Below are 102,648 nucleotides of genomic sequence, written 5' to 3'. Positions count from 1 at the left end.
AGCCTACAGCCAGCTGACCTCTCTCGCTATTGCCAAGTGTGTCGGTTGTTATGGGAATCTAGGCATTATTCACAAGCTCGCCAAGTTAACATAAACATGCACCTTCGGGCAGCCGGCCTCTATACTCGCCCCCTTTAAACTCACCCCTTAAAGAATAATAAAAAATATTTTTATTAAGGGTGAATATCTAGAATTGATGACGTTTTCAACACTCAACAACTCAGAAAGGTACTTTCTTTGTGACCTTATTAAACATAAGCGATCTCATAGATTTCCATGCCAGAAAAATAGGCGACATAAATTTTATCAAGCTTTTCTAAAGGCTTACTTACACCGTAAATAGAACCGATAGCCAAACTCAATATTTGACGGAATATTCAACAGCCCAGTTTTACAAAGAATAATTAGACCGTTATTCTAGAAGCACCCATCAAAAAAAAAGGATTTTCCCAACCCTAACACCCAATTAGGCCAGGAACCATCAGCAAAGGCATACCCAAAAAAAATCTACTGGCTGCCATACTGATCCAACATTTTATTTTACCGAAAAACCTTGTAAGGTTTATATAGCGGGCTACCTCCTAGATTTTCTGCTCATAGACATGGAACAACAAATATAACCACACCAACAAGCTTGCTCGATTGACGACCCGCTCTACGCTTTACATTCGGGCGACTTAACCCAAGAAACCATTAGAAAATTCAATTAAAAATGTGTTAACCAAAAAATAGGATTATAAATGCCACCCGATAACATAAAATGCATATCTGAAAAATTAGAGCACACTAAAAGAAAAAATGAGGCAATTGCAGCTGAACTACTCACAAAAGCAAAAGAAGGTAATGCAAAAATAAACTGGAATGCGATAACAATGCTATTGTTATTTGGCGACCTCCTTGACAATACCACTCCATTTACTAACGTGAAGTCGAGCAGCGAAAAAAACATCCTCCCAAACAACAAAAAGCATAAAATAGCAGAGCCATATAACAACACTTATGAAGTATATGAATATTATAATGAGTTGATTAACAAATCGGTTAATACAATCCCCAAAGAAACCCCGTGTGTTATGGGATTATCTGGAGGAAGAGATTCAAGACATATTCTTCTATCCTTCAAGTCTCAACAAAGAAATCTCCCAAGATTAGTGACTTCAAGACATTTTTTAGGAAATCACAGCGAAGCGGATATAAAAATCGCACAAAATTTAGCCTCTAAAATAAATGCTAACATTCAGGTCGTACAACAACCAAATGATCGCTTTCACCAAGAGTGGGATAAAAACCTTCATACCGGGCTGCAAACTACTGCGCACTCATGGGGCTTAGCATTAAGTGATGCATTGAGTGGGCCCGAAGTTCTATTTGACGGGATGAATGGAGGCGTATTGTTTGGAAGATCAGGACTTCTTAGATCTGCTGTAGTTAAATTTGGCGAAAAACGACTTAGCTTTAACAATCTACGAAACCATGTGACACATCACTTAATCGAAAGACCATACAAATTACAGCAGTCATGGTTGCCAACTAATATAATCTCATCAAATACTATAAAGGACATACAAGATCAGGTTGATTCCTGCTTTCAACAATATGAAGATTACAACAACCCCCTACAAGCATTTCAATATCACGAGCACGTTCGAAGAAATACAAGGCTTTTTACTTATGGGTTAATGAAAAATGAGTTCGTTATCTGCCCTTTTGACACTATTGAAATGGTAAATTTCGCATTAAATCTTCCATGGGAATTATCAAGCGACCCACACTTTCAGAGCAATGCAATATCATATTTATTCCCTGAGTTTGGAAGCGTTATGTATTCGGAGCAAACTAATAACCTACCCCCCTCATGGGCACCAAATCAAGAGAGTGAAACTAATAGCTGGAATCGAATTTTGACAATTATTAAGCCGCACATTGAAAAAGCAGGGCTAGACATTCTAGAAAAATCGCGCCAAAAGCTAAAAACAATCCAAAACACAACACTTTTAGCTCAGGCAATTTACTGGGAAGAATATGGAGACTTACCAAGTGCACATGATTTTTTTTCGGATATCGGCTAATGCCGGCACCTAGCCGAGGAAAATGCGATTTTCGATGTAACCCATATAAGTTACTCAACATAGTAAGGAGAAAAAGCTGCGTAAATCTGACTGAAGCTCGACTACTTAAGACTTTATTTCTCACGCTAAAGGTCAATAGAGAAGTTAGAGTAGAGCTTCCTGTTATCCTCGTGCAGTTTAAACTGACAAACAGTCCAAACAAATAAGAAAGAGCTTCTGAAAAAATGACAGGAAACTCCCTCTACGGAGCGGAATTTAATTTTCAGTCAATCTCAGTTAGCAAGCAGTCAAAATCAAACCATTTGGGAGCAGCGAAACAAAAAAGGGGGGGGGAGAGAAGCACGAAGGTAGGACAAGGATTGTCAGAAATAAATCTACTAGCCCACCTCTAATATTGCTAGAAGCAGGCCTGAACCTTGAATAATGCCCTTACGTGCCTCCAGGTATTCAGCGACGGGCGGCGAAAATACCACCAGCCATGACCACTAGTGAGGAGAGCATTCCCACGCCAACCAAACTATATAGGCTGATGGACTGACGCGCAGCTTCACTCAACACTTCGCCAAATGGAAATTGCCAGGCAACGATGCCGGAGGCTGCCAGCACGGCCACGTATTGGAAGCGGCTTGCTCGGCGCTCACTCTGTTGCGAGGGCGCAGGCAGCTTTGCCATCACATTCTCGCAGAAGCCGTCATCATCGAGGTAAGGTTCATCGAACTGCAGCTGCTCTGCTAGCCAGGCATCAAACTGTGGGTCCTTGCCCTCTATCGCTAAATCAGCCAAGGTATTTCCCCTTGTGTTGCGCTGTTCAAAGTTAGCCATTAACCACCTCCTCGCGCCACGGCTGCAATAAGCTCTGTAGCTTTGCCCGCGCGCGGTTAACATGGGATTTTACCGTACCTAGCGGCAGCTTCATAATACTTGCCGCCTCTTCATGGGAGAAACCCCGCTGCATACATAAGTGTATGGCTTGGCGCTGAGCATCGCTCAGGGCGCCCATTGCCGAGTTTAAGTCCCTAGCCATCCCCAAACGCTGAGACTCTTCCACAGTCTCTTCAGCCTGGGCCCGGTCCACCGCCTCTTGATCCACCTCCGGTGCATTCTTGCGTTTATGGCTCATTACGAGATTGTAGGCAATACGGTAGAGCCAAGTGCTAAACTGAGCATCCCCCCGAAATGCAGGCAGTGCCTTGTAGGCTTTAATAAAAGCCTCCTGCGCCATATCGTCCGCCAAGCCTTGGTCGCCATCGCACAGTTGACGGAGCGAGAATCGCAACTGTGACTGATAGCGACGAACCAGCTGGGCGTAAGCCCGCTGGTCCCCGCTTTTGACGGTGCGCCTGATCAATTCCTCGTCATTGAGGTCCATATTCCCGGTCCTACACCTGCTTGTTATCGAGCTTCCAGTTGATAAAGCGGGCCAGGCCGATGAACAGTGGGATCAGTCCCAGGCTACCCACCCCGATTCCCGTCAGAGCTGTGAGCCAGATAAATACTGCTGCGCCAATCGCTATCAGTGTGATCCCTCGATCATTGGGGTTCCTGGGGCTGTTGCCCTCCAGCATATCGAGCATTTCAGGGGGGACATCGCGGCCATCGGCCACCATACGGTTGATGTTTTCCATTACCAGTTGCTTTTTGCGGTAACTATTTTGTGTCACTAGCCAGACAATCAACACTGGCATACCAAAAACACAGATGAGGGCAACAACGGGTACCAGCCAGTCAAACATATTTTCTGAATAGTGCTCTCTCCCGCTCCAAGCCCTGGAACCCTCTTCATGGCGCTTCGAAAGCCCGATTTCCACGTTCTCTGGCACGCTATCCAGGGCCTCTTCAACGACTTGACCACGCTCATCGAGAATGCCCTTACTCTCAAGCCTCTCGATTATTCGCTGACTCAAGGGGCCGCCAAATTCAGCACCCAGGTCCACCTGAACCTCGCTGCGCCCGCCGTCCTCTCCCTGAGATTTGATAATTAATACACCGTCGTCATCGCGCATAATCCGTACACGTGTATCGGACTTGGGTACCTCATTTTCTAGTACCGGTGGCAGTGGTGGTTCGGGCATTGTGCCGCTGCCTTCCTGGGCCCAGCTGCCCAGGGCGGCAAACGTTACCGTCAGTGCTACCACCCAGCGGGCAGCTACCTGCAGGGATTGTGAATTGCTCGCTCTCATTACTTACTCTCTATCGTTGTCTTTTTTCTACTGGTAACCGTCGGGTTGGGGGGCCCTGTCACACTACATGACCGTAATACGACCTCTGCTGTAAGGGCTTGGTGTAGCGCCGTGGCGGACCTTTTCTTTGGCAATACGTACCGGATAACGGAGGTCGCTGCCCTGGCCATTATCTATTGCCTTGCATTCACTGAGCTTTTGCAAAAAATGCTGATCCGTTTTCTCAGTAAGCTGCCGATGGATATCCTCCACGGAAAATCCCAGCTCAGTCGCCCCTGCATGACCGACCTGCATGCCGCCAAGCGCCAGCATCAGTGCGGCGCAAAATTGTACCTTCTTAAGTGATTTCGCAGTAAACATTGTGACCTCCTGATCGATTTTCCTTGTACGCTTCTATGACGGGTCCAGAAACGAGTTTGGATGCAGGCGCAGAATTTTTTTCTTAGGGCCACCCTTGTAAGGACATACTTTCTAGCCACACTGGACCAGCAAGTATAAATGTCGCAATAATCGCGCTTTTAGCTCGGGAGGCAAATAAATGCCTGGCATTAAGGAGATTTTGACTTTCTGGTTTGGTGGCCACACTCTGGATTACCATTCCTCGCAGGAATGCCAAAGGCGCTGGTTTTTAGCAGACCCAAAGCTGGACTTGCAAATAGCGAGAGACTTTGCAGAAGTTACCAACGAGGCTTTGGAGGGTAAGCTGGAGCACTGGCGCCAAAGCCTGGCCGGTGAACTCGCCCTCTTGTTACTGTGTGACCAATTTGCTCGCAATATTCATCGTGGTACGCATCTCGCCTTCCGGGGTGACCCGCTAGCCCTCGATATCTGCGAGGCGATATTGCAACGGGGAGAAGAGCAGGAACTCGGGGTATTCCAACAGACTTTTATTGGTATGCCCCTGGAGCACAGTGAAAAACCCTCTATTCAGCGGCGCTCCGTGGCATACTTCGCCCAATTGCAGAAGCGCCATGGGGATAATGAGACGATTGCCCCCTATCTTGCCACTCACTATCGATATGCCCTGGCCCACCAAGCGGTTATCGAGCAGTTTGGCCGCTATCCGCACCGCAATGCGGCCCTCGGCCGTGTTTCCACAGAAGAAGAGAAACGCTGGCTGGCTCAAGGGGGCGGCTTTAAATAATGGATTTACTCGGTTGGTTATCACTTGCAGGCATCTGCGCCCTCGGGGCCATGTCACCTGGTCCCAGTCTTTTAATTGTGATGCGTTGTTCAACTTCCGGCCTTCAGCAGGGCTTAGCCAGTGCTATAGCACACGGTGCGGGCGTTGCCATTTACGCGGCACTGACGGCCTTCGGCCTCGCGGTACTGATCACCAGTTCGCCGCTTCTGTTTAGCATCTTGCAGTGGGGTGGTGCGGCGATGCTGCTGTACCTGGGCTGGAAGGCTTTAAGCGCACCGGCACCGGGCTCGGCGGCTACGCAGCTGGAAGCTCCTCACTTGAGTGTTCGCCGATCTATCGTGCAGGGTTTTGGGGTGGCTTTCTTTAATCCGAAAATCGCTGTGTTCTTTACCGCCCTGTTCAGCCAGTTCGTCTCAGAGCAACAAGCCCTCGCTACCAAACTGGGTATGGCCGCCATGGTCTCCGGAGTGGATACTCTCTGGTACTGCATCGTGGCCTTGACTGTCCATGCCAGCCGCAAGCGCCAACTGGTGAGCAAACATCTTGGCCACCGTATTCAACAACTGTTTGGCTTGCTGCTGATAGGCTTGGCCGCTCGCTTGGTGCTGACTATTTAGCTGGCCTAATGTGAGCGAGCCGCTCGGGCGCCCCGTGCGCCCACTCTCTCGCCCTTGTATCACTTCTCACTAAGAGCCTGATTCCTCTCCGATACAAAACGCACCTATTCACCGAGCAAAAAAACAGGCCCGAAATAGGCCTGTTTACTGCGGAGATTGCAGCTCGGGTGCCTGGGGGGAGTACACCCGGCTGCAGGACGGCATTATGACAGTTACCACAATTTCCGGTAGCCCGGCCATCGCAATGGCGGCTCATCTAACCGCAATTCCCCATCCTGTATTTCTACAGGAGCCACCATTGACACTGAATATATATACAGTTACCGTATAGCCATACAAACAAACTGGAATGTCTGAAGGGCAATTGGGAGGCATATTATGGCCGTAGTAGCTGTTTGGAAATGTGATCGAGACGGAGCTATGTTCGACAACAAAAAAGATGCTGAAGAACACGATAAGATGCTGGAGCTTGCCGCCAACATTACCACGCTGATTGAGCGGAGTGTTGAAGGTATTGATGAGCAAGTGAGTGAAGAAATCGGCTTGCTACTGGCCAAGCGCCGTGATGCACTAGCCAAAGCCTGCAAGGGCAAACCGGAAGTCCTGCTGGAAGATGAGGATCACGGCGAAGATCCCTCTGCTGAGACAGTAACGCCTTTCGCCGCCAACCAGTAAAAACCTATCGTTTTATCCCTGTACTCTGCCCGGTTCAACCGGGCTTTTTTAGCTTTTAAGCGCTCTACACCCCACATTACCGTTGATTGCCCTACAGAGACTTCACCGATATTACGATATTAACTGCGGCCAGTATCAATATCACCAGCCAGCTAATCACAGTGCCCCAGAAACGCCCTGTATGTGTACCGCCCTTGCCTGCGGTCAAACCATAAGCGTGGAAAACGCGGGAGAGAAGAAATGCAATCCCAAACCCATGCAACCAAATATCTGGAAGGCCACCCAGCTCGGCAACCAACAGAAGTAACAACGCAATGGGGGTATATTCAACCGCATTTGCATGCACCCGTACACGAACCTCATTGCAGCGATCATCGCCTGTTCCAATGCCCACACGTTTAGTACGGCGAAATTGCACCACCCGACCCGCTAAGTAGAGAATCAAAATTGCACAAAGGCTGGTATACAGCGCTGTTATATTGGCCATGGGCCCTCGCCTCCTCTTATTAATCCGGTGAACAACAAATATATCGCCACCACCCTTTCCCCGACCACATCAATGGGTCACAAGCGAGTGGGCCTTTTTGTTCATTCTTAGTGGGCAAAAAAAGAGCGGGCAGAGCCCACTCTTTTTGATCAGCCGCTATTGTCTGTCAGTGGCGGTACCCAAAACCCGACCCCTTTCCTGGCTTCAGGTGGCGATCGCGTAAGCGGGTTGAACGGGTGACCAGAGATTGCGGCTCACCACCAATCAGCACCTGCTCTGGATAGCTCGTCACTTCCAGCGGATCTCCGCTCCAGACAACTACATCGGCCGTTGCGCCTTTCTCCAGAGTCCCGCCATCGAGATTGAAAATATCCGCCACATTACTACTGATACTCTTGAGCGCCTCTTCATAGGGTAAGCCGTGGGCAACTGCATTACCCGCAGACTGACGGGAGAGATACACATTGTGGGTGGAAGCATAGCCCGGGCCACTAATGGCCACCTTAACGCCAGCTTTTGTCAGCAGCGCGGCATTATCGAAGCGCGCTCCCAGACTGGAGAAGGAGATCGGCAAGTTGTCAATCGCATCGATCACAACGGGTACCTGGGCCCGGGCCAGCTGATCGGCCACCATCCAACCCTCGGCAGCACCGAGTACCACCAGCTTCACATTAAAAGCCTGGGCCAACTCAATAGCGACCAAGATATCACTGGCGCGATTGACAGTGATCAACAAAGGTTCCGTGCCATTGATCACTGGTTGCAGTGCTTCCAGATCCGCCAAACTGTAGTCCAGTTCGCGCCAATCCCCTTTGCGAATTGCCGCACGATTATCCCGGTACTCCCTGGCTTGGCTTAGAGCGCTTTCAACCTTGGCAAAGGCATTAGCGCGGCTGCCGCCTGCCAACTGGGCACCGGTCTCCCCGAGATAGGCTTTCTGGGCAACATCTTTCGCTTCAACACTATCAAACTCACCATTAAGTTTGATCGCAAAGCCACGCCCGGCAAATACTCTCTGAGCTTCAACGGCAGCCTTATCCCAAGTGCTAATTGCCGGGAACACCACGGCACTGGTCACCCCGCCAGCACGATTGAACGAGATCAAGGTAGATTTCGGGTTATAGGCCGGCAATGGATTAAAGGCACTACCGATACTTTCCCCTGTCACGGCGTGGTCGTTGGTCCCACTGGCTGCACTGATCTCCACTAGACCAAGCTCAGAAATAGGAGCGATAACACCAGGGGTAACCACCTTACCACTTGCATCAATCACCCTGTCGGCGGAGATATTCAGGGTGGGTGCCACCTGCTCCACCTTGCCGTCGATAATCAATACATCGGCCGATTCCAACGTGCCCTTGTCAGCCAAAGTATGGACCTTGCCGCCCTTAATCAGAACACTCTCAGCCTGGGCGCCTGCCGTCAGCACCCCCAGGGCCAGCGCACAAAATACTGCTATTTTTTTCACAGTCGCTCTCCCTCTGCATCGAGAATACCCAATTCGAAATCACTGCGCGGTTGGCGCTTCTTATCAAAACGATCGTACATCAACGCACCGTCAATAAAAACCTGGTCTACATGGGTATAAACACTAAATGGGTTGCCGGACCAAACCACTACATCGGCCATCTTGCCTTTTTCTAGGCTACCCGTTTGCGCTTCAATTCCCAACGCCTTAGCAGGGTTGAGGGTCATCCAAGTCACTGCATCTTTTGGTTGAATATCGAAGCCCGCGCGCTGACCGGCAGTCATTGCTTTGGCCACCTCTTCATTCAAGTGCTGAACGCTAACACCGGAGTCGGAATGAATCATGGCACAGGCCTTCGCTTGGTCGACAATGGCGATATTCGCTTCTGTCATGTCAAAAGCCTCGTGCTTAAAGCCCCACCAGTCCGCCCACATGGCCGCACAAACATTGTTCTCGGCCAGCAGGTCGGCCACTTTATAGGCCTCTACGGCATGGTGGAAAGTGGAAATCTGGAAACCGAACTCATCGGCAACATCCATCATCACGGCCATTTCCTCACCGCGATAACAGTGATTGTGCACCAGAATATCGCCGTTCAAAACACCAGCCAGGGTCTCGAGGCCCAGATCGCGCTCAGGCTCGTCGCCCCCTTTCTCTACGTAGTCTTCCCACTTTTTCTTGTAATTGCTGGCATCAATCCAGGCGCTACGATAGCCGGCTACATTGCCCATTCGAGTTGAAGGAGAAGTACCCTTGCCACCATAAACGCGCTTGGGGTTCTCACCACAAGCCATTTTCAAGCCATAGGGCGCACCGGGAAACTTCATATCCTGTACACTGCGACCCGGTACATTCTTCAGGGTGACACTGCGCCCGCCGAATAAATTGGCAGAACCCGGCAGAATCTGCAGAGTGGTTACGCCACCAGCCAAGGCCAGGGGAAACTGCGGGTCCTGAGTCCACACAGAGTGTTCCGCCCATACCTGTGCAGTATTTGGCGATGTCATCTCATTGCCATCCTGAGAGGATTCAATGGATGGGGCCGGGTAATCCCCCAAGTGGGAGTGCACATCAATAATACCGGGAGTAACCCACTTGCCCGTACCATCGACCACCAAGGCACCCTCAGGAGCTTTGAGGTCTTGACCGATTCGGACAATCTTTCCGCCCTCCAGTAGAAGGTCGGTGTTCTCCAGTTGCTCACCGGTACCAGTGAGCAGAGTAGCGTCCTGAATAAGAACCGGCTGAGACTGGGTAACAGAATACGTTGAGGGAAAGGCATCCAGGCGAGAGAAATCCAGGGACCTCTGTTCGCCCCCGGCCTTCTTCTCACCACAGGCAGACATTAACAGCGAGGCACAAAGCAAAGCCGCGATGCCGCGCCCGAAAACTCGAGAATGCAGCTGCATAGTAATTCATCCAATGGTCTTGAAGATGGCGGTGAATGCTATCAGGTTGGCTCGTCTTAGCCACCACTTCTGAGGAAAAGTTTGCCACCCCGATGCGTTCGCAGCCTACGTATCCAGCGAGACAATACAAATTGATGTGGATCACACCCTCATAAACACACAATTACAAAAGGGTTTATAAATAATGGCCTGTCAGCTATGACTACAAACCAGGTCAAAAAACCCATTACTTCCCTATATACTTTTTTATTTCCGCATGATGCAATTTCTGGTGAAAAAATACTCAACAATAATTCCGGAGGAGAACAGGTGATCAAAGAAAGCAGCTTTCCGGCATTCCCCTCATCTCCCATTATCACTACTAGTAGCACCCAAGGCCGGGATTCCCATCAGGTTTACGAGGCCCTACGTAAAAGTGAGGAGCGCTATCGCGAGCTGGTTGAGCATGCAAACTCAATTATTTTACGATGCGACAAGAATGGTCGCATTACCTCTTTTAATGAGTACGCGCAGCAGTTGTTTGGCTATTCCGAAGCCGAAATTATTGGCCGACACCTGGTAGGCACCATCGTGCCCGCCGGTGAATCCAGTGGCCGCGACCTACGCCAACTGATTCAGCATGTCTGCGACCATCCCCAGGAACATCGCTACAACATCAACGAAAATATCACCAAATCAGGTAAGCGAGTTTGGATCGCCTGGACCAACAAAATCCTATCCGGTGAGAATGGTCGCCCTACTGGTATTCTCAGTATTGGAACAGATATCACCAAACAGCGCTTGCTGGAAGAAGAGTTGCGTCAGGCTCAGAAAATGCAGGCCATCGGTGAATTAGCCGGCGGCATCGCTCATGACTTTAACAATATGATCCATGGAATCAGCGGCTATGCCGAAGTTATCCAACAAATCGCGGAAGATCCGCGCATTCGCGAGTACACAAACCATATCCTCACCACCGCGCGCCATGCTGCCGAATTGACCAAGCAATTGCTCACCTTTGCGCGCAAAGGCAACTATCAACTCAAAGATTGCAATACCCATGAAATCACCCGCGATGTTTGCGCCATGCTTGAGCGTACTATTGATCGGCGTATTCGCATCGAACAGCGGCTAGAGGCCGGCCGTCCCCATGTGGTCGGTGATCCCGCCCAATTGAAAAGCGCATTGCTGAATATCGGTATCAACGCCAAAGATGCCATGCCTGATGGCGGCAGACTGAGCTTTACCAGCAGTAATATTACCCTCGAAAAAGTGACCACTATTGCCGACTTTGAAATGCAACCTGGTCATTATCTGCTGATTCGCATTGACGATAACGGAACAGGTATGTCCCCCGAAGTGCGACGCAGAATATTTGAACCTTTTTTCACGACCAAGGAGAGCGGGCGCGGGGCTGGGTTGGGGCTCGCTGCTGTGCACGGCACCATTCATTTACACAAGGGTGCCATCCAGTGTCGCAGCCGGGAGGGAGAGGGCAGCACATTTCAACTCTACCTGCCTATCGCCGAGGCAAAGCCAAACACCCAACAAAAACAGGCAGAATCCTTACCGGCCGAGCGCAAACTGCGCATCATGGTGGTTGACGATGAGGCCATTGTCCGCAGCTACTCGAAAACACTTTTTGAGATGAATGGCCACAGAGTGGTCACTTTTGCTTCTGCAGAGCAGGCTATTACCTATTACCGGCAGTATTGTGATCAAGTGGATCTGGTTATCCTCGATATGATCATGCCCGGTATGGATGGACAGGAGTTGTTCGCCTTCTTGCGACGCATCAACCCTATGGTGAAAGCAATCCTCTCTACCGGCTACAGTGTCGACAGCAAAGTCCAGAAAGTTATCGCCGATGGCGTGCTCGACTGCATCCAGAAACCCTTTACTTACGACAGGCTCAGCAAGAAAATTGAGGAACTGATTTTAAGCGGTCAACTGGCAACACCTAAAGGGTGAAGGTCCGCACTCCACAATAGAGCGACTTAGCCAGCCAGAAAGCCAATCGCTAAGAACCTGAGAATATAAGTCGGTATCTAGTGCTTAATCGCCACTAATTCTGAAAATTTTTTTGTGTAGGCTCTTTAGAGAATAATGTGTGGGAGGTAGCGGCTCATATCCTGAGTCACCAAATTTCCATCCTCACGAATTGAAATACCTGCTGCCATATCGTCCACCAGCCAGCTGCCCAACAGAGTGTAACTTTTACCAAACTTCGGCAGGGGATGCATTGCCTGGTAAATAAAGCCTTCTTCTCCATAGGGCCCACCCGATAGCGATTGCACATCGCTGCCACGCACCACTGAAATATTGGCTCCTTCTCGAGAAAAAATTGGCTTTTTTACCAGCTCCGAATAATTGCTGGCTTTATCCAGCTCATCTTCAAAGAAAGAGGGCAATAAGTTTGGGTGCCCCGGAAACAACTTCCACAACATGGGCAGTAACGCCTTGTTGGACAGTATCGCTTTCCAGGGTGGTTCCAACCAGCGCACATTGTTACCGCCCAGCAAAGAGCCAAACTCTTCACGGAACATAAATTCCCAGGGGTAAAGCTTAAACATCCAGGTAATTACCTGGTCGCGCAAATCGGTAAAAGCCCCTTGCGCATCACAGCCGATATCTTCGATAAACACAAAATGATTGGTGATACCGGCTTCGCTAGCACAGTCTTGAAGGTATTGAACCGTGCCGCGGTCCTCCAGGGTATCCTTGCAGCAGGCAAAGTGCAGTTCTCGGCCGGGCGTCAAAAACTGTAAATCATGGAAGCGGTTAACCAGCTTTTCCTGCAAGCTGTTGAACTGGTCTGATTGCAACGGCAGAGCACGCCTATCCACATTATCTTGTAACCAGAGCCACTGCCAAAAACCCGTTTCATACAAACTGGTGGGAGTATCCGCATTATTTTCATAAAGCTTGGCCGGTCCCTGCCCAGAGTAGGCAAAATCCAAGCGAGAATAGAGACTGGGGTCACCATTTTTCCAGGAGTTGCGCACAAAATCCCAATGTTGTTCCGGGATGCAGAAACGGCGCAATAGCGCCTCATTCTCAAGCACCTTGGCCACAACATCCAGGCACATTCCGTGAAGCTCTTCGGTGGGGTCTTCAATATCCCGCTCTATCTGTTCCAGGGTGAACTGATAGTAGGCGCTTTCATCCCAGTAGGGTTCTCCATACAGAGTGTGAAAATGAAAACCAAACTCCTGCGCCCGCTCTTTCCAGCGCGGGCGCTCACCGATCGGTAACCTCAGCACTAATCAGCCTCCCCAGCTGCGGGAGCGACCGCTACTGGAGCGACCACCGCCCCAATTGGATTTAGCCGAAGCCACCGCGCCAAAGCCCCCTCTGGAAACGGTCTTGGTGACCTTGGGCTTCGGATCCATTGCACTCTTATCCACGGTATAGGACGTTTTACCGTGGCGACCGATAACCTGACCATCGGCAGTCATCAGGCGATCGTAGTAGCGGGAACCGGAGGCTGAATAGCGGTAAACCGGGTTGTAATAACCAGAGGAGCGATAACGCCGATCGTTATCATTCAGCATGGAGGCAACCATAAAGCCCGTCATCAGGGGCATCCAAAAGCCACTGCCGCTATCCCGACAACTGCCAAACTCTGCCTCACACTGAGATAAATTGGCATACTTGGGCCCGGTGCGTTCAGCTTCCGCGAGCGCCCGCTGATAGGCTGACTCACACTGCGCCTCATCAAGCTGTGTATTACTTACACAGTCCTCAACGGAAGACACTACCCTGACCTCCTCCTCTGAGGAGCAACCCATAAGGGCCGCAGTAATCCCCAAAGCCAGAGGGCGCAGAACAAAGCTGACCCCCTTACCTTTACGCATCCGTGTAAGGTTAATATTTTTGCTTCGCTTCATCCTCACTCTCCGCTCAGTAGCTCATGCAAGCTGCGTTGAGGACACCAACAGAAATAGTGGTGGAGGCTAGCATGATGCCGGCGCTAACCTCTCCATCCTCAATACGCTCAACAATACGCGGCATAAAGCCAAAACGAATAATGGCAAATGCTATTATTTGAGCCACCAGGGCGACCAATGCCCAGGTGCCGAAGTCAATGATGGAAACAGAGTTACTGGCGGCACCGCCTACAGCAATAGCAAAACCCAGCACCGCACCGCCAAAACCGATGGCAGCGGCTGCGTTTTTATCTTCACGGATTAATTTCCATTCGTCATGGGGTGTCACCAGTGCGTAGAGAAATTTAAACGCAATTAAAAATACCAATGACAGACCAAAATAGGCCGCAAAGTGAAGGATACCAGTCATTAAGTCATAGGGCTGGTCCATTGATACTTCTCCTTATTATCCGTGAATAGTCAGCTGTGATGGTGTCAGGGTTATACCAGTACTAATCACCAGGCTGCGACTCAAGTAGCCAGCGCTTTCCTCTTTTTCCTCAGCGGAGAGAAACAGAGATTCTGTACGCTGATCAGACAAATCGCGTTCAAAGAGCATGGTGAATTGATCTGTGAGGGAATAATCCCCACCCTCGTCATAGGTCTTCTCGGCCATATGCACCGGGTTGTGATAATCACCCGCAGCGGTCCAGACTCTTTCGTAGCTCCGATCTTGAAGCTGATACTTGGCTGCGCCAATTTCCTGTTTCAGGAGTCTGTCCCAAGACTGCTGGTTGGCGATATCGAGGGTATCGTAGAAGTGAAATAGCTTTACGTCTACTACATGCTCATCACTCTGACCACCTTCCGCTATAACCTGTAACCAAGCATCATCATCGGTGTAAAAACGATATACCCAAGTTCCATCAAGCTCTACAACACCTGCTGCTTTGATAATTTGCGTGGGCGAACAGGATTCAATGGTAAGCTCATCCAATATCAGGCGGATGGCCAACGGGTCCAATTCAAAACTGGCGCCAAGCCGCAATCCCATAATCTCCGGAGTTTTTACTACCGCAGTTTCTTTGCCTTTCAGTTTGTTGATTAGCTTGGTAAACATGTACTGGCCCCATCCCCTTCATTGATTCTTATATCGAAGCAGTGCCTTTCTTCAAGCCGCTTGGCCGAAATATAGTAAAGCATATCCCCTTTACTAACCTGATCTGTCAACGCTGGGTTTACATCAATTTTTACCACGCCCTGGCGACGGACGGCGATCAAGGTTGCAGACAGGTTCTTTTTAAAATGCTCGAACAGGGCGGAGAATGGTAACGGCTGCTCCCCGCGGTACTCTACACTGTACTGCGTCATTCCATAAGTGCTGTCCAGGAGTTGCCGGTGCAGCCTTGCGGAGCCGGGGTCCAGAGAGGATTTAGCCAACAGTTCCACTGCTACTGAGGGGATGCATTCAATTTTGGGACAGTGAGCACGCAACAACTCACCAACATTTTCATCCTGAAAGTAGGCTGTCGTGTGGCTGTTAGGGCTGTGTTTATCACAGAATAGCGCAGTGGTGAGTGTTACATCGTCCAGGGGATTATCGATAATAATCCGCGCAGCGTCGGCAAGGGCAGCGCGCTGCATGCTCTCAATATGAGAAAAAGATTCAACCCGGACAAAATCTATTTTTCCGGGCATGGGGTTCTCAATATCGGCCTCGACACAAAGCACGACTTCGGTTGTTGTGCCATTGGTCTTTGACAATAGCAGCTCTATCAGGCGAAGGGTTCGCGTTCCATTCCAGCCGATAATCACAGTGTGATTTACAAGATTTGTCATGCGCAGCCCTCTCTTTCCACGGTGCACAAACTCCGAAATTGCAAAGCCCGCCTTGGCAATCACCATGGCAAACAAACTCAAGCCGAAGGGAATCACCCAGGCCGCCACGACCACCTTGCCCGTCGGCGTTACCGGGGAAAAATCACCGTAGCCTACAGTAGAAGCGGTCACCACAAGCCAATAAATGAAATTTGCAGGGGCGACAATTTCGCTTTCTCCTGCGGCGCTGAGCAGCACATAGCTACCCACCACATACCCGAGAACACCGATAAGAATAGTTGTTATATTGGCCCTAACAAAAAGCGACGCCAAAAGGCGTCGCACTCGATAGACAAGCACCGGATCAGGCCTTTTCGCGTTTCGCCAGTAACTGAGCCAGTTTATCGCTACCGCTGACCTGGCCACCGGGCTTGATGCCCGCCGCCTTCAGTTTGGCGTCGAGGCTGGAGCCCGTTTCTTCGGTAGCCAGCTCTTCTGCTGCTTCCAGCTCCGCCGCACGTTCCTGCTGCTTGTTCTTGATACGATCAAGGCTATCTAGGGCCGTTTTGACTTTGCTGTTAGCTCCCATATGACGGGAGGAAACTGCCACCTGAGCTTTCTGCACAGACTCAGTAGCTTTGACTTGGTCAATCTGCTGCTCCATGCGGCGCACATTCGTTTTCGCCTTGGCAATATTCCCTTTCAGGGAGCGCTCAGAATTAAGGAAACCTTCCAGCAGGCTCTGTTCAGTTTCGAGTTGGGCCTCAAGCTCCGAAACTCGCTCGGCACACTCGAGTGCCAGACTCTCATCGCCCTTCTCATTAGCGTTGATCGCATGCGTACTATAGGTTTCGACATCCGCTTTCAGCGAATCCACTTTACTTTCGGCCAGTTTGCGTTTGGCCATGATTTTGGTCAGGTTCTCATCACAGGCTTTCAATTCGGCTTTTGCCTCTCGTAACTCCTGGTCGAGGATACGGATAGACTGACTGTCCGCAACCGCTTCAGTACCTTCGTTGACCGCGCCTTTCAAGGCAGTCCAAATTTTTCTCAGGCTCATGCTACACCCTCCATTTCAAAATGATCCGCATATAAGTCCAGGAAGTCACCCACATTGGAAAACAGGGTTTCAACTTCTTCAATAACCACTTCGTCTTTGCTGGATACCGAGAGCGCACCAAAGGCGACATAGTAGTGCTCACCACCAATCATCTTGATGGCAATCGCCGTCAGGGGAACCAACTGATGGGTCTGGAGAATCATCTCGTTGAGCGCGGCCACATCAACTACTTGGCTCACCGGAAACAAAATGCTCTCGACAACGATCTGCTTCTCACCGACATAAACAAATGCATCGACACCCTCATCATTGGAGATGCTGAGGCACTCTCCCTCAGGCTCCACCACCCACCCAGTGTGGTTTTCCGCCAACTGGCGTAGATTCTCATGGTTCCAGGTCATCTCAACTCCCTCGCTGTGGAATATCAGTCACGAATATAGCATCAAAAAAAAAGTGGTCAATAACTTATTGCAAACTTATGTTGCAAATAATACACATAGGGATAATATTTACCACATACGTGATATCAAATGTAACAGAGTAGAGCCCATGGATCACAAGCAAAGCCTCGGCAATCAGCAAGCACTGGCTCCTTACAAGCAGGCCATTGCCCGCTATGTACGTGCATCTATGGCTATGAGGGGTATGCGCTACGGAGATCTCGCCCAGGCCCTGGCTGAAAGGGGGATATCAATGACCACGGAAAACCTGCGCAGCAAGGTGAGCAAATGCATGTTTTCGGCAGACCTGCTAGCTGCCATCATTGATGCCCTATCGGTTGAAAATAGCGCCATGCCTGAGATCCTCAAGCAGGCACGGGAGCTGCAAGATCAAGGACTCTATACCGAGCAAGAGAAAAGCTAACACGCCCTTCCCCTCGGCACCAGTAACGGGGCAAATTGGGGGATACACTGAGCAAGGTCTCGAAAGCTCAACAAGAGCCTCCCGATGGATCAAGTCGACCAAACAGATCAAATCGACTAGTAGTGGTGAAGCTTATAGACAGGCTCACCATTGCCGCACTTACCTACCACCTCAGGCTCGGAAAGTTTCGCACCAGCTGGAATGACTTTGTTGGTGGGCCACCAGACAAAACAGGCGTAGCGGAAGTTGACTGCCCAGTTACAGTACAGGCGACCGTCATCCTCCTCGTAAAAACGCGCCTGACAAAAGCTCAGGGTCGGGCTTCTCACCCCCTGCTGCTGTTGAGCATCCACAAAAATCACATCTACAGCCGCTACGGCAGATACCCAAAAACAGGGTATCAATAGCCACAATTTCATAGGCACTCTCGGCGTAACTGCAAACCGGACTCCCTTAAGCCTAGCAGGCCCGGCGCAAACTTCATTGTATGCGCGCACGCTCACTAGCCCCAACGGTTACTCCTGTTTCAGCACTTCAAGAATGCGCCTTAGGCAATCCCGCCGGTCCTGTGACCAACTGACATAGGGCAGCGGTAACACCTTAACCCCTGCCCGATACAATACCTTGTAGGTCTGGATAGTAAAATGTTGTCGGTATTCTCCCGGATAACCAATCAAGTCCACCCCTAGGATATGCCCGCGGTATTCACAAACCACATCTATGCGCTGACCGGCAATTGGAAAAGCGATCCAGTGCCTGATATGCGCCTGCTTCAGCCCAGCGCTAACCTCCCTGGCAAACTCACAGGGAAACGCTTTCTGGGAAGCCTTGGAGCCGGCACCGAGGGAAAAAGTAAGATAGCGGCGCAGTAGATGCTCATTCGGCAAGGAATCCGGGTTAACCGAATAGGCCACCAACTGCCTCTCTTTGGCCCGGGTTACCGCCACATTGAACATATCAGCGCGATTGAGATAGGTTGCCGCGCGCAGGGACTGACTATCTACTGCCAACGAGAGGAGCATCACGTCCCGCTCGTCCCCCTGAAAACCATAAGGTGTTGCTACACGCACCGAAAAGGAAGACAACTTTTTAGCCGAAAAGGCCTTGCCCAACTCCACAGCGAGGTAATCTGCCTGCTCCCGGTAAGGGGACAGCACCCCCACCGTTGGCTTCACTGGAGAATCGACATAGCGGTCCATATGCTCGCGCAAGCGCTCAATAACCCAGTCTTTTTCCACCCGATTCCTACCGTTTTTTGCACGCCGCCCCTCAAGGTTATGCAAGGTAAGAGCACCCTCATCCGAAGCGCCTGGGCGCGCTTGCATCACTTTAAGCCGATCGGCATAAAAAGCATGATTACTGAACGCGATCAGCTCCGGCTGGCTGCGGTAGTGTTCGTCCAACAAGGTAACCGCCTCCTGACTTCTCAGGGAGTCGGAGACAATATCCAACAGGGATTGATCGCGATAGCTTAGAGACGCCGGCAATTCCCCTGAAGCATTAATCTCACTCCACAGGCGCTGCTGCGCCTGTGCTGATAAGAAAGACACATGACGCAGCTGTTTTCCATCCCCCACCACAACCGCGCGCTTGGCTCGATAGAGTGCCGGTAGAGCACTGGCAATATCACACTGAGTGGACTCGTCAAAGATCACCAAATCAAACAGCTCCCGTGACAACGGCAGTATTTCATTAAGCTCATCCAGGCTCGCAAGCCAGATTGGATAAGCCTGTAATACAGCCTTCATATTCGTCCGGGCAAAACGCTCCGCTTGAGTTTTAGAGGTTCTCGCCCTGAGGGCTTGGTGAAAATGGGTTAGATGCTGCCTTTCTTTGCCAAGAAGTCTCAATAAAGTCTCTTTTCGGTAGGTATTGATATATCCAGCAGACTGACGCTCAAAACAGTTACGTAAATGGCCAATAGTATCCTGGAACGCCCAGAGAGCCTCCGTATCCAGTCGTCGACGCAATACGCGCGCGCTCAGGGCAGAAAGCCAACCTCCACCGACGCCAATCGCCTGGGCAATTCGTAGCGCCCACTCAAACCGCCGCTCAGCTCTGCGCAGTGACTTGAGAGTGGTTTTTAGATTGCTTTTTAATTTGACTGTACCTATCTCCGGCGGAGCTATACCTTCCTTGAGTAGTGAGTCCAAGTGCGCCTTCAAACTACGAACAAAGCCCCGCTCTCCAGCATGCACATAGCCTTCGCTCAACCCATAGGTATCACGCAATTTTTGTCGAACCACATCAATTGCTTGAGGAGTTTTGGAGACAACCAGTACAGTACCTCCATGTAACATTTGATCGATCGCCATTGCCGCGATAGTAAAACTCTTACCGGTTCCAGGCGGTCCGGAAATAAGGCTTAGCGGCAGATTTGCGGCATTATGAAGTGCCCGCTCCTGGGCAGCACTCAACAACCCAGGTAACATTTCCGGCTCGCTATCACTCTTAAGATAATCACCACTTCTTTCGCCGAGGACAGCCGTTAAAGGTACCGAATACGCTTGAGCCTGAGACAGCTGACGCAGCTCATGGATTACCCCTCGCGATCCCCTCGATCTATCAGCCAATAGCACTGCACAGGCACTGATTACCCTAAGTACCGAGCGACTTGCCCACTCTTCGTGGGGGCTCGAGTGCAAATTTGGCCAACGGCCAATTTCTCCAATACCCTCCAGCTGGGTATTCTCCTCAAGCCAGCGCCCCATGGCCGCCACTTGAGCACTATCCAAGGGAAAACTCGGCACGGGAAAAGTATCCGTGACACTGGGATCAACATCCACTTTGAGAATTAGGCGAAGTACAGGCAAATTAATACGAAGATCCGCTGAGTGGATCTCGGCAAAATATTCTTCTTCACAATAAACCTGTGCAGGAAAGTACAGGAGTGGAGCGCACAATTTACGCTTTGAGATAAAACCAACCTGAGCAGGGAGTAGACCGGAAATAAAAAAGACGGCATAAATCAAGCTGCGTTCTTTTCGGTAGGCCTCCGCCTGTTCGGAAAGCTGTGCCACCGAGGTGCTCACCAATGGAATACGCGGCAGCTCTTCACTGGATAAAAAGTCCCGATCAGAAAGAAACATGCGGCGATTATTCGCAAGCTTAGCAACATTACCCAACGATAAGTCATGATTATCAGCTTGGTAACAGCGTCTAAAATATTCAACCAATAACTTCGAGGAATCCTGCATAACTGACTGCTTTTCCCTATTGAAGGGAAAATGCTACCCGAAATTGCCTCAGTGGGACAGGCGCTCCCTCGACAAGGAGCCTGCCGAACCCCCTAATGGAAAAAAGCGGCGCAAAGATGCGCCGCGGATAAGCCTAGACAGTTGCGAGTCAGTAAACCTCTAATAACCCGAGGCTTGCAAACGCATTACCCCTTTTCGCTCTTCCCCACCATAGAGCGTAACTGCTGCGATTCAGCGGAACTCAAGCTTAAATTATACTTTTCGACGATAGAAATAAATCTCTGCACATAGATCTTTCCGACAGGTGCATAGGGCGGCATCCATTGGTCCGGGCCCTTGTGCCCCTTACTTTGATTACGTCCATCGTCTACCAGCCACAAGTTATCGATATCCTCGGCAAACTGTCTCTTCAACTTACGACTCCACTTTGCCCCACCGTGATCATGAGCCCATTTTAAAGGCACTATATGCTCTACATCTAAATCCGAAGCTCTGCTGTAAAAACTACCTGTGTAGGGATCCAACCATAATCCAGTATCGACTTTACAGCCATTGGAGCGGGTAAAGGTAACTGGCGAGAGAGAATAGCGTATCAATAGCTCGTGACGGGTATCCTGGCAGTCCCGATCTACATCCGACCACTTAGGTAACCACTCATCCCTCTCATAGGTTACTGCCAGGGCCGTAAAACTCAGTGAAAACAAAAAAACAGATAAAAAAATCTTTGAAAATGACCGAACACTCATACATCAACTACCAATCAAATCAGAGTGTCAGATTACAAGAAAATTACAGTTAAGAGTATGTACCAGTTCAAATTGGGAGGCGGACACCATGAAGTCTTTCAGCGGGTTGTTATGTATCGAATACTTATTCTTTAGTTCCACCCATCAAAAACTAGCAGGTTCTGCCAGCCATTTGAAAAACCATTGGTGTAAAAAATTGGCCAGAAATTGGAAAAAGAGTGCGCAAGGAAAAGCGGTCGTAAAAAGAAAAATCCCGCACAATGTATAACCAACATCGCGCGGGATTTTAAAATTACCCTCCAATAAGGTGGGCGTTAAGATCGGCTGTTTCTATCAGGCTGAGACCGGCTCTTCGGCAGAGGTTTTTTGCACCGCTGCTCCGGCACCGGCACCGCCCTCCACTTCATCGGGTTTAACCTTATGGAAGATCGCATAGAAAACTGGTATTGCGATTAAGGTCAAGATGGTAGCAAAGCCAAGCCCCCCCATAATTGTCACGGCCATATCCGCAAAGAAAGCGTCGAACAAGAGCGGTGACATGCCCAAAATAGTAGTGACAGCTGCGAGGAACACCGGACGCAAACGACTCACGCTCGCACGCTGAATCGCGGTCAGCCTGGGAAGGCCTGCATGGGTTTGCACCTCAATCTCGTCAACTAAAACCACAGCATTTTTAATCAACATCCCCGACAAGCTCAACACCCCGAGAAGTGACATAAAGCCAAACGGTAAGCCGGTTGCCAGCAAACCAACAACCACGCCCACCAAGCACATTGGCACCACCAGCCAAATAATGACGGGTTCACGTACAGTACCGAATAAGAGAATCGATACCAGAATCATAATCAGGAAACCTAGAGGTAACCCTTTGCCCAGAGACTTTTGCGCATCCGTCGAGCTTTCATATTCACCACCAAATTCGAAGGTAAAACCCGGCGGCAATTGCATACTTTCCACCCAGGGGCGGATTTTACCGAAGGCTGCCATAGCAGTGACCCCCTCAGGCGCATCTGCACTGATCGTAATAGTCGGAACACGATCGCGTCTTTGGATCAGCCCCTCATCTGCCGTTACTTCAAAGTCGGTAATCAATTGCCCCGCCGGAATATATCCTTGGTCATTGGGGCTCCACACCAGGCGGTCTTCTAAAGAGCCAACCTGGTTGCGATCCCCTTCAGGCATACGGGCAATAATTGGGATAATCCGGTCACCACTTTCAAAGTCGCCCACGGTATAACCCGCAGTAGCAAACTGGATCATACGGCTAATATCCGTATTCGTGACGCCAGCCACTCGCGCACGTTCATCATCCAGATGCGCATGAATAGCCGGCTCTCGGCTGCGCCAGTCATGACGAATATCCTCAAGCCCCTTGTCGCGAAATTGCTGCTCAACTGCCTGAGCGAGCCCGCGCAGGGTCTGGTAATCCTGGCCAGAAATACGCACTTCCACATCGGCACCACCACCGGGGCCAAACACTAAACGTTTAAAAGTGATCAGCGCTTCTGGTTGCTCTTCACGTAGACGCACCCTGGCCCGCTCGATTAATTGGGGGATTTGCTCCCGCGTTTGAGCTCTGACAATCAATTGGCCGTAAGAGGCGTTAGGCGGCTCAGGAGCATAAGTCAGCATAAAGCGGTCAGCCCCACGACCCGCAACAGCCGTCACCGAGGCCACTTCCTCTTGCTCTTTGAAAAACTCCGTTGCCCGCTGCAGTGCCTTATCCGTGCGATTGATGTCACTACCCTGAGGCATGTAGTAATTGACATAAAACAGCGGAGCGTTGGAATTAGGGAAGAATCCCTGCTTCACAAAACCAAAGCCAAAGTAGCTGACCAAGGTCACTGCCACAAGAAGGCCAATGGTCAGGCCGCGATGCTTCAGCGCTCCGGCCAAAGCACCGGAGTACATATTGTAGTAACGACCGTTATAGGGATCCTCTGAGTCCGAGTCCTTCCCAGGCTTAAACAGGTGGTAACCCAAATAGGGCGTCACCGTAACGGCGAGGATCCAGCTGAGTAAAAGGGATATTCCGATCACAGCAAACAGGGAGAAGAGGAATTCTCCAGTTGCATCATCAGACAGACCAATGCCGGAAAAAGCCATGATACCGATAATGGTGGCACCCAGTAGCGGCCAGAATGTTTGGCGTACCACTCGGCTAGCGGCGCTCTTGGGCTCTTCATTTCTCTGAACCCCCATCAACATGCCTTCCGCTACCACGATGGCGTTATCAACCAACATGCCCATGGCAATAATCAGGGCACCGAGGGAAATCCTCTGCAGATTCAAACCAAAGAGGTTCATGATCAACACGGTTCCCAACACAGTGAGGCCGAGCACAGTGCCCACCACTACGCCAGATCGCCAGCCCATAAAAAGACAAAGCACAAGGGTGACGATAACTACAGAGGAAACGAGGTTAAACAAGAAGCCATCGACACTTTCCTCCACCACCCGGTGCTGCTCATAAATCGGATGGATTTCAACGCCCAACGGCAAAGCCAGCTTTACTTTTTCCAGCTTTGCTTCTACTGCCTTACCAACATTCACAATATTGGTATTTTCAGCACCAGCCACGCCGAGCAATATCGCCTGTTTTCCGTCGAAGCGGGCTATAAAACTCGGGCTTTCATCATATCCCACCGAGATATCAGCAATATCACGGATAGCCAGCATTGCGGTCGAGCCCGGAACACCCACGAGAATATTGCGAATCGCTTCCAAATCACTAGCAGGGTTGTCTACCAAAATCCGGGTGCGCAAATCCTGTCCACCGATTTCACCAACTTTTTGTGTGGAGCTTTCTGATTGCAGAACTTGCGCCAAGTCATCCAAAGAGAAGCCAAATTGGGCGAGGCGGGATTCATCAATATCCAGGTAAGCAACCTCATCGATGATCCCGGAGCGAGATACTTTTGCCACCCCTTCTACACCGAGCAGCTCGCGACGAATGGCTTTGGTAATTTCGCGCATTTCAGTCAGCGAAAAGCCTTCACCAGTAATCGCGTAATAAATACCATAAACTTCTCCAAAGTCATCATTGACAACCGAGGGATAAGCCCCGCTGGGGAGGTCACGCTGGGCATCGTTGACTTTTCGTCGCAACTCATCCCATACCTGAGCCAGCTCTGCAGAGGCGTATTGATCTTTTATCTTTACGCGGATTTCCGACATACCCGGGCTTGATGTCGAGGTTACAAGATCCAGCTGGCCCATTTGTTGAATGGCCACCTCAAGCTTTTCTGTTACCTCCTCTTCCACCCGTTGAGCGCTTGCTCCAGGGTAGAGGGTGAACACCCGAGCCTCTTTAATCGTGAAAGCTGGGTCCTCGAGGCGGCCAATATCCGAAAGCCCCCAAAGTCCACCAATCAGGCAGATCAGCATCAACAACCAGGTGTAAACCGGCTTTTCAATAAATAAGTCAGAAATCTTCAAAACATTCCCCCCCTGTTAACAGGGCCAGAGCTCAGATACCAATTAGCGCTGTACATAATTGCGAACTTTTGCGCCGTCGTAGAGATGTTGCCCCCCCGCCGCCACCAGCTTCATCGCCGACGAGAGCCCCTCAGTAATTTGTATGGCTTCACCATTGGTGCGGCCGAGGGCTACTTGAACCCTGGAAACAGATTGGTCTTCATTAATCTTCCAGACATAGGGCTTGCCCTCACTACTACTCTGTACCGCTGCCAGGGGAATCCAGAAGTCCTCACTGCCTTCTTTCATTTTGACAGTAACTCGAGCCGTCATGCCGGGAAGGATCTGCACATTCTGAGGGCGCGGCATACCCAGCTCCACAGCGTAAGTCTGAGTCACATTGTCAGCCTCCGCCTGATGTTCGCGATATTTGAGCGCAAACTGTTTACCAGGTAGGAATTCAAACTCAGCAACCACGGAGCTGATCTGCTCTTCATTCACCGTGGCCAACATTTTTTCGGGTACAGAGATTTGGATTCGAACCTCAGAAATATTCTGTAGCCGTACAATTGCCTGACCCGGCTGGACATTGGTGTAATTCTCCACAAGCTGTCGCGTCGCCAGAGCATCGAAGGGAACTCTGAGCTGGGTATAAGCCAAATCCTGTTCCGCTCTTTCCAGTGTTACTTTGGCCAGGTCAAAGTTACTTTCTGTTTCATCCAGTTGCTGCTGAGAAATCACTTTCGAGCCGGCCAGGGAACGTTGACGCCTCAAAGTCTTTTCCAGAAGCTCTACATTCACTCGGGTCTCTTTAACCCGTCGGCGGTAGTCCCGATCATCCAGCTCAGCGATCAATGTATCTTTGGGAATAATCTCCCCCTCGCGAATATTCAACTTGGCGAGTTTCCCCCCCACCTGGAAAGAGAGATCCACGCTCTGCACAGCTTTCACCCGACCAGCAAATTGTCGATCCGCCACTTTGGTCGTGCTCTCGACTGTGGCGACCTTTACCGGCCAAAGACGCTCCGCCTGCTGTTCGTCTTTTTCTGAGCCGGAGCAACCCGCAAGAATTACCGCTGCAGCCATCAGCAAGGCCATGGGGATACGAGAATTTACCGACAATTTCATATTCGTCATCCAAAAGCGTATTTGAAAAAAAATCAGGTGAGATCTGCAGAAAGCGTAAACAAACGTTCACGCAAACGGTCGAGCATGGGATCACCCTGCTCCATAACACCCAGCACACGTCCAAAGAACATACCCTGGGCAGCAAGAATCAATAGTTGAGCGAGCTCTGGGTCGTTGTAGCTACTGGAAATTTCATTGCGAAGTTGAGCCTCCTTGACCTTAACAGGCTCCAACAGAGCCGGGTCCTCAGCTACGGCAGCGATTAACGAGCGCGGCAACCCCTCGTCATCTTCCATTAATTCAAAAATAGAGCTGAGCCGAGAGACCACCAAGTTGCCACCAGCGGTTGCACAGGCAGCTGCGCCGGCATCCTCCCTGGCAATGGCCGATTCCAGCATCGCCTTTAAAAGGGACTGCTTAGTCCGGAAGTGATGAATCAGACCGCCCTTACTCAGTCCACACTGGGCTGCCACAGCATCCAACGTGAGCTTGCGTGCCCCTTTCTCTCGAACCACCTCTTCCGCCGCGCGGACTATGGCAGATTTATCGACTCTAGACACATGACCTCCCAGGCATCTTTCACAAACCAACCGGCTGGTCGGTATCTTAACCTGACTCGGGAAAACGTCAAGTTATGCTACCCTCTGTCACCATCATGCCGGGGGACTTCTGAGCACTCTGCGGGCTTTGAGGTTGCCGGGTATCAGACGCTGTTCGCCACCATGGCTTTAACCGTTTTCAGCGTATAAGACAAGGCTGTAACTTCGATGACTGAGGGAGCTCCCACGCCCACCAAACAATCGTTCTTGGTAACCTTGGTTTTCGAAGCATTTACACAACTGCATGACCCATAAAAATTTTTTTTAGCCCTGCTTCGGAGCCACCTATGACGGATCACGCCTGCCCATGCGGCTCGGGCAAGAAATTCAAACGCTGTTGCGACCTCTATCTCTCAGGACAGGCCTACCCCAATACCGCCGAAACTCTGATGCGCAGCCGCTTCAGTGCCTACTCAATGGGAAATCTGACATATCTAAGAAAGACCTGGCACCCGGATACCTGTCCAAACCTCAACCAAGAAGACCTGGAAACACAGTGGACCCGACTGGAAGTCGTTAAGTGTAAGTCCGGACTGAAAAGGTCAATTGTGGAATTTAAGGCATGGTATACGGAGAATGACCAGGAACATGTGATCCATGAAATATCCCTGTTCAAGCTGTATAAGAAAAGATGGGTTTACCTGGAGGCACTCCCAGGCTGGTCAGATTGAGGGCGTGACTTAATGACAGGTAAAAAACGGTAGCGCCAGAGAAACATGCTCGATCGCTAGCGGGGGAATATCGCGGGAGCGTCTGCACTCCCGCACCTCCTTCAACATTTTTTGCTTACCGGCAAAACGAACACCCGACTTTGCCTTCACGTGGGCACCGCCTTTTCCCAATAGTGGATTGCGCGCGACATAACTGCGCAACTTACCACCGGTCTCTGGTGGAATCTTTTTCACATCAAACCCCCTTTAAATAAACTGCCAAGAAAATGGCAAAAATAAAACGCTCTTTCACAAATTTCAAACCTGTGCCTCCCCTAATCTTCAAATAATTACAGAGAAAATTCCAACCCTACCCCTTGATACAAATTACCTGGCGCAGAGTGTGCACCACTTCGACAAGGTCTGACTGATTTTCCATAACTCGGCTTATATCTTTATAGGCCGCCGGTATCTCATCAATCACCCCCTTGTCTTTGCGACAACAAACACCAAGAGTCTGCTCTTCGAGGTCTTGGCGCGCAAACCTCTGGCGCGCCGCAGTGCGACTCATCTTGCGGCCGGCGCCATGAGCACAAGAATGAAATGACTCAGCATTTCCGCGCCCACACACGATAAAGGACCGGGCCCCCATGGAACCTGGAATAATTCCCAGCTGGCCTTTTTTCGCGCTAATCGCCCCTTTTCGCGTAACATAAACATCCCGCTCAAAGTGCCGCTCACGCACAACATAATTGTGATGGCAGTTAATCGCTTCAGACGTTAGCGTGAATTTTGGCAATTGCGTTTTCAGACAATTCATAACAAGCTTCATCATCTCCTGCCGGTTGACCCGGGCATACTCCTGAGCCAAGTTCACCGCCTCAATATAATCAAAAAAATGCGGATTCCCCTCAGAAAAATACGCCAGGTCTTTATCCGGCATATTATGCATATGACCCGCCATATCCCGACGGGCTAACTGAATAAAGTGCTGTCCGATGGCATTACCAATACCCCGACTACCGGAGTGCAGCATCACCCAAACTGCATTCGCTTCATCCAGACAGATCTCAATAAAATGGTTACCACCACCTAAACTACCCATTTGAGTAACCCAGGTTTTTTGTGGCTGGTGCAGTTTCTTCAGTAGCCCAGGATGTTTTTCAAATAACCTATCCACACCGGGAGCTAAAATTTTGCAGGCAGATTCCCTGGCAGAGATCATCTTATGACGACCCTGTCCAATGGGTACTTTCACCTCAATGGCCTCCCGCAATGCTTTCAGGTTGTCTGGCAACTGATGGGCATGTAGCGAAGTCCGCACCGCATTCATTCCGCAGCCTATATCCACTCCCACCGCAGATGGGATGACAGCACTCAGAGTTGGAATCACCGACCCAACTGTCGCTCCCTTACCAACGTGGACATCTGGCATTACCGCAAGGTGAGAATGAATAATGGGCAACTGAGCAATATTTTTAAGCTGCTGCAATGCCATCGGTTCAACTTCATCAGTATATATTTTCACCGGCACACTACCCGGTGGTGCATTTTTATTCAGCACGAATTTTACAGGCATATAGAGTCCTTGGATTTATCCAATAAATCAGCAAAAGCTCTTCAAAACCTAAAACGAAAAAGCCCCGGCAGACGCCAGGGCTTTAGAAAATTCTGGCTTGAAAAGCTCAATCACTTTTCAAGCACAAGCACATGCACATGAAAAGCAATTAAATAAACAGGTTGTTGATATCTACGTTTCGCATTTCATGACTCCTTCGTGGCTGCGGTGCACACTTAACAGATGAGTAGCTAATTAAATCTACTGTGGATTTTATTGTCTAGCCACGGTATGTCAACCTAATTCTCGCCACTTAGGTAGTATTTCTTCCTAAAGCCTGATTTCTACTCTCAAATTCAGAGCGACTCCAGCATTTGAAATGCAATTGTTATCTCACAACAATACAATGCGCATCCAACAACCGACTCTCTATCAGATCGAAAAATGAGTATTGACCCAGAAATAATCTTTGAAGACGAATACCTTCTTGCCGCCTACAAACCTGAAGGCTGGCTCGTACACCGCTCAGAGATAGATCGTCACGAAATACGTATTCTTCTGCAATACTTACGGGACCTGAGCGGCCAGCATTTATTCCCAGTGCACAGATTGGACAAACCGACTTCCGGGGTAATTGTCTTTGCCAAAAGCAGCGAAGCTGCAGCCCAATTACAACAACAGCTAAAAGGGGAGCACTCTCAAAAAAAATATATTGCAGTCTGTCGTGGTTACTGCCCCGAGCGGGAAGTAATCGATTACCCCTTACCACCGGTAGCGGACTTTAAGCATCAACGCAAGCGCTCGAAATCGGATCTTCCCCGCCAAGAAGCCGTTACACTTTTACGTAGACTCGCCACTGTGGAATTACCCTACGAAGTTGACCGCTACCCCAACAGCCGCTATTCACTGGTAGAAATTCACTTGAAGACTGGCCGCCGCCACCAGATTCGCAGGCACCTCAAACATATCCACCATCCGCTGATTGGCTGCCCCAAATACGGAAAGTCCTCACACAATCGCTTTTTTTTGCACCAATTTGGTTGTGGGAGACTGCTATTACATTCAGTAAGGCTAGAGCTGAAACACCCTGTTAGTAGCGCGCCATTAGTATTTCAAGCCGAACCCCGGGGTGAGTTTAAGAAGCTGCTGGAAACATTTGACTGGGTTGAGGCTTCCAGAGCCTAAGCAGGCAAGCATTAAAAACAAAGAAGCGAAAAGAAGCTTAGATAATTAAATTTTACTTGCTGACGACGATAGGCCACCTGTCAGCCGCGGCAGGTTACTCTACAGTATTAACTCGCCGGATTATTTGCCTGATAAGTGAAGCAGGCGACGAACGGTACTCTCTTCTAAACAGCCAGCCACTCAAGTTGAGTCTCCCTGGCCAGCCTGCTCCTCAGTGCCTTTTTTACGCGCACCGAAAAGCCCTTTTTTCTCCACTTCCAACTTGGGATGCGGTCTCAAAAAATAACGCAGCTTATCCTTTTCCCACATCGCATCCTGGTAGCCAAGTTCTATCAGCTCCTCAATATAAGGCCGCTCAAAAAGCAGATAACTGGCTGCGGAGACACCACCTCCAGCTCGGGTCGCCCCGGTAGAACGAAATAACCAACGTAACGCGGGTGGTAAAAACTGTAATTTTCTCCCCCCAAGCCGAGCGAGACTCTGTGAAGGCTCAATGACCACAGACTCTACAGGCCGCAAAGGAGCCAAATCCGCAAACTTTTGCTCATCCACAGAATCAAGCAAGGTATTGACACGATCCATATGTTCCAGGTCCCCCTCCAAGCTATCAATAAATGCGGCGTTGAACCATTGTGTGGCAATTTGAGCCATTGATGGGGAGTGAATTTGGCTATCGTTGCGTCGACTTCCCCAATGTATGGGTGAGCGATTATCAGACACACCAACGACAAAAACACGTTTGGCGCCGAGGTGAAGAGCCGGACTAATTGGCGCCATCTGGCGAATAGCGCCATCGCAATAATAAATATCGTTGATTTTTACCGCGGGAAATATTGCAGGGATTGCAGCAGAGGCCAACAAATGATCGACGGTCAGCTGTGTGGCAATGCCAAAACGACGGAAACGTTGCCAGCTGCGCACCCCATCCGCTGCCTGATAGAAACTGACGGATTCACCTTCACTGTAAGAAAGCGCATTAATACAAGTCGCGTGAAGGTAACCCGAATCGATATTTTTTTGAATATTATCAAAATTAATCACCTCCCCTAAAAGCTTGCGCAAAGGCGCATTATCGAGAAGCGCGAGGGGCTTTTGCCGGCCTACCCCCTGGTTGAATAGGGATCGACTAATCGACAGCAGGTTACCTAAGAGGCTGAACCAGCTGGTCCGGTAAACACGCTCCACGCTCAGGCTCATCCACACCGAGCACATGCTCTCGATAGCCTCTTTAAAGGTCCCTGGGTGGGCCGCCAGCATCATTGCATTCATGGCGCCGGCAGATGTTCCACAAATAATTTTAAACGGTCGAGGGTTATCTTCCGGCACTACCTCTGCCAGAGCCTTGAGAACACCGGCCTGATAAGCCGCACGAGCACCACCACCGGATAGTACCAAAGCGCTGTTCTGCACAGGAACCAAGGACTTTTCGCTACCTTTAGACACTGTAATCTTCCAACAGAAACAGGCCGCAAATGACTCTTCTGGCTGTAAGGCTATTGAAAAGTGCAAGTACCAACAAACACCATTACTTATATAGCGGAATATGACAACCCATAACCCGACTCACTACTATTTTTCAGCTCCAAATAATCTAGTGGTCAAAGGGCCATATTCACTACGTAACGGCCAATACCATGGCCACGATGGAGGCGAGCAAGGAACTCCGGCGCCTGTTCCAGCGATATATCCTCAGCTATAAGCTTCAGCTTGTCGCCGATATACCACTGATCAGCCAGTTTTTGCCAAACAGCGGACTTATTTGCTATTGGCAACTCTACGCTATCGACACCCAGAAGGCTGATGCCACGCAAAATGAAAGGGAAAACATTTGCATGGAATTGAGCGCCCGAGGCCATACCGCAGGCCGCCACGCCACCGCCGTAAGCCAGGGATTTAACCACATTAAAAAGAGTTTCCCCGCCAACGGTATCTACCGCCCAAGCCCAAAGCGGCTTAGCCATGGCCTTATTGGCAAAGGGAGCAAGAGTATCCCTATCCAGAACCTTCCAGGCACCCAGTTCAGTCAAAAAATCAGCCGCCTCTAACTTTCCTGTGACCGCAGCCACACGAAAGCCCAAATTCGCAAGGAGAGCCACGGCTATCGAGCCTACGCCCCCAGTGGCGCCCGTAACGAGAACCTCTCCATCTTGCGGCACGGCACCTGCTTCCAACAATCTATCTACGCAAAGAGCTGCAGTCAGCCCGGCAGTACCCAGCGCCATGGATTCCCATGCACTGAGCCCCCTCGGTAGGGGCAAGACCCACCCTTGGGGCACAGAAACGACTTCAGCCAGGCCCCCAGATGTGTTCATTCCTAAATCATAACCAGTGACCAGAAGTTCTACCCCCGGACTAAAAGCGCCAGTTTTATCCTCTAGCACGGAAGCTACCGCATCAATCCCCGGCGTGTGCGGATATTCCCTGGTAATGCTGCGGTTGCCAAATGCAGACATTGAGTCTTTATAGTTTAGGGAGGAGTAGGAAACACTTAACAGTAGAGAGTTGGCTGGTAGGTCTCGAACATGGCGCGTCACCACCTGCTGATCAAACTTGCCTGTAGCAACTTCTTCAACCCGAATAGCCCGAAACTCCTTGTCCAGAATGCTTTTCATGCCGCATTATCCCTTTGGCAGTGTTAATCTCTAATTACCCCCTAAACAATGGTCCCTTTACTGAGCGTGGTGGCGCCAAGCAGTCAATCTTGAGAATAGGCGCGTCAGTGCCGATTCTACGCCCGCCTCAGCGGCCAGTCCCATTTTCTTGGCGATATTCTTCTTCTCTTTATATTCCACCTGGAACAATTCCACCTCGCGAGCGCATTCAGTCAGGTACTCGTCCGAGGTTTTCAACTCATCAACCAACCCCATTGAAAGGGCTTTTTGCCCGAACCAAACCTCTCCAGTTGCCACCTTGGCAACATCAAGATTGGGGCGATATTCACTGATAAAATGCTGGAAAAGCACGTGTATCTCCTCTAGGTCACTTTGGAACTTCTCGCGACCCTCTTCGGTATTTTCCCCAAACATCGTTACCGTGCGCTTGTATTCACCCGCGGTAAAAAGCTCATAATCGACATCGTGGCGCTTAAGAAGGCGGTTAAAATTGGGCAGCTGAGCCAGTACGCCGATAGAACCCACCATAGCAAACGGCGCAGCCAGGATTTTGTCGGCCACGCAGGCCATCATATAGCCCCCACTAGCGGCCACTTTATCAACTGCAATAGTGAGCTGAATTCCGGCACTGCGCACCCGCGCTAGCTGACTCGCTGCGAGACCATAATTGGCGACCATACCCCCGGGACTTTCCAGACAAAGGAGTACTTCATCCCCAGCTTCAGCCACTTGTAGGATCGCCGTAATCTCCTCGCGAAGATGAGAGAGGCCACTCGCTTTGATATCACCGTTGAACTGGGTTACAAAAATACGCTTTCGCTCACCGTTCGAACCGGCTTGTTTTTCGGGTTCTGCTTCAGGGGCGCCCTTTTGCAACACTTTGGCCCCGACCTCTGAGCTGGCCGCTTTAGACCCTTTCCTCTTCGCGGCTGCCTTATGTTTCTTGAGAAGCGCCTTTTCTTCCGCTTTTTTCTCTTTAGCCAGCTGTTTCTTTAGATGGGCAAACTCATGCTTTTCCATCACCGCTTCCAACAAAGTTTCCTTGAATTGCTCATAGCGGTCATTCAAGCGCGTTACGCTGATATGCCCCTGTACCCTCTCCTTCAATTGTTCACGATTAGCAAAAATAAACCCAATCAATACCATCAGAGCCACAATGACAGTAACGATTTTTGCCAGAAACAGGCCATATTCAATTAAAAATTCCACTTATACTCCAGATTGCTGCCTTGCAATTTTGATAATTATTAAGCTGCCCTACTGCCAGCCGTCCAGCGCGGAGGTCGCCTGCTGATTCAGTGGGCGCGCCAGTAAGCCGCTGTGGCTGATACGCACCTCGTAGACTGCACCATCCTCCATGGGCAAAAATGTTGCGCTTCCGTACACAGCATCAACGAAAGGAAAGGTTTGATCGAAGCCCTGCACAAATTGCCAAATATCGACGCCATAGTTTGTACCATCAATTTGGTGTACCGAGCGTTCGCGTATCCGCTCATCTTGCAGTGTTAAGTATCGACCACTGAGGCGATCCAGGCGATACGCGGGTTTGATACCCCAGCGCGCCAGAGGCCCCTGCCATTTCAGCATACGCGCATCCAGTTGCCACTGGTCGCCGTACAATTCAAACCTTTGCGAAATACCATCCGCATCGGAAAATTTTACCTCAAACTGCTGCTCGGCAATTTTCTTGAATGACACAATGCCGACACTGTGTTCATTCGCCAGGTTTCGATAGCTGTATACATCCGCTGCAACCAATACGATCCACAGGGCCAACCCAAAGAAAACCAACCCAATAGAACCACGTAAAAAGCCCATCACCCAGGTACCGCCAAGCAATACCCTCGTCCCCCAAAAAATGAGTAATAGGGCCAATATGGCTATCAAAAAGGTAATCAAGAGATACATATTTATATTGAACTCCACACTGCTTAATCCGGATCGCCAGAAAATTTACGACGCCTGCAACTCCATAAAAGTTTGTATCAACTGCCCTGACAACGTTTGCACCGGCGGAATAGCAGGCAGAGAACGGTAATGAAACCACTGCGCCTCCTCAATCTCATTCGGGTCGGGACAGAGTTCGCCCCCCTGCCACTCAGCCAAATAACCCAACATCAACTGCCCGGGAAAGGGCCAGGGCTGACTGCCGACATAGCTTAGATTTCCCACCTCAAGCCCAACTTCTTCACGGACTTCCCGCTTCAGGGCCTGTTCGGCACTTTCTCCCGGCTCGATAAAGCCAGCCAGCGCTGTATAAGTGGTATTTCTACGGTTGGCGTGGCGCGCCAGCAGACACTCCTCCCCGCGGGTAACGAGCATAATGACGCAAGGTGAGATCCTCGGGTAGACCGTGAGCTGGCAACTTGGGCAAGACCTGGCCCTGTCGATAGAGTGGTAGTGTGTTGCCGTGCCGCAACGACCACAAAAGCGGTGATCCCGATCCCAATAGGCCACCTGTAGAGCGCGCCCAGCCAGGGCAAACAGGTGCTCCTCGGTAGAAGTCAGCAGGCTGCGTAGATTGCGCCAATCGTGGCCCTGTACATCCAGTTGGGCAGACAACACGCGAACGCCACAACTTCGCCCGCCCAGCTCACCAAGGTAATGACTGGAAATAACGACTGCGCTCGGAAGCATATTTGCTTCGTGAATGAACTGCTCCCCTACACAGAGAACCAAGCCTTCCGCCACGATAATCTGCTGGGAAAACTCTGGGGCTCCCCACACGTTTGCGGCGGGCTCAAAGCGATCTACCAAAAAAGTGACTCCTTTCTCAAACTAAGCCACCTCAACGGGACAGCCCAGGGCCGCCAGGCTCTCCACTGCCAGATTCAGGGACTGAACATCCGCTTGGCGATGCAGCTTCACCTCACCGAGATAGTATTCGAGGCTGATAATGGCATCGGCAAAAATATCCAATAACTGCTCTACCTCAGGCGCGGCATCGTGTCTATCTACTACAGTTTCGACAAAACTCAACAGGCCTTCGACAACCGCTGCGGCACGACGGAGATTGAGTACAATCAGACCGCCCCTAACTGAGTTTAGGGTGGTGGATACATTGCGGATATGGCCGTGATCAAAACCAGAATCCGCATAAGCGGCCAGGGCCCGCTTGATCAGAGCCAGCCCAGCTTCGGCTTCCTTGAGTACGGCAACTTCCGCTTCGGCCAGCTGGCTATGCTCGAACGCGATATCCGCATGACCGTATTCGTCGAGATCAATGCTGGTACTTTGCTTCAAAGCCCGTACGGTGCTATCCACCATTAATACTTGGCCGGTTAATTTCTGCAGCGCTGCGTCTGCAACAGAACCACCGGCTCCCGCTGCACTCTGATATTCGGCCACAGCATTGCGCAGGCTTTCGCCAATCCGCTTGAAGTTCAACATCTGCAATGTACCGGCAACCCTCTGCAGGGTACTGGCCAGGCCATCGTTTTCATCGATATCGGATACACCAATCATCTCGATATTATCGAGCATTCGCCGCACACCGGATAGCTCCTCATCCAGGGCGTTGGCAACAGCTGAAATTGCCGTAGCGCCAGGACCTCCGAGGCTCGTGCGCTCTCTCTCCAGTTCATCTTCAGTGTATTCAAGCGCTTCGGCAGAAAAGGCACTAAGTAGCTTTGCTCCACCCGCATTGGGCCGGGAAAGAGCCAACCAATAGATACACTCTTTCAAAAGAATTGGTGGAGCCGGCTGGTCCAAGGCGGTATCGCACTCTTTCTGCAATGCCCGCAGCCAGCGATCAAACATACTGAAAACCATAACTCGCGAGCGACTGATGCGCATTTCACCAGCGGCCATGCCACCAAGGGCAGCACCAGCCACCACCCAGAGGCGCCCGTTGGGACGTCCAGTAGTGATACTCGCTATGCGCTCTAATGCCCGAGCCATCATTGTGAAGGCCGGGCCGCGGGGCTTGCCGCGTAACAGCGCTAACAGGCCAACCTGGTACATATGGCGAAACCTGCGGACAAAACTGCGCAAGTCCTCAGACATCACTGCCGAAGCCCCCATGCCGGGTATCGAGGCACTCAGATTACAGCGAAAAAAATGGCTCTCAGGTACAGGGGGCTGGGAACGCGCCGCGCGTAAATTATTAATAAAGGGTATTAGTAGCTCCGGGCGAGCAATCGCTCGGTTTTGCACAAAATCAAGATAGCGGCCGAGCACATAAAAGGCCGTGCCCAGAGCTTCCATCAGCTCTTCGGTCGGCTGCTGGCGCTGCTCCAGTACTTCAGTCAAAGCAGCGATCTTCTCTTGTGTCAGCAACTCACCCGCGTGGAGCTGCACCATTTGCAGGACTCCGCTCACCTGCCTGAGGGCAGCCAGACATTCCTCCAGTGACTGTTTTCGGGTGGTATCTGCTGCAAATTTGTCCAAGTGAGCGGCAGCACTATCTATTGCTACAACCAGCTCATCCTTGACCACATTGACAGAAGTGATGTTGATCTTGCGCAATTCACTTTTTGCCTGCACCACTGCATTCTTCCTGTAACCGAACAAAAAACAACCGACCCGAAGACGGGTGGGCCTAACAAACGGCAATTTATACCAATAATGGAAAGAGTCCACCTTTCCACGGACAAATTCCACCGAATATTCGACAAAAGTCCTGGCAATAATGCAACACAGCCTAAATCACTTGAATTTTCCAAAAAACTCAGTAGCGTTTGCTATTTTGATATTTGCGTCTTTTACGCAAAAAAAGAAAAATTGGTAGTTGGGCGCTCTAATTGCCGTACTACCCCCCCAAGACTCCAAAATGGCCCAACGGGTAAACCATGGAAGTAAATAATGAACACCTATAACAATGCAATTACGGCTTCCGGATACGGTTTCGGCCGGGCCTTTGCAGATAATTTTCTCGGTGAGGCTCCTGATTGGTACAAATTAACCATCGCCGCCTTCCTACTACTCAATCCACTGTTGCTCTATGTGAGCGGACCGTTCATTACCGGCTGGGTGCTTATCGGTGAATTTATTTTCACTCTGGCCATGGCCTTAAAATGTTACCCACTGCAACCGGGTGGATTGATCGCTATTGAAGCAGTGCTGATGGGAATGACCAGCACCGATGCGGTCTACCACGAGGTGGTTGAGAATATCGAAGTAATATTGCTATTGATGTTCATGGTGGCCGGCATCTACTTTATGAAGAGCCTACTTCTCTTTGTATTCACCAAAATCCTGATCCATGTAAAATCCAAAAGTTTATTGTCATTGCTGTTCTGTGCCGTTTCAGCCGTACTTTCTGCGTTCTTGGATGCACTCACAGTCACGGCAGTACTCATTGCTGTCGCCGTGGGCTTTTACTCGGTCTATCACCGTGTTGCCTCACAGCAACCGCACCACCATCATGGCCACGACCACTCGAATGATGAACATGTGGTGGAATATCATCGTGAGGACCTGGACCAGTTCCGGGCCTACCTGCGCAGCCTGATTATGCACGGTGCTGTGGGTACCGCGCTCGGAGGTGTATGCACTCTGGTCGGCGAGCCACAAAACCTACTGATCGCCGAAAAAGCGGGGTGGGAATTTGTACAATTCTTCCTGCAGATGGCCCCAGTAACGATTCCCACTCTGTTTGCGGGTCTTATCACCTGTGTGTTCCTTGAAAAAACTAAAATTTTCGGTTATGGCGCCCAACTTCCCCAGGCGGTACGCGAAGTTTTATTAAACTCCTCCCGGGAGGAGGAGAGTAAGCGCACATCCGCTCACGTTGCAGAACTGTGGGTGCAGGGTATTGTGGCTCTGATGCTGGTGTTCGCTTTGGCTTTTCATGTTGCCGAAGTCGGTATTATCGGCCTGATGGTTATTGTATTGCTAACCGCTTTCAATGGCGTTGTTCAGGAAGCTCGCATTGGCCACGCCTTTGAAGAGGCACTACCCTTTACCGCTCTTTTAGTGGTGTTTTTCGCAATTGTTGCAGTCATTCACCAACAGCACCTGTTTGAACCAGTTACGCACTTCGTACTATCGCAAAAGCCCGAACAACAACCTGGGCTGCTCTTTATTGCCAATGGCATTCTGTCAATGATCAGCGACAACGTATTTGTGGCCACTGTTTATATCAACGAAATTAAGACTGCCCTTATAGCTGGCGACATTACCCGCGAGCACTTTGATAAGCTGGCCATTGCCATTAACACAGGCACCAACCTGCCTAGTGTCGCCACTCCCAATGGCCAGGCTGCCTTCTTATTTCTGCTTACTTCGGCTCTTGCCCCGCTCATCCGCCTTTCCTATGGCCGCATGGTATTAATGGCTTTGCCCTATACGCTGGTACTGAGTACAGTAGCCCTAATCTGCGTAGTCTACGCCATTTAGTGGTAAGTATTCAGGCGGGATATTATATGAATGCGCGTGTAACACGGACCCAGCAACCAGATAGGTAACTGGGATAAAGACTGAAAATTAAAAATAGCAAATCCACTAAAAAGCCCGCATCGCGGGCTTTTTAGTTTCTTTACCAGAAGTGTTTGCCGGCAGATTTCTGCAATAGCTCCAGCATGGATTGGTGCGCCTCCAGCTCCTGGGCATTAGCTTGTATTACAGCGAGGGGGGAGCGACTCTGGGAGAGCCTGCGGATTACGGTTGATGCGCCCTCCCCTTGCACCTGCTCGCCCTCATCCGAGCTTTGCCCATCACCGCCCTGGGCCAAACCCAGGTCGGTCTGGCCACCGGTCATCATCAGGTAGACGTCGGCGAGAATCTCCGCGTCTAATAGGGCGCCGTGCAAATCCCGCTGGGAGTTATCGACAAAATAGCGCTTACACAGAGCATCCAGATTATTCTTTTGCCCCGGGTGCTTCTCCCGAGCAAGAGCCAGGGTATCCAGCACGCTGCAGTGAGCGCTCACACTTTGCCAGCGAGGATTACCTAACCGCTTTAATTCAGCATTGATAAAGCCGACATCAAACGGCGCATTGTGGATGACGAGTTCAGCCCCTTCACAAAAGGCCATAAATTCATCGGCGATCTGGGCAAAAAGAGGCTTATCTGTGAGGAATTCATTCGTGATTCCATGAACTTCAATAGCACCATCATCCACTTGCCGCTGCGGATTGATATATTGATGATAGTGGCGCCCGGTAAGCTTACGGTTTTCAAGCTCTACACAACCAATCTCAATGATCCGATGACCACTCTTGGGGTCAAGGCCGGTAGTTTCAGTATCCAGTACAACCTGGCGCATAGTTCACCCCTCAGAATTACAACTCATCCAGACCGCGATTAGCCAGCTGATCGGCCCTTTCATTGCCGGGGTGCCCAGCATGGCCCTTCACCCAGTGCCACTCCACTTGGTGTCGTGCAACACCTTCATCTAACTGACGCCAGAGATCGGCATTCTTAACCGGCTTTTTACTTGCCGTCTTCCAGCCATTCTTTTTCCAGTTGTTGATCCAGCCGGTAATACCCTGCCTCAGATATTGAGAATCGGTATGCAGATCAATTTGGCAGGGCTGCTTGAGAGCTTCCAATGCTTTGATAGCAGCCATCAGTTCCATACGATTATTCGTCGTGTGGGGCTCCCCACCGCACAACTCTTTCTCGATATCACCGTAAACCAACAAAGCTCCCCAGCCTCCTGGTCCCGGATTTCCACGACAGGCACCGTCGGTATAGATAGTAATTTGTTTCAAAATCAACGCCAAAATTGCAGCAAAGCGACCTTTGAGGATTTTCTCCAAGGCTAGCGCTTCTGGTGTTTCCCCCGCGCGGCAACACGCGGACTTGTCGGCGTGGCCACCAGGGCGGGCTTCCGCTCAGTGCGCCAATCGATTTTGATTGCACGTACTCGAGACACTTCTTTGCGCGCGACTATGATGTAAAACCCCCCCCAAGGCAAGCCCAGGCGGGTAGCCAGGCGCTCCATCCAGACTGTTTTGGCAAGAACCTCACGCTGCTGTATGGGCAGACGGAAAAAACCCCGGTGCACCTGCTCAGCCTGAAGATCCAATAAGTTCATCCAGTCCGCCACTCTGGCTGCACGCAGTTGATTACCCTTTTGATAAGCGCCGCGAGAGAACAGTAAGCGGGAAAGACCAAGTAATGAGAAAGGGTTGAACCCCACCAGCAACATGTGACCACCAGGTATTAAAACCCGAGCAGCCTCCCGTAATACCTGGTGAGGTTGAGAAGAAAAATCCAACAAATGATGCAAAAAAACTACATCAATCGACTCTGAGGGGAGAGGCAACTGCTCCAACTCCACAAGAGCCCCCCCACGTTGCTCGGCACAAACTGCCAAGCGAAAACAGTGATTGATACGACTAGAGGCGGTAAAATCCACAGCATCGGTAACACCTGCCTGTAACAGGTGATAACCAAAGAAGCCCTCGAGGAGAGGCTGTACCAGAGTCAGCTGTTGCGAAAGAATCTCTTGCCCCAAGCGGCTTGAAAACCAGTGAGACATCGCCGGGCAGGCTTTGGCCAGTAACGATTTTTCTATCGGCTCTCGAGATCTAGACTTATCAGTCATCAACTCTCCTTATAAAATCCACACTTATCCGCTCGGTAAGCTCCACGCCCAAATTACACCAAACTCTCACCGCGCCAAACAGTCTAACACCGAGCCCGCCTACCTCCCCATTACTAAGTAGGGAGATATTGGACCCTGGTTAGCGCCTTGCCGCACACCACCTTCTAACTTCCATGATATGGTTTCAAAATTGTGTTGGCAGGTAGGACTAATATGCTATCCATAACCCCCATTCCCGCATTGAATGACAACTATATCTGGCACCTTGCGAAGGATAATCAACACTGGGTTGTCGATCCAGGAGAAGCCGAACCCGTAATCAAAGCGCTCAATGGAGCGCCGCTTAGCGGTATATTGATCACTCACCACCACTATGACCATACCGGTGGTATCAAAGCACTACATAAGCAATACCAATGCCCTGTGTTCGGCCCAAAATCGATCAAGGGTGTCACAAACCCTATTGCCGGAGGGGATCATTTTTCGCTACTGGGGCTAGCGCTTGAAGTCTGGGACATACCCGGCCATACCCTGGATCATTTGGCTATTATTCTCACTGAGGAATCCTCCGGGGGACGCTCACAACCACACCTCTTTTGTGGCGACACACTTTTTGCCGCAGGCTGTGGTCGTTTATTTGAGGGCTCACCCAAGCAAATGTATGACTCTCTTCAAAAACTGACCTCTCTCCCCCAAGGTACACGCGTTTATTGTGCGCATGAATATACCCTGGGCAACCTCCATTTTGCCCACACCATAGAGCCCGGCAACAGCGTAACCAGCAAACGGCTGGCCGACAGTCAAGTACTGCGGGAAGCCGGCAAGCCCACTTTGCCATCAACAATCGCTGAAGAAATCGCAACAAACCCTTTCCTGCGCTGCCATATACCTGAGGTTGCCCAAAGCGGCGCCAAGCACTTGGGGCAAGACAGCTCCAAACAACTCGATGAAGTAGAAATATTTGCCAGCCTCCGCGACTGGAAGGATCACTTTTAAGCGAGAGCATGAAGGACGTCATTATTCCGGTAATTTTTCATTCAACTTAAAAAACTGTCTGTTTTTTATCCATTCGCGTTGACCGAAACTATTTCCGCTAATTAGAATCAGAAGGCTATGATCCAATGCTCAGTGTTAGCAGATAATAAGCGCCTCCGCGCGACCTGAGCGGGAATTACAAGAATTACTCGCGGATACCAAACATGGTTCACAAGAATTTTGCCGCCGCATTGTTGGCTGCTACGGTTGGGGCTTGCTCGCAATTGCCAGAAACGGGCTCATCGCCCGATAGCGAAAACCCCCAGATACAAGAAACCACTGCTGCGAACAACCTTGCGACTCCCGCTCCCAAGTCGGCGGACGAAGTCCTGCCCCCCACAGATATCTGGGAGCGCCTGCGCCGAGGGTTTCACCTCAATCACCGCGTTGAGAATCCCAAGGTAAAGGATTACATCGCCTATTTTTCCCGCAATGAAGGCTATATGTCGCGGGTTACTGAACGATCGCGCCGCTATATCTTCCATGTTGCCGAAGAGCTAGAGCAAGCCAATATGCCTCTCGAGCTGGCTCTGCTGCCAATTGTGGAAAGCGCATACGACCCCTTTGCCTACTCCCATGCCCAGGCCTCCGGAATGTGGCAATTCATCCCAGCGACCGGGCGGTCTTTCGGCCTGCAACAAAACTGGTGGTACGATGGCCGCCGCGATGTACACGAATCAACCCGCGCTGCTGTTAAGTACTTTAATTACCTCTTCAAGCGTTTTGATAGCGACTGGGAGCTTGCCCTTGCGGCCTACAATGCTGGTGAAGGAACGGTGCGACGCGCAATGGAACGCAACCGTCGTCGAGGGCTGGGAACGACTTTTTGGGACATCAAATTACCGCGAGAAACCAAGCGCTATGTGCCGCAGCTTCTGGCTCTTGCGGAAGTAGTGTCCCGCCCAGACCATTACAAAGTGCCCTTGCACGATGTCGCCAACGAGCCCTACTACACGCGTGTAAATGTCGGTAGTCAGATTGACTTGGCTCAAGCCGCAGAACTTGCCCAAATCGAATTGGATGAACTCTACTTACTCAACCCCGGCTTCAATCGTTGGGCAACAGACCCCAATGGCAATCACCACTTACTCATCCCTGTAGATAGTCAGGAGCGCTTTGAGGGCGCCCTCAAAGACCTACCGGTAGACCAGAGGGTGACCTGGGAGCGCTACACCATTGCGCGAGGCGATTCCCTTTCGACGATCGCACGGCGATACCAAACCACGATCACCGCCATCCGCGAAGCCAACCGATTGCGCAGTAATAATATCCGTGCCGGCAAGATGCTATTAATCCCCAGCGCCTCCGGCCCCACAGGACAGTATGCATACACCGTCGATCAGAGAGTCAAGCAGCGTCAAGCCTCAGGGAAAGGGCAAAAATCAAGTTATACTATCCAGCCAGGAGATAGTCTCTGGGCGATATCTCGCAAGCTAAAAGTCAGTGTCAAAGAGCTCGCACGCTGGAACAGTATGGCTCCTGGCGATACCTTGCGACCCGGCCGAACTCTGGTTGCCTACAGCGACACCACAAATGGCAGTAACCGCACCACACGAAAACTCTCCTATAGAGTGAGAAATGGAGACTCCCTCTACCGAATCGCTACTAAGTTCAGCGTAAAAATTGATGATATTTTACGCTGGAACAAAATCACTAAATCAAAGTACCTACAGCCGGGCCAACGCTTAACTCTGTTCGTCAATAGCGCCCATAACAGCTGATTCCCTCAGAGCTTGCCCCACTCTGGGGCGACCAAAATAAAAAAACCCGGCTTATGCCGGGTTTTTTTCACTCTGAACAAGCTCAAGCTACTCGTCCGGGGAACTCAGTTCCACGCTAGCCTGATCGGACAGGTAGCGGCGGATTGCGGCAAGCTCAGCGCCGCCATTAACAGAGGCTAACTGCTGCATCAGTGCCAGGCGTTGTTCTTTACTCTGCTGGGAAAGATCACCAGGACGTACATCGCGCAAAGCGAGAACCACCTGATTTCCACTGCTGAGAGCAAACACCGCAAGCTCTTCGGAACCAGAAGCAGGCGCCGGTAAAGAGAATGCTTTGCCATTGATCTCTGCGCGTTCGCCAAAACCTCCCCGGCGCGTCTTCTCGCTAGACTCCAGGGTGAGGTCCTGCCCTTTGGCCAACTCAGCAAAATCGCCACCCGACGCCAGCTTCTGCCTCAGAGTTTCGGCCTGTTTAGCCAGCTGTTCACTAGCCTTGTCGCGCTTCAGGCCCGCAACAATCTGTTCGCGCACCTCTTCCAGCGGGTAGATCCCGGCAGGCTTGGATTCAGTGACACGCAATACAACGGAGTGCTCATTATTGAGATTCAGAACATCGGAAGTGTTGCCATCTTCCATAACCTCAGGAGAGAAAGCCGCCTCAACTACCTGACCATTTGCCAAAACACCACTACCTTCTTGACGAGAAAAAAGGCCGCTGGTTTGTAGAGGTACGCCAAGCTCTTCGGCCGGGCCCGCAAGACTGTCAGCATTGTATGCCAGGTCAGCCAGACGGCTCAGGGAGTCTACAAATTCCCTCTCCGCAGCTGCTGTGCGCAACTGCTTTTCGATTGCACTCTTACGCTCTTCGAAAGTGGGAGGCTCACTCTCCTCCACCTCCAGCAACTTGATCAAGTGGGTACCGCTATCGGTCGTAACCGGCCCTGAAACCTGACCAACTTCCAGAGTGGCAAGAGCCTCTTCGAAGGCCTGAGGGAAAACATCGCCGGTAGTAAAACCTAGATCGCCTCCCTCCTCGCGGGAACCGATATCTTCAGAGTAACTCTTGGCCAGCTCAGCGAAGTCCTCACCAGCACTCAGTTTTGCCTGGATTTCTTCTAACTTTGCCTGATCTGCGTCCTCCAGCAGGATATGCGCAGCACGGCGACGAAGGTCAGAACCGAAACTGGCCCGCTCTTGGTCATACTGGGCGCGGACATCATCTTCAGAGACATCGATATTGGAGGCAAAAATTTCTGGGGTTAGCTCGATATACTCAACGGCCACCTGTTCAGGTCGCTGGTACTGGCTTTGGTTTTCTTGATAGTACTGCTCAACTTCAGCGTCGCTGACTTCAGTGGAGGCCAGTAATTCCTGCACGGGTAACACCACGTAAGTGAAATCGCGCTCCTCCATTGATGCAGCCACCACCTGCTCGGCATCCACCTTGGTGGTGAAGGCACTCGCGGTGACACCGTCAGCATATTGTTGCAGGGTAAGGTCACCCGCAACAATTTGCGGGAAACTGGCTGTGCTATAGCCCATGCGGCGTAAAGCATCACGGTATAACTGAGTATCAAAGGTCCCATTTACCTGGAAAGCCGGAATATCGGTTATGGCCTTATTGACCGCCGCCGTGCTCATGACCATTCCGCTTTCCTGGGCGGCCTGACGCATGACGGATGTGGAAATCAACTGGCGTAAGACCGGTTCACGCAGCTGTTCGTCACTGATCAGATCCGCCGGAACATTTTCACCGTATTGGTTCATGATCATACTGCGGCGGTTTTGAATGGCCCGCTGCAAATCCATATTGGTGATTTTCTCACCATTAACCTCGGCAACCGCATCAGCGGCACCACCACTGGCCCCGGAGAAAAAGTCGATTCCTCCAATCACCATAATGAACCCAAAGAACGCCGCAACAATAATTGCAGCTGTTCCCTTCAGATTATCGCGCATGGACTGAAGCATGCTCAGCTCCGAAATTTGACTCTAGTTATTCAACTGTGCAGATACAAAAAAGGCGCATCCAAATTGATACGCCTCTTTGTAACTTCGATTTTTTACAAGGTCTCGAAGTTCACCGAAACTTAGTTTACGGCGTCTTTCAGGGCTTTACCGGCCTTGAAGTTGGGAATTTTTGCCGCGGCAATCTCAATCGGATCACCAGTGCGCGGGTTGCGGCCAGTGCGGGCTGCACGCTCTTTCACAGCAAAAGTACCAAAGCCCACCAAGGCAACCTGATCGCCTTTTTTAAGCGCATCAGTAATGCTGTCAACCATTGCGTCCAAAGCACGGCCAGCTGCAGCTTTAGGAATATCTGCAGACTCGGCAATTGCTTCAATCAGTTCGGACTTATTCACGCTTAATCCCTCTGTTCTTTTAAATATGTTCAGGGCATACCCTCAGGCAAGGTATCCCTATTAGTAACTTTCTAACCACCGACAATTTTAGCGCCGGCCAATAAGGCCCGTTTTATACCAACTGCCCGGTAACGGGTCAAGGAACCATGCGGGTTTCCGGCCAGTGGAACAAAGCCCAGGCAACAAAAATCAATTTAGTGGTTAGGTTTTGGTCTTGTAAATTGTTACGGGGCGACAATAGCCGCCCCAAATGGATTAGTGAGTCTGGATAGATCTTTGCGAGCGCTCTTCCGCTTTCTTTTGCAAGGCGGAATATTCCTCATCAGAAAGAGACTCAGGCTTGTGTTCAAGCGCCAACTCGAGCACCTGATCAATCCATTTCACTGGTTTTACTACCAGGTCCTGAAGAATATTGTCAGGAATATCCTTCAGGTCCCGCTCGTTATCCGCAGGGATCAGCACAGTTTTAATACCGCCCCGATGCGCTGCCAATAACTTCTCTTTGAGACCGCCAATCCGTAAAACCTCTCCGCGCAAAGTGATTTCTCCGGTCATTGCCACATCGGAACGCACCGGGATATCGGTAAGAACGGAAACCAGTGCCGTACACATAGCTATACCCGCTGATGGACCATCTTTTGGCGTGGCACCCTCGGGAACATGGATATGTATATCTCGCGTCTCGTGGAAATCCGGCCCGATACCGAGGGCCTGGGAGCGAGAGCGCACCACCGTCAAAGCGGCCTGGATCGACTCCTGCATCACATCACCAAGAGACCCGGTTTTGATCATACGACCCTTGCCTGGTACCGCAGAAGCCTCAATATTGAGAAGCTCTCCGCCAACCTCAGTCCAGGCAAGACCGGTAACAATCCCTATTTTGTTTTCTTCCTCTGCGCGGCCGAAGTCGAATTTTCGCACGCCCAACAGCTCTTCTAACTGATCAGGCTTAACGATTGCTTTTTCGTCCGATGGATTTCGCACATGTTCGGTGACGATCTTACGACAAACCTTCGCAATTTCCCTATCCAAACCACGAACACCAGCCTCGCGGGTATAGTAGCGAACGATGTCTCGAATAGTCTGATCAGACAGTTCCAGCTCATTCTCTTTCAAGCCGTTAGCCTTGCGCTGCTTGGGCACCAAGTAACGTTGGGCAATATTGAGCTTCTCGTCCTCGGTATAACCGGGGATACGGATAACCTCCATGCGATCCAGGAGAGGACCGGGGATATTCATGGAGTTCGAGGTACATACGAACATCACGTCAGAAAGATCGTAATCCACCTCCAGGTAATGGTCGTTAAATGTCTTGTTCTGTTCCGGATCCAAGACTTCCAGCAGGGCGGACGCGGGATCCCCGCGCTGATCCATACCCATTTTGTCGACCTCATCAAGTAAAAAAAGGGGATTTTTGACCCCAACCTTAGAGATCTTTTGAACCAGCTTACCGGGCAGAGAACCTATATAGGTGCGGCGATGCCCGCGGATTTCTGCTTCATCGCGAACCCCGCCGAGTGCCATGCGCACATACTGGCGATTGGTCGCACGAGCAATGGACTGCCCGAGTGAGGTTTTACCCACCCCAGGCGGCCCAACCAAACACAAGATCGGCCCTTTAACTTTTTTCACGCGCTTTTGTACAGCCAGATACTCGAGGATCCGCTCCTTCACTTCATCAAGGCCATAGTGTTCCTTCTCGAGGATCTCCTCGGCCTTTTTCAGGTCGTGTCGTACACGGCTGGCCTTTTTCCAAGGGAGGCTCAGCATCCAGTCGATATAGCTGCGCAGTACCGATGCTTCAGCAGACATCGGGGACATCATCTTCAACTTACCCAGCTCAGCGCGGGTTTTCTTCTCAGCCTCAGCCGACATCCCAGATTCGGCGATTTTGTTCTCAAGCTCTTCAATTTCATTGGGTTCTTCGGTGATTTCGCCCAACTCTTTCTGAATCGCCTTCATCTGTTCATTGAGGTAATACTCGCGCTGGCTTTTCTCCATCTGCTTCTTCACGCGGCCGCGAATGCGCTTCTCGACCTGAATCAGATCGATCTCGGAGTCCATCAGGCCCAGCAGGTGCTCCAGGCGCTCTTTGACATTGGAGGTCTCTAAAAGCTCTTGCTTTTGCGCCAACTCAAGTGACATATGGGCAGAGATAGTATCTGCCAATCGTCCCGGCTCATCGATACCCGACAATGAGGTAATAACCTCATTCGGCACCTTTTTACTGACGGAGACATATTGCTCAAACTGGGTCATCACCGAGCGGACCAGGGCCTCTGTCTCACCTTCTGGGAGCTCTATAGTCTCCATAGGCTCAACACTGGCTTCAAAGTGATTATCACGCTCAGCAACATCGAGGATATTGACCCTCTCCCCCCCTTCTACCAGAACTTTAACGGTACCGTCCGGAAGTTTGAGAAGCTGCAGAACACTGGCAATCGTGCCAACGCGATAGATGTCTTCGGCACCAGGATCATCTTCTGATGCTTTTCTCTGGGCCACGAGTAACACTTGCTTATCCCTGCGCATGGCCTCTTCCAGAGCCTCAATGGATTTTTCCCTGCCGACAAACAGCGGAATCACCATATGGGGGTAAACAACAACATCGCGCAATGGCAATAACGGATATTCAAGCTTGGTGTCGGGTGACTGATCCATAGAACTCCTCTCGGCCCTATCACTGGGTATTTGGCGCGGCATCATGCTGCTGTTGAAATTGACAGCTTAATTTGGGCCACCGCCCTTCAGTTGCTAGAGATGGGGGGGGAGAGCCCGAAATACAAGTCTAATCTCGCGACCAATTTGTGCCGACTTCAACTGAGCACTCGGTAGATGTTAATGCCTCTACGGGCCAATTTGGCAGGATATCCGCTCTTTTAATTAAAAAACGGCATAAAAAAAGCCCCGGTTATGGGGCTTTCTTGAGTGAAGAGCAGCTACTCTTCAGGCGCAGCCTTTTGTGGCTGACTTTCACTTTCGTAAACAAGTAACGGGGCGGACTCTCCCTTGATCACAGCCTCATCAATAACAACTTTGGCAACATCATCAGAAGATGGAATGTCATACATCGTCTCCAGCAGCACCGACTCCATAATGGAGCGGAGCCCTCGGGCACCCGTCTTACGTTCCATCGCTTTCGTCGCCACGGCATCCAGGGCATCTGGACGGAAATCCAGCTCTACATCTTCCATCTCGAAGAGCTTCGCATACTGCTTTGTCAAGGCGTTGCGCGGCTCGGTGAGAATTTGCACCAGAGCTTCGCGATCGAGCTCTTCCAATGTCGCCGTAACCGGCAGGCGTCCAACGAACTCAGGTATCAGGCCGTAGCGGACCAAATCTTCGGGTTCCAGCTCGCGGAGAACCTCTCCGAAATTACTAGTAGCGTCCTTAGACTTCACCTCAGCACTAAAGCCGATGCCACCCTTCTCTGAGCGATCTCGGATGACCTTATCCAAACCGGCAAAGGCACCACCACAGATAAACAGAATGTTCGATGTATCCACCTGCAGGAATTCCTGCTGCGGATGCTTACGTCCGCCTTGAGGGGGAACAGAAGCGACGGTGCCTTCGATCAATTTCAGCAACGCCTGCTGTACACCCTCACCGGAAACATCCCGAGTGATAGAGGGGTTGTCAGATTTGCGTGAGATCTTGTCAATCTCATCGATGTAGACAATACCCTGCTGGGCTTTCTCGACATCATAGTCACACTTCTGCAGCAGCTTCTGAATGATATTCTCGACATCCTCACCAACATAACCAGCCTCGGTAAGGGTGGTAGCATCGGCGATGGTAAAAGGTACATTGAGCAGCCGTGCCAGGGTTTCAGCCAGCAGGGTTTTACCGCTACCGGTTGGCCCCACCAAAAGGATATTGGACTTGCTTAGCTCGACCTCATCCTTACCTTTTACGCCAGCCTTACTGCGCAGACGCTTATAGTGGTTGTATACCGCAACGGCCAGCACACGCTTGGCCCCCTCCTGACCAATCACATACTGATCGAGGATCTCAGTTATTTCGCGTGGTGTGGGCAGACGCCCTTCCGGGCCCTCCGCAGTCTCCTGGACCTCTTCGCGAATGATATCGGTACAGAGCTCGACACACTCATCGCAGATAAAGACTGACGGCCCAGCGATTAACTTCCGCACTTCCTGCTGGCTTTTGCCGCAGAAAGAGCAGTACAGCAACTTGCCGCTGTCTTCTCCGCTGCTTTTGTCGGTCATCAAAATACTCCGTGGTCACTGGCCTACCAGGGCCTTCAATTCAGCTATTACAGCAAGATGCTGCCTTTTGGCGTATTTTTCAAGCCCCCTTTGCCTGAGAAATCACATACAGGGAGCCTGGAATTCGATCAGGACGCCATCAGCAAATTATTTTCGTTGATTTGCTTACTTTTCCATCGCTTGGCGTCTGGAGAGCACATCATCTACCAAACCATACTCCTTGGCTTCATCGGCACTCAGGAAATGATCTCGCTCGGTATCTCTCTCAATATCACTGACCGGTCGACCAGAGTGATGGGCCATGAGCTCATTCAAACGATGGCGAATCTTAAGAATTTCCTGCGCCTGGATATGAATATCACTAGCCTGTCCTTGGGCGCCACCACTGGGTTGATGGATCATTACCCGAGAATTAGGTGTAGCAAAACGCTTTCCAGGTGCACCAGAGGTCAGCAAAAAAGCCCCCATGCTGCAGGCCTGACCGATACACATAGTGCTCACGTCCGGCTTGATAAACTGCATGGTGTCATAAATAGACATACCCGCCGTAACCGAGCCCCCAGGGGAGTTGATGTACAGGTGGATATCCTTATCGGGGTTCTCCGCTTCGAGGAACAACAACTGGGCAACCACCAGGTTGGCCATGTGGTCTTCGACTGGTCCAACCAGAAAAATAACCCGCTCTTTTAATAGACGGGAGTAAATGTCAAAAGAGCGCTCACCCCTGGCAGTTTGCTCTACCACCATGGGCACCAAACCAGTGGCTGAAGGGTCGATCGAGGCTAGAGGATTATCAATTCGTGCCATAGGTACCATTGCTTCCTTTTGTGGCGTATTCGACAGGCCAGCGTACAAGCGTCTCGCGCCTGTGCTGAAAATTTGGTTTTCAGAGCTTAACCGGTCAAGCAGGATAAAGCCAGCCGGTAAAAAGGAAGGAGATGCAAGGGCGCCCGACTAATGCGGGCGCCAATGCATTCTTATAAGGCCGGGTAATTAACCCTGCTTCTGCGGCTTGATTACGTCGTCGTAAGTGCTTTCCACTTCTTCAACTTTTGCAGACTTAAGAACAAAATCGACAACCTGGTCTTCCAGCACCACCGATTCAACTCCAGACAGCAGCTCACGATTGTTGTAATAGTATTCAACCACCTCTTCTGGTTGCTGGTACGTGGAGGCGAGCTCCTCAACCTTAGCCTTGACGAGGTCAGCATCAACCGACAGTTCGTTCTTCTTAACAATCTCACCTACAACAAGACCCAGAACGACACGGCGCTTGGCCTGTTCTTCAAACATGGTATCCGGGAGCATGCGCTCTGCATCTTCAGCCTTAATCTGGCCACCAAACTGCTGAATCATTTGACCACGCAGGGTGCGAACTTCGCCGGCAACCAGAGCTGAAGGCAAGTCAACCGGATGCTTTTCGAACAACTGATCCATTACCTGGGTCTTCACTTTGTTCAGCGCTGCATTTTTCAGCTCGCGACCCATGTTATTGCGTACTTCTTCGCGGAACTTCTCTTCTCCACCCTCTTGCACACCATAAGCAGCGAAGAACTCTTCGTTCAGCTCTGGCAACTCTGGCTTTTCAGAAGAGGTTACTTTGACATTGAAAGTTACCGCGGCACCGCGCAATTCTTCAGCCTGGTAGTCTTCCGGGAAGGTCAGGTCCAAATCTTTCTCTTCGCCGGGCTTCATACCCAGAATACCCTCTTCAAAGCCCGGGATCATCTGTCCAGAACCAAGGGTCAACTGATGATCTTCAGCCTTGCCACCTTCAAACTCTTCGCCACCTTTGCGACCGACAAAATTAATAGTCACTCGATCGCCTTTTTGCGCCTTGCGCTTAGTGTCTTTCCAGGAAGACTGCTGCTTGCGCAATACGTCGATCATATTCTCGACATCAGCATCGGTAACATTCGCAACTGGACGCTCTACACTGAGCCCTGCCAAGTCGGCCAGCTCTACCTCAGGGTAAACTTCAAAAGTGGCAACGTATTCCAGGTTTTCGCCAGTAGCTGTCTGCTTGGCTTCGATACTGGGCTGGCCAGCGGGCTTTACCTGCTCTTGTTGAACTGCGTCATAAAAAGAGCGGCTCATAACCTCACCAAGCACTTCCTGGCGAACGCCGGCACCAAAGCGCTGACGTACAACCTTCATTGGCACCTTGCCTTTACGGAAGCCGTTTACGCGAACAGTTTTGGCGGCCTGCTGGAGACGCTTGTCCACTTCTTTATCGACGATTTCCGCCGGCAAATTAACCGTTAAACGACGCTCCAGACCGGAAGTAGTTTCGATGGAAACCTGCATGTTTATCCTCGTGAGACTATCTCTGTAATCGCGCCGCAGCGCCAACGAATGCCGGGCCGCCGGGACTTAGCCGGCCACCTCGTAGGCACAACCATAAAAACTGCAGAGCAATTCCAGGCTTATGCCAAATGCACAAGAAGTCCGCACCCACCCTTCTGCAGGGCAAGTCACACGGACTTCAAAGCTCTTAATTTGGTGGGGACGGGGAGACTCGAACTCCCACACCTTTCGGCACCAGAACCTAAATCTGGCGTGTCTACCAATTTCACCACGTCCCCAAAAATTCTCTTATCGCTAACTCTTTGAAATACATAGAGTTTCAGGTCAAAAAAGACCCCATCGCGACAAGGGGTGCAGATTGTGCCACAGCATTTTGAAGGCATCAACACTTTAGTAGGCACATTCTTCACAAAATAAAAAAAGGCGCCACAAGGGCGCCTTTTTTATAGATGTGCAGCTACCTGGAGGAAAGCTTATACACGCTCTACGACGGTGGTAATACCTTGCCCCAAACCAATGCACATAGTGGAAACACCTAGATTTCCACCTTCATTCTGCATAACACTCAAGAGAGTGCCCGTGATCCGGACCCCGGAGCAACCGAAGGGGTGACCCAGAGCAATGGCACCACCGTACAGGTTGACCTTTTCATCCATTTTATCCAACAGGTCAAGGTCTTTCATTACCGGTAGCGCCTGCGCAGCAAACGCCTCGTTCAGCTCAAACTTATCGATATCGCCGAGAGTAAGGCCTGACTTCTTAAGCGCCTTCTTGGTGGAAGGCACTGGACCGTAACCCATGATCGAAGGATCAACGCCCGCCAAAGCCATTTCCTTAACGCGCGCAATCGGTGTCATACCCAGCGCCTGAGCGCGCTCAGCCGACATCACTAGCATAACTGAGGCGCCATCGGTAATCTGAGAAGAAGTCCCTGCGGTTACCTGACCGTGCTTCGGATCAAATGCCGGCTTCAGCTGGGCGAGACCTTCTACGGTAGTATCCGGGCGAATGGTTTGATCCGCCTCCACAAGGAAGGGGACGCCATCGTCATCATGCCCTTCAATCGCAATAATCTCGCGATTGAACTTACCTTCTTTAGTCGCTTCAGCCGCACGCTGATGTGAGCGCGCACCGAACTCATCCATCTGCTGGCGCTGAATACCGTGCATCATAGCCAAGTATTCAGCGGTCATGCCCATGGAACCAGCAGCTTTGGCCATGTAGCGGCCCAGCATAGGATTGGGGCTCACATGCTCCATCATATTCAGGTGGCCCATGTGCTCAACACCACCCACAACATACACATCACCCACGCCAGCCTGAATGTTGGCAGCAGCGGTATGCAGAGAGGACATAGAGGAGCCGCACAGACGGTTAACGGTCTGTGCAGGAATTGTGTGTGGCAGGCCGGCGCGCAGCAAAATAAAGCGGGCTACGTTAAAACCCTGCTCATCGCGCTGCATCACGCAACCCCAGATCAGGTCATCGATCTCAGCGGGGTCGAGTTTGTCGTTGCGCTGCAAAAACTTTTTCAACAGCTCAGCAGACATATCGTCGGCGCGCACATGGCGATACACACCATTCTTTGAGCGGCCCATGGCGGTACGCGCGTAGTCAACGATTACGGCATCTCTAGGATTTAAACTCATCGCTATTCTCCTCACTTATCGCCGTAGTAGGTTTTGCCACTTGCGGCCATTTCACGCATACGATCAGTCGGCTTGTACAACTCGCCCAGATCGGCGTACTTATCGGCAATCTTCACGAATTCATCCAGACCAATGCTATCCAGCCAGGCAAAAATGCCACCGCGGAACGGAGGGAATCCGATACCGTAAATCAGCGCCATATCGGCTTCAGCCGGGGAGTCAACGATCCCTTCTTCCAGGCAGCGAGCCAGCTCGGTGGCCATCGGCACCATCATGCGCTCGATCACCTCGTCCCTTTCGAACTCATGGCGCTCAGCAACCTGCGGCTTGAGTAACTGGTAGGCCTCTTCGGTAGCCACTTTCTTCGGGCGACCTTTCTTGTCTTGCTCGTAGTTATAGAAGCCCTTACCGTTCTTCTGACCGTAACGACCAGCTTCGTACATAACATCTGAGGCTGCAGTGAAGGTTTTTCCCATACGCTCAGGGAAGCCCTCAGCCATTACACCTTCCGCATGAACTCCGGTATCAATACCAACAACGTCCATCAGGTAGGCCGGACCCATAGGCCAACCCCAGCGCTCCATAACCTTATCAACGGCCTGGAAATCCGCACCATCGCGCACGAGCATAGAAAAACCGGCAAAGTAAGGGAACAGTACGCGGTTTACCAGAAATCCAGGGCAGTCGCGAACCACGATGGCCTTTTTGCCCATTTTGTTTGCGTAGGCTACAACGCGAGCAACTGCGGTATCGGAAGTCTTCTCCCCGCGGATCACCTCAACCAACGGCATTTTGTGCACCGGGTTAAAGAAGTGCATGCCCAGGAAGTTTTCAGGACGGGACAGAGGCTCAGCCAGCTGGTTAATAGAGATAGTGGAGGTGTTGGAGGCGATGACAGCGTCTTCGCTCACCTTGGTTTCCACTTCTTTAAGTACCGCGTGCTTGACTTTTGGGTTTTCAACAACCGCTTCCACAACAACATCGATATCCTCGAAGCCGTCATAGCTCAGGGTCGGCTCAATACGATTGAGCACTTCACCCATTTTTACCGGGGTGAGGCGTTTGCGGTCGACCAGCTTGGACAGCAGTTTATTCGCCTCATTCAAACCGAGATCGATACCCTTTTGATCAATATCTTTCATCTTGATCGGAGTATCTTTATAGGCAGACTGGTAAGCAATACCACCACCCATAATACCGGCACCGAGAACGGCAGCGCGCTCAATGGGCTTATCGGCTTTCTTTTCCCAACCCTTGGCAACCTTACTGATCGCCTGGTCCGCAAGGAACAGCCCTACCAGAGATTTAGCGGTGCCGGTCTGGGCGCAGAAAATAAATTTTTCCTGTTCAATCTTCAGAGCTTCATCGCGGGTCAACTTATAACCCTGCTCAATAGACTCAACGGCCGCAACCGGGGATGGGTAATTTTTGCCCGCCTGCTGACCAACAAACGCCTTGGTAGTAAAGAAGGCCATCAGGGCTTCGGTATCATTCAGCGGGATTGGAGACTTCTTGATCTCACGACCGGCCTTATAATCCAACTCACCTTTGATTGCGCGCTCAAGCAGCTTAATTGCTGCATCTTTGAGCTTATCGGTAGGCACTACAGTATCTACAGCATGAGCTTCCAGAGCCGCCGCTGGCTTCTGCTCTTTACCTGCGGCAATCCACTCGGCCGCCACATCCACACCCACTACCCGCGGTAAGCGTACCGTACCGCCCCAACCTGGGATAAGACCCAACTTAACTTCGGGCAGACCCACTTTGGCCTCTTCGCCCATCAAGCGGTAGTCACAGCCGAGGCAAACTTCGAAACCACCGCCCAGCGCATAGCCATTGATCGCCACAGCGGTCGGAACCGGCAGGTCTTCCAGGCGGTTAATATTTTCATTGTTCTGATTCATCAAATCAGCAACGCCCTCTGCGCCTGCAGAGAAAGCGTTACCAAATTCGGTGATATCGGCACCGACAATAAAGACACCCTTGCCACTGGTAAGCAGCACACCTTTAACGCCGTCTGTTGCTTCAATTGCATCCAGAGCCTGGGAGAATTCGGTAACCGTCTGACGGTTAAACTTGTTGACGGATTCGCCTTGCAGGTCGAATTTAAGCTCGGCAATGCCGTTATCCAGCATTTGTACCGTGAGCGCTTTGCCACTAAATAACATTGATTGACCTCTTTTATTCTGGGCCGCAATCCTGGACCCGGGGTCGGAATTTTTTTTGCAACCATGGACCGTCAGCTCTTGCGGTGACACTTTGGCCCAATACGGTCAGCCGTAGTATAGCCAGATTCAAACGATTGTTTGAATACCATTTCTTACAAAAACACTGGCACCAACAGCACCAAAGAACACAATATAGCCAGCCATAACTTGCTGGCCGGACGCTTTAAGCGGAGTCAGTCTATCGTGAATCAGTCCGCTTTTTCAGCTTGATGGCGCAAATCACCCTTTATCACGCCTCCTATTTGACTTACAGGTCCCCAAGACGCCTCAATGGCATGGGCCGGATTAACCGTACTAATCACCACGCAGTCCGTTTTACCTGGGTTGCGGAAACGGTGGGGTCGCCGGGTGCCGAAGTAATAACCATCCCCCGCCTCTAACAGGGCAAGATCGGATCCCGCAGATACTTCCAGCTCACCGGCAATAACTATCCCCCCAACCTCCCCATCGAAGATCAACGGGTTGGGGCCGGAATCCTGCCCTTCTGAAAACACGGTGCGCAAGATAGACATCGCACGCTGACTGCGGGAACCGCCGAGCAACTGACAAAAAAATCGGCCGTCACCGACATTTGGCATATCACTGGAGCGAAAGAAAATCGGATCCGACTCAACGAGCTCCAACGAAAAGAACTCAGACAGGGTCATAGGCACGCTACTCAATATTTTCTCAAGCGAACCTACAGAAGGGCTCACCCGCCCCTGCTCGATAAAGGAAATAGTGGCATTGGTGACACCCGCCTGCCGCGCCAACTGCCGCTGGGAAATGCCGTATATTTTTCGCACCAGTTTTAGACGGACCCCAAGATCTGCAGCATCTTTTTTTCCATCGCATACATCCATGTCTGCCATTGAAATCCTTACTCAGTTAACAGCGAATACGTGCTTTTGTGATAAGTTCAATCCAAAAGAAAAACTGGCCCCAGTGACGATAGGCAATGAAATACAACCTAAACCATATCATCAAATGGGTTGCCAACATCCAATTCTACTGGTGGGAATCCAGGGAGGGTGACGCTAGCAGCGGAGAGATTTATCTCCGCCTCATCTATGTGACCTTCACCAAAACGATAGATGGTTTGCAGGTCTCCCCTACTCGCTCTCACATCGTAAGCCACAGCTTGCTCGACAACTGCCTCGTTATCCCTATGGTGGGCGAGTATTGCTTTTGCTCCATGACGTTTTTCCAGCATGGAGCGGGTCAGGCGGGGGGAAAGCACCGCTGCCGTCGCATTGTTTCCTCCAAAACCTTTAGAATTCAGTAACGCCAGATCCAGTGAGCTTGGATCTCGCTCCACATGTTCAAGGGAAATCTGTAGATTTTTTTGATGAACATCGTCAGCCACTCGGTCAACCGTGGCAATACCCGGTATTATTCCCCTATCAAAAATACCCAGCGCAGAGATCAATTGATCCCCACTAGCCGCCGAAATGGAGTGCCCCACATAAGCTTTCACTGCACACACTGGCCACTCCTCCACTCCGAAAACAGAAGCCAATCTATCCAGTATCGCTGACTCAGTAACCCGATTTTGTGGTGTACTGGATCCGTGGGCCTGAACAAAACTGCGTCTCGTCAAACTCTCATCTCCAACTATCGCTCTCGACTCCGCCATAGCTCTGGCCATTGTCAAATAGTTACCAGGCCCCGGTGCGGAGATCGATTTTTTATAACCATCAGCGTTGATATAAACACCCGAAACTGAGCCATGGATGTTCGCACCCAGCTCAAGGGCCAGGGTATCATCCATTAGAATCGCCCACTGAGTACCCTCTCCCAAAGTAAATCCACAGTTTTCCCCAAATGGACGACTAGTACGGCGGAAATCGACCTCACCTGAAAAAATTTTGCGCAGGTTCTCAGTAGTTGCGAGCGCCCCCATGGTGGAATAACCATCGACAATTTCAGGAACAAGCGGTGCCTCAGCAGCTCCTATAACGGCCACTCTGGCTCGACCACTGCGAATGTCCTCAACACCTGAGCGCAGATTGTATAAATAACTGGCACAGGCTCCGGTCACGGCCCCGGTAGAACCGACATTACCCAGCACATAGGCGTTCACAAAGTCCGCAGGCATACTGTTTAAGCCCAATGCCAACTGCTTGGAGCTGACCCGGGAACCACGCAACCGGGATTGCATCAGCCCCCCGTTCCCAAAGGGGTCGAGCTGACTCATAGCTGATGAGGCGTAGACAGAGATATTGCCAGGACCAGCCGCGGCCACAACGGTTTCCCAGTCGATCCCCATAGAATGCACCGCATCAGAAGCTCCCAGCACTGCCAGCTGCAGCCCGCGGGGGTGAAAGCGCGAATTATATCGCTCACCGGGCTCGAAACCCGTAGGCAGCTGCCCCGCGGCACCAACCGGAATCTCACGAAAGCTATCCAACATGACAGAAAGGCTTGCCGTGGTCACACGAACCCTGCCACTGCCCACACTTTCTACTTGCCATTCATCGGGCAAAGGGTGGGGAAGCTGGCGGGTGGATATTTCAAAAGACATGCCACTGTGGTTAGCCAGGTCCGCAGCCTGGTGAAAATGGCACTTACGGTAGTCGTAAAAACGCGCCTCCAATTCTCGCACCAAGGTACCATCGAGCACACGCTGTTCCAGACCTAGACCCAAAGGACCAGTGGCATCGGACCCCGTGCGCAATCCCATGAGCGCAGCTAGGTCGGATAGCGTGTCAATCCGCTCCCTCCGAGAGAGCTTTTCCAGCACCGTGCGGGCATACCCCCGATGAAAGGAGCTGCGTCCTGCGGGATTAAAACCACCAAACGCGGTAATTACGGGAAGGCGCTGCATCCTGACCTCCAGCCAAGCTAAACACTATAAATTTGATGTCTGCGAGTGTAGGGGCTGGCGATTGCGCCCAGTTATGGGCATACTGGCCAGCAAAATTGAGTGTTTTAGCCAATGGCGCCAACGCGCCCGAGTATGTAATGCGTACGGTTACCTTTCTTCTGATTGATCAAATGTTAGCTACCGGGACAGTACTCCCCCTAGAGATGCTTCGCGGAGCCGAGAGCCGGGCGCGAGTGGAAGGACGAACAGAGCCCCTGCGCCTAGTGACAGCCAGCATGGATGGGCAGCCCGTGAAATCTCGTTGCGGCTTCACCTTTCAACCCGATATGGCATTAAGCGAGACGCCAAACAGCGATCTAGTCTACATTCCAGCACTTTGGCGTAATCCTCGCCCCGCTTTAAAACGCAGCGGACCGTTGCTGAAATGGCTGAGAGATCAGGCTGAATTAGGAGCATCTATTAGCGCAGTGGGAACCGGTGTTTGTTTCCTAGCAGAAGCGGGCCTACTCAATGGTAAACCCGCCACCACGCACTGGCATTATTTCGACCGCTTTAGCGCTGACTACCCCGAAGTCAAGTTAAAACGCCAGTACTTTATTACTCAGGCGGACAAGCTCTTTTGCGCCGCCAGTGTCAATGCCCTCGCAGACGTCACCGTACATATGATCCGCCAGCTCTACGGACCCGCAGTTGCCAGCCATGTAGAACGAAACTTCTCCCATGAGATCCGCAGACCCTTCGAGGAAATCGCCTATTCTGAAGGGGCAGTACGCCTGCACCCCGACGAAGATATTGTGCAAGCCCAGGCATGGCTGAAAGAACACTGCAATACGGAAGTACGCCTCAGCGAAGTGGCGCAAATGTTCGATATGAGTGTCCGCTCCTTTAATCGACGCTTCAAACTGGCGACAGGACAGACCCCCCTGCAATACTTGCAAAATGTGCGAGTGGACATGGCTAGAGAACTCTTGCAGTCAAGCAACTTATCCGTTAATGAAATTGCGGAAAAAGTGGGCTACCAAGACATGGGGCACTTCACGGCACTCTTTAAAAAATTCCTGTCCACAACCCCAAGTGAGTACCGAGCCACAGTGAGAGCAAAGTTATTCCGGGTAAACACCTGATTTCTTTAGAAAGATAACATCACTGTCGACAAACTGCAGTTCAGCGCCCAACTCCTGAGCGAGCCAACGTAAAGTCTCTGCACTGAAAAAGGAGATATGTGTTGGATCACGAATATAGTGCCAACTGGCAAAACGCTCGGGTGAAATAACTAGTTTTGTCATCAGTGCCATAAAACCGCCAGGGCGTAATTGCCGCCAAAGCCTTGTCAACTCATCTCCAGGGGCAGCCAAATGCTCTACAACTTCCGTCGCCACGATAAAGTCGTAGTCTTTTTTAATGGCGCCATATTCTGGGAAATAATAACGGTCAAACAATTCCACTCTGTGGCCGTTTTCCATCAAAATACGAGCTAATAGTGGGGCTGGCCCACAACCAAAGTCCAAACCTTCACTCGCTGGCGAGAGCTCTTTCAATAGGGGCGAAGCACATCGACTGAGGAAGCGGTGATAACCTTCATCTTCCATCCCGTTCTCGTGAAGGTCGTAATATGCATGCTCTTCTTTTGCAGAGAGGTGATGCTCAGAGGGAACAAACACCAGAGCGCAGCGGTTACATTGGTAGTAACTGCGAACCTTATCTCGATAGTAAAACTGTGCCGCGGAATAGCGGCACAGCGGGCAAGTTTGGGACAATTTATGCGGCTACCGAATCCGACTTTTTATCGGCTTCGTCCTTCACAGCTTCATTGTGATGCAGCAACTTACCTTCGCTAATTTCTATTTTACGCGACTTCATTGCCTCTGGTATTTCTCGTACCAGCTCAATGTGAAGCAAGCCATTGGCAAGTTTCGCATCGGTCACTTTTACATGATCCGCCAACTGAAAGCGCCGCTCAAAATTTCTCGCAGCGATCCCTCTATGCAAAAAGTTTCTTTGCGCAGGATCTTCAGGCTTCTTTCCATTTACGGTGAGGCGGTTTTGCTCTACCTGAATGTCGAGCTCAGACTGCTCGAAACCCGCCACTGCCATTGTAATCCTATAGCTATCCTCACCAGTCAATTCTATATCGTAAGGGGGGTAGGAAGGCTGTTTCTGCTCACTGGTGCTCATTGCATCCAGTAAGCTGGCCATACGGTCAAAGCCAATTGCGGAACGGTATAAAGGGGAAAAGTCAAAATTACGCATTGTTATATCCTCAATTCAGAGCAATATTAAATTCTGCTCGCCATTAAGCCCGAGCATTACCAGCGGCGGCACTTTTCGCTTTAAGCTACCACCCGCACTCCAGAGATAAGGACGACCACAAAAATTTCAAGGCGTGAAAGAAGAAAAATGCAAAAAGAAGAGAAACTGTCAGGACAAACTACTCCCCGCTTATTTATTGGCGTGAGGCCTGACAAAAAAACACAGGAATTCCTCGACAACTTAATAAAGCATTACCAAAAACAACTAGAGAACATAAAAAGCGACCATCTTCGCTGGACCACTCCAGCTAATCGGCACCTAACACTCGCGTTTCTGGGTAACACCCCAAGAAAAATAATTCCACCTCTTAGGCAAGGCCTTATTGCGCTCGCGCAAAAAAAACCCAGGTTTCAGGGATTGATTTACTCATTGAATCCATTCCCTAGGCTCAACCCGAAAGCCCTTGTCGTGGAACTGGCGACCAATCCCAGCCTGCTGGAGCTCCACCAAAACTGTAACCGAATTATTGGCGAGTTAGGTATAACACCTGAAAAGCGGACTTACCGGCCACATATCACCCTAGCACGCAGCAAAGAAGGGTTTGAACAATCCTCACCGTTCAGGCTGGACTTTTCGATATCAGTTGAAAACATCACTCTTTACGAGAGCACTCCAGAACCTCAGAGCAGTCATTACCACCCCCTACTCGAAGCTGCCCTTTGTGAAAGATAACGCCACAAAACATAAAAAAGCCCGCATTAAGCGGGCTCAAAGCGTTCTATTTTAAGGCATCTAAAGCGTACTCGGGGTACATCACTAAACGGGGGCGCGAAAGTCGGCGTGCATCAAAGACGAAAACATAACGGGTACCGTCATCCTCGGCGGGAATCGTACGACGAAACTTCCAGGTGTTGATCTTGTATGTCTGACGGCCAGCTTCAACAGTCGCCACCAACCGATATTGATTTTTTCCCAGGAACTCAAAAGACAAGCGCTCTCCGCCAGAGGGCTTAAGCATCAAATTACGGAAAGTCTGCTTGTTTTCCCCGTTTTTATCTGAAAGCAAGTTATCCAGGCGTTTTTGCTCACGCTTCACGTAAGCGAGTAGCTCTGGATCAATTTGCGTCTCAACAGTCGGGGCTGGCTCGGGTGGAACCTCACGCTTCTTCGGCTTTTCTATTGCCGCAGTCTTTAATTTCGGAGGCTTAGGCTTCTCAGCCCTTGCTTTTCTAGCCAGTGCGGCACGCCTTTCAGAAGCCTCCGCCTTGGCGACCATAGAATCCACCACTTCGCCAATCTTATCCTGCTGAGCAGAGATCTTAGTCTTGGTTTCGGCGATTGCCTGCCTCTCCGCCCCAAGCTTTGACAGAAGCTCCTCATGGTTTGCCTGAATAAACTCCAAGCGGCGACTGCGGCTATCCACACCTCGCTCTGCCATAGCAAAACTGTGCTTAGCCTTGGTCAGGCGGCGTTCAGAGTCCGAGGTTCCATTAGATTCATGTAACCGACGGGCCTCTTCGAGCTCAACGCGACTCTCCTCATACTCCTTGCGCAACTCATTAAGAGATTCCTGCGCTCGCTCAAGCTTGTACTCATACGAGAGCAGCTCGTTCTCGATATCCTCCAGCTCAACCTGCCTGTTTTCCAGAGACTGCTCCAGACGTGCCAGTCGGTTTTTTTCCACATTGAGAGCGGATTGCGCCTGCGCAACCGCCCCGCCAAAAACTACCAGGCCCGCCAAGAAGAGCGAGCAGTACCGCTTTACCGCCATTGTCCAGAACCCATTTCTCGATTTTTCGACACTCATAAGATAAAAGCCCAGAGGTTGTTTTTTGTTCAAGCTTCCCAAACCCCCAGTACAGCAACGTTAATTTTACGCAGTGCTGAGCTCGCGAGCAATGACCTCTCGTCCACCCTTTGTACCCATTCGATCAATCCGACACCAAAACTTGGCAATGAAAGTCGTCGCAATGACTCTTCAGAGAATTTTCTGTGACATTTTCCAGTGATAGCGCTTGATTTTTTTTTTAGCGGAAGCATTATGGGTAATAGGGAGACGATCGCTAGACACAGCGGAAACCCGACCCGGACGTAAAACACCCAGAGCTGTTCCGACAGCAATATTCGTTACGCTCCTGGTGAATCGGCGATTCTACTGCGGTCTCGACCCCTCCCTCTAGGGCGCCCTACCTTCTTTATTAGCAAACCGCAAAAGCGGCCTGCATGGTTTCCTATAACCGGAGGTATTTACCTATGAAATCAGCGTCCAACGATAACATTGTGTTCCGCGATATCGACAAATCCGCCGCCCTATCAGACACGGTATCTAGAAAGTTACACAAACTGGAACGTTATTGTGGCGAAATCATACACAGCCGTGTAGTTCTAGAAGCTCCCCACCAGCACAAAAGCAAAGGCAAACAATTTAAAGCCTCCCTCGAACTGGCCATCAGCGGCAATCCAGTGACCATCAGTAATGAAAACGAATCTATACACCGGGCTGTTAATGACACATTTGCTTCAGCAGAACGCTGCCTGAAAGAGCGTAGCGAACGCAAAAAAGCGCAGCGACACCAAGCACTTTGTGAAGCCGAGGAGACCGTGGAGGAGTAAGAACTAAATTAGCGAGCAAATCACAAAAACGGCGCAAATGCGCCGTTTTTACTTGAGCCCCGATAATGTAGGCAGTTCGTGAAAAACCCCTATTACATTCCAGGTCTCTCCAAACGAAAAAACCCATCAACCCCAAAGGCGACTGAAGCAATCTGCAAGGCAGGGGTTATAAGCCGCAAACTATCCACCTACGGGCGTACGCATTGTGACAAATTCCTCAGCGGCTGTTGGGTGAATGCCAATTGTCTCATCAAACGTTTGCTTGGTGGCGCCTGCCTTCAAGGCCACAGCCAAACCCTGGATAATCTCACCGGCATCATCACCAACCATGTGAACGCCAATCACCTTATCGGTCTCGGCATCTACCACCAGTTTCATCAGTGTCCGCTCGGTATTACCGCTCACTGTGTGGCGCATCGGGCGAAACTCTGACTTATAAATAGTGACAGAGATTCCAGAATCTCTAGCCTCCTCTTCAGAGAGCCCTACCGTGCCAATATTTGGCTGGCAAAATACCGCCGTCGGGATATTATTGTAATCAATTTCGGCTGTATTTCCCGTACGCCAGTGTTTCACCAAAGCCATCGCCTCCGCAAGGGCCACGGGTGTCAACTGCGGCTCACCAGTAACATCCCCAAGCGCGTAAATGGAGTGAATGTTGGTGCGGAAATTATCATCAACAGAGATGGTGCCATCCCTGTGCAGCACCACTCCCCGCTCTTTCAGGCCAAGCCCTTCAGTATTCGCAACTCGCCCAGTTGCATAGAGGACCATATCCACATTCAAGCTGGAACCATCCCCCGCATGCACAAGAAAACTACCATCCTGCAATTTCTCAATGGCACTCACCTGATGATTAAATTTTAAATCGATATTTTTCTTAACCATTTCATCGCGGACAAAATGGCGAATATCACGATCAAAACCTCGCAGGAATAGTTCCCGGCGATAAGAGAGGTGGGTTTCAGCCCCCAAGCCGGCAAATATCCCCGCAAACTCAACCGCGATATACCCACCTCCAACAACCAGTACGCGTTTCGGGAAAGCCTCCATGGAAAATACATCGTTAGAGGTCAAAATAAATTCTTTACCCGGAATATCAGGAACAAAAGGCCAACCACCTGTGGCGACCAAAATTCTCTGGGCAGTATATTCACGCTCATTTACCACCACGGTGTTAGCACCTGTGACCTTGGCCCGCCCATCAAAAACTGTCACACCGGAATTTACCAACAGATTGCGGTAAATATTATTAAGCCGGGTTATTTCCTTAGCATTGTTATCACGTAATGTTGGCCAGTTAAACTCCGCAACAGGAGCTTCCCAGCCATACGCTTTGGCATCGCTAAAGTCTTCACTAAAGCCACTGGCATAGACAAATAATTTTTTGGGGACACAGCCCACATTAACGCAAGTGCCGCCCATATAACGGTCTTCGGCCACAGCCACCTTCATCCCCTGAGCCGCAGCCATTCGCGCGGCTCGCACACCACCAGAGCCCGCCCCAATCACAAAAAGGTCAAATGCAAATTCTGCCAAAGCAAACCTCAATCTCTAATTTAGTTTCCGGACAAATATCGAAAATCATAATCTCCACAACACGCATTTTGCGTCAAAGCTGCCATTCCGCACTTAATAACCATTGACACTTTTTCACCTCTTCGATATTCATGTGATAACTGTCACAAAAAATGCTTCGCCAAACAAAGAGTTAAAACAACTGAGCAAGTTTGGCGGATAGAATAACGGCCACTGAAAAGAGTAACGCATGGGCAAGACAATGAACTCTCCTACTTCAGCCATTTTACGAGCCCTGGGGCTTCTGTCTCTGCTGATTGCAAGCACCTCAATCAGCGCCAAAACCCACCCTTCTTATCTCACAGAAGAGTATTGCAGCAGTGTGGTGGAACAATTTGTCGGCTCGGGCATGCGCAGCCTGGGCAAGTATGTTAATGAACACTTCAACCCCGAGTATAAGGGGGGCATTCGCAATACAATCCGCTTTCTTGAGCAGCGATCCGAGTGGCTGAATGAATGCAATGAGTACTTGGTAGACACCAATAACACTTACATTTTTCACAGCCAGGATGACACCCAAGACATCTTTATGGCGATCGATGAGTTAACCCGAGAGCTACAACATGTCCGCTCCGGGGTTGAATATCGGGATGATACGGGAAATAACAACCCCGCACCTTTCATCAAACGCCGCTTCACCACCCTGGCACAGTTGGTGGACCGCCACCATACGCGCCTATTAATGAAAAAGCAGTTTCAATAAGCCGTGATCTCACAAAGGTCCCTAGGGCCCGCATACTCAGCGGGCCCCTCCTCCTGGTGAAATTAACCCTTACGTGAATATTTCACTTCTGGTTTAGACGGAGAGTTAACTGTTCGGCGATTGAACCCCACCATCGAAAAGACTTCCGGCATACGCTCCTTCAACCCTGCCCCAATCCGTGATATCAACGCAGACAGCCTTGGGCGGCGCTTTTCAGCAAAGGGGACAGGCCTACAACTCTGCATAGCGGCAAGCCCGATACGCGCCACAAACAAGCTCGCCCCAACGCCCTGGCCTAGGCGTGCTGACACCGTACCAATTAAACTGTCGCCCACCAGATCCGGCCACATTTCACTAATCGCATATTCACTGGCTCCACTGTAAGCCACCAGCGCAAGCACCTTTTTGAACAAGCGCCAACGCACGACCAGGGACGGCTGCACTCCGTAAATTTGCGCCACATCATCAATCATTCGCAACGATTGGCGCAGAGCCACCAGGATGTCGAGACTAGCAAAGGGACTGAGGCCCACCAAAGCCCCTGTTGTTGTAGAGTGACGCACCACACGCCGCTTGGCCTCCTGATCGAGGGCATCGAGGAAAGTCACCTCTAGATGCTGTAGCAGCTCACTGCTATCGTAGTAATCCGGCGCCTCATCCAGCACTCGATTGAGCAGTACTCCCTGAGGTTTCCCTGCAAAGTGGTCCTGAAGTTGTTGGCGAAAAGGTTCAGCTTCCTCATGGCTGCGACTCTCCCGCATTTCTGCAGCCATCGTCTGGGTTCTTTGCAATTTCCGCAGGGGCCGCCCCGCACGAAAAAATTCCCATAGAGAGCTGGCAATTGCAAATACGAAGGTCGCGATCACCACTCCAGCGAGAACACCAAGGCCCCAATGTTTATCCGCCGCCCAGGTATACAGCTGGCGCAACTCCCACCCAAGCACGGCAACGATCAACGCAATTGTCGAAAATAGTGCCGGCTTCAACCATTTCAAGCGAAAAACAGGTAAGCGTAACTCCGAGAAAGCAATTCGGTCTGGCAGGGACTCTCCTGTGGTAATAGACCTGGGAATATCCCCATCCTCTTCTCGAAGAGCTTCTACCCGTGTGGTCTCTCTATGCGAAGCTTCCCGCTCTGGCTCCTGTAAGGACTCTATTCGCGTCGTACGACGCAGAGTTTCTTTGTCATCATCCCCCATCAGACCTTATCTCCAAGCAACAAATTCAGAAGCGCATCGACACGAATATGCGGAATGGAGCCCGAATCCATTCCCTGCGGGGGGCGTAACTGGGGCGGCGCCGCACCGGTATAGTGGCTCCAGTCCCGCTCCTCTCTCGGCAAATGAGAGGAAATCTCAGCATTCTCAAAGCCCAAATAACGCCCTTCTAGATCGTGCCCCACCAACATCCGCCGGCCATTACGCTGATCTTCACGAGAACATCGCACCGCAGCAATAGCCTCACTAAAAATCGGTAATCCACGATGCCGGGCTCCCGTGAAAGTTTGCTGTAATTGCTGCCCGAGTAACTGGCGCAAAGCATCGTGGTCGGCGGCCAGCACTTGATCGACCTTAGTAGCGGCAAATAACAGACGATTAACCTTTGGGCGCCACAACTTACTCAGTAAACCGGATTCCCCATAGCGAAAGGTATCGGCTATATGAGTGAATGCCAGGCGCATATCATCGAGGGCTTGCTCCCCAGCAAAAAGAGTACCGATCATATCCACCAACACTAATTGTCGATCGAGGTGCTTGAAGTGACTCTCCAAAAAGGGAGCCACCTGACCCTGCACATATGCTTCGTAATGACGGCGTAAAACCTGGTAGTTGCTCGTTTCTGGCAGCTGCTCCAACTCCCCGGCATTAAACCCGCGCAGATCAAGCAGGGGCAATAAGCTGTAATCCTCTTCATCGAGAAGCGCTCGTCCAGGCTGTAAATAACTGAGCTTGCGCTCACGGCGGCAGTCCAACAGGAAACCGCGGTAATCGTTCCACAACCTCGCCAGCTCAGACCCATTTGCTTCAGCTTGGGGCGATAGAGCCGCCAGGCGAGTTACCAGTTCCGGGGCCAATCCTGCACGGGTATCCGATTCGATAATATGGGCTTGATGTCTACACCACTCACGATAATCCATGCGTAGCATTGGCAGGTCCATCAACCATTCACCCGGATAGTCTCGCAACTCCAAAATCAGAGTCTTAGGGCTGCTGCCACGAAAACGGCCATGGCGCCGCAAGTGAATATGCAACTCCATAGCCGAAACATCGCGCGTGCCTTGTGGCCATTTGGGGGGGTGAGACATCAAGGCGGAGAGACAACTTTCATAGTCAAACACTGGCAGGCCGGAGTCTAGGGCTGGCTTTAACTCCGCGCCGAGCAGATCTCCGTTCAGCGCCGGCGCAAAACCGGGTAACTGTGCCTTTTGCGGGTGGCTCAGCTGGTAGATCAAACTGGTAAGTAGGGTTGATTTTCCCGCTCCACTCAGCCCCGTCACCCCCACACAAATACGACGGTCCATGAGTCGCTCGGCGACCCAATGAGATTTTTCCTGCGCGCCACGCCCCCAGTGGCGCAATTTTTCCTTGAGTCGTCGGCTCCGTTCGCCTCGACTACCTGAAGGGCGCTCCGAGCTCTCCTGCCCCGGCCCTGTCACCTGCGATTCCATCGGGAGTTTACTTCCAAAATAGAGAACAGGCCCGAAAAATGGGCCCCAAAAAAGGTCAGGCACTGCCGTTACTGGCAATGCCTGGCTATGTGCAGTTCGACAGGGAGGAGTTAGTCCACCAAGGCAACGTCGCCCGATCCCATTACGGTGAAAGAATCCCGCTGCGGACGCTTCAGAACAATATCCCCGGACCCCATCACAGAACCTGTCGCGTTATCTGCGCGCAAGCTGCGACCGACAAAGTCGCCAGAACCCATAATGCGGATATTGACATCGGCTACACGGCCGCCTACCCGCATATCACCAGAGCCTTTGATTTCGGCAGAAAGTTTCTCACCGGTGATGCCCCCCAAGAAAACGTCACCCGAGCCACTAATCGCAATTTCACTGGTGACTGATAAGGCCTTGTCTAAGATCAAGTCCCCAGAACCAGTGACATATGCGTTGAGGTTCTCAGCCGCTGCCTTGGCAATTCGCACGGTACCAGAGCCCGTGACTCCTAGGTCAAGACTCTCACTCTCGAGCGATTCCGCCACAGCTTGGCCGGATCCCAGAACCACAATAGCCTCAACCTTTGGCATGGTTACCGTAAACTGTACCTTTTGATCCAGATCGCGGGTGATGGTTATCACACCAAACCAGCGCTGAGTATTATCATCCACAGACAGCTCGAGCGTGTCGCCTTTCAGCTGGGCTTTGGCGTGGGCCATTACTTCAGCCGGGCCCGTAGCATTCACGGCAAAATGGGCCCCCTGTATCACCTCGACATGGGAACTGCCTTTGAGGGATACCCGGGTAAATCCATTGACATCGAAGCTTTTACTTTCCATTTCTTCTGCCTCAGCATGAGCACTGCCAACCGCAAAAAGGGTCAGTAGAGCAATCAGTGGGGCTAAAAAAGCTTTTTTAGTGGTTGCCATTGCAAAATTCTCATAATTATCACTGTCTCGTATTACTAGACTACCCGAGCAGGTGAACTGGATGCAGTGCCATCAGAAAAATTTCTGAGGCACTAAAAGCAAAGACTGGTCAGTCTTTACTCAATTTTAACAAGCCTAGCCTAAGCACACTCCGCCTCCGCGCAGCCCAACTTCTGCAGCGCACCGCGGATTTTCTCAGCTTCCATGGCCAGCTGCTCAGATGTTGCATTTTTCTGCAAGGAAAAGTCAAAGTCTGTCAATGCATCAACTGGAATCAGATGCATATGGGTGTGCGGCACTTCCAGCCCGGCAATCATCACTCCCACCCGCTTAGGTGAATAAACTGATTTCAAGCCTTTGGCGACTTTTTGGGCAACCAACATCAAGTGTGCGGCAAGCTCCGGGGGAACCTCATCCCAATGATTAATTTCTTCCACCGGAATTACCAGGCAATGGCCGGGCTTAATCGGGGAAATGGTCATAATCGCAATAGCTTTATCGTCTCGCCAGATAAAGTGCCCAGGTAAGTCCCCATTCAAAATCTGAGTAAAAATGCTTGCCATAATTTGTTCCAACCTGTTGCAATTTTATATTTGGTTCAATCGTGCAGTCTAACATCTACACTATTAAACACAGAGCAAAGTGATAAAAAACACTAATATAAATAGCAATTTTTTATTTGGCGTAGATAAAAGCAAAACCAATAACAACCTGTCGAACGGAATGACAATATTCTTAAAGCAAGTTGGCAGTCCAAGAAGATATGACTTACGCTGCACTGCAATTAATGCTGTACCGTAATTGAGCCAATGCATCCTGTGCATTTTTCGTTATCACAATATTTTTTCGGCTCTGCGGAATTTTATATTTCAGTACCAACTGCTCACCGGGGGGAGAGATATGGACAGCCTGTTAGATCAGGTCGGTGGTGCTAAATTTGTCTGTCATACAGTCAATGAATTTTACGAAACCATAGGCCGACACCTTTCCAATTACGAAACCTGCGATCATCGCAAACAACAAAGCCGCCAAGCACAATTCCTAAACCACGCCTTCTCCGAACAACCCGAGCCAGATCGCAGTAGCCGTGCCAGCTTCCTTGCCCGCGGCCTGAATCCAGCCCTGTTCGACGCACTCCTCGAATACCTTGAGGCCCGCCTGGAAGAGCTAGGCTTTCCCTGGCAGCTCAGTACAGACCTCGTACAAACGGCCAGTAGCCTTTATGGTGGTTGTGAACAGGACCTCTCCATCGCCTGCTGAACCACAGCGCGCCGCATCAGTTGCGGCGCGTGCAACCTCTCAATACAATTGCTCCCTCACAGCCTTTACCTCCCGTTTTCCAGCGCAACGGTAAGCGCTACTTCTATATCAGAATCAGAGACTATTCATGAAGATTGCCAACCACACAGTTGTGGAGATTAACTACACCCTGAAAGATGCAGACGGAACAGTCATTGACTCCTCCGCCAATGGGGAACCGCTCAAGTATCTGCAGGGCGTGGGCAATATCATTCCCGGCCTCGAGCGGGAAATGCTGGAAAAGGCACCCGGGGACAAATTCACTGCGGTAATCGCTCCTGAAGATGGCTACGGCCAGCAGAACCCCGAGCTGATCCAAACCATGCCGCGCAGCGCCTTCGGTGGCGTTGAAGACCTTGAGGTTGGCATGGCTTTTCACGCTCAAAGCACCGATGGCCATCCCATTGAAGTCGAAGTTGTCGATATCGATGGCGATGAAGTCACCATCAATGGCAACCATCCGCTGGCGGGAGTAGAGCTGCACTTTGATATTGAAGTTGTCTCTGTACGTGATGCGACTGAGGAAGAGATCGACCACGGTCACGTGCACTAAACTGCATAGCGGCCCATTTCGGGCCGCCTTCTCTCCCTCATGTCCTCTTCTTCCACAGAAAAAATTGTACTCTTCGACAGCCAGTGCAACCTGTGTAACGGCTGGAGTCGCCTACTTCTAAAGTATGATAAGCACTATCGCTTTACCCTTTGCCGGGTGCAGTCACCGGCTGGACAGTACTATTTAAAGAAACTGGGCTTACCCCGGCATACCTTTGAAAGCGTTATTTTGTTGGAGCGCAACGGGGGGGCTTTGTGCCAATATCACAAGAGCGATGCCGTCTTGCGCATCACAAACGACCTGGGTAGCTACTGGCGCTATATTGCCTTTTTGCGTTACATTCCACGCCCAGTGCGAAACTGGCTATACGATCTGGTCGCGCGCAACCGCTACCGCTGGTTTGGTCGGCGCAGTAGCTGCCTGCTGCCCTCTGCCGCAGACAAACATCGTTTTCTGGAAGAAGTATCGGAAAAGAATCCCAATGAGCCTGTCTGAACAATACCTGCAACGCTTTGGTGGTATCGGCCGCCTCTATGGTAATCACGCCCTGGAAATATTGAACCGAGCCCATATGGTGGTCATCGGTATCGGGGGGGTGGGCACCTGGACCGCAGAAGCCCTTGCCCGCAGCGGGGTGGGTGCTTTAACGCTAATCGATCTCGACGATATCTGTATCACCAATACCAACCGTCAGTGCCATGCGCTGGCGTCTACCATCGGCCGTATGAAGATCGAGGTTATGGCTGAGCGCCTGAAACAAATCAATCCCGAGATAAAGATCACTCCTGCTGAAGACTTTATCGCCACCGATAACTTAGCAGAGCTTATCGACCCGGATTCGGCGCCAATAGATGTAGTGATCGACGCTATAGATAATGCGCGAGTCAAAGCCGCCCTAGTGGCCTATTGTAAAGCACGCAAATTGCGCTTGATCACGGTGGGTTCCGCCGGAGGAAAGCGCTCCCCACAAGCGATTGAATGTGTGGACCTAGGTCGCACGATCAACGATCCCATGCTGGCGAAAGTGCGTCAGCATCTCTATCGTCACCACAACTTCCAAAAAAGTAGCAACCGACAATTCGGCGTAGATGCGATCTACTCCAGTGAGGCCATGGTTTACCCAAAACCCGACGGTGGGGTTTGTCAGCAGAAAAGCGCTATGCAGGATGGGGTTAAACTGGACTGCAGTGGCGGCTTTGGCGCCGCCACCATGGTCACGGGTACCTTCGGTTTTACAACAGCCACCCGCGCTATTGAACGACTCCTGCAGTCAAAAAATTAGGCAGGCGCCAGTTGAGCCCTAAGCTGATCCCTGTATCGACGACTCACAGGGATCTGCCGGCCACCCTTCAAATAAACACGTGCATCACCACTGTCCAGGGGTTCAATCTCAGCAATTGAATCCAACCGCACAATAAATGACCGGTGAACACGCACAAAGGCCTCCGGATCCAGGCGCTCCAATAACTTTGTCATGGTATCCCGCAAAGGATAGATCCTGTCACCCAGATGCAGGTTCACATAATTGCCGGCAGCTTCCACCCACTCAATATCCCTCACATTCACCAAAAACTCTTTTCCCAGTTTTTTCACCAACAGGCGCTCAGGGCGTTCAACCGGTTCTACCGGCTGCCCCTCATCGGGAAGCTGTAACATACGTGCCTCTCCCTGCATACGAATGAGCAGGAAGCGGTATAGATAGACTGCGCTTAAGAGAGATCCATACGTGCGGAAGTCTTTGAGGTACTCGTAAAAAAACTCAACTGGCCAATTGCCAAAATCGTAGGTACCGCCCCTCAGCTGATAGATCCCAGTTCGCATGGCCACCATGCTAATAACATGTAGCAGTGACCACGGCAGGGTGAGCTGTAGATGTATTGCCAGATGGCGCCATACCCTGCCTTGGCTCAAGGGGAAGCGACGGTCCCAAACCAATAATAGAGGGAGCAACATAGCCACCGACAAAATACTGGTGCCCTCCCAAACCAGAAATTCCCAAGCTTCAAAGCCCGACTCCCCATTGCGGTGCTCGAGGTACACCACGGTAAACTGCGCCCACCACTGCACCAGAAAAAACAGTGCCCAAAAGCCCATTTCGAACCATCGTCTGTGCGCCAGGTACATCTGCACCGTCATCAATTCCCGTCCTGTATAAAATTTCAGCAGCAACTGCTTGCCATTCACCCCCCAAAACCACCACTGATACCTAAAGCAGTGCCGATTGGCCCTTTATAGTGGCGGGCGGTATCTCCGAGGGGGAGCATAACGGCAACTCAATTCATAAGATAAGAGGGAAAAATGGAAAAAGTGACCGAACGCCGCCACGATATCGACGCCTTGCGTGTACTGGCCTTTGCCCTTCTGATCCTGTACCACCAGGGCATGGCCTATGTGGCCGAGTGGGGCTGGCATGTAAAAAGTGTCCACCAGAGTGAGGCGCTTCAATTAGCCATGCTGGCCGTAAACCAGTGGCGTATGCCTCTGCTATTTCTGATTTCAGGCGCCGCGACTTACTTCCTATTCCGCAAGTTAGGAAGTGGTCGATTCCTAATGCGCAGATTGCGACAGTTACTTATTCCCCTGGTGTTTGGCATGCTTGTCATAGTGCCGCCGCAAGCCTACTACGAAGCACTCAGCAACGGAGTAATTGAACCAGGCTATCTAAATTTCCTGTGGGATTATTTCTCCTTTCGACCCTGGCCAGCCGACAGCTTTGCCGGCAGTCATATCGGCATCACTTGGAATCATCTCTGGTACCTGCCCTACCTACTCTGCTACACCCTGGCCGTGATACCAGTCGCCTGGTTACTACAAACTGTATGGGGTAGCCTGGAAAGCTGGGTAAGCGGTATTCAGGCTTGGCAACTCCTGCTTCTCCCGCTACTGCCCCTCACTCTCTATGGCCTGTACCTATTCCCACTTTTTGGCGGTATTAATCACTCCGTGGTTGGCGACTGGTATACCCATGCACAGTTTTTTACCTTCTTTTTAATCGGCTACTTACTTGTCAGTGTTGAAGCCCCCTGGGGACTACTGAAGCGTCTGCGCATCTACCTGTTGGTTGCCGCACCACTGAGCTTTGGCCTATACCTACTGTTCAACCGAGTATTGGAGGATGGCTCCTTCGCCGGACAAACTCGGATTAACCTAATTATTATTTATGCCAACCGTTGGCTATGGCTACTGGCCGTTTTGGCTTGGGGGTATCACTACCTCAACCGCCCTTTCACCTGGTTACCCTACGCCACGGAAGCCGTTTACCCTTGGTATATTCTGCACCAGACCATCACCGTCACTGCAATATTTGAGCTGGGAAGTCTACCGCTGGGACCAGTTATCGAGCCTTTGCTAGTATTCACCATCACTGTCGTAGGATGCTTAATCATTCACGAGCTGTTAGTTCGGCGGCAGCCTCTGCTGCGCGTGTTATTTGGCCTCAAGCCCATGAAACCCAGCAGTGCAAGGAACACGAGCCCCCAGGCCCAGAGTGCCTCACCTCATCTGGATTCAGGTTCACCCCCATCAACCTGATGAAAGGCACGGCGCATTAAAGCGTAGAACCCGTTGCTGCGGGATTGGCTAAGGTGTTTGCTCAATCCCAGCTCCTGGAAAAGCAGAGGCAAATCTAGGGCTTGAATCTCCCCGACAGTACAGCCGTCAATTTGCGAAAGCAGGAGTGCTCCAAGCCCTTTGACTACCCGGCTATCGCTGTCGAGCCCAAAGAAATGGCGCCCGCCCATTTCTCTGTGCACCAACCAAGCCTCGGACTCACAACCTCGAACTAGGTTTTCCGGATTGCGAATACCTGGCTTGCGGGTAACCACCTTACTCCACAGCAATAACTCGCGGTAGCGCCCCTGCCAGTTGCGGTGAGAAGCCAAGCGCTCCAGCTGCAGTTGGGAAAAATCATCACTCGCCCAACGATTCGATGCACTTTCCTGCCCGGACCCCACCAGCTGCTGAACTTCACAATATTCATCCAGAGCCTGTAAAAATGCTTGTATATCGCTGTCGGTATTGTAGGCCGCCACAGATGCACGAACTGTCACCTGATGACCACTGGTCTGCCCGAGCAATTGCGCACAGTGATGTCCCACCCTCACCGCGATATCCCGCTCATCCAGCCAGTGCATTAAATCGGCAGCACTGCCATGGATCGGTACAAAGGCAACTATGCCCAGGTTGTGGCGCTCCTGGCTAATCAGGCGAAAGTTCGGTGAGGCACTTAATTCCCGGTGCAACCAACGCGTCAACCGTTGCTCGTGCTCAACCATAGCGGTACGGTCCTGCCTGGCGAGGAAATCCAATGCAGCCCCCAAACCGGCAAGGGCAGCCAGCGGAGATGTGCCGGCCTCAAACTTATGTGGTAAATCGGCATAGCGACTCTGCTGAAATTCCACTTCAGCAATCATTTCACCACCACCGTGCCAGGGGGGCATCGACTGCAAAAGTGCTTCCCGCCCATAGAGAAAACCGACTCCACTTGGCCCATAAAATTTATGCGCAGAGCACACAAAAAAATCACAGCCAATTTTCTGCACATCAATTTTTTCATGAGCTGCCAACTGGGCACCGTCCACAATCCACAGAACCTGCATTCGCCGTAATAATTGACGAATTACCGATAGATCCGGGCGAAGGCCTATTGCGTTGGAGCCCCCCGTCAGGGATACCACCCGAGTTCGCTCGTTCAATACCTCTTCAAGTTGATCAAACTGGGGGATCCCGGCTATGTGTGGCACATAACGCAGAGTCAAGTTATGGCGCGCGGCCGCCATCTGCCAGGGCACGATATTCGCGTGGTGTTCGGCCGTGGAAATAACAATTTCATCACCCGGCTGTAATTCACAGCAGAGGCAATGAGCGAGTAGATTGAGTGCCTCCGTTGCGCCGCGGCAGAAAATAATTTCTCTTGTACTGGCAGCACTTACAAACTGTTTGGCTTTATCGCGCACCTGCTCGACCATATCGGTCGACCTGCGCGCGAGCCTGTGGCTGGATCTATGCGTATTGGCACTGCTATGCATATAGTAATCACGCACCGCGTTAATTACCGGTAACGGTTTTTGGGTAGTGGCTGCATTATCCAGATAAACTAAGTTCGCATTTTCCTCTTGAGCAAAAAGGGGAAATTGCTTTTTAAATTGTTCCGCAGAAAAACTCATAGGGAAAATAAAATCTCAGTATTTTTTCTTGTTGCAGCGGCAACTTCTTGCAGGGATGCATCTCGCAATGCCGCTAACTCAGCCGCGATTAACGGTAGATTTTCCGGGCTGTTTCTTTGCCCTTGTCGGCCCGATAGGGGCATATCCGGCGCATCGGATTCCAGCACTAAACTCTCTAGCGGCATCTGTGCAAAGGTTCGACGGGTTTTGACTGCACGCGCATAGGTAATAGTGCCCCCAACCCCCAAATAAAAGCCCATTTTCCAATAGTCCATAGCCATCTGCTCACTGCCACTAAATGCATGAACCACACCTCCCCCCGGGAGATGGTATTGCTTCAGTAGCTTTAGCACTTCATTGTGAGCCCGATGCACATGCAAAATCAGTGGTAAGCGCAGCTCGCTGGCAATCTCTAACTGAATCTTAAATACAGCCACCTGTAATTCCAACGGGGTATCAATGGCAGCATCCAACCCACACTCCCCAATCGCAACACATGGATTCTGACTGAGATGCTCGGTAAGCCCCTTACCCAATTGGGTCGTGCTCGTAGAACCAGCGACTTGTACAAGATTTTTTTTCACCCACCAGGGATGAATGCCTACAGCGGCAGACCATTGCGGCTGGCTATTGACCAAAAGCGCGAGTGGTCGCCACTGTGAAGCACTAACACCAGGAATAACCAGACGGCAGACCCCGGCATCAACACAGCGCTGCCAAACCTGAGCCCGATCATGATTAAAAATCTCAAAATCAAAATGACAGTGGCTATCAATCAATTTCACGAATGCTTCTCTGGTTTTGCCTGTATCTTAGCACGAAGCTCGCAACGGACTCCGAAACTGCTTTTCTAGAAACCTGGCTATTCACCGCTCGTTTTGTCTTTTCCTCCAATACCACCCCCGCCCCCAACAACCCGTTGATTGCACCCTCTTTAGGACAGTAGTGCCCACCCCAATTTAATATCCGCATGGGTTTATACTGGCGCTTAGCCTAATTCCATTAGCGTAAGAAAATCTGTAATAAAGAAGATGGGTGGTAGGTGGTAGGTGGTAGGTGGTAGGTGGTAGGTGGTAGGTGGTAGGAAGCGTCAAAAGTTGAGCCACCTTTATTCAATCGGTGGCTCTTAAAGGTCGAAAATAAACTAGAGCTGGGCTTAGCGGGACACCGTCTGTCTCGCAGTGGCAGCCCTTAGAGCCGCCGAATTCTGCAGCCATATAATATCGCCAGCCTCGATCTGGCTTTCGGTGACATCAGACAGAGTGGCACTGAGGCCCTGCAGGCTCTTTTCTTTTGAATCGGGAGTGCCTATCGGCACCTCAAGCCAAGCCTGACCTTCCTCATCGACCACTTGGCGCACTGCGCCTTTATCCAGAGTGGTTAAGTGCCGGTCAACCGCAGAACTACTGCCCGGCGGCAAGTAAATAGTGCCATTGGTAATATCCACGGCGAAAGCGACAACCCCAGGAATAATACCAAATAGTAGGGCTGCCCCATCCAATAACACTACAGCCGGATCAACACGACCTCCTCCCTGCCCCTTGCGCTCCGGGTATAGAAAATAACCGCAAGCAGTCATATTGATCATCACTGTCAGCAAGCCGCTGAACACAATGCCACGCTTGATATTTCTATTCATGGCCAAACTCTTCTATCTTGATTGAAAATATTTCCCGGCTGCCCGCAAACCCACGAATGCGCTCGACCAGCCCTGCGAACTCCCGCCTAAACATCAGCCCCTAATTAAGCTGTAGCGAAAGATAACCAAATTTACGCCTATCTGCACAAACGTACAACATTTGGCCAGCCGGACTGCCTAAACTTTAACCAGCACTTGTTGCGGTATGTCAAGGAGATGTAGTCTATTTCTGACAGTGTGGAATGACGCACTTGTGATCAGGCCGGGCAGTGAGCAGTCGCCAGGGGTCCGACACCGGAAATTTCAGGGAGCAGTAGTCGTAGTGGGTGCAGCCAGGGAATGGCGAAAGCACGGTATCGAATTCGGTACCGTGCTTTTTTAATTTTGTAAGCGCGAAATTGCACCCAATAGTGGCGAAATCCCCCCCTTTCCACCTGAAAAAATCCCCCCAGAGCTGTATCCTGCGCCCAACAACAAGCGTGGAGCTCTCTACATGTATATCACCAGTGCCTTTGACAGCGGCAATATCGAAGTAGTCAATGCTGACAGCAGCCCTATCGAGCTGGCCATACGCCAGGACAACAACTCCGATTTCTATCAGTGGTTTCACTTTCGACTAGAGGGTGAGGTTGGGGCCAGCTACCCGCTGAGCATCGTCAATGCCGGCAAATCCGCCTACCCGGAGGGCTGGGAAAACTACCGTGTATGCGCCTCCTACGACCGCCAGAATTGGTTCCGAATCGGCGCTAACTACGACGGTAAATCACTCGATTTCACCGTGACCCTCGACGAGCCCAGTATTTACCTGGCTTACTTCGCCCCCTACTCCTGGGAGCGCCACCTAGACCTTTTGGCCTGGGCTCAAAGTAATGACCGAGTCAACATGCAAACCCTCGGCAAAACCCTGGATCAGCGCGACATGACCCTGCTGACCATCGGCGATGCCGAAACGGCAAAGCACCGTGTTTGGATGATCGCCCGTCAACACCCTGGGGAAACCATGGCCGAATGGTTTGTGGAGGGCTTCCTGGAAACGCTACTGGATGACGCCAATCCCCTGGCTCAACAACTGCTGGCGGACACCGTGTTCTATGTGGTGCCCAATATGAACCCTGACGGCAGTGTACGTGGGAACCTGCGCACCAATGCCGCCGGCGCCAACCTCAACCGGGAATGGCTCAACCCCACCATGGAGCGCAGCCCAGAGGTTTTCCTGGTCAGGGAGAAGATGCTAGCGCTGGGTGGGGATATCTTCCTCGATATCCATGGCGATGAAGCCCTACCCTACAACTTTGTCGCCGCTTGCGAAGGAGTACCAGGGTATGATGAACGTCATGCCAAACTAGAAGAGGCCTTTAAGCAGGCTTATGAGACGATTAGCCCCGACTTCCAAACCGAGCACGGCTATGAACTGGATAAGCCCGGCGAAGCCAATCTCACTATTGGTACCGCCTGGGCTGGTCATCAATTCCGCACCCTGGCGTTAACTCTGGAAATGCCGTTTAAGGATAATGATAACCTGCCAGATCCCGTGGAAGGTTGGTCGCCGGCCCGCAGCCAGCAGTTGGCACGCGATATCCTGTTCCCTATCCGCGAAGTGTTAAAGAATATTAAATAAATAAAACGAATAGCGCGCAGTGGCCGCCTCCAAGTGTTAACTTCAGAGGTGGCCATGAGGATGCAACCTAATTCCGGACATAAAAGTCCAATGACCAGCCAAGCCTATAGAGGATTGAGAAAATTTTTCTATTTACGCAGGCATTGGGGTACAAACACCTTACCTATCGAAACCCATAATTGACCAGTAGAGAGGGCAGCACCCTGATAAACCAATGGCCTAAAAGCCACTTGATCACAAAAAAAATTCCTGCCCCCTAAAAAATACCAACTACGTATTTATTAATACGACTTACCTCCAACAATTCCCCAAGCACAGCTGAATCACGTGAAATGCCGACAAGCCGTCTTGAGCCACAACAATCATTGACACTTTCACTGGCGATCACCCCTGCGAGCCTCCACTCAACACACCCTTAACTTTAAGCGTAACCAATCACTGATCGTGCGATGTAAAGCTGCGCATAAGAATCTGAAAAACCGCCACCCCCACATCGATAAATTTCTTCTCGGACAAACCCAAAGAGAAAAACGGTCAATTACGTAAAAACGTTCTTAACGTAATATTTGAACTTCCCACCCCAAAAACCAGCAAAAAACCAACGAAACCCACAAAAACCTGCGGCGCGACCCGCCACCTATAGACAGAACCAGCAACTCATAGTAAAAACCAAAAAAAAAAAAACAATAAAAATCCACCCCTGCATCAAAACATAAAAAAAACTAAATCAAAAAAAATCAACTGACTCCCCTCGCAATTCAAATTTCTGAATTTAAGGGGCAGCCATTCCTCACAAAAACCTCTCCGGAGAATAATAATGACACGCCCTATCAAGCAGTTTACTCAGGCAATAGCATTCGCCCTATTATTTTTCAGTGTTCCTCTCTTAGCCGACAGCGTTTCCGATTTTCAAAACAGCTGGGCAGGCCGAGCTTTGGACTTACAGCGCCAAATCGATAACCACACTCCTATGAGTGAGAACAATATTCTTGGCACTCACAACTCCTACAATTCTGAAGTCTATCGCGCCTGTAATTTTTCCGTAGGCTGTCGCTATCTTGACCCTCAACAGGAATACTCCATCAAGGATCAATTGCGGATGGGGGCAAGATTTATCGAACTGGATGTCCACTGGACGGCAAAAATGGAGAACCTTTTCTCCTACCCCAAACGCCTGCTACTTTGCCATGGCTTCTGCAGCCTGAATGACAAATATGCGACAGAAGGTTTCAATGAGGTGAAAGACTGGCTAAATGACAGTGCCAATCGAGATGAAGTCATCATCTTATACATAGAGGACCATTCGGATGGTCGCCATCAGGATCTCTATGACCAAATCACCAGCCGCTTTGGAGACAAAATTTTCTACAGCGGCGGCTGTCAGAATATTCCCAGCACTTTGACAAAAAACATGGTTCTAGCGGCAGGCAAGCAGGTCGTCGTCTGGAAAGATGGCGGCTGCTCGGGAAACGTCAGCATACAAAATATGGCTTTTACTGGGCTCGGCGACATTGGCCGGGTGTGGGAAGACAGCACCACCATCGGCACCATTGGCGAAATTTTCAGTGGCGGTATCGAGAGAATTACCACCAATGATGTGCGCAACGGCTTTGCCCTGGGTCACAACATTATCAATCTGGACAACATGAACACGAGTGACGGCCGCATTGCTGCCGCCATCTGGTCCTGGGATCAAAACGAACCCAATAACCTCAACAATGAAGATTGTGCAATGCAGCGGGGGAATGGACGTTGGAACGATGCCAATTGCAGCAACCAATACAGTTTCGCCTGTAAGAATGTCGTTAATGGCAGCTGGGTAGTCACCGCCTCCGCTGGGCCTTGGGCCTACGGTAGCGCCAATTGCCAAGCCCTCGGCAGCCAATATGCCTTTGAAGTTCCCACCAATAGCAAAGACAACCAAGCCTTGAAAACTGCAAAAGAAACCACCGGTTACGATAAGGTGTGGGTCAACTACCAAGATCAATCCAACGAGGGCCAGTGGCTACGCAGCGAGTAACCCTTCCGAGCGGAAAGATCGTAGACCCAGTAAGAGCCCGCCTGCGACAGCAGCGGGCTCAGCACTCTCTATCATCTCACCCTTCGCCACCTGTCCAATAGTCGTTAGTTTGCACCAGATCGGGCATAATCCCTCTATGGGCAAGACTCACAGGACATAATTATGCGAACCCCCTCCCTTTGGCGCCGCCTCGGCCTCACTATTGCCGTCAGCAGCGCACTGACCGCTTGTGGTAAAGACAATCCCGAAACTAACAAGCCGGAAGCAGAACATAGCGCTACTCATGCCGAGCATCAGCATACTGCCGATAGCAAGCTGTATCTGAGCGATGCTGAGCAGGCACAGGTCGATGCCATAGCCGCTGATCTGCACAAACACATTGCAATCCTCGCCTCCGACGAATTCGAAGGGCGCGCACCCGCCACCAAAGGCGAGGAGCTCACCGTTAATTATCTAGCGGATCAATTTAAGGCTCTGGGCCTAGTGCCCGGCGCAGTTGATGATGCGGGCGAGCCCAGCTGGTTCCAACAGGTGCCTATCGTAGAGATGGAAATAGAAACCACTCCCCTCAAACTCGCCGGAAAAGGATTCGAGCAACAGCTACAGCCAATCGAAGATATGGTGACCTTCACGCAAAGGCAGACAGGCGCCTCCTCCCTGGATAACAGCGAACTGGTCTTTGTTGGCTACGGCATTGTCGCCCCAGAGAATAACTGGAATGACTATGCCGGCCTGGATATGAAAGGCAAAACGGCGGTCATCCTAGTCAACGACCCCGGCTACGCAAGCAAAGATAAGGCTCTGTTCAATGGCAATGCCATGACCTACTACGGTCGCTGGAGCTACAAGTTTGAAGAAGCCGCCCGCCAGGGGGCCGACGGTGCGATTATCATCCACGAGACCGGTGCCGCCGGCTATCCATGGGAAGTGGTTAGTGGCTCATGGTCCGGGGCACAAGTCAGCCTTGAGGCCGAGAACAAAAATGCCGACCGTGTTGCCGTTGAAGCCTGGATAACCAGCCAAGCGGCAAGCGAACTATTTAACGCTGCAGGCCTGAATTTGCAGCAGGAAATGGATGCGGCCAAAACCCAGGGTTTCAAACCAAAAGCTCTTGGAACCACTGCCAGCGTACAGCTGAAAAACAGCCTTAAAAAATCCAATTCACGCAATGTGGTCGCCAAACTAGCGGGTAAAAAGTACCCGGATGAGGTGGTCGTTTACACTGCACACTGGGATCACCTGGGCGTAAACAAGAATGCGGAAGGGGAAGACCGTATTTTTAACGGCGCTGTGGATAATGCCACTGGCACTGCCGGGCTTATCGCCATGGCAGCCGAGGCCGTGAAGCTGGATCGCCCCGAGCGCTCATTGCTGTTCGTTGCCGTAACCGCAGAAGAATCTGGCTTACTCGGCTCCAAATACTATGCGGAAAAACCGGTAGTCCCCCTGGAAAAAACCGTCGCCGGCATTAATTTTGATGCCATGAATGTTCTGGGGCCCGCCCGTGACATTACGGTGATCGGTTATGGCAGCAGCGAGCTGGAACAGCTGTTGGAAGCCTCAGCCAAAGGACAGGGCCGCTACCTGGCTCCAGAGGAGCACCCCGAGCGCGGCTACTTCTACCGCTCAGATCACTTCAGCCTCGCCAAAAAAGGCGTTCCCATGCTGTATTTCGATTCCGGAACCGACAACTTTGAGCACGGCCGTGAATGGGCTCAGACAAAGGGCGCTGAGTACGTCAGCCAGCACTATCACAAGCCGGGTGATGAGTACGACCCATCCTGGAACCTGAAGGGTTCGGCAATGGACTTGCAGCTAGGCCTGAAACTTGGCCTGCAATTAGCCAACGGCCGCGACTGGCCCAACTGGTACGAGGGCAATGAGTTCCGTGCGATTCGCGACGCCAGTGCCGAATCCCGCAAATAACTCCAACTACGCAACAATCTGCCGCGGCGATGGGCCTCCAATCGTCGCGGCAGAATCTCAAACGCCCAATTTCCCCCTACCTCAACCAGCCAAAGCCCTTGTACAGCGCCGTAAAACCGCCTGCAATTTATCAACTGCGTTATCGAGTCCACTTCTGGCGCCCACTAAAAAGCCCGGCTGTTTCCAGCCGGGCTTTTTAGTGGGGCAACCCTCGTGGGGGGGGGTGGCACCAAGATAGATTTTAGTGTGCAGAGCATTGACCAACTGCAGCACATCCCTGTGCCAAGTTACACAACCAACTTATTTGCTGGTCGGGTTAACCGTTGATCAGGCGCCGATCGCGTCCTTCTTCTTCAGCTCTTCATTGCGCAGTTCACGACGCAGAATTTTGCCAACATTGGTCTTCGGCAGGTCCTCCCGGAATTCCACCTGTCTCGGCACCTTGTAAGCGGTCATATTTTCACGACAGAAGGCAATGACTTCTTTCTCAGTCAAAGAGGGGTCGGCCTTAATGACAAAAAGTTTAACCTGCTCACCGCTCTTGTCATCGGGGATACCAATCGCCGCAGCCTCTGTCACTTTTGGATGGGCGCTGACAATGTCCTCAATCTCATTGGGATAAACATTGAAGCCCGACACGATAATCATGTCCTTCTTGCGATCCACAATTTTGATGTAACCATCATCCTGAATCACCGCCATATCGCCAGTATTCAACCAGCCATCACTATCGAGGGTGTCCGCAGTGGCTTCAGGGCGCTGCCAATAACCCTTCATTACTTGAGGGCCTCGTACACACAGCTCGCCGGGAGAATTATTCGGCAGATCATTGCCGTTCTCATCCACGACTTTGACTTCAGTGCCGGGAACAGGAATACCCACGGTACCCAGCTGTACGCCATCGGCAGGGTTGAAAGATACAACCGGAGAGGTCTCGGTCATACCGTAACCTTCCATAACCACACAACCGGTCAGTTCTTCCCAGCGCTTGGCGGTATCCCGTGTTAGCGCCATGCCGCCAGATGCGGTTGAGTGCAGCTTGCTAAAATCCAGCTCGCCGAAATCTTTGTTGAGCATCAAGCCATTAAACAGGGTGTTCAGACCAACAAACCCGGTAAAACGCTGTCCCTTGAGGGCCTTAACAAAACCCGGAATATCCCGCGGGTTGGGGATCAACAGCGAGTGGTTTCCGGTGGAGAACAGACACATACAGTGAATGGTGAAAGCATAAATATGATAGAGCGGCAGCGGGGCAATATAAAACTCCTCACCCTCTTTCATACCGCTGCCAAACGCTTCGAGAACCTGCTGCATATTCGCAACCAGATTGCGATTAGTCAGCATCGCGCCCTTGGCTACGCCGGTCGTGCCGCCAGTGTATTGCAGTACGGCAATATCTTCGGAAGCTCGTTCAACATCTTTGAGGGGCTGCTGTGCGCCAAGAGCGAGAACTTCACGAAAACTCACCTGTTGGGCAAAGGAGAACTCCGGCACCATTTTCTTGATGTATTTTGCGACGCTATTGATAAGAACCCGCTTGAATGGGCTGTGCAGATCCGCAATCTCGGTAACGATCACTTTCTCGACGCTGGTCTCTGCAACGATTGAGGCAGCGGTGTCGGCGATATTCGCCAAGACGATCAACGCCTTGGCCCCGGAATCATTCAACTGGTGCTTTAATTCACGCTGTGTATACAACGGGTTGGTATTTACCACCACAAGTCCAGCCCGCATAGCGCCAAATACAACTACAGGGTACTGCAGTACATTAGGCAGCTGAATAGCAACGCGATCGCCGGGCTTCAAATTGGTGTGATTTTGCAGATATGATGCAAACTTTGCACTCAGGGTGTCGATATCACCGACCGTTAGAGTGCGCCCCAGGCAGGTGAAAGCCGGTCGGTCACCAAACTTGGCGCAAGCGCCTTTAAATATTTCGAGAATGCTGCGATCAATATCCAACTCTCTTCTCCCATTCCTGATTGTTGTTATCGCTTGCCCGCACCTCCCGTCTTTATAGACGAAACCTGCCATTTTTCGGAGCCAGCGAGAATTTATTTATTGTTTGTAGTATGTTGCGAGACAATAAAAAAGAGGCTTATTTATGCCTCTCCAAACAAATCTCCCTCTTTACTCTGCGCAGGGAATAAACCTGCCAATGCAGCGGCCAACTCTCTATCTCCAGAGTATTGGACATCTCCCAACAAAAAAGCGTGCCGAGCGTTTAAATGACCCTCTAGAATCGCGCTCAACGTGTGATTGGCCATTACCAATATTAGTGCCGGTTCTTCCGTTTGCCCGAACTCAGAAACCACTTCGAGGGTATTCGGAGCTCCCTTTACGTAAACATAAAAGTCACAGGCATCCGGCAGGCGAAACTGTACCCGAGCGAGTGGGTGCAAACAAGCTATGCGCTGCAGGCGCTCCTGAACTGAATCCGGCAATTGCATCGGAATCTCTCCGTCATTGGCCACTTCGGCGCCGGTAAAAAAAACCGCCGGTGATAACCGGCGGTTTTTTAGTGGGATTGGAGTTAGAACGCGAAGTGATCAGCGTCCAGATCCATTAGGTTGGCCGCACCACTCTGCATGGTCGCAGCATGGGTTGCAGTACGCGGAAGGATGCGCTCAAAGTAGAAACGGGCAGTCTTCAGTTTGGCCTGATAGAAATCTTCTTCGGCAGTGCCTTCGGCCAGTTTTTCGTTGGCGACTTTAGCAGCGCGCGCCCACAGGTAACCCAGCACGGTGTAGCCGGAGAACATCAGGTAGTCCACAGAAGCCGCGCCGACTTCATCTGGATTTTCCATTGCCTTGCCACCCACGTGCAGAGTGAGGTCACCCCACTGCTTGTTCAGCTCCTGCAGTTTGCTAACGAAAGGCGCCAGCGCTTCGTTATCGATTTCGGCCTGGCAGAATTTGTGTACTTTCTTGGTGAAGCGACGCAGCAGTTCACCTTGGCTCATCAGTACCTTACGCCCCAGCAGGTCTAGAGCCTGGATACCAGTGGTGCCTTCATAGATGGTGGAAATACGCGCATCACGCACATTTTGTTCCATGCCCCACTCGGCGATGTAGCCGTGGCCACCAAAGCACTGCAGACCCAGGTTGGCAGATTCAAGACCGGCTTCGGTAATAAATGCCTTGGCAATCGGAGTGAGGAATGCCAGCGTATCTTCCGCTTCTTTCTTGGCCTCTTCATCGCCCTTATGGGTGATGTCCACCAGCTGCGCACAAGTGAAAACCAGCATGCGGCTACCTTCCGCGATGGCCTTTTGGGTCATCAGCATGCGGCGTACATCGGGGTGAACGATGATTGGGTCAGCGGGGCCTTCCGGATTTTTGGTGCCGGATAAAGAGCGCATTTGCAGGCGATCTTTGGTGTAGGCCAGAGACTTCTGGAAACCAATTTCAGAGTGGGCCACCCCCTGCAGAGCGGTACCCAGGCGCGCGGTATTCATAAAGGTGAACATGTAGTTCAGACCTTTGTTGGGCTCACCGATTAGGAAGCCTTTGGCGCCGTCAAAGTTGAGTACTGCTGTGGCGTTACCGTGAATACCCATTTTGTGCTCCAGAGAGCCACAAACTACACCGTTGCGCTCGCCCAGGGAGCCATCGGCATTAGGGACAAACTTGGGCACGATAAACAGAGAGATACCCTTGGTGCCTGCGGGTGCGTCCGGCAGGCGCGCGAGTACGATGTGCACGATGTTATCCGTCATATCGTGCTCACCAGCGGAGATAAAGATCTTGGTGCCGGTAACCGCATAGGAGCCGTCTGCATTAGGCTCAGCTTTAGTACGCAGGATACCCAAGTCAGTGCCACAGTGCGGCTCGGTCAGACACATGGTGCCAGTCCAGCTACCCTCTACCAGCTTGGTCAGGTAAACGCTTTTCTGTTCTTCTGTACCGTGCTCTTCCAGGGTGTTCATAGCGCCGTGGGATAGGCCCGGGTACATACCCCAGGACCAGTTAGCGATGCCCACCATCTCGCTCATGATGGTACCCAGTGAGGCTGGTAAGCCCTGGCCGCCGTACTCAGGGTCGTGAGGCAGTGCCGGCCAACCGGCTTCTACAAACTGCTGGTAGGCTTCTTTAAAACCTTCGGGAGTGGTGACCTCACCATCTTTCCAGGTACAACCCTGTTGATCGCCAATCTGATTCAGCGGAGCCAATACGTTTTCACAAAACTTGGCACCCTCTTCCAGGATGGCATCCACGACATCAGGAGTTGCCTCCTCAAATCCCAGTGATTCGTAATGCTTATCTGTGTCGAGCATTTCGCGCATAACGAAACGCATATCACGCAGTGGCACTTTGATATCGGTCATCCTGATACCCTCAATTCGGTTATGTTTAGGACCAGCCAGAAACCAGCCAGTCATATTTGTGACTAATTACTAAGATTGGTTCATCATAGTAGTAAGGCTGTCGCACCCTCTATGGCGAAATCCGTCCAAAGCGGTGACAAATCGAGGCGGGAATTCAAAAAAATGTGACCAACCTAGTCAAATATCCAGACCGGCAGCGGCGCGGCCACCCCGGCGGTATTCGCCTGGCGTGATCCCCGTCCACTTCTTGAATGCGCGGAAAAAAGCGCTGGACTCGTCGAACCCGAGCATCTCGGCAATCTGCCCATTGGAGAGATCCGGACAGCTCAGATAGTGGAACGCGGCCTCCATGCGGCATTCATCTTTCAACTTTTGATAGGAGGTGCCTTCCTGCTGTAGGCGGCGACGCAGGGTTGTCACCGACATATTGAGACGCTCCGCCACGGCTTCGGCAGCGGGCATGGACTCACTGACGTCCCGATTCAAAATCGTCTTGACCTTGGTCTTGATGCTGTTTGCACTACCGTCACTGATCACCAGGTGATAGGGCGCAGTACGGATAAAGTCCTCGACCATCTGGGGGCTCTGTACCACCGGATAATCGAGATAGCGCGCATCGTATTCGAGAGCATTAAAAGGCTGCTCGAATGACAGTTCACCGGCTTCGCTCTGAGCCAAACTGCGAAACTCTTCCGGGCAGGCAAAGGAAAAGTGCAACCGAGCCAGGGGAATCTCGCGCCCCGCCAGCCAGCAGTAAAAACGGTGCCAAACCGCCAACGTGGTGCGCACAACACTGGGGCTGGTTGAGGCCAGCAACCTTTCAAATTCCCCCTCGTCCAGGGAACTGATTCCACGAATCTCCACCCGCACCCGACCACGATCTCCATCCTCGAGCTCCGGCTTCACCTTAAAGCCGCGACAGATTTCCATGAACTCGGCACAGAGAGTAATCGCCTGGCGAAGTGTCGCGCAATTGACCACCGCCATGCAGAGTAGCCGGAAAGAGCCCGAACGAACACGCCCTCCGCTGAGCATGCCAAACCACTCGTTCTGCGCCAGCCACATGACCCGCTGATACAGACGACCGTACCTAATCGCCGAGAATGCGGCGACCCCATCCAACTCTCGCTCATCGATGCCGACCGACTCAAGTAATTCCTTGCGGTCACAGCCGTGACGTGTCGCTTCCTGTAGCAGTCGCTCCAGGTAGGCAATCGGTATGCGAATATCCTCTGTTGTTGACGCCATCTGTCTACTTTCGCCTGCGCAACCAGCTCAACACAGCCCCAAACCCCATCGCAGCTGCAATAATGACAAACAGCGCTACCAGCAAAAGGGCTAGGTAATAAAGGACATCCTTGACAGGCAGGTCCCAGCTAAAGATCGCCGCCGCAATAAATGCGACACAGGCGAGCACACTGGTAATAAAGGAGCGGCGACTTTTATTGGCCATGGTGATCTGGATACATTGATTTCAAAACAGGTGAGATAGCCACTTTGTGTAGCACTACCATTGTATGGTCGGCACTAAAAAACCTCTGAGTAATTCCGCAAGAGCCCTGGCTTTCAGAGGGTGAGCCGCTCTAAAAGCCTCACCCGGTGGGTCTTTTAGAACCACATCCTCTGCGCCGCAACAGCCGCAAAGGACCAGAGCCATTCGCTTGAGCTGCGCCTGAAGCCTGCAGTTTCAAGCCCCGCAGAGACATTACGGGATTACTCAGAAGTTCCCTAGGTACCGACGCGGCGTCGAATCGTGAGGGATCGGCAGGTATCTGTCAACGCCGCAGGAGGCGTGAATGCCCAGAAGAATGCTGGAACCTGAGGATCAGGCCACCCTGCTGCGCCTATTCCGCGGGATGATGTTCATGACAGCAATAATTACCCTGATCATGCTGGGCGTTGCGATCTTTGCCTGAATTTAGGCTATTCGCCCACAATTCCCCCCTTGGATAGCTGTGCCGGGTCCAGCAGTTCCTGCAGTGCTTTGCGGTCGAGATCCGTCATTTCAAGCGCCACATCCAGTACTGGCCTGCCACTTTTGTAGGCGGCTTTGGCAATTTCAGCAGCCTTGAGATAACCAATTACTGGATTCAGGGCCGTGACAAGAATCGGGTTCCGCCCCAGGGTCTCCTCAATGTGGGCACGGTTCACCGTGAAACTCGCAATTGCCTTGTCCGCCAGCAATTGCGCGGCATTGGCGAGAAGGTGAATACTCTCGAGCAGTGTGCTGGCCACCAGCGGTAGCATCACGTTTAGCTGAAAGTTGCCACTCTGTCCGGCCACGGTGATTGTCGTGTCATTTCCCATCACCCTAGCCGCCACCATCGCAGCGGACTCCGCGATGACCGGGTTGACCTTGCCCGGCATAATACTACTCCCCGGCTGCAGAGCCTTGAGCTCAATTTCCTTCAGCCCGGCCAGAGGGCCGCTGTTCATCCAGCGCAGATCGTTGGCAATCTTCATGGTCGCCACGGCCAAAACCTTTAGCTGCCCGGAAAGCTCCACAGAAGTGTCCTGACTGGAGAGCGCTTCAAAGAAATTATCCGCAGGCCGAAACTGTTGGGAGGTATGTGCGCTCAACTTCTGAGCAAACAGTTCTGCAAAATTCTCGTGGGCGTTGAGGCCTGTCCCCACCGCCGTGCCCCCCTGAGCTAACTGGGCCAGGCGAGGCATACAGCCGCGAATGCGCTCACGACAGCTCTCTATCTGTGCCGCCCAACCGCCCAACTCCTGCGCCATGGTCATGGGGACCGCATCCATCAGATGGGTGCGACCGGTTTTGACAACGCTCTCCAGCTCCACACCTTTTTCGCACAGGCCAGTATGCAAATGGCGCAGTGCCGGCAACAACTGATCGCGCACAGCAAGTAGCGAGGCCACATGGATCGCAGTAGGGATCACATCATTACTGCTCTGGCTCATATTGACATGATCATTGGGGCTAATGGATAGACCATTGCCCTCTGCCGCGAGGTGCGCAAGCACCTCATTCACGTTCATATTGGTGCTGGTGCCGGAACCGGTCTGGTAGATATCCACCGGAAAATGGTGCGCAAACTCCTCATCGCCGAGACGGTCGCAGGCACTGATAATCGCCGTAGCGCGCGCCTTATCCAGTAATTCCAGATCCCTATTGGCCTCCGCCGCCGACTTTTTAATCAGCACTATGGCCCGAAGAAATTCAGTTGGCAGGCGATTGCCACTGACCGGGAAATTCTCTACGGCACGCTGGGTCTGGGGTCCGTAAAGCGCCTTTTGTGGCACCTGGATTTCGCCGAGACTGTCCTTTTCAATGCGGAATTTGTCGCCCATTTGTGTCTCTCAGGGTGCACCCCTGTGCACCATTTAGAAGTGTGGAATGTGTCGGAAACTATTCGACTTCAACGGTGATTTTTTTCGACACTATCGGATTTTCGTGCGGCACATGCATATAGTTGCCGAGCACCAATTGCAACGTATGCTTACCGGGCGGCAAAGTCACTTGAGTTTGGGTCTGACCACCACCGAAGTGAATAATATTTTTAGTCGCAGGCAGGGGTTTACTCAGGTCCGGCATTTTGTCCACATCAATCAACAAGTGATGATGCCCGGTATTCTCGCGTTCTACGCCCGCAGGAGCTATCCCCATGCCAGACAGGCCAAACTTCACGGTAAAGGTCTGCGGCACCTTTTCACCATCTTTTGGGGAAATAATGTACAGCTTGGTTTCCTGCTGGGCCTTATTTACAGCGTCAGCCTTACTATCGTGCTCTGCAGCGTGCAGCAGCGGAGACAGCATCAGGGCGCTGGCGAAAAGTAGTGAGTTTACTTTGATCATAATCATTCCTTCCTGATAGGGCACCCGCGGTGCCAATTCTTATCATCTGGCTGAACAGCCAACCAACCCCACATTCTGTGGCGGGGAGGCAAACAGCACTTTACCAGACCAAGTTCCCACTGAAAGGGGTTTCCAGGGAATATAGTTGCCGAATGGTAGTTCAGCCCTGAAATCTGTGACTGACGCCTCCAGAAATACCAACGGGCAGCAACGAGTAAGGGAGGTGGATGGGGGGGATGGAAAAGCTGTGGGGATATTTAGGTACTTTATGGGCGGGAGACCGTGCCGTCAGACACTCACCCGGCCCTCCTGGGTCCACTCACAGCGCACCTGCATATCGCCGCTACCCGGTTCGTGATAGAGGCCGGCTGCTTCCCAGCTGAAGGAGTGCAAACCGGAAAGCTCGGTCTCTAAGTGTACCGTGGCGGAGACCCAGTACATGCTTTTCAGCAACTCCTCAAATTTCTGAATCCACAGATCCCATTCGTACTCTACCGCCCGATAGGATGCGCCAAAATGAATAACATCGGTTTGGTACTGGGACTGTTTCATCTTGATGGTCGGAATGGAAAACATGTCGCGACAGAGAAAAGGCCACTCGTCGGCACTGGGCAGGGCGAGCACCGCATTGCGGTTTATTCGACGGCGTTCACTGCCTCCGGCGAGGCTGTTGCTGTCTTTGATACAACCGTAGACTATGGATTCCTGATCGCCCTGAAGCATTAATTCCATTCCTTACCGCAGCGCCGCCGGACATCAGGTACCCAGGGCAAAAAAGATCTAGGAGATGCACTTTAACGGCGAAGCAGACAGAAAGCCATAACTCCACGGGCGATCACCGACATTGCATGGAAATTCAGCGCTTTACCCATAATTTTATTGCGGGGTTTAACGGCTAAAACGGGCACCACCTCACAGTGCCCGCGGACCTGAGATTAAATTTCGAAACCCCGCTCGCGCAACATTTCCATCAGACCCTCTTCATCCATCACCGGAATTTCCAACTCCCGCGCCTTATTTAATTTCGAACCAGCTCCAGGGCCCGCCACAACATGGTGGGTTTTTGCCGAGACACTGCCCGCCACCTTAGCGCCAAGTTGCTGTAAATAATCCTTGGCCTCGCTGCGGGATAGGGTCTCGAGCTTACCGGTGAGTACCCAGGTCTGGCCCGACAGAGGCTGCTCTTCACCGGCACTTTCCTCCGCCAGCCAGTGCACGCCCGCCTGACGCAGGGCCTCAATCTCCTCTTGAGCGTGGGATTGTTGGAAAAACTCTGCGACAAAGTGCGCCACGACCGGGCCCACATCTTCCACGTCTTGCAGTGCTTCCTCCGTGGCCCCCGCAAGAGATTCCAACTTTCCAAAATAGCGCGCCAGGTTGCGCGCCGTGGCCTCTCCCACCTCGCGAATACCAAGCGCATAGAGGAACTTTGGCAAGGTCGTATCTTTACTGTGCTCTAGAGCATCGAGCAGGTTTTGCGCGGATTTTTGCCCCATACGCTCCAACCCCACCAACGCCTCAAAATTGAGATGGTAAAGACCGGAAACTGAGTGCAACAGGCCCTCATCTACCAGCTGCTCCACCAGTTTATCCCCCAGGCCATCAATATCCATGGCCTTGCGTGAAGCGAAATGTTTGATCGCCTGCTTGCGCTGGGCACTGCAGATCAAACCGCCGCTACAGCGGGCCACAGCCTCTCCGGGAGTTGATTCCACCGGCGAATCACACACCGGGCAATGGGTGGGGAACTCAATTGCACGGGCATTTTGTGGACGCTTACTCTCCACTACGGAGACAACCTGGGGAATCACATCGCCCGCGCGACGAATAATCACGGTATCGCCAATCATCACACCTAGGCGCTCAATTTCATCGCGGTTGTGCAAGGTTGCATTGGAGACAGTCACGCCGCCGACAAATACCGGCTTGAGCCGGGCTACCGGAGTCACCGCACCGGTGCGCCCCACCTGAAACTCCACATCTTCAAGCTGTGTCATTTCCTCCTGGGCGGGAAACTTGTAAGCCATGGCCCAGCGCGGTGCCCTGGCAACAAAGCCCAGGCGGCGCTGCAGGGCAATACTGTTGACCTTAAAAACAATGCCATCAATATCGTAGGGCAACGCCGCGCGCTTCTCTCCGAGCGCGCGGTGATACTCAATACAGGCCTGAATATCCGCCGCCACATGCATTTCGCTATTGATGCGAAACCCCCACTGCCCCAGCAACTCGAGTATTGCCACATGTTCTGCCGGCAGGGAAGCCCCCTCCACCAGACCGGTTCCGTAAACACAGAGTTCCAAAGGGCGCTGCGCAGTGATGCGGGAGTCCAGCTGACGTAAACTGCCCGCGGCCGCATTGCGCGGGTTGACAAATATCTTTTCGCCGGCTGCAGCCGCTTTGCGATTCAATTCGGCAAAGCCCGCCTTGGGCATATAGATTTCGCCACGCACTTCCAGCACTGCCGGGGGCTTGGGAATGCTCTTATCCCGGCGCAATCGCAAAGGCACCGAACCGATAGTGCGCACATTTTGAGTAATGTCCTCACCCGTGGCGCCATCGCCGCGCGTGGCCGCACGCTCGAGAATACCATCGCGGTAAAGCAGACTGATCGCAATGCCATCCAGCTTCGGCTCACAGGCATATTGAATCGGCTCTCGGCTATTCAGGCGCTCGCCAACACGGCGATCAAACTCGAGCAGTTCCTCATCGCTGAAGGCGTTGTCTAGGGACAACATAGGCACCTCGTGACGCACCTCGGCAAAAGAGGACAGCGGCTCGGCACCAACCCGCTGACTGGGGGAGTCCGGGCTCAGCAGCTCGGGATACTGCCGCTCGATATCCTGTAACTCCCTCAGACGACGGTCGTATTCCGCATCCGGTAACTCGGGGTTATCCAGTACATAATATTGATAATTAGCGCGGAGAAGCAGCTCGTGCAACGCCTGCACCCGTTCGCGTACCGATTCGGGAATAACTTGATTGGTCATCGATTGTTCAAGTGAAAATAAATCAAAAAATAGAGTTCAGATGCAACAGCGGCCCCAGCTCGCGGAAAGCCCCCTTGGGCTCAACCGCGGCCTGGGGCCGCTATTACGTTGCTGCAAATATCAGGACTGTCAGCTTTGCGCCTGGCTCAGGGCACGGCGGCGCTGGTATTCCACCACGCGCTGACGGTAATGCTCGGCAGTCTGTGCCGTAAAAACACTACGATTTTCATCCTTTAGCTCACCACCGAGCAGTTCGGAAATTTTGTAAGCGGTGGAGAGCAACTGATCGAAAGCTTGTATCGCCTCACCCTCAACTGGCAGCGCCAGGAATAGACTGACCCCCGGAGTGGCAAACTCCTCCATTTGTGCGAGATCGAAAACCCCCGGCACAACAATGTTCGCCAGACTGAAAATTACCGCACCATCGGCACCGCCACCCTCGTGATAGTGGAAGATATTCATCTCACCAAAGCGCATGCCCGAGGCCACCATCACCCGAAGAAGGTCATTGCCTTCGAAAAAATCTCCCTCGGGGGCCATAACATTTATCACCAGCACCTCATCGCGCACCGGCATTTTTTCTGCTGAGGGGCCTGCGCCAGGGGATACCTGTGCAGCGGACTCGCGAAAGTACTCAGGCTCCTCACTCTGTACAGCGTGCTCCGCTCCGAACACATCGAGGCTTTGGGACTCATTCAGCTCGGGCTCAAAGCGAGACTCCTCGCCTACAGAATCCATCAGGGTGGGCACCTGCTCATCCAGATCCAGCATCCCCTGTTCCTGTGCACTGCGCTGCGGCGCACTTCCGGCCAGAGGTTTGCGCGAGGAAATAAAACTCTCCTGTACCTGGCGATTCACATGCAGCGCATCCTCCAGGGCACGCCGCTGCACAACCCGCACCTGCCCCGGCAACTCACTGGTTGCCGCCCGTGGTTTGGGCTCCTCTTCAAAATCGTCGCTACTCTCACTCACCTCGGGCGAGTGCTTCGGCTCCCGGATAAGGGGGTCCGCATCGGCCCCGATATCGGATTGCATAGCCTTGGATAGATTCCGGGATACCTTCACTGCAGCTTTCTGCCGCAAGATTGCGCGGCGTATGCCATCGAGCACCACCACAAGCAGCACCACAACGAGGATTGTAACCAGCCAGTTATCCATTTAAGCGCCCCTCCTTTTACGCCTTATGCAGAAGCCAGCTCTGCAGCTTCTTCCACATTGACCGACACCAGGCGAGATACACCCGGCTCATGCATGGTTACACCCAACAGCTGATCCGCCATCTCCATTGCAATCTTGTTGTGAGTAATATAGATGAACTGAACATGTTCTGACATTTCTTTAACCATTCGTGCGTAGCGACCTACGTTAGCGTCATCGAGAGGAGCATCCACCTCGTCCAGCATACAGAAAGGTGCTGGATTCAAGCGGAAAATCGAAAATACCAGGGCAATCGCGGTCAGCGCTTTTTCCCCACCGGAAAGCAGGTGAATCGTGCTATTGCGCTTGCCCGGCGGGCGCGCCATGATCGCGATACCAGTATCGAGCAGGTCTTCACCCGTTAGCTCCAAGTAGGCATTACCGCCCCCGAAGACTTTCGGGAAGAGCTCCTGCAAACCCGCATTGACCTGATCGAAGGTCTCTTTAAAGCGGCTTCTCGTCTCTTTGTCGATTTTCTTAATTGCATTTTCCAGAGTCTCCAGCGCCTCCATCAGATCGCCATGCTGGCGGTCTAAGTAGTTTTTGCGCTCAGACTCCTGTTTGTATTCATCAATGGCCGCGAGGTTGATCGGCCCCAGGCGAGAGATACGTGCGGCGACCAGCTCCAGATCTTCCTGTACCTGGGCGATGCTCAGATCCTGCGGAAGTTGCTCGAGTAGTTGGTCCACATCGTGGTCACTCTCGCGCAGCTGCTCCACCAGACCGTTGCGCTGCACATCGAGCGTCTGTGCGGAGAGGCGCTCCTGCTCCAACTGGACACGCACCCCCTGCAGGGCCGCCTCCACTTTGTGTCGCTCCTGCTCCTGCTCACGCAGGCCGGTTTCCACCTCTTCAAGTTTTTTACGCGCCTCGACCAGCTCTGTTTCCACCTCGATACGCTCACCCAGTTTTTCCTCCAGCTCCATCTGGAAATCCTGGGAGGGATCCTGGGTTTCGGCCATCTGCTCCTGCAGCTGTGTACGGCGGGTGCGCAGGCGCTCGAGCTGCTCACTCATCACCTGTAGGGTGCGCTCCAGGGAAACCATTTGAGTGCGCACCGACTGCTCGCGCATAGCCAGTTCGTGGGCGCGATCCTTGTCTTCGCGGGCACGCAGCCGCGCGGCATCCAGGGCCTCGCGCAATTCTTCGCGCCGCGCCATAAGCGTTTCACGGCGATCGGTATCATCGCTCATGGCTTCAACAGCTTCTTGTAGCATCAGGCGCGCCTCCGAAAGAGACTCGCCTTCAAGTTCCTGCTGCTCGCGCACCTCGGCAATTTCCTGCTCAATCCGATGGCGACGCTCACTCATCTGCTCGGCGCGAGCGCGGCGGGCAGAGAGTTGGCTGCGCATTTCAGCTTCGCGGCGAGCGAGTTGTTCGGAATCATTGCGCGCCTGCTCAATCGCGCGCTCCAGGTCAGTGACCTGATTGCGCAGTGTCTCACGCTGCTCGGTACTCTGCTCTATCTGTTCTTCACACAGGGAGATCTCTCTGTCCAGGATTTCCAGCTCCTGCTTGCGAGCCAAGACGCCGGACTCCGCGTCGCTGGCGCGACTCACCCGCAGCCAGTTGGGGCCGAGCCAGAGTCCGTCACGAGTCACTATGGACTCATGGGACTGCAGAGCACTGCGCTGTGTCAGAGCCTCATTGAGAGTTTCCGTTGTGTAAATGCCGGCGAGCAGGCCGGTGAGAGATGCCGGCCCCTGCACCACACGGGTCAAAGATGGCAGCTGTCCGACAGCCGTGGGGTTTACGGCACTGCCATCGATAAAGATCGCCTGACCACTTTGCAGTTGATCCAAACCCTCGGCCAAATTTTCCAACTGCTCGATACAAACCGCCTGCAACTGCTGGCCCAGTACCGTTTCCACGGCAGTCTCCCAGCCGGCTTCCGCCTGGATCTGGTCGGCGAGTCGGGGCCTATCGGCCAGCGACTGTTGCTGCAGCCAATTCTCTACGGCTTTGCCCTGCCCCAACGCGGCCTGCTGCAGTGCCTCAAGGGATGCCTGGCGGCCCCGGCTGGTTTGTAACTGAAGGCGCAGCTGGTCCAGCTCGCTAGCCAGTTCCCGCTCTCGACTGCGCCGTTCTTGCAGAGATTCACCGCGCTCAGCAGTTTCTTCGCGGCGCTCCTGCACCTGCATTTCCAGTTCGGCGAGTTGCTCATTTAATTGCAGGGTTTCCTCATCATCTTCGGAGACCTGCAGGCCAGATTGCTCTGCGACAAGCTTGTTAATTCGTTCTAGCAGTCTCTGCCCAGAGGTTTCCAGGTGCTGGATACGCGACTGCTGTACCTCCGCCATTTGGCGCGAGCGGGAGGCCCCCTGGTTAAACTGATCCCACTCGTTTTGCCAGTTGCGCATCTGCTCCTCGGCTTCGAGCAGACCACTGGCGGAGTCTTCCTCCGCAGCGAGCACCATCTCAAGATCCGGCACGATAATTTCCAGCTCTTCCTCAAACTGGGCGGCTTTCTCGCGATCCACCTCCAGGTTGGTTTCCGCCTCGCGGAATTCCTGTTCCGTCTGTCCCAGGTCTGATTGCAGGCGGGTCGAGCGCTCGCGAGCGTGAGCAATGCTCTGTTCGAGGCGGGCAATATCCGCGCCCACAGCATAGAAGCGCCCCTGTACCTCATTAAAACTGTCGGATAACTCGTGATAGCCAACGCGTTTTTGCTCAATGCCCGTATCACAGTTCACCTGCCGGGTTACCAGCTCCTCCACGGTCAGCTCCAGCTCGCCGATCTGTTGCTGCTTGGCGGAGGATTTTTCATTGAGTTCGCGGTATTTCAGCGCCTGCAGATTTGCTTTGTGACTGCGCTCTTCTCCTTTAAACCGACTGTATTTCTCGGCTGCGGCAGATTGACGCTCCAAACGCGACAATTGTCTCTCCAGCTCATCGCGAATATCGGTGAGTCGCTCCAGGTTTTCCGAAGTCCGACGCATGCGATTTTCTGTATCGCGACGACGCTCCTTGTATTTGGAAATACCGGCGGCTTCTTCGATAAAAACCCTGAGTTCTTCTGGCTTGGCCTCAATCAACTTTGAGATCATGCCCTGTTCGATAATCGCGTAGCTGCGCGGTCCGAGGCCAGTTCCAAGGAACAGGTCGGTCACATCGCGGCGCCGGCACTTCTCTCCATTAAGGTAGTAATTGTTCTGCCCTTCGCGGGTCACTTTGCGCTTCACAGAGACTTCGGTGAAAGCGGCATAAGCGCCTGTTAATTTTCCGGCAGAATTATCGAATACCAATTCAATAGAGGCCTGGCCAACGGGTTTGCGCCCGCTGGAGCCATTAAATATCACATCGGTCATCGAATCGCCGCGCAGGTTTTTTGCCGACGACTCCCCCATCACCCAGCGCACGGCATCAATCGTATTGGATTTGCCGCACCCGTTGGGACCAACCACCGAGTTGAGGTTTGTCGGGAAATAAACAGTGGTGGGGTCAACAAAGGACTTGAAACCCGCAAGCTTGATGCACTTCAGACGCATGTATTCTTAAACTCGGTATTTTTTATCTTTGCCGGCCCGATCACCAAACGCTCAATTGTACATGGCGCCACCAGGGCTTTCAGCGCGATTCTTCACAGTATCGTTGCAGGCGGATTATCGGCCGGAATGGCCGATGGTCAAGTCAAGATCGCACAACCGCCGCAACTGGTACCCAATGCCAACATCTCAAGCTGTATGAAATCGCCAGCGGCAGGGAAAGAAAAACCTCAATTTTTGCCGCGCGCGCCTGTGACCACCAACGCGTAAAATAGTTCTCAGGGCACTATATCCTTTAGAATATTGGCCCTGAACGGCGCGGTTTGTATTTACCGAAAAGCCTAGAGTTCCCGGTCAATCACGATGGACTGCTGATCACCCCAGCGCGACTTGGGCAGAGTTTTAATGGTGCCCTGCCAGTCGCCCGATGCGGGGCGCGCGTCACCGCGCAAAGCCAAACGCGCAACCAACTGCACAGAGTCCACCGTAGAAATTGAACGACCCGGCATCATCGCCCGTGATTCATCCAGCACCACCTCCGCCGGCAGCTGTCCCGCAGTCAATCGCACAATCGCCAAAGGCATCGGGCTATCAGCACTGCGAGCGTAAATAAAGACTGGAGTCGAAGGATCCGCGGTAACGTTGCCACTCAAGCTCACCGCAATGCGAATCTGCGCTCCTTCCTGGACCTCAACTGCGGTCTCGGCAACGACCGGTTCACCGCGCTCTGCCAGGGCCTTTTCTGCACGGGCCACCCCCGCCGCCAAAGCCTCGGCCGCGGCCGTTCCCGGAGCCAATTGCACCAGGGCACCCTGCCAATGATCGCGTGCCTGGCGATAATTTTTGTCTTCATAAGCGGCGATGCCTGCTAGACCCAAAGCAGTGCCGTTGTTGGGCTGAGCCTCTAGTACCTGATGGATCAGCGTGCGAATCTCGTCCGTGATTTTGGAACCACCCGCAAAGAACAGGGCCTGGGCCAGCTCGGCTTTGACCGACACCGCCTCGGGTTCACGCTCCAACACAAAGCGATAGCCATCCACGGCACCGGCTATATCGCCACTGACCAGGAGCCTCTGTGCCAATACGAAGCGACTACTCAAATCCTCTGGGTGAGACTCAGCACGCTGTTTCAGTTGCTGGGTGATACGCTCTTCACTCGACGGGTCTGTCTGCCCCTGCTGACTGGCCATCATCTCGCGATACAGAGACACCTCTGCAGGGCGCTCGGATAGAACATAGGCGCCCACCGCCATCGCTGGGAACAAAACAGCCAAGCTTATTAGCAGACCTGCGCCGCGCCGTGATGGAGCCGCAGCAGCGGTTTCCGTTTCGGCACTGAGGAGCTCACGAGTCATTTCCGCCTCAAGCTGGTTAAACTGCTGCTCATCGATAGCGCCACTTTGCATTGCGGCGCGCAACTCACGGGAACGCTCGCGATAAATCTCCGCCAATGCCGCGCGCTTATCTACACCCGCACGGCGTGCCCCCGCAGCCCGCAGGCCCGGCAAAAGAAAAACAAGAGCCAGCAATAACAGCAGGATCGCCAAACCAAACCAAATATCAGTCATTTGCTTTTCTTCCCACGCTCAGTCAAATCATCCCCGTCATCGCCCAGGAGTTTTTTCAGGCGACGCTTTTCATCTTCCGTCAACTCGCCACTGGCATCGTCCTGCCCGGCGCCGGTCCCGCTGCGGGAGCGCACCACAATCACAATAAGGGCCAACAGACCCAGCAAGGCAAAAACGCCGGGGGCCAACCACAATGCCAAAGTGTTGCGCTGTACCGGGGGCCTATAGAGTACAAAGTCCCCATAACGGGCCACCATGTAGTCGACTATTTCTTGGTCCGTAAACCCCTCTTCCAGCAGGCGACGGATCTCCCGGCGCAGGTCTGCGGAAATTGACGCATCCGAGCCAGCCAAGTTTTGGTTCTGGCATTTTGGACAACGCATTTCCTCAATCAGCACCCGATAGCGTGCTTCCAATTCTGGAGAGGACAGCTTTTCCGTCTCCACTACGGCCTGCACGACCACAGACAGGCACAACGCACTAAGTGCAAGTAGAAATTGCCCCAGCCAACGCTTTTCTTTCACGGCTTGTTCCACGCTTATACCCTGGAAATTTTCGCGATTATAGCAGTGTCACCTCCCGCCGGACACGCCCAACTACACCTGCGTAAATGCCTTAACTCATTGAAAGACAAAAAAAAATTCAAAAAAGGCGTTGACGCAGCAAAGAATATCATTAAGATACGCAGCTCCTGACACGGGGTGGTTAGCTCAGTTGGGAGAGCGACGGCCTTACAAGCCGTAGGTCACAGGTTC

The 102,648-nt window shown here is 51.8% G+C and carries 90 protein-coding genes and 1 tRNA gene; 24 read left to right on the top strand and 67 right to left on the bottom strand.

Annotated features, from left to right (window positions below; all coding sequences use genetic code 11):
• The first annotated feature begins 740 nt into the window (after positions 1-740).
• The gene (locus tag ACCI51_RS15595) at positions 741-2,069 is read left to right on the top strand and encodes a hypothetical protein (RefSeq protein WP_371844389.1); all 1,329 of its coding nucleotides are present in this window, start codon (positions 741-743) and stop codon (positions 2,067-2,069) included.
• Between the two features lie 447 nt (positions 2,070-2,516).
• Here the strand turns inward: ACCI51_RS15595 and ACCI51_RS15590 are convergent, their stop codons facing one another.
• The 4 genes from ACCI51_RS15590 to ACCI51_RS15575 form a co-directional block, all read right to left on the bottom strand.
• Complete coding sequence (locus ACCI51_RS15590; RefSeq protein WP_299583439.1) at positions 2,517-2,891, bottom strand: hypothetical protein; 375 nt, start codon at positions 2,889-2,891, stop codon at positions 2,517-2,519.
• Entirely contained in the window at positions 2,884-3,438 is a 555-nt protein-coding gene (locus ACCI51_RS15585; protein WP_299583436.1) for a sigma-70 family RNA polymerase sigma factor, read from the bottom strand. The genes ACCI51_RS15590 and ACCI51_RS15585 overlap by 8 nt, the downstream gene beginning before the upstream one ends.
• A gap of 10 nt (positions 3,439-3,448) precedes the next feature.
• Positions 3,449-4,249 (bottom strand): DUF6249 domain-containing protein, encoded by an 801-nt coding sequence (locus ACCI51_RS15580; RefSeq protein WP_371844388.1) that lies wholly within the window; start codon positions 4,247-4,249, stop codon positions 3,449-3,451.
• A gap of 63 nt (positions 4,250-4,312) precedes the next feature.
• The gene (locus ACCI51_RS15575) at positions 4,313-4,609 is read right to left on the bottom strand and encodes a hypothetical protein (RefSeq protein WP_371844387.1); all 297 of its coding nucleotides are present in this window, start codon (positions 4,607-4,609) and stop codon (positions 4,313-4,315) included.
• 178 nt (positions 4,610-4,787) lie between these two features.
• On the opposite strand from ACCI51_RS15575, the gene ACCI51_RS15570 reads away from it, so the two are divergent.
• The 3 genes from ACCI51_RS15570 (at position 4,788) to ACCI51_RS15560 (ending at position 6,685) form a co-directional block, all read left to right on the top strand.
• On the top strand, positions 4,788-5,393 hold the full coding sequence (locus ACCI51_RS15570; RefSeq protein WP_371844386.1) for a DUF924 family protein: 606 nt from the start codon (positions 4,788-4,790) through the stop codon (positions 5,391-5,393).
• Entirely contained in the window at positions 5,393-6,010 is a 618-nt protein-coding gene (locus tag ACCI51_RS15565; protein ID WP_371844385.1) for a LysE family translocator, read from the top strand. Before ACCI51_RS15570 ends, ACCI51_RS15565 begins: the two co-directional genes overlap by 1 nt.
• A gap of 378 nt (positions 6,011-6,388) precedes the next feature.
• Positions 6,389-6,685, top strand: coding sequence for a YebG family protein (locus ACCI51_RS15560; protein ID WP_371844384.1), 297 nt, complete (start codon positions 6,389-6,391; stop codon positions 6,683-6,685).
• A gap of 91 nt (positions 6,686-6,776) precedes the next feature.
• Here the strand turns inward: ACCI51_RS15560 and ACCI51_RS15555 are convergent, their stop codons facing one another.
• The 3 genes from ACCI51_RS15555 to ACCI51_RS15545 all read right to left on the bottom strand — a co-directional run bounded on the left by ACCI51_RS15555 (position 6,777) and on the right by ACCI51_RS15545 (position 10,049).
• Positions 6,777-7,172 (bottom strand): MAPEG family protein, encoded by a 396-nt coding sequence (locus ACCI51_RS15555; RefSeq protein WP_371844383.1) that lies wholly within the window; start codon positions 7,170-7,172, stop codon positions 6,777-6,779.
• A gap of 166 nt (positions 7,173-7,338) precedes the next feature.
• Complete coding sequence (locus tag ACCI51_RS15550; protein ID WP_371844382.1) at positions 7,339-8,640, bottom strand: amidohydrolase family protein; 1,302 nt, start codon at positions 8,638-8,640, stop codon at positions 7,339-7,341.
• Positions 8,637-10,049 (bottom strand): amidohydrolase, encoded by a 1,413-nt coding sequence (locus ACCI51_RS15545; protein ID WP_299583413.1) that lies wholly within the window; start codon positions 10,047-10,049, stop codon positions 8,637-8,639. The genes ACCI51_RS15550 and ACCI51_RS15545 overlap by 4 nt, the downstream gene beginning before the upstream one ends.
• Positions 10,050-10,358: 309 nt before the next feature.
• Here ACCI51_RS15545 and ACCI51_RS15540 point away from each other — a divergent pair, with 309 nt between their 5' ends.
• Entirely contained in the window at positions 10,359-11,999 is a 1,641-nt protein-coding gene (locus tag ACCI51_RS15540; RefSeq protein ID WP_371844381.1) for a hybrid sensor histidine kinase/response regulator, read from the top strand.
• 125 nt (positions 12,000-12,124) lie between these two features.
• Here ACCI51_RS15540 and ACCI51_RS15535 read toward each other — a convergent pair whose 3' ends face one another.
• From ACCI51_RS15535 to ACCI51_RS15505, 7 genes are read right to left on the bottom strand one after another with little or no spacing between them, the layout of a single operon-like run.
• Entirely contained in the window at positions 12,125-13,291 is a 1,167-nt protein-coding gene (locus ACCI51_RS15535) for a glutathionylspermidine synthase family protein (protein WP_299583407.1), read from the bottom strand.
• 3 nt (positions 13,292-13,294) lie between these two features.
• Positions 13,295-13,918, bottom strand: a complete 624-nt coding sequence (locus ACCI51_RS15530; protein WP_371844379.1) for a DUF1190 domain-containing protein — start codon at positions 13,916-13,918, stop codon at positions 13,295-13,297.
• A gap of 13 nt (positions 13,919-13,931) precedes the next feature.
• Positions 13,932-14,348, bottom strand: a complete 417-nt coding sequence (locus ACCI51_RS15525; RefSeq protein WP_299583400.1) for a DUF350 domain-containing protein — start codon at positions 14,346-14,348, stop codon at positions 13,932-13,934.
• Positions 14,349-14,363: 15 nt separating this feature from the next.
• The gene (locus tag ACCI51_RS15520; protein WP_371844378.1) at positions 14,364-15,017 is read right to left on the bottom strand and encodes a YjfK family protein; all 654 of its coding nucleotides are present in this window, start codon (positions 15,015-15,017) and stop codon (positions 14,364-14,366) included.
• Complete coding sequence (locus ACCI51_RS15515) at positions 15,002-16,048, bottom strand: potassium channel family protein (protein WP_371844377.1); 1,047 nt, start codon at positions 16,046-16,048, stop codon at positions 15,002-15,004. Before ACCI51_RS15515 ends, ACCI51_RS15520 begins: the two co-directional genes overlap by 16 nt.
• Positions 16,049-16,079: 31 nt before the next feature.
• Positions 16,080-16,775: a PspA/IM30 family protein gene (locus ACCI51_RS15510; protein WP_299583391.1), complete on the bottom strand. Its 696-nt coding sequence runs from the start codon at positions 16,773-16,775 to the stop codon at positions 16,080-16,082.
• Positions 16,772-17,176 carry a DUF2170 family protein gene (locus ACCI51_RS15505; RefSeq protein ID WP_299583388.1) on the bottom strand — a complete coding sequence of 135 codons (405 nt, stop codon included), beginning with the start codon at positions 17,174-17,176 and terminating at the stop codon, positions 16,772-16,774. Before ACCI51_RS15505 ends, ACCI51_RS15510 begins: the two co-directional genes overlap by 4 nt.
• Positions 17,177-17,324: 148 nt before the next feature.
• Between ACCI51_RS15505 and ACCI51_RS15500 the strand changes: the two genes are divergently transcribed.
• A complete protein-coding gene (locus tag ACCI51_RS15500; protein ID WP_371844376.1) occupies positions 17,325-17,639 on the top strand; it encodes a DUF6471 domain-containing protein in 315 nt (104 codons plus the stop codon).
• Positions 17,640-17,755: 116 nt separating this feature from the next.
• Here ACCI51_RS15500 and ACCI51_RS15495 read toward each other — a convergent pair whose 3' ends face one another.
• The 3 genes from ACCI51_RS15495 to ACCI51_RS15485 form a co-directional block, all read right to left on the bottom strand.
• A complete protein-coding gene (locus ACCI51_RS15495; RefSeq protein ID WP_299583382.1) occupies positions 17,756-18,058 on the bottom strand; it encodes a hypothetical protein in 303 nt (100 codons plus the stop codon).
• 96 nt (positions 18,059-18,154) lie between these two features.
• A complete protein-coding gene (locus tag ACCI51_RS15490; RefSeq protein WP_371844375.1) occupies positions 18,155-20,836 on the bottom strand; it encodes a DEAD/DEAH box helicase in 2,682 nt (893 codons plus the stop codon).
• A gap of 185 nt (positions 20,837-21,021) precedes the next feature.
• Positions 21,022-21,582 carry a GmrSD restriction endonuclease domain-containing protein gene (locus ACCI51_RS15485; protein ID WP_299583376.1) on the bottom strand — a complete coding sequence of 187 codons (561 nt, stop codon included), beginning with the start codon at positions 21,580-21,582 and terminating at the stop codon, positions 21,022-21,024.
• 88 nt (positions 21,583-21,670) lie between these two features.
• Here ACCI51_RS15485 and ACCI51_RS15480 point away from each other — a divergent pair, with 88 nt between their 5' ends.
• Positions 21,671-21,850 carry a hypothetical protein gene (locus ACCI51_RS15480; RefSeq protein WP_371844374.1) on the top strand — a complete coding sequence of 60 codons (180 nt, stop codon included), beginning with the start codon at positions 21,671-21,673 and terminating at the stop codon, positions 21,848-21,850.
• A gap of 65 nt (positions 21,851-21,915) precedes the next feature.
• On the opposite strand, the gene ACCI51_RS15475 is transcribed toward ACCI51_RS15480, so the two are convergent.
• The 3 genes from ACCI51_RS15475 to ACCI51_RS15465 are packed head-to-tail and all read right to left on the bottom strand — an operon-like array spanning position 21,916 to position 26,687.
• Positions 21,916-25,020 carry an efflux RND transporter permease subunit gene (locus ACCI51_RS15475; protein ID WP_371844373.1) on the bottom strand — a complete coding sequence of 1,035 codons (3,105 nt, stop codon included), beginning with the start codon at positions 25,018-25,020 and terminating at the stop codon, positions 21,916-21,918.
• A 42-nt stretch (positions 25,021-25,062) separates the two neighbouring features.
• Positions 25,063-26,127: an efflux RND transporter periplasmic adaptor subunit gene (locus ACCI51_RS15470; protein WP_299583370.1), complete on the bottom strand. Its 1,065-nt coding sequence runs from the start codon at positions 26,125-26,127 to the stop codon at positions 25,063-25,065.
• A 32-nt stretch (positions 26,128-26,159) separates the two neighbouring features.
• Positions 26,160-26,687, bottom strand: a complete 528-nt coding sequence (locus ACCI51_RS15465) for a TetR/AcrR family transcriptional regulator (RefSeq protein WP_299583367.1) — start codon at positions 26,685-26,687, stop codon at positions 26,160-26,162.
• A 326-nt stretch (positions 26,688-27,013) separates the two neighbouring features.
• On the opposite strand from ACCI51_RS15465, the gene ACCI51_RS15460 reads away from it, so the two are divergent.
• Entirely contained in the window at positions 27,014-27,397 is a 384-nt protein-coding gene (locus ACCI51_RS15460; RefSeq protein ID WP_371844372.1) for a YchJ family protein, read from the top strand.
• 9 nt (positions 27,398-27,406) lie between these two features.
• On the opposite strand, the gene ACCI51_RS15455 is transcribed toward ACCI51_RS15460, so the two are convergent.
• Complete coding sequence (locus tag ACCI51_RS15455; protein ID WP_371844371.1) at positions 27,407-27,631, bottom strand: hypothetical protein; 225 nt, start codon at positions 27,629-27,631, stop codon at positions 27,407-27,409.
• A 115-nt stretch (positions 27,632-27,746) separates the two neighbouring features.
• Entirely contained in the window at positions 27,747-28,955 is a 1,209-nt protein-coding gene (locus ACCI51_RS15450; RefSeq protein WP_371844370.1) for an RtcB family protein, read from the bottom strand.
• A 423-nt stretch (positions 28,956-29,378) separates the two neighbouring features.
• Here ACCI51_RS15450 and ACCI51_RS15445 point away from each other — a divergent pair, with 423 nt between their 5' ends.
• Positions 29,379-30,119, top strand: a complete 741-nt coding sequence (locus ACCI51_RS15445; protein ID WP_371844368.1) for a pseudouridine synthase — start codon at positions 29,379-29,381, stop codon at positions 30,117-30,119.
• A gap of 180 nt (positions 30,120-30,299) precedes the next feature.
• Here ACCI51_RS15445 and ACCI51_RS15440 read toward each other — a convergent pair whose 3' ends face one another.
• From ACCI51_RS15440 to ACCI51_RS15415, 6 genes are all read right to left on the bottom strand, one after another.
• Positions 30,300-31,529: a patatin-like phospholipase family protein gene (locus ACCI51_RS15440; protein WP_371844392.1), complete on the bottom strand. Its 1,230-nt coding sequence runs from the start codon at positions 31,527-31,529 to the stop codon at positions 30,300-30,302.
• Positions 31,530-31,717: 188 nt separating this feature from the next.
• Positions 31,718-32,731: a YhdH/YhfP family quinone oxidoreductase gene (locus tag ACCI51_RS15435; protein ID WP_371844367.1), complete on the bottom strand. Its 1,014-nt coding sequence runs from the start codon at positions 32,729-32,731 to the stop codon at positions 31,718-31,720.
• A gap of 57 nt (positions 32,732-32,788) precedes the next feature.
• Positions 32,789-33,940: a protease SohB gene (gene sohB, locus ACCI51_RS15430; protein WP_371844366.1), complete on the bottom strand. Its 1,152-nt coding sequence runs from the start codon at positions 33,938-33,940 to the stop codon at positions 32,789-32,791.
• A 48-nt stretch (positions 33,941-33,988) separates the two neighbouring features.
• Complete coding sequence (locus ACCI51_RS15425) at positions 33,989-34,639, bottom strand: cation/multidrug efflux pump (protein WP_299583343.1); 651 nt, start codon at positions 34,637-34,639, stop codon at positions 33,989-33,991.
• Between the two features lie 45 nt (positions 34,640-34,684).
• Positions 34,685-35,488, bottom strand: coding sequence for an NAD(+) diphosphatase (gene nudC, locus ACCI51_RS15420; protein WP_371844365.1), 804 nt, complete (start codon positions 35,486-35,488; stop codon positions 34,685-34,687).
• Positions 35,489-35,509: 21 nt separating this feature from the next.
• A complete protein-coding gene (locus ACCI51_RS15415; RefSeq protein WP_299583339.1) occupies positions 35,510-37,219 on the bottom strand; it encodes a hypothetical protein in 1,710 nt (569 codons plus the stop codon).
• 315 nt (positions 37,220-37,534) lie between these two features.
• On the opposite strand from ACCI51_RS15415, the gene nhaB reads away from it, so the two are divergent.
• The gene (nhaB, locus tag ACCI51_RS15410; RefSeq protein WP_299583336.1) at positions 37,535-39,070 is read left to right on the top strand and encodes a sodium/proton antiporter NhaB; all 1,536 of its coding nucleotides are present in this window, start codon (positions 37,535-37,537) and stop codon (positions 39,068-39,070) included.
• A 139-nt stretch (positions 39,071-39,209) separates the two neighbouring features.
• Here the strand turns inward: nhaB and dnaQ are convergent, their stop codons facing one another.
• Genes dnaQ through ACCI51_RS15395 form a run of 3 tightly spaced genes read right to left on the bottom strand, consistent with a single transcriptional unit; the run spans position 39,210 to position 41,225 of the window.
• Positions 39,210-39,938, bottom strand: a complete 729-nt coding sequence (dnaQ, locus tag ACCI51_RS15405) for a DNA polymerase III subunit epsilon (protein ID WP_299583333.1) — start codon at positions 39,936-39,938, stop codon at positions 39,210-39,212.
• A gap of 16 nt (positions 39,939-39,954) precedes the next feature.
• A complete protein-coding gene (gene rnhA / locus ACCI51_RS15400) occupies positions 39,955-40,386 on the bottom strand; it encodes a ribonuclease HI (RefSeq protein ID WP_371844364.1) in 432 nt (143 codons plus the stop codon).
• A gap of 50 nt (positions 40,387-40,436) precedes the next feature.
• The gene (locus tag ACCI51_RS15395; RefSeq protein ID WP_299583330.1) at positions 40,437-41,225 is read right to left on the bottom strand and encodes a class I SAM-dependent methyltransferase; all 789 of its coding nucleotides are present in this window, start codon (positions 41,223-41,225) and stop codon (positions 40,437-40,439) included.
• A 213-nt stretch (positions 41,226-41,438) separates the two neighbouring features.
• Between ACCI51_RS15395 and gloB the strand changes: the two genes are divergently transcribed.
• Both gloB and ACCI51_RS15385 read left to right on the top strand, forming a co-directional pair.
• Positions 41,439-42,221 carry a hydroxyacylglutathione hydrolase gene (gene gloB / locus ACCI51_RS15390; protein ID WP_371844362.1) on the top strand — a complete coding sequence of 261 codons (783 nt, stop codon included), beginning with the start codon at positions 41,439-41,441 and terminating at the stop codon, positions 42,219-42,221.
• Between the two features lie 203 nt (positions 42,222-42,424).
• Positions 42,425-43,981 carry a LysM peptidoglycan-binding domain-containing protein gene (locus tag ACCI51_RS15385; RefSeq protein ID WP_371844361.1) on the top strand — a complete coding sequence of 519 codons (1,557 nt, stop codon included), beginning with the start codon at positions 42,425-42,427 and terminating at the stop codon, positions 43,979-43,981.
• A gap of 87 nt (positions 43,982-44,068) precedes the next feature.
• Here ACCI51_RS15385 and ACCI51_RS15380 read toward each other — a convergent pair whose 3' ends face one another.
• From ACCI51_RS15380 to ACCI51_RS15330, 11 genes are all read right to left on the bottom strand, one after another.
• Complete coding sequence (locus ACCI51_RS15380) at positions 44,069-45,952, bottom strand: SurA N-terminal domain-containing protein (protein WP_371844360.1); 1,884 nt, start codon at positions 45,950-45,952, stop codon at positions 44,069-44,071.
• A gap of 119 nt (positions 45,953-46,071) precedes the next feature.
• Entirely contained in the window at positions 46,072-46,344 is a 273-nt protein-coding gene (locus tag ACCI51_RS15375; protein WP_067086576.1) for an HU family DNA-binding protein, read from the bottom strand.
• A gap of 255 nt (positions 46,345-46,599) precedes the next feature.
• Complete coding sequence (gene lon, locus ACCI51_RS15370) at positions 46,600-49,005, bottom strand: endopeptidase La (RefSeq protein WP_299583318.1); 2,406 nt, start codon at positions 49,003-49,005, stop codon at positions 46,600-46,602.
• Positions 49,006-49,283: 278 nt separating this feature from the next.
• Positions 49,284-50,570: an ATP-dependent Clp protease ATP-binding subunit ClpX gene (gene clpX / locus ACCI51_RS15365; RefSeq protein WP_299583315.1), complete on the bottom strand. Its 1,287-nt coding sequence runs from the start codon at positions 50,568-50,570 to the stop codon at positions 49,284-49,286.
• A gap of 165 nt (positions 50,571-50,735) precedes the next feature.
• Positions 50,736-51,377 carry an ATP-dependent Clp endopeptidase proteolytic subunit ClpP gene (gene clpP, locus ACCI51_RS15360; protein WP_299583312.1) on the bottom strand — a complete coding sequence of 214 codons (642 nt, stop codon included), beginning with the start codon at positions 51,375-51,377 and terminating at the stop codon, positions 50,736-50,738.
• Positions 51,378-51,563: 186 nt separating this feature from the next.
• Entirely contained in the window at positions 51,564-52,877 is a 1,314-nt protein-coding gene (tig, locus tag ACCI51_RS15355) for a trigger factor (RefSeq protein WP_371844358.1), read from the bottom strand.
• A 193-nt stretch (positions 52,878-53,070) separates the two neighbouring features.
• Positions 53,071-53,155 (bottom strand) — tRNA-Leu (locus ACCI51_RS15350).
• Between the two features lie 195 nt (positions 53,156-53,350).
• Positions 53,351-54,526, bottom strand: a complete 1,176-nt coding sequence (gene fadA, locus ACCI51_RS15345; protein ID WP_371844357.1) for an acetyl-CoA C-acyltransferase FadA — start codon at positions 54,524-54,526, stop codon at positions 53,351-53,353.
• A gap of 11 nt (positions 54,527-54,537) precedes the next feature.
• Positions 54,538-56,694, bottom strand: coding sequence for a fatty acid oxidation complex subunit alpha FadB (fadB, locus tag ACCI51_RS15340; RefSeq protein ID WP_371844356.1), 2,157 nt, complete (start codon positions 56,692-56,694; stop codon positions 54,538-54,540).
• A gap of 248 nt (positions 56,695-56,942) precedes the next feature.
• Positions 56,943-57,605 (bottom strand): helix-turn-helix domain-containing protein, encoded by a 663-nt coding sequence (locus ACCI51_RS15335; protein WP_371844355.1) that lies wholly within the window; start codon positions 57,603-57,605, stop codon positions 56,943-56,945.
• A 98-nt stretch (positions 57,606-57,703) separates the two neighbouring features.
• Complete coding sequence (locus tag ACCI51_RS15330) at positions 57,704-59,560, bottom strand: beta-ketoacyl synthase (RefSeq protein ID WP_371844353.1); 1,857 nt, start codon at positions 59,558-59,560, stop codon at positions 57,704-57,706.
• A gap of 137 nt (positions 59,561-59,697) precedes the next feature.
• On the opposite strand from ACCI51_RS15330, the gene ACCI51_RS15325 reads away from it, so the two are divergent.
• A complete protein-coding gene (locus ACCI51_RS15325; protein ID WP_299583294.1) occupies positions 59,698-60,684 on the top strand; it encodes a GlxA family transcriptional regulator in 987 nt (328 codons plus the stop codon).
• Here the strand turns inward: ACCI51_RS15325 and ACCI51_RS15320 are convergent.
• Entirely contained in the window at positions 60,664-61,149 is a 486-nt protein-coding gene (locus ACCI51_RS15320) for a class I SAM-dependent methyltransferase (protein WP_366525558.1), read from the bottom strand. The genes ACCI51_RS15325 and ACCI51_RS15320 overlap by 21 nt on opposite strands.
• Positions 61,150-61,318: 169 nt before the next feature.
• Positions 61,319-61,810, bottom strand: coding sequence for an Hsp20 family protein (locus ACCI51_RS15315; protein ID WP_299583288.1), 492 nt, complete (start codon positions 61,808-61,810; stop codon positions 61,319-61,321).
• 147 nt (positions 61,811-61,957) lie between these two features.
• Between ACCI51_RS15315 and thpR the strand changes: the two genes are divergently transcribed.
• Positions 61,958-62,542 (top strand): RNA 2',3'-cyclic phosphodiesterase, encoded by a 585-nt coding sequence (gene thpR, locus ACCI51_RS15310; RefSeq protein WP_371844351.1) that lies wholly within the window; start codon positions 61,958-61,960, stop codon positions 62,540-62,542.
• Positions 62,543-62,588: 46 nt separating this feature from the next.
• Here the strand turns inward: thpR and ACCI51_RS15305 are convergent, their stop codons facing one another.
• Positions 62,589-63,581 carry a coiled-coil domain-containing protein gene (locus tag ACCI51_RS15305; protein WP_299583282.1) on the bottom strand — a complete coding sequence of 331 codons (993 nt, stop codon included), beginning with the start codon at positions 63,579-63,581 and terminating at the stop codon, positions 62,589-62,591.
• Positions 63,582-64,063: 482 nt separating this feature from the next.
• On the opposite strand from ACCI51_RS15305, the gene ACCI51_RS15300 reads away from it, so the two are divergent.
• Positions 64,064-64,423, top strand: coding sequence for an HPF/RaiA family ribosome-associated protein (locus ACCI51_RS15300; protein WP_299583279.1), 360 nt, complete (start codon positions 64,064-64,066; stop codon positions 64,421-64,423).
• A gap of 180 nt (positions 64,424-64,603) precedes the next feature.
• Here the strand turns inward: ACCI51_RS15300 and gorA are convergent, their stop codons facing one another.
• Entirely contained in the window at positions 64,604-65,962 is a 1,359-nt protein-coding gene (gene gorA / locus ACCI51_RS15295; protein ID WP_371844349.1) for a glutathione-disulfide reductase, read from the bottom strand.
• A 229-nt stretch (positions 65,963-66,191) separates the two neighbouring features.
• Between gorA and ACCI51_RS15290 the strand changes: the two genes are divergently transcribed.
• Positions 66,192-66,704: a hypothetical protein gene (locus ACCI51_RS15290; protein WP_371844348.1), complete on the top strand. Its 513-nt coding sequence runs from the start codon at positions 66,192-66,194 to the stop codon at positions 66,702-66,704.
• 62 nt (positions 66,705-66,766) lie between these two features.
• On the opposite strand, the gene ACCI51_RS15285 is transcribed toward ACCI51_RS15290, so the two are convergent.
• The 4 genes from ACCI51_RS15285 to ACCI51_RS15270 form a co-directional block, all read right to left on the bottom strand.
• On the bottom strand, positions 66,767-67,903 hold the full coding sequence (locus tag ACCI51_RS15285; protein ID WP_371844347.1) for a TIGR01620 family protein: 1,137 nt from the start codon (positions 67,901-67,903) through the stop codon (positions 66,767-66,769).
• On the bottom strand, positions 67,903-69,372 hold the full coding sequence (locus ACCI51_RS15280) for a YcjX family protein (RefSeq protein ID WP_371844346.1): 1,470 nt from the start codon (positions 69,370-69,372) through the stop codon (positions 67,903-67,905). The genes ACCI51_RS15285 and ACCI51_RS15280 overlap by 1 nt, the downstream gene beginning before the upstream one ends.
• 110 nt (positions 69,373-69,482) lie before the next feature.
• Positions 69,483-70,292 (bottom strand): GIN domain-containing protein, encoded by an 810-nt coding sequence (locus tag ACCI51_RS15275; protein ID WP_371844344.1) that lies wholly within the window; start codon positions 70,290-70,292, stop codon positions 69,483-69,485.
• A 140-nt stretch (positions 70,293-70,432) separates the two neighbouring features.
• Positions 70,433-70,855: an HIT family protein gene (locus ACCI51_RS15270; protein WP_299583260.1), complete on the bottom strand. Its 423-nt coding sequence runs from the start codon at positions 70,853-70,855 to the stop codon at positions 70,433-70,435.
• A gap of 337 nt (positions 70,856-71,192) precedes the next feature.
• Between ACCI51_RS15270 and ACCI51_RS15265 the strand changes: the two genes are divergently transcribed.
• The 4 genes from ACCI51_RS15265 to tcdA all read left to right on the top strand — a co-directional run bounded on the left by ACCI51_RS15265 (position 71,193) and on the right by tcdA (position 73,426).
• Positions 71,193-71,552, top strand: coding sequence for a globin family protein (locus ACCI51_RS15265; protein ID WP_299583257.1), 360 nt, complete (start codon positions 71,193-71,195; stop codon positions 71,550-71,552).
• A gap of 127 nt (positions 71,553-71,679) precedes the next feature.
• A complete protein-coding gene (locus ACCI51_RS15260; RefSeq protein WP_299583254.1) occupies positions 71,680-72,144 on the top strand; it encodes an FKBP-type peptidyl-prolyl cis-trans isomerase in 465 nt (154 codons plus the stop codon).
• Between the two features lie 39 nt (positions 72,145-72,183).
• Positions 72,184-72,639 (top strand): thiol-disulfide oxidoreductase DCC family protein, encoded by a 456-nt coding sequence (locus ACCI51_RS15255; RefSeq protein WP_371844342.1) that lies wholly within the window; start codon positions 72,184-72,186, stop codon positions 72,637-72,639.
• On the top strand, positions 72,626-73,426 hold the full coding sequence (tcdA, locus tag ACCI51_RS15250; RefSeq protein ID WP_371844341.1) for a tRNA cyclic N6-threonylcarbamoyladenosine(37) synthase TcdA: 801 nt from the start codon (positions 72,626-72,628) through the stop codon (positions 73,424-73,426). The genes ACCI51_RS15255 and tcdA overlap by 14 nt, the downstream gene beginning before the upstream one ends.
• On the opposite strand, the gene ACCI51_RS15245 is transcribed toward tcdA, so the two are convergent.
• Positions 73,423-74,328 carry a LytR/AlgR family response regulator transcription factor gene (locus ACCI51_RS15245; protein WP_371844339.1) on the bottom strand — a complete coding sequence of 302 codons (906 nt, stop codon included), beginning with the start codon at positions 74,326-74,328 and terminating at the stop codon, positions 73,423-73,425. The genes tcdA and ACCI51_RS15245 overlap by 4 nt on opposite strands.
• Before the next feature lie 114 nt (positions 74,329-74,442).
• On the opposite strand from ACCI51_RS15245, the gene ACCI51_RS15240 reads away from it, so the two are divergent.
• Positions 74,443-75,675, top strand: a complete 1,233-nt coding sequence (locus tag ACCI51_RS15240) for an acyltransferase family protein (protein ID WP_371844337.1) — start codon at positions 74,443-74,445, stop codon at positions 75,673-75,675.
• Here the strand turns inward: ACCI51_RS15240 and ACCI51_RS15235 are convergent.
• From ACCI51_RS15235 to ACCI51_RS15225, 3 genes are all read right to left on the bottom strand, one after another.
• Complete coding sequence (locus ACCI51_RS15235) at positions 75,642-77,309, bottom strand: aminotransferase class V-fold PLP-dependent enzyme (protein WP_371844335.1); 1,668 nt, start codon at positions 77,307-77,309, stop codon at positions 75,642-75,644. The two genes, ACCI51_RS15240 and ACCI51_RS15235, sit on opposite strands and share 34 nt — an antisense overlap.
• Positions 77,306-78,094, bottom strand: coding sequence for a TatD family hydrolase (locus ACCI51_RS15230; protein ID WP_371844334.1), 789 nt, complete (start codon positions 78,092-78,094; stop codon positions 77,306-77,308). Before ACCI51_RS15230 ends, ACCI51_RS15235 begins: the two co-directional genes overlap by 4 nt.
• A 371-nt stretch (positions 78,095-78,465) precedes the next feature.
• On the bottom strand, positions 78,466-78,948 hold the full coding sequence (locus ACCI51_RS15225; protein ID WP_371844333.1) for a hypothetical protein: 483 nt from the start codon (positions 78,946-78,948) through the stop codon (positions 78,466-78,468).
• Positions 78,949-79,441: 493 nt separating this feature from the next.
• Here ACCI51_RS15225 and ACCI51_RS15220 point away from each other — a divergent pair, with 493 nt between their 5' ends.
• The 3 genes from ACCI51_RS15220 to ACCI51_RS15210 all read left to right on the top strand — a co-directional run bounded on the left by ACCI51_RS15220 (position 79,442) and on the right by ACCI51_RS15210 (position 84,512).
• Positions 79,442-80,566, top strand: a complete 1,125-nt coding sequence (locus ACCI51_RS15220; protein WP_371844332.1) for a M14 family metallopeptidase — start codon at positions 79,442-79,444, stop codon at positions 80,564-80,566.
• An 817-nt stretch (positions 80,567-81,383) separates the two neighbouring features.
• Positions 81,384-82,586: a phosphatidylinositol-specific phospholipase C domain-containing protein gene (locus ACCI51_RS15215; protein ID WP_371844331.1), complete on the top strand. Its 1,203-nt coding sequence runs from the start codon at positions 81,384-81,386 to the stop codon at positions 82,584-82,586.
• A 162-nt stretch (positions 82,587-82,748) separates the two neighbouring features.
• Positions 82,749-84,512 (top strand): M28 family metallopeptidase, encoded by a 1,764-nt coding sequence (locus ACCI51_RS15210; protein ID WP_371844330.1) that lies wholly within the window; start codon positions 82,749-82,751, stop codon positions 84,510-84,512.
• A 327-nt stretch (positions 84,513-84,839) separates the two neighbouring features.
• Here the strand turns inward: ACCI51_RS15210 and ACCI51_RS15205 are convergent, their stop codons facing one another.
• From ACCI51_RS15205 to ACCI51_RS15145, 13 genes are all read right to left on the bottom strand, one after another.
• The gene (locus ACCI51_RS15205) at positions 84,840-86,474 is read right to left on the bottom strand and encodes an AMP-binding protein (RefSeq protein WP_299583220.1); all 1,635 of its coding nucleotides are present in this window, start codon (positions 86,472-86,474) and stop codon (positions 84,840-84,842) included.
• A 140-nt stretch (positions 86,475-86,614) separates the two neighbouring features.
• On the bottom strand, positions 86,615-86,962 hold the full coding sequence (locus ACCI51_RS15200) for an SCP2 sterol-binding domain-containing protein (protein WP_299583217.1): 348 nt from the start codon (positions 86,960-86,962) through the stop codon (positions 86,615-86,617).
• Between the two features lie 83 nt (positions 86,963-87,045).
• Entirely contained in the window at positions 87,046-88,839 is a 1,794-nt protein-coding gene (locus ACCI51_RS15195) for an acyl-CoA dehydrogenase C-terminal domain-containing protein (protein WP_371844329.1), read from the bottom strand.
• A 177-nt stretch (positions 88,840-89,016) separates the two neighbouring features.
• Positions 89,017-90,087 carry an AraC family transcriptional regulator gene (locus tag ACCI51_RS15190; protein ID WP_371844328.1) on the bottom strand — a complete coding sequence of 357 codons (1,071 nt, stop codon included), beginning with the start codon at positions 90,085-90,087 and terminating at the stop codon, positions 89,017-89,019.
• A 4-nt stretch (positions 90,088-90,091) separates the two neighbouring features.
• Positions 90,092-90,292, bottom strand: a complete 201-nt coding sequence (locus ACCI51_RS15185; RefSeq protein ID WP_371844327.1) for a hypothetical protein — start codon at positions 90,290-90,292, stop codon at positions 90,092-90,094.
• 470 nt (positions 90,293-90,762) lie between these two features.
• Entirely contained in the window at positions 90,763-92,151 is a 1,389-nt protein-coding gene (locus ACCI51_RS15180; RefSeq protein WP_371844326.1) for a class II fumarate hydratase, read from the bottom strand.
• A gap of 58 nt (positions 92,152-92,209) precedes the next feature.
• The gene (locus ACCI51_RS15175; protein WP_299583204.1) at positions 92,210-92,656 is read right to left on the bottom strand and encodes a DUF4399 domain-containing protein; all 447 of its coding nucleotides are present in this window, start codon (positions 92,654-92,656) and stop codon (positions 92,210-92,212) included.
• 288 nt (positions 92,657-92,944) lie between these two features.
• Positions 92,945-93,379 (bottom strand): hypothetical protein, encoded by a 435-nt coding sequence (locus ACCI51_RS15170; protein WP_371844391.1) that lies wholly within the window; start codon positions 93,377-93,379, stop codon positions 92,945-92,947.
• Positions 93,380-93,591: 212 nt separating this feature from the next.
• Positions 93,592-95,643 carry an NAD-dependent DNA ligase LigA gene (gene ligA / locus ACCI51_RS15165; protein WP_371844325.1) on the bottom strand — a complete coding sequence of 684 codons (2,052 nt, stop codon included), beginning with the start codon at positions 95,641-95,643 and terminating at the stop codon, positions 93,592-93,594.
• A gap of 129 nt (positions 95,644-95,772) precedes the next feature.
• A complete protein-coding gene (gene zipA / locus ACCI51_RS15160; RefSeq protein WP_371844324.1) occupies positions 95,773-96,801 on the bottom strand; it encodes a cell division protein ZipA in 1,029 nt (342 codons plus the stop codon).
• Between the two features lie 23 nt (positions 96,802-96,824).
• Positions 96,825-100,328, bottom strand: a complete 3,504-nt coding sequence (gene smc, locus ACCI51_RS15155) for a chromosome segregation protein SMC (protein ID WP_371844322.1) — start codon at positions 100,326-100,328, stop codon at positions 96,825-96,827.
• Positions 100,329-100,666: 338 nt separating this feature from the next.
• Positions 100,667-101,893, bottom strand: a complete 1,227-nt coding sequence (gene ccmI / locus ACCI51_RS15150) for a c-type cytochrome biogenesis protein CcmI (protein ID WP_371844321.1) — start codon at positions 101,891-101,893, stop codon at positions 100,667-100,669.
• Complete coding sequence (locus ACCI51_RS15145; RefSeq protein ID WP_371844320.1) at positions 101,890-102,417, bottom strand: cytochrome c-type biogenesis protein; 528 nt, start codon at positions 102,415-102,417, stop codon at positions 101,890-101,892. Before ACCI51_RS15145 ends, ccmI begins: the two co-directional genes overlap by 4 nt.
• Positions 102,418-102,648: the final 231 nt, after the last annotated feature.

It is taken from the genome of Microbulbifer echini (genome assembly GCF_041447225.1).
In the GTDB taxonomy this organism is placed as follows: domain Bacteria; phylum Pseudomonadota; class Gammaproteobacteria; order Pseudomonadales; family Cellvibrionaceae; genus Microbulbifer; species Microbulbifer echini.
This window is presented reverse-complemented; position numbering and strand designations above follow the sequence as displayed.

What these genes read in the sequence shown, in the direction of transcription:
- ACCI51_RS15595 (WP_371844389.1), top strand. Translation starts at nt 741, where the DNA reads ATGCCACCCGATAACATAAAATGCATATCTGAAAAATTAGAGCACACT.
- ACCI51_RS15590 (WP_299583439.1), bottom strand. Translation starts at nt 2,891, where the DNA reads ATGGCTAACTTTGAACAGCGCAACACAAGGGGAAATACCTTGGCTGAT.
- ACCI51_RS15585 (WP_299583436.1), bottom strand. Translation starts at nt 3,438, where the DNA reads ATGGACCTCAATGACGAGGAATTGATCAGGCGCACCGTCAAAAGCGGG.
- ACCI51_RS15580 (WP_371844388.1), bottom strand. Translation starts at nt 4,249, where the DNA reads ATGAGAGCGAGCAATTCACAATCCCTGCAGGTAGCTGCCCGCTGGGTG.
- ACCI51_RS15575 (WP_371844387.1), bottom strand. Translation starts at nt 4,609, where the DNA reads ATGTTTACTGCGAAATCACTTAAGAAGGTACAATTTTGCGCCGCACTG.
- ACCI51_RS15570 (WP_371844386.1), top strand. Translation starts at nt 4,788, where the DNA reads ATGCCTGGCATTAAGGAGATTTTGACTTTCTGGTTTGGTGGCCACACT.
- ACCI51_RS15565 (WP_371844385.1), top strand. Translation starts at nt 5,393, where the DNA reads ATGGATTTACTCGGTTGGTTATCACTTGCAGGCATCTGCGCCCTCGGG.
- ACCI51_RS15560 (WP_371844384.1), top strand. Translation starts at nt 6,389, where the DNA reads ATGGCCGTAGTAGCTGTTTGGAAATGTGATCGAGACGGAGCTATGTTC.
- ACCI51_RS15555 (WP_371844383.1), bottom strand. Translation starts at nt 7,172, where the DNA reads ATGGCCAATATAACAGCGCTGTATACCAGCCTTTGTGCAATTTTGATT.
- ACCI51_RS15545 (WP_299583413.1), bottom strand. Translation starts at nt 10,049, where the DNA reads ATGCAGCTGCATTCTCGAGTTTTCGGGCGCGGCATCGCGGCTTTGCTT.
- ACCI51_RS15530 (WP_371844379.1), bottom strand. Translation starts at nt 13,918, where the DNA reads ATGAAGCGAAGCAAAAATATTAACCTTACACGGATGCGTAAAGGTAAG.
- ACCI51_RS15525 (WP_299583400.1), bottom strand. Translation starts at nt 14,348, where the DNA reads ATGGACCAGCCCTATGACTTAATGACTGGTATCCTTCACTTTGCGGCC.
- ACCI51_RS15520 (WP_371844378.1), bottom strand. Translation starts at nt 15,017, where the DNA reads ATGTTTACCAAGCTAATCAACAAACTGAAAGGCAAAGAAACTGCGGTA.
- ACCI51_RS15510 (WP_299583391.1), bottom strand. Translation starts at nt 16,775, where the DNA reads ATGAGCCTGAGAAAAATTTGGACTGCCTTGAAAGGCGCGGTCAACGAA.
- ACCI51_RS15505 (WP_299583388.1), bottom strand. Translation starts at nt 17,176, where the DNA reads ATGACCTGGAACCATGAGAATCTACGCCAGTTGGCGGAAAACCACACT.
- ACCI51_RS15500 (WP_371844376.1), top strand. Translation starts at nt 17,325, where the DNA reads ATGGATCACAAGCAAAGCCTCGGCAATCAGCAAGCACTGGCTCCTTAC.
- ACCI51_RS15495 (WP_299583382.1), bottom strand. Translation starts at nt 18,058, where the DNA reads ATGAAATTGTGGCTATTGATACCCTGTTTTTGGGTATCTGCCGTAGCG.
- ACCI51_RS15490 (WP_371844375.1), bottom strand. Translation starts at nt 20,836, where the DNA reads ATGCAGGATTCCTCGAAGTTATTGGTTGAATATTTTAGACGCTGTTAC.
- ACCI51_RS15485 (WP_299583376.1), bottom strand. Translation starts at nt 21,582, where the DNA reads ATGAGTGTTCGGTCATTTTCAAAGATTTTTTTATCTGTTTTTTTGTTT.
- ACCI51_RS15480 (WP_371844374.1), top strand. Translation starts at nt 21,671, where the DNA reads ATGAAGTCTTTCAGCGGGTTGTTATGTATCGAATACTTATTCTTTAGT.
- ACCI51_RS15470 (WP_299583370.1), bottom strand. Translation starts at nt 26,127, where the DNA reads ATGAAATTGTCGGTAAATTCTCGTATCCCCATGGCCTTGCTGATGGCT.
- ACCI51_RS15460 (WP_371844372.1), top strand. Translation starts at nt 27,014, where the DNA reads ATGACGGATCACGCCTGCCCATGCGGCTCGGGCAAGAAATTCAAACGC.
- ACCI51_RS15450 (WP_371844370.1), bottom strand. Translation starts at nt 28,955, where the DNA reads ATGCCTGTAAAATTCGTGCTGAATAAAAATGCACCACCGGGTAGTGTG.
- ACCI51_RS15445 (WP_371844368.1), top strand. Translation starts at nt 29,379, where the DNA reads ATGAGTATTGACCCAGAAATAATCTTTGAAGACGAATACCTTCTTGCC.
- ACCI51_RS15435 (WP_371844367.1), bottom strand. Translation starts at nt 32,731, where the DNA reads ATGAAAAGCATTCTGGACAAGGAGTTTCGGGCTATTCGGGTTGAAGAA.
- ACCI51_RS15425 (WP_299583343.1), bottom strand. Translation starts at nt 34,639, where the DNA reads ATGTATCTCTTGATTACCTTTTTGATAGCCATATTGGCCCTATTACTC.
- nhaB (WP_299583336.1), top strand. Translation starts at nt 37,535, where the DNA reads ATGAACACCTATAACAATGCAATTACGGCTTCCGGATACGGTTTCGGC.
- dnaQ (WP_299583333.1), bottom strand. Translation starts at nt 39,938, where the DNA reads ATGCGCCAGGTTGTACTGGATACTGAAACTACCGGCCTTGACCCCAAG.
- ACCI51_RS15395 (WP_299583330.1), bottom strand. Translation starts at nt 41,225, where the DNA reads ATGACTGATAAGTCTAGATCTCGAGAGCCGATAGAAAAATCGTTACTG.
- gloB (WP_371844362.1), top strand. Translation starts at nt 41,439, where the DNA reads ATGCTATCCATAACCCCCATTCCCGCATTGAATGACAACTATATCTGG.
- ACCI51_RS15385 (WP_371844361.1), top strand. Translation starts at nt 42,425, where the DNA reads ATGGTTCACAAGAATTTTGCCGCCGCATTGTTGGCTGCTACGGTTGGG.
- ACCI51_RS15380 (WP_371844360.1), bottom strand. Translation starts at nt 45,952, where the DNA reads ATGCTTCAGTCCATGCGCGATAATCTGAAGGGAACAGCTGCAATTATT.
- lon (WP_299583318.1), bottom strand. Translation starts at nt 49,005, where the DNA reads ATGGATCAGTCACCCGACACCAAGCTTGAATATCCGTTATTGCCATTG.
- clpX (WP_299583315.1), bottom strand. Translation starts at nt 50,570, where the DNA reads ATGACCGACAAAAGCAGCGGAGAAGACAGCGGCAAGTTGCTGTACTGC.
- clpP (WP_299583312.1), bottom strand. Translation starts at nt 51,377, where the DNA reads ATGGCACGAATTGATAATCCTCTAGCCTCGATCGACCCTTCAGCCACT.
- tig (WP_371844358.1), bottom strand. Translation starts at nt 52,877, where the DNA reads ATGCAGGTTTCCATCGAAACTACTTCCGGTCTGGAGCGTCGTTTAACG.
- fadA (WP_371844357.1), bottom strand. Translation starts at nt 54,526, where the DNA reads ATGAGTTTAAATCCTAGAGATGCCGTAATCGTTGACTACGCGCGTACC.
- fadB (WP_371844356.1), bottom strand. Translation starts at nt 56,694, where the DNA reads ATGTTATTTAGTGGCAAAGCGCTCACGGTACAAATGCTGGATAACGGC.
- ACCI51_RS15335 (WP_371844355.1), bottom strand. Translation starts at nt 57,605, where the DNA reads ATGGCAGACATGGATGTATGCGATGGAAAAAAAGATGCTGCAGATCTT.
- ACCI51_RS15330 (WP_371844353.1), bottom strand. Translation starts at nt 59,560, where the DNA reads ATGCAGCGCCTTCCCGTAATTACCGCGTTTGGTGGTTTTAATCCCGCA.
- ACCI51_RS15325 (WP_299583294.1), top strand. Translation starts at nt 59,698, where the DNA reads ATGCGTACGGTTACCTTTCTTCTGATTGATCAAATGTTAGCTACCGGG.
- ACCI51_RS15320 (WP_366525558.1), bottom strand. Translation starts at nt 61,149, where the DNA reads ATGGAAGATGAAGGTTATCACCGCTTCCTCAGTCGATGTGCTTCGCCC.
- ACCI51_RS15315 (WP_299583288.1), bottom strand. Translation starts at nt 61,810, where the DNA reads ATGCGTAATTTTGACTTTTCCCCTTTATACCGTTCCGCAATTGGCTTT.
- thpR (WP_371844351.1), top strand. Translation starts at nt 61,958, where the DNA reads ATGCAAAAAGAAGAGAAACTGTCAGGACAAACTACTCCCCGCTTATTT.
- ACCI51_RS15305 (WP_299583282.1), bottom strand. Translation starts at nt 63,581, where the DNA reads ATGGCGGTAAAGCGGTACTGCTCGCTCTTCTTGGCGGGCCTGGTAGTT.
- ACCI51_RS15300 (WP_299583279.1), top strand. Translation starts at nt 64,064, where the DNA reads ATGAAATCAGCGTCCAACGATAACATTGTGTTCCGCGATATCGACAAA.
- ACCI51_RS15290 (WP_371844348.1), top strand. Translation starts at nt 66,192, where the DNA reads ATGGGCAAGACAATGAACTCTCCTACTTCAGCCATTTTACGAGCCCTG.
- ACCI51_RS15285 (WP_371844347.1), bottom strand. Translation starts at nt 67,903, where the DNA reads ATGGGGGATGATGACAAAGAAACTCTGCGTCGTACGACGCGAATAGAG.
- ACCI51_RS15280 (WP_371844346.1), bottom strand. Translation starts at nt 69,372, where the DNA reads ATGGAATCGCAGGTGACAGGGCCGGGGCAGGAGAGCTCGGAGCGCCCT.
- ACCI51_RS15275 (WP_371844344.1), bottom strand. Translation starts at nt 70,292, where the DNA reads ATGGCAACCACTAAAAAAGCTTTTTTAGCCCCACTGATTGCTCTACTG.
- ACCI51_RS15270 (WP_299583260.1), bottom strand. Translation starts at nt 70,855, where the DNA reads ATGGCAAGCATTTTTACTCAGATTTTGAATGGGGACTTACCTGGGCAC.
- ACCI51_RS15265 (WP_299583257.1), top strand. Translation starts at nt 71,193, where the DNA reads ATGGACAGCCTGTTAGATCAGGTCGGTGGTGCTAAATTTGTCTGTCAT.
- ACCI51_RS15260 (WP_299583254.1), top strand. Translation starts at nt 71,680, where the DNA reads ATGAAGATTGCCAACCACACAGTTGTGGAGATTAACTACACCCTGAAA.
- ACCI51_RS15255 (WP_371844342.1), top strand. Translation starts at nt 72,184, where the DNA reads ATGTCCTCTTCTTCCACAGAAAAAATTGTACTCTTCGACAGCCAGTGC.
- tcdA (WP_371844341.1), top strand. Translation starts at nt 72,626, where the DNA reads ATGAGCCTGTCTGAACAATACCTGCAACGCTTTGGTGGTATCGGCCGC.
- ACCI51_RS15240 (WP_371844337.1), top strand. Translation starts at nt 74,443, where the DNA reads ATGGAAAAAGTGACCGAACGCCGCCACGATATCGACGCCTTGCGTGTA.
- ACCI51_RS15235 (WP_371844335.1), bottom strand. Translation starts at nt 77,309, where the DNA reads ATGAGTTTTTCTGCGGAACAATTTAAAAAGCAATTTCCCCTTTTTGCT.
- ACCI51_RS15225 (WP_371844333.1), bottom strand. Translation starts at nt 78,948, where the DNA reads ATGAATAGAAATATCAAGCGTGGCATTGTGTTCAGCGGCTTGCTGACA.
- ACCI51_RS15220 (WP_371844332.1), top strand. Translation starts at nt 79,442, where the DNA reads ATGTATATCACCAGTGCCTTTGACAGCGGCAATATCGAAGTAGTCAAT.
- ACCI51_RS15215 (WP_371844331.1), top strand. Translation starts at nt 81,384, where the DNA reads ATGACACGCCCTATCAAGCAGTTTACTCAGGCAATAGCATTCGCCCTA.
- ACCI51_RS15210 (WP_371844330.1), top strand. Translation starts at nt 82,749, where the DNA reads ATGCGAACCCCCTCCCTTTGGCGCCGCCTCGGCCTCACTATTGCCGTC.
- ACCI51_RS15200 (WP_299583217.1), bottom strand. Translation starts at nt 86,962, where the DNA reads ATGCAATTGCCGGATTCAGTTCAGGAGCGCCTGCAGCGCATAGCTTGT.
- ACCI51_RS15195 (WP_371844329.1), bottom strand. Translation starts at nt 88,839, where the DNA reads ATGACCGATATCAAAGTGCCACTGCGTGATATGCGTTTCGTTATGCGC.
- ACCI51_RS15190 (WP_371844328.1), bottom strand. Translation starts at nt 90,087, where the DNA reads ATGGCGTCAACAACAGAGGATATTCGCATACCGATTGCCTACCTGGAG.
- ACCI51_RS15185 (WP_371844327.1), bottom strand. Translation starts at nt 90,292, where the DNA reads ATGGCCAATAAAAGTCGCCGCTCCTTTATTACCAGTGTGCTCGCCTGT.
- ACCI51_RS15180 (WP_371844326.1), bottom strand. Translation starts at nt 92,151, where the DNA reads ATGGGCGACAAATTCCGCATTGAAAAGGACAGTCTCGGCGAAATCCAG.
- ACCI51_RS15175 (WP_299583204.1), bottom strand. Translation starts at nt 92,656, where the DNA reads ATGATCAAAGTAAACTCACTACTTTTCGCCAGCGCCCTGATGCTGTCT.
- ACCI51_RS15170 (WP_371844391.1), bottom strand. Translation starts at nt 93,379, where the DNA reads ATGCTTCAGGGCGATCAGGAATCCATAGTCTACGGTTGTATCAAAGAC.
- ligA (WP_371844325.1), bottom strand. Translation starts at nt 95,643, where the DNA reads ATGACCAATCAAGTTATTCCCGAATCGGTACGCGAACGGGTGCAGGCG.
- zipA (WP_371844324.1), bottom strand. Translation starts at nt 96,801, where the DNA reads ATGGATAACTGGCTGGTTACAATCCTCGTTGTGGTGCTGCTTGTGGTG.
- smc (WP_371844322.1), bottom strand. Translation starts at nt 100,328, where the DNA reads ATGCGTCTGAAGTGCATCAAGCTTGCGGGTTTCAAGTCCTTTGTTGAC.
- ccmI (WP_371844321.1), bottom strand. Translation starts at nt 101,893, where the DNA reads ATGACTGATATTTGGTTTGGTTTGGCGATCCTGCTGTTATTGCTGGCT.